The organism is Mesorhizobium sp. M0938 (assembly GCF_040319125.1).
In the GTDB taxonomy this organism is placed as follows: domain Bacteria; phylum Pseudomonadota; class Alphaproteobacteria; order Rhizobiales; family Rhizobiaceae; genus Mesorhizobium; species Mesorhizobium robiniae.
This window is the reverse complement of record NZ_JAMYNS010000002.1, coordinates 391,453-502,833: the sequence shown is the minus strand read 5'-3', so window position 1 is coordinate 502,833 and position 111,381 is coordinate 391,453. Positions and strand designations below refer to the sequence as shown.

Annotated in this window: 112 protein-coding genes and 1 pseudogene (2 of these 113 cut by a window edge); 61 read left to right on the top strand and 52 right to left on the bottom strand. The window is 63.1% G+C overall.

Features of this window, described 5'->3' with window-relative positions; genetic code table 11:
• The 3 genes from sdhA to NKH73_RS05115 all read left to right on the top strand — a co-directional run.
• Nucleotides 1-726, top strand: partial view of a succinate dehydrogenase flavoprotein subunit gene (sdhA, locus tag NKH73_RS05125; RefSeq protein WP_352928716.1) — the 3' portion only. Its footprint begins 1,113 nt before the window's first position; the window shows 726 of its 1,839 coding nt (coding positions 1,114-1,839); its start codon lies beyond the left edge, outside the window; the stop codon is at nt 724-726.
• A 151-nt stretch (nt 727-877) separates the two neighbouring features.
• Nucleotides 878-1,657, top strand: coding sequence for a succinate dehydrogenase iron-sulfur subunit (locus tag NKH73_RS05120; RefSeq protein WP_352928714.1), 780 nt, complete (start codon nt 878-880; stop codon nt 1,655-1,657).
• 73 nt (nt 1,658-1,730) lie between these two features.
• A complete protein-coding gene (locus tag NKH73_RS05115) occupies nt 1,731-2,372 on the top strand; it encodes a YceH family protein (protein ID WP_352928712.1) in 642 nt (213 codons plus the stop codon).
• Between the two features lie 11 nt (nt 2,373-2,383).
• On the opposite strand, the gene NKH73_RS05110 is transcribed toward NKH73_RS05115, so the two are convergent.
• Entirely contained in the window at nt 2,384-2,809 is a 426-nt protein-coding gene (locus NKH73_RS05110; RefSeq protein WP_352928710.1) for an OsmC family protein, read from the bottom strand.
• A 225-nt stretch (nt 2,810-3,034) separates the two neighbouring features.
• Between NKH73_RS05110 and NKH73_RS05105 the strand changes: the two genes are divergently transcribed.
• The 3 genes and pseudogenes from NKH73_RS05105 to NKH73_RS05095 all read left to right on the top strand — a co-directional run bounded on the left by NKH73_RS05105 (nt 3,035) and on the right by NKH73_RS05095 (nt 4,233).
• Nucleotides 3,035-3,247, top strand: coding sequence for a hypothetical protein (locus NKH73_RS05105; protein WP_352928708.1), 213 nt, complete (start codon nt 3,035-3,037; stop codon nt 3,245-3,247).
• Between the two features lie 2 nt (nt 3,248-3,249).
• Nucleotides 3,250-3,604: pseudogene (locus NKH73_RS05100) on the top strand (YciI family protein).
• Nucleotides 3,605-3,774: 170 nt separating this feature from the next.
• A complete protein-coding gene (locus NKH73_RS05095) occupies nt 3,775-4,233 on the top strand; it encodes a hypothetical protein (protein ID WP_352928706.1) in 459 nt (152 codons plus the stop codon).
• A 161-nt stretch (nt 4,234-4,394) separates the two neighbouring features.
• Here NKH73_RS05095 and NKH73_RS05090 read toward each other — a convergent pair whose 3' ends face one another.
• On the bottom strand, nt 4,395-5,657 hold the full coding sequence (locus NKH73_RS05090; RefSeq protein ID WP_352928704.1) for a ubiquinone biosynthesis hydroxylase: 1,263 nt from the start codon (nt 5,655-5,657) through the stop codon (nt 4,395-4,397).
• 122 nt (nt 5,658-5,779) lie between these two features.
• Here NKH73_RS05090 and tesB point away from each other — a divergent pair, with 122 nt between their 5' ends.
• The 6 genes from tesB to NKH73_RS05060 all read left to right on the top strand — a co-directional run bounded on the left by tesB (nt 5,780) and on the right by NKH73_RS05060 (nt 13,500).
• Nucleotides 5,780-6,655, top strand: coding sequence for an acyl-CoA thioesterase II (tesB, locus tag NKH73_RS05085; RefSeq protein ID WP_352928702.1), 876 nt, complete (start codon nt 5,780-5,782; stop codon nt 6,653-6,655).
• A gap of 219 nt (nt 6,656-6,874) precedes the next feature.
• Nucleotides 6,875-7,213, top strand: a complete 339-nt coding sequence (locus NKH73_RS05080; protein ID WP_023800571.1) for a P-II family nitrogen regulator — start codon at nt 6,875-6,877, stop codon at nt 7,211-7,213.
• 31 nt (nt 7,214-7,244) lie between these two features.
• Nucleotides 7,245-8,675 carry an ammonium transporter gene (locus NKH73_RS05075; protein ID WP_352928699.1) on the top strand — a complete coding sequence of 477 codons (1,431 nt, stop codon included), beginning with the start codon at nt 7,245-7,247 and terminating at the stop codon, nt 8,673-8,675.
• Nucleotides 8,676-8,933: 258 nt separating this feature from the next.
• Entirely contained in the window at nt 8,934-11,594 is a 2,661-nt protein-coding gene (locus NKH73_RS05070; RefSeq protein WP_352928697.1) for an FtsK/SpoIIIE family DNA translocase, read from the top strand.
• Nucleotides 11,595-11,761: 167 nt separating this feature from the next.
• Nucleotides 11,762-12,445 carry an outer-membrane lipoprotein carrier protein LolA gene (locus NKH73_RS05065; RefSeq protein ID WP_352928695.1) on the top strand — a complete coding sequence of 228 codons (684 nt, stop codon included), beginning with the start codon at nt 11,762-11,764 and terminating at the stop codon, nt 12,443-12,445.
• Nucleotides 12,446-12,693: 248 nt separating this feature from the next.
• The gene (locus NKH73_RS05060) at nt 12,694-13,500 is read left to right on the top strand and encodes an exodeoxyribonuclease III (RefSeq protein WP_352928693.1); all 807 of its coding nucleotides are present in this window, start codon (nt 12,694-12,696) and stop codon (nt 13,498-13,500) included.
• A 75-nt stretch (nt 13,501-13,575) separates the two neighbouring features.
• On the opposite strand, the gene NKH73_RS05055 is transcribed toward NKH73_RS05060, so the two are convergent.
• Complete coding sequence (locus tag NKH73_RS05055) at nt 13,576-14,031, bottom strand: Crp/Fnr family transcriptional regulator (protein ID WP_352928691.1); 456 nt, start codon at nt 14,029-14,031, stop codon at nt 13,576-13,578.
• 231 nt (nt 14,032-14,262) lie between these two features.
• On the bottom strand, nt 14,263-14,946 hold the full coding sequence (locus NKH73_RS05050) for a response regulator transcription factor (RefSeq protein WP_352928689.1): 684 nt from the start codon (nt 14,944-14,946) through the stop codon (nt 14,263-14,265).
• 84 nt (nt 14,947-15,030) lie between these two features.
• On the opposite strand from NKH73_RS05050, the gene NKH73_RS05045 reads away from it, so the two are divergent.
• Nucleotides 15,031-15,627, top strand: a complete 597-nt coding sequence (locus NKH73_RS05045; RefSeq protein ID WP_352928687.1) for a L,D-transpeptidase family protein — start codon at nt 15,031-15,033, stop codon at nt 15,625-15,627.
• A gap of 78 nt (nt 15,628-15,705) precedes the next feature.
• Here NKH73_RS05045 and NKH73_RS05040 read toward each other — a convergent pair whose 3' ends face one another.
• Nucleotides 15,706-15,960 carry a hypothetical protein gene (locus NKH73_RS05040; RefSeq protein WP_352928685.1) on the bottom strand — a complete coding sequence of 85 codons (255 nt, stop codon included), beginning with the start codon at nt 15,958-15,960 and terminating at the stop codon, nt 15,706-15,708.
• 164 nt (nt 15,961-16,124) lie between these two features.
• On the opposite strand from NKH73_RS05040, the gene gcvA reads away from it, so the two are divergent.
• Nucleotides 16,125-17,075, top strand: a complete 951-nt coding sequence (gcvA, locus tag NKH73_RS05035) for a transcriptional regulator GcvA (RefSeq protein WP_352928684.1) — start codon at nt 16,125-16,127, stop codon at nt 17,073-17,075.
• 130 nt (nt 17,076-17,205) lie between these two features.
• Here the strand turns inward: gcvA and NKH73_RS05030 are convergent, their stop codons facing one another.
• The 6 genes from NKH73_RS05030 to tsaD all read right to left on the bottom strand — a co-directional run bounded on the left by NKH73_RS05030 (nt 17,206) and on the right by tsaD (nt 21,455).
• Entirely contained in the window at nt 17,206-17,628 is a 423-nt protein-coding gene (locus tag NKH73_RS05030) for a DUF1761 domain-containing protein (protein WP_352928682.1), read from the bottom strand.
• Nucleotides 17,629-17,738: 110 nt separating this feature from the next.
• A complete protein-coding gene (locus tag NKH73_RS05025; protein ID WP_352928680.1) occupies nt 17,739-18,437 on the bottom strand; it encodes a class I SAM-dependent methyltransferase in 699 nt (232 codons plus the stop codon).
• Nucleotides 18,392-18,817 carry an EVE domain-containing protein gene (locus NKH73_RS05020; protein ID WP_352928678.1) on the bottom strand — a complete coding sequence of 142 codons (426 nt, stop codon included), beginning with the start codon at nt 18,815-18,817 and terminating at the stop codon, nt 18,392-18,394. The genes NKH73_RS05025 and NKH73_RS05020 overlap by 46 nt, the downstream gene beginning before the upstream one ends.
• Nucleotides 18,818-18,943: 126 nt before the next feature.
• Nucleotides 18,944-19,240 (bottom strand): YciI-like protein, encoded by a 297-nt coding sequence (locus NKH73_RS05015; protein WP_352928677.1) that lies wholly within the window; start codon nt 19,238-19,240, stop codon nt 18,944-18,946.
• Nucleotides 19,241-19,365: 125 nt separating this feature from the next.
• Nucleotides 19,366-20,376, bottom strand: coding sequence for an NAD(P)H-dependent glycerol-3-phosphate dehydrogenase (locus NKH73_RS05010; RefSeq protein WP_352928676.1), 1,011 nt, complete (start codon nt 20,374-20,376; stop codon nt 19,366-19,368).
• Nucleotides 20,373-21,455, bottom strand: a complete 1,083-nt coding sequence (tsaD, locus tag NKH73_RS05005) for a tRNA (adenosine(37)-N6)-threonylcarbamoyltransferase complex transferase subunit TsaD (RefSeq protein ID WP_352928785.1) — start codon at nt 21,453-21,455, stop codon at nt 20,373-20,375. Before tsaD ends, NKH73_RS05010 begins: the two co-directional genes overlap by 4 nt.
• A gap of 236 nt (nt 21,456-21,691) precedes the next feature.
• Between tsaD and hemC the strand changes: the two genes are divergently transcribed.
• The 6 genes from hemC (at nt 21,692) to NKH73_RS04975 (ending at nt 27,768) form a co-directional block, all read left to right on the top strand.
• Nucleotides 21,692-22,618 carry a hydroxymethylbilane synthase gene (gene hemC / locus NKH73_RS05000; RefSeq protein WP_352928674.1) on the top strand — a complete coding sequence of 309 codons (927 nt, stop codon included), beginning with the start codon at nt 21,692-21,694 and terminating at the stop codon, nt 22,616-22,618.
• 1 nt (nt 22,619) lies between these two features.
• Entirely contained in the window at nt 22,620-23,342 is a 723-nt protein-coding gene (locus NKH73_RS04995) for a uroporphyrinogen-III synthase (protein ID WP_352928672.1), read from the top strand.
• Between the two features lie 91 nt (nt 23,343-23,433).
• Nucleotides 23,434-24,906: a phage tail protein gene (locus tag NKH73_RS04990; protein ID WP_352928670.1), complete on the top strand. Its 1,473-nt coding sequence runs from the start codon at nt 23,434-23,436 to the stop codon at nt 24,904-24,906.
• 10 nt (nt 24,907-24,916) lie between these two features.
• On the top strand, nt 24,917-26,515 hold the full coding sequence (locus tag NKH73_RS04985) for a heme biosynthesis protein HemY (protein ID WP_352928668.1): 1,599 nt from the start codon (nt 24,917-24,919) through the stop codon (nt 26,513-26,515).
• 45 nt (nt 26,516-26,560) lie between these two features.
• Nucleotides 26,561-27,040, top strand: coding sequence for a tellurite resistance TerB family protein (locus NKH73_RS04980; RefSeq protein WP_352928666.1), 480 nt, complete (start codon nt 26,561-26,563; stop codon nt 27,038-27,040).
• Nucleotides 27,041-27,051: 11 nt separating this feature from the next.
• Nucleotides 27,052-27,768, top strand: coding sequence for a glutamine amidotransferase (locus NKH73_RS04975; RefSeq protein ID WP_352928664.1), 717 nt, complete (start codon nt 27,052-27,054; stop codon nt 27,766-27,768).
• 71 nt (nt 27,769-27,839) lie between these two features.
• Here NKH73_RS04975 and NKH73_RS04970 read toward each other — a convergent pair whose 3' ends face one another.
• Nucleotides 27,840-28,277 (bottom strand): VOC family protein, encoded by a 438-nt coding sequence (locus NKH73_RS04970; protein WP_352928662.1) that lies wholly within the window; start codon nt 28,275-28,277, stop codon nt 27,840-27,842.
• A gap of 158 nt (nt 28,278-28,435) precedes the next feature.
• Nucleotides 28,436-29,068, bottom strand: coding sequence for a TetR/AcrR family transcriptional regulator (locus NKH73_RS04965; protein WP_352928661.1), 633 nt, complete (start codon nt 29,066-29,068; stop codon nt 28,436-28,438).
• Between the two features lie 79 nt (nt 29,069-29,147).
• On the opposite strand from NKH73_RS04965, the gene NKH73_RS04960 reads away from it, so the two are divergent.
• Entirely contained in the window at nt 29,148-29,762 is a 615-nt protein-coding gene (locus tag NKH73_RS04960; protein ID WP_352928659.1) for an NAD(P)H-dependent oxidoreductase, read from the top strand.
• Between the two features lie 103 nt (nt 29,763-29,865).
• Here NKH73_RS04960 and NKH73_RS04955 read toward each other — a convergent pair whose 3' ends face one another.
• From NKH73_RS04955 to NKH73_RS04945, 3 genes are read right to left on the bottom strand one after another with little or no spacing between them, the layout of a single operon-like run.
• Nucleotides 29,866-30,681: an oxidoreductase gene (locus tag NKH73_RS04955; protein WP_352928657.1), complete on the bottom strand. Its 816-nt coding sequence runs from the start codon at nt 30,679-30,681 to the stop codon at nt 29,866-29,868.
• Between the two features lie 57 nt (nt 30,682-30,738).
• Entirely contained in the window at nt 30,739-32,043 is a 1,305-nt protein-coding gene (gene fabF, locus NKH73_RS04950; RefSeq protein WP_352928655.1) for a beta-ketoacyl-ACP synthase II, read from the bottom strand.
• Nucleotides 32,044-32,090: 47 nt separating this feature from the next.
• Nucleotides 32,091-32,669 carry a TetR/AcrR family transcriptional regulator gene (locus NKH73_RS04945; RefSeq protein WP_352928653.1) on the bottom strand — a complete coding sequence of 193 codons (579 nt, stop codon included), beginning with the start codon at nt 32,667-32,669 and terminating at the stop codon, nt 32,091-32,093.
• Nucleotides 32,670-32,749: 80 nt separating this feature from the next.
• Between NKH73_RS04945 and NKH73_RS04940 the strand changes: the two genes are divergently transcribed.
• Entirely contained in the window at nt 32,750-33,112 is a 363-nt protein-coding gene (locus NKH73_RS04940) for a hypothetical protein (RefSeq protein ID WP_352928651.1), read from the top strand.
• A gap of 111 nt (nt 33,113-33,223) precedes the next feature.
• Nucleotides 33,224-33,682, top strand: a complete 459-nt coding sequence (locus tag NKH73_RS04935; RefSeq protein ID WP_352928649.1) for a nuclear transport factor 2 family protein — start codon at nt 33,224-33,226, stop codon at nt 33,680-33,682.
• 177 nt (nt 33,683-33,859) lie between these two features.
• Here the strand turns inward: NKH73_RS04935 and NKH73_RS04930 are convergent, their stop codons facing one another.
• The 6 genes from NKH73_RS04930 to NKH73_RS04905 all read right to left on the bottom strand — a co-directional run bounded on the left by NKH73_RS04930 (nt 33,860) and on the right by NKH73_RS04905 (nt 41,674).
• Nucleotides 33,860-35,098, bottom strand: a complete 1,239-nt coding sequence (locus NKH73_RS04930) for an MFS transporter (RefSeq protein WP_352928648.1) — start codon at nt 35,096-35,098, stop codon at nt 33,860-33,862.
• Nucleotides 35,099-35,381: 283 nt separating this feature from the next.
• A complete protein-coding gene (locus NKH73_RS04925; RefSeq protein ID WP_095485124.1) occupies nt 35,382-35,843 on the bottom strand; it encodes a Ros/MucR family transcriptional regulator in 462 nt (153 codons plus the stop codon).
• A 148-nt stretch (nt 35,844-35,991) separates the two neighbouring features.
• Complete coding sequence (locus NKH73_RS04920) at nt 35,992-36,696, bottom strand: ROK family protein (protein WP_352928645.1); 705 nt, start codon at nt 36,694-36,696, stop codon at nt 35,992-35,994.
• 17 nt (nt 36,697-36,713) lie between these two features.
• The gene (zwf, locus tag NKH73_RS04915; protein ID WP_352928643.1) at nt 36,714-38,090 is read right to left on the bottom strand and encodes a glucose-6-phosphate dehydrogenase; all 1,377 of its coding nucleotides are present in this window, start codon (nt 38,088-38,090) and stop codon (nt 36,714-36,716) included.
• Between the two features lie 16 nt (nt 38,091-38,106).
• Nucleotides 38,107-39,123, bottom strand: coding sequence for a phosphogluconate dehydrogenase (NAD(+)-dependent, decarboxylating) (gnd, locus tag NKH73_RS04910; RefSeq protein ID WP_352928641.1), 1,017 nt, complete (start codon nt 39,121-39,123; stop codon nt 38,107-38,109).
• 139 nt (nt 39,124-39,262) lie between these two features.
• Nucleotides 39,263-41,674 carry a glucan 1,4-alpha-glucosidase gene (locus NKH73_RS04905; RefSeq protein ID WP_352928638.1) on the bottom strand — a complete coding sequence of 804 codons (2,412 nt, stop codon included), beginning with the start codon at nt 41,672-41,674 and terminating at the stop codon, nt 39,263-39,265.
• 207 nt (nt 41,675-41,881) lie between these two features.
• Between NKH73_RS04905 and NKH73_RS04900 the strand changes: the two genes are divergently transcribed.
• Genes NKH73_RS04900 through NKH73_RS04885 form a run of 4 tightly spaced genes read left to right on the top strand, consistent with a single transcriptional unit; the run spans nt 41,882 to nt 46,348 of the window.
• A complete protein-coding gene (locus NKH73_RS04900; protein WP_352928636.1) occupies nt 41,882-42,895 on the top strand; it encodes an ABC transporter substrate-binding protein in 1,014 nt (337 codons plus the stop codon).
• A gap of 50 nt (nt 42,896-42,945) precedes the next feature.
• On the top strand, nt 42,946-44,415 hold the full coding sequence (locus tag NKH73_RS04895) for a sugar ABC transporter ATP-binding protein (protein WP_352928634.1): 1,470 nt from the start codon (nt 42,946-42,948) through the stop codon (nt 44,413-44,415).
• Between the two features lies 1 nt (nt 44,416).
• The gene (locus NKH73_RS04890; protein ID WP_352928632.1) at nt 44,417-45,397 is read left to right on the top strand and encodes an ABC transporter permease; all 981 of its coding nucleotides are present in this window, start codon (nt 44,417-44,419) and stop codon (nt 45,395-45,397) included.
• 3 nt (nt 45,398-45,400) lie between these two features.
• On the top strand, nt 45,401-46,348 hold the full coding sequence (locus tag NKH73_RS04885) for an ABC transporter permease (RefSeq protein ID WP_352928630.1): 948 nt from the start codon (nt 45,401-45,403) through the stop codon (nt 46,346-46,348).
• Between the two features lie 22 nt (nt 46,349-46,370).
• Here NKH73_RS04885 and NKH73_RS04880 read toward each other — a convergent pair whose 3' ends face one another.
• Both NKH73_RS04880 and NKH73_RS04875 read right to left on the bottom strand, forming a co-directional pair.
• Nucleotides 46,371-46,715: a hypothetical protein gene (locus NKH73_RS04880; protein WP_352928628.1), complete on the bottom strand. Its 345-nt coding sequence runs from the start codon at nt 46,713-46,715 to the stop codon at nt 46,371-46,373.
• Nucleotides 46,716-46,931: 216 nt separating this feature from the next.
• Complete coding sequence (locus tag NKH73_RS04875) at nt 46,932-48,224, bottom strand: Nramp family divalent metal transporter (RefSeq protein WP_352928627.1); 1,293 nt, start codon at nt 48,222-48,224, stop codon at nt 46,932-46,934.
• 341 nt (nt 48,225-48,565) lie between these two features.
• Between NKH73_RS04875 and NKH73_RS04870 the strand changes: the two genes are divergently transcribed.
• Nucleotides 48,566-50,695: a DUF294 nucleotidyltransferase-like domain-containing protein gene (locus NKH73_RS04870; protein WP_352928625.1), complete on the top strand. Its 2,130-nt coding sequence runs from the start codon at nt 48,566-48,568 to the stop codon at nt 50,693-50,695.
• A 58-nt stretch (nt 50,696-50,753) separates the two neighbouring features.
• Here the strand turns inward: NKH73_RS04870 and NKH73_RS04865 are convergent, their stop codons facing one another.
• Entirely contained in the window at nt 50,754-51,386 is a 633-nt protein-coding gene (locus NKH73_RS04865; protein ID WP_352928623.1) for a hypothetical protein, read from the bottom strand.
• Nucleotides 51,387-51,669: 283 nt separating this feature from the next.
• On the opposite strand from NKH73_RS04865, the gene NKH73_RS04860 reads away from it, so the two are divergent.
• From NKH73_RS04860 to NKH73_RS04845, 4 genes are all read left to right on the top strand, one after another.
• A complete protein-coding gene (locus tag NKH73_RS04860) occupies nt 51,670-51,924 on the top strand; it encodes a DUF4212 domain-containing protein (RefSeq protein WP_095484984.1) in 255 nt (84 codons plus the stop codon).
• A gap of 14 nt (nt 51,925-51,938) precedes the next feature.
• The gene (locus NKH73_RS04855) at nt 51,939-53,804 is read left to right on the top strand and encodes a sodium:solute symporter family protein (protein WP_352928620.1); all 1,866 of its coding nucleotides are present in this window, start codon (nt 51,939-51,941) and stop codon (nt 53,802-53,804) included.
• A gap of 107 nt (nt 53,805-53,911) precedes the next feature.
• Entirely contained in the window at nt 53,912-54,220 is a 309-nt protein-coding gene (locus NKH73_RS04850) for a YggT family protein (RefSeq protein ID WP_352928618.1), read from the top strand.
• A 4-nt stretch (nt 54,221-54,224) separates the two neighbouring features.
• A complete protein-coding gene (locus tag NKH73_RS04845; RefSeq protein ID WP_352928616.1) occupies nt 54,225-54,542 on the top strand; it encodes a hypothetical protein in 318 nt (105 codons plus the stop codon).
• A 23-nt stretch (nt 54,543-54,565) separates the two neighbouring features.
• On the opposite strand, the gene NKH73_RS04840 is transcribed toward NKH73_RS04845, so the two are convergent.
• Nucleotides 54,566-55,543: an AraC family transcriptional regulator gene (locus tag NKH73_RS04840; protein WP_352928614.1), complete on the bottom strand. Its 978-nt coding sequence runs from the start codon at nt 55,541-55,543 to the stop codon at nt 54,566-54,568.
• A 241-nt stretch (nt 55,544-55,784) separates the two neighbouring features.
• Here NKH73_RS04840 and NKH73_RS04835 point away from each other — a divergent pair, with 241 nt between their 5' ends.
• From NKH73_RS04835 to NKH73_RS04825, 3 genes are all read left to right on the top strand, one after another.
• Nucleotides 55,785-56,237: a (2Fe-2S)-binding protein gene (locus NKH73_RS04835; RefSeq protein WP_352928612.1), complete on the top strand. Its 453-nt coding sequence runs from the start codon at nt 55,785-55,787 to the stop codon at nt 56,235-56,237.
• 3 nt (nt 56,238-56,240) lie between these two features.
• Nucleotides 56,241-58,460, top strand: coding sequence for a xanthine dehydrogenase family protein molybdopterin-binding subunit (locus NKH73_RS04830; protein WP_352928611.1), 2,220 nt, complete (start codon nt 56,241-56,243; stop codon nt 58,458-58,460).
• Between the two features lie 141 nt (nt 58,461-58,601).
• A complete protein-coding gene (locus NKH73_RS04825) occupies nt 58,602-59,486 on the top strand; it encodes an NmrA family NAD(P)-binding protein (RefSeq protein WP_352928609.1) in 885 nt (294 codons plus the stop codon).
• Between the two features lie 23 nt (nt 59,487-59,509).
• Here the strand turns inward: NKH73_RS04825 and NKH73_RS04820 are convergent, their stop codons facing one another.
• The 9 genes from NKH73_RS04820 to NKH73_RS04780 form a co-directional block, all read right to left on the bottom strand.
• Nucleotides 59,510-60,454: an ABC transporter permease gene (locus NKH73_RS04820; RefSeq protein WP_352928607.1), complete on the bottom strand. Its 945-nt coding sequence runs from the start codon at nt 60,452-60,454 to the stop codon at nt 59,510-59,512.
• Nucleotides 60,451-61,506, bottom strand: coding sequence for an ABC transporter permease (locus NKH73_RS04815; protein WP_352928605.1), 1,056 nt, complete (start codon nt 61,504-61,506; stop codon nt 60,451-60,453). The genes NKH73_RS04820 and NKH73_RS04815 overlap by 4 nt, the downstream gene beginning before the upstream one ends.
• Nucleotides 61,506-63,017 carry an ABC transporter ATP-binding protein gene (locus NKH73_RS04810; RefSeq protein ID WP_352928603.1) on the bottom strand — a complete coding sequence of 504 codons (1,512 nt, stop codon included), beginning with the start codon at nt 63,015-63,017 and terminating at the stop codon, nt 61,506-61,508. Before NKH73_RS04810 ends, NKH73_RS04815 begins: the two co-directional genes overlap by 1 nt.
• A 185-nt stretch (nt 63,018-63,202) precedes the next feature.
• Nucleotides 63,203-64,234, bottom strand: a complete 1,032-nt coding sequence (locus tag NKH73_RS04805) for a BMP family protein (protein WP_352928601.1) — start codon at nt 64,232-64,234, stop codon at nt 63,203-63,205.
• Nucleotides 64,235-64,398: 164 nt separating this feature from the next.
• Nucleotides 64,399-65,604 (bottom strand): 3-oxoadipyl-CoA thiolase, encoded by a 1,206-nt coding sequence (gene pcaF, locus NKH73_RS04800; RefSeq protein WP_352928599.1) that lies wholly within the window; start codon nt 65,602-65,604, stop codon nt 64,399-64,401.
• A gap of 52 nt (nt 65,605-65,656) precedes the next feature.
• Entirely contained in the window at nt 65,657-66,976 is a 1,320-nt protein-coding gene (locus tag NKH73_RS04795; RefSeq protein WP_352928597.1) for an NAD(P)/FAD-dependent oxidoreductase, read from the bottom strand.
• Nucleotides 66,976-68,361, bottom strand: a complete 1,386-nt coding sequence (locus tag NKH73_RS04790; protein WP_352928595.1) for a glutamine synthetase family protein — start codon at nt 68,359-68,361, stop codon at nt 66,976-66,978. Before NKH73_RS04790 ends, NKH73_RS04795 begins: the two co-directional genes overlap by 1 nt.
• Nucleotides 68,362-68,365: 4 nt before the next feature.
• Nucleotides 68,366-69,649: a glycosyltransferase gene (locus tag NKH73_RS04785; protein ID WP_352928593.1), complete on the bottom strand. Its 1,284-nt coding sequence runs from the start codon at nt 69,647-69,649 to the stop codon at nt 68,366-68,368.
• 11 nt (nt 69,650-69,660) lie between these two features.
• Complete coding sequence (locus NKH73_RS04780) at nt 69,661-70,599, bottom strand: GntR family transcriptional regulator (RefSeq protein WP_352928591.1); 939 nt, start codon at nt 70,597-70,599, stop codon at nt 69,661-69,663.
• Between the two features lie 236 nt (nt 70,600-70,835).
• On the opposite strand from NKH73_RS04780, the gene NKH73_RS04775 reads away from it, so the two are divergent.
• From NKH73_RS04775 to NKH73_RS04735, 9 genes are all read left to right on the top strand, one after another.
• A complete protein-coding gene (locus tag NKH73_RS04775) occupies nt 70,836-71,900 on the top strand; it encodes a polyamine ABC transporter substrate-binding protein (protein WP_352928589.1) in 1,065 nt (354 codons plus the stop codon).
• A gap of 105 nt (nt 71,901-72,005) precedes the next feature.
• Nucleotides 72,006-72,848 carry an ABC transporter permease gene (locus NKH73_RS04770; protein WP_352928783.1) on the top strand — a complete coding sequence of 281 codons (843 nt, stop codon included), beginning with the start codon at nt 72,006-72,008 and terminating at the stop codon, nt 72,846-72,848.
• Entirely contained in the window at nt 72,841-73,635 is a 795-nt protein-coding gene (locus tag NKH73_RS04765) for an ABC transporter permease (protein WP_352928587.1), read from the top strand. The genes NKH73_RS04770 and NKH73_RS04765 overlap by 8 nt, the downstream gene beginning before the upstream one ends.
• Nucleotides 73,632-74,705 (top strand): ABC transporter ATP-binding protein, encoded by a 1,074-nt coding sequence (locus tag NKH73_RS04760; protein ID WP_352928585.1) that lies wholly within the window; start codon nt 73,632-73,634, stop codon nt 74,703-74,705. Before NKH73_RS04765 ends, NKH73_RS04760 begins: the two co-directional genes overlap by 4 nt.
• Nucleotides 74,706-74,722: 17 nt before the next feature.
• Nucleotides 74,723-75,997: a glycosyltransferase gene (locus NKH73_RS04755; protein WP_352928583.1), complete on the top strand. Its 1,275-nt coding sequence runs from the start codon at nt 74,723-74,725 to the stop codon at nt 75,995-75,997.
• Nucleotides 75,998-76,235: 238 nt separating this feature from the next.
• Nucleotides 76,236-76,586, top strand: a complete 351-nt coding sequence (locus NKH73_RS04750; protein WP_352928581.1) for a cupin domain-containing protein — start codon at nt 76,236-76,238, stop codon at nt 76,584-76,586.
• A gap of 17 nt (nt 76,587-76,603) precedes the next feature.
• Complete coding sequence (locus tag NKH73_RS04745; protein ID WP_352928579.1) at nt 76,604-76,945, top strand: cupin domain-containing protein; 342 nt, start codon at nt 76,604-76,606, stop codon at nt 76,943-76,945.
• A 29-nt stretch (nt 76,946-76,974) separates the two neighbouring features.
• The gene (locus tag NKH73_RS04740; protein ID WP_352928577.1) at nt 76,975-77,319 is read left to right on the top strand and encodes a cupin domain-containing protein; all 345 of its coding nucleotides are present in this window, start codon (nt 76,975-76,977) and stop codon (nt 77,317-77,319) included.
• Nucleotides 77,320-77,339: 20 nt separating this feature from the next.
• Nucleotides 77,340-78,848, top strand: a complete 1,509-nt coding sequence (locus NKH73_RS04735; RefSeq protein ID WP_352928575.1) for an aldehyde dehydrogenase family protein — start codon at nt 77,340-77,342, stop codon at nt 78,846-78,848.
• A gap of 15 nt (nt 78,849-78,863) precedes the next feature.
• Here the strand turns inward: NKH73_RS04735 and NKH73_RS04730 are convergent, their stop codons facing one another.
• From NKH73_RS04730 to NKH73_RS04710, 5 genes are all read right to left on the bottom strand, one after another.
• Complete coding sequence (locus NKH73_RS04730) at nt 78,864-79,625, bottom strand: SDR family NAD(P)-dependent oxidoreductase (protein WP_352928573.1); 762 nt, start codon at nt 79,623-79,625, stop codon at nt 78,864-78,866.
• A gap of 10 nt (nt 79,626-79,635) precedes the next feature.
• Nucleotides 79,636-80,448 (bottom strand): ABC transporter permease, encoded by an 813-nt coding sequence (locus tag NKH73_RS04725; RefSeq protein ID WP_352928571.1) that lies wholly within the window; start codon nt 80,446-80,448, stop codon nt 79,636-79,638.
• Nucleotides 80,448-81,311 carry an ABC transporter permease gene (locus NKH73_RS04720; protein WP_352928569.1) on the bottom strand — a complete coding sequence of 288 codons (864 nt, stop codon included), beginning with the start codon at nt 81,309-81,311 and terminating at the stop codon, nt 80,448-80,450. The genes NKH73_RS04725 and NKH73_RS04720 overlap by 1 nt, the downstream gene beginning before the upstream one ends.
• Before the next feature lie 71 nt (nt 81,312-81,382).
• Complete coding sequence (locus NKH73_RS04715) at nt 81,383-82,546, bottom strand: ABC transporter substrate-binding protein (protein ID WP_352928567.1); 1,164 nt, start codon at nt 82,544-82,546, stop codon at nt 81,383-81,385.
• A complete protein-coding gene (locus NKH73_RS04710; RefSeq protein ID WP_352928565.1) occupies nt 82,527-83,663 on the bottom strand; it encodes an ABC transporter ATP-binding protein in 1,137 nt (378 codons plus the stop codon). The genes NKH73_RS04715 and NKH73_RS04710 overlap by 20 nt, the downstream gene beginning before the upstream one ends.
• Nucleotides 83,664-83,775: 112 nt before the next feature.
• On the opposite strand from NKH73_RS04710, the gene NKH73_RS04705 reads away from it, so the two are divergent.
• Nucleotides 83,776-84,588 carry a response regulator transcription factor gene (locus NKH73_RS04705; protein WP_352928563.1) on the top strand — a complete coding sequence of 271 codons (813 nt, stop codon included), beginning with the start codon at nt 83,776-83,778 and terminating at the stop codon, nt 84,586-84,588.
• A 25-nt stretch (nt 84,589-84,613) separates the two neighbouring features.
• Here the strand turns inward: NKH73_RS04705 and NKH73_RS04700 are convergent, their stop codons facing one another.
• Nucleotides 84,614-86,686: a 3-hydroxyacyl-CoA dehydrogenase NAD-binding domain-containing protein gene (locus tag NKH73_RS04700; RefSeq protein ID WP_352928561.1), complete on the bottom strand. Its 2,073-nt coding sequence runs from the start codon at nt 86,684-86,686 to the stop codon at nt 84,614-84,616.
• A 14-nt stretch (nt 86,687-86,700) separates the two neighbouring features.
• Between NKH73_RS04700 and NKH73_RS04695 the strand changes: the two genes are divergently transcribed.
• The 3 genes from NKH73_RS04695 (at nt 86,701) to NKH73_RS04685 (ending at nt 88,245) form a co-directional block, all read left to right on the top strand.
• A complete protein-coding gene (locus NKH73_RS04695) occupies nt 86,701-86,871 on the top strand; it encodes a hypothetical protein (RefSeq protein ID WP_352928559.1) in 171 nt (56 codons plus the stop codon).
• A gap of 118 nt (nt 86,872-86,989) precedes the next feature.
• Nucleotides 86,990-87,145, top strand: coding sequence for a hypothetical protein (locus NKH73_RS04690; protein WP_352928557.1), 156 nt, complete (start codon nt 86,990-86,992; stop codon nt 87,143-87,145).
• Between the two features lie 155 nt (nt 87,146-87,300).
• Nucleotides 87,301-88,245 (top strand): LLM class flavin-dependent oxidoreductase, encoded by a 945-nt coding sequence (locus tag NKH73_RS04685; protein WP_352928555.1) that lies wholly within the window; start codon nt 87,301-87,303, stop codon nt 88,243-88,245.
• Nucleotides 88,246-88,260: 15 nt separating this feature from the next.
• On the opposite strand, the gene NKH73_RS04680 is transcribed toward NKH73_RS04685, so the two are convergent.
• The 8 genes from NKH73_RS04680 to NKH73_RS04645 all read right to left on the bottom strand — a co-directional run bounded on the left by NKH73_RS04680 (nt 88,261) and on the right by NKH73_RS04645 (nt 95,503).
• On the bottom strand, nt 88,261-88,593 hold the full coding sequence (locus tag NKH73_RS04680) for a GYD domain-containing protein (RefSeq protein WP_352928553.1): 333 nt from the start codon (nt 88,591-88,593) through the stop codon (nt 88,261-88,263).
• Between the two features lies 1 nt (nt 88,594).
• Nucleotides 88,595-89,269 (bottom strand): cysteine hydrolase family protein, encoded by a 675-nt coding sequence (locus NKH73_RS04675; protein WP_352928551.1) that lies wholly within the window; start codon nt 89,267-89,269, stop codon nt 88,595-88,597.
• Nucleotides 89,270-89,304: 35 nt separating this feature from the next.
• Nucleotides 89,305-90,384, bottom strand: a complete 1,080-nt coding sequence (locus NKH73_RS04670; RefSeq protein ID WP_352928549.1) for an ABC transporter ATP-binding protein — start codon at nt 90,382-90,384, stop codon at nt 89,305-89,307.
• 34 nt (nt 90,385-90,418) lie between these two features.
• On the bottom strand, nt 90,419-91,426 hold the full coding sequence (locus NKH73_RS04665) for a dimethylarginine dimethylaminohydrolase family protein (protein ID WP_352928547.1): 1,008 nt from the start codon (nt 91,424-91,426) through the stop codon (nt 90,419-90,421).
• A gap of 41 nt (nt 91,427-91,467) precedes the next feature.
• Nucleotides 91,468-92,271, bottom strand: a complete 804-nt coding sequence (locus tag NKH73_RS04660) for an ABC transporter permease (RefSeq protein WP_352928545.1) — start codon at nt 92,269-92,271, stop codon at nt 91,468-91,470.
• Nucleotides 92,268-93,110: an ABC transporter permease gene (locus NKH73_RS04655; RefSeq protein WP_352928543.1), complete on the bottom strand. Its 843-nt coding sequence runs from the start codon at nt 93,108-93,110 to the stop codon at nt 92,268-92,270. Before NKH73_RS04655 ends, NKH73_RS04660 begins: the two co-directional genes overlap by 4 nt.
• 70 nt (nt 93,111-93,180) lie before the next feature.
• Entirely contained in the window at nt 93,181-94,287 is a 1,107-nt protein-coding gene (locus NKH73_RS04650; RefSeq protein ID WP_352928541.1) for an ABC transporter substrate-binding protein, read from the bottom strand.
• Nucleotides 94,288-94,426: 139 nt separating this feature from the next.
• On the bottom strand, nt 94,427-95,503 hold the full coding sequence (locus NKH73_RS04645) for a LacI family DNA-binding transcriptional regulator (RefSeq protein ID WP_352928539.1): 1,077 nt from the start codon (nt 95,501-95,503) through the stop codon (nt 94,427-94,429).
• A 157-nt stretch (nt 95,504-95,660) separates the two neighbouring features.
• Between NKH73_RS04645 and NKH73_RS04640 the strand changes: the two genes are divergently transcribed.
• Nucleotides 95,661-96,416: a glutamine amidotransferase gene (locus NKH73_RS04640; protein WP_352928537.1), complete on the top strand. Its 756-nt coding sequence runs from the start codon at nt 95,661-95,663 to the stop codon at nt 96,414-96,416.
• 78 nt (nt 96,417-96,494) lie between these two features.
• Here NKH73_RS04640 and fhuB read toward each other — a convergent pair whose 3' ends face one another.
• From fhuB to NKH73_RS04625, 3 genes are read right to left on the bottom strand one after another with little or no spacing between them, the layout of a single operon-like run.
• On the bottom strand, nt 96,495-98,450 hold the full coding sequence (fhuB, locus tag NKH73_RS04635) for a Fe(3+)-hydroxamate ABC transporter permease FhuB (RefSeq protein ID WP_352928536.1): 1,956 nt from the start codon (nt 98,448-98,450) through the stop codon (nt 96,495-96,497).
• A 53-nt stretch (nt 98,451-98,503) separates the two neighbouring features.
• Nucleotides 98,504-99,406: an ABC transporter substrate-binding protein gene (locus tag NKH73_RS04630; RefSeq protein ID WP_352928534.1), complete on the bottom strand. Its 903-nt coding sequence runs from the start codon at nt 99,404-99,406 to the stop codon at nt 98,504-98,506.
• The gene (locus tag NKH73_RS04625) at nt 99,403-101,553 is read right to left on the bottom strand and encodes a TonB-dependent siderophore receptor (protein WP_352928532.1); all 2,151 of its coding nucleotides are present in this window, start codon (nt 101,551-101,553) and stop codon (nt 99,403-99,405) included. The genes NKH73_RS04630 and NKH73_RS04625 overlap by 4 nt, the downstream gene beginning before the upstream one ends.
• A gap of 198 nt (nt 101,554-101,751) precedes the next feature.
• Here NKH73_RS04625 and NKH73_RS04620 point away from each other — a divergent pair, with 198 nt between their 5' ends.
• The 12 genes from NKH73_RS04620 to arsK all read left to right on the top strand — a co-directional run.
• A complete protein-coding gene (locus tag NKH73_RS04620) occupies nt 101,752-102,576 on the top strand; it encodes an ATP-binding cassette domain-containing protein (protein ID WP_352928530.1) in 825 nt (274 codons plus the stop codon).
• Nucleotides 102,577-102,604: 28 nt separating this feature from the next.
• Nucleotides 102,605-103,534 (top strand): tonB-system energizer ExbB, encoded by a 930-nt coding sequence (gene exbB, locus NKH73_RS04615; protein ID WP_352928529.1) that lies wholly within the window; start codon nt 102,605-102,607, stop codon nt 103,532-103,534.
• A gap of 15 nt (nt 103,535-103,549) precedes the next feature.
• A complete protein-coding gene (exbD, locus tag NKH73_RS04610) occupies nt 103,550-104,008 on the top strand; it encodes a TonB system transport protein ExbD (protein WP_352928527.1) in 459 nt (152 codons plus the stop codon).
• Nucleotides 104,008-104,967 (top strand): energy transducer TonB, encoded by a 960-nt coding sequence (locus NKH73_RS04605; protein WP_352928525.1) that lies wholly within the window; start codon nt 104,008-104,010, stop codon nt 104,965-104,967. Before exbD ends, NKH73_RS04605 begins: the two co-directional genes overlap by 1 nt.
• 154 nt (nt 104,968-105,121) lie before the next feature.
• Nucleotides 105,122-105,454, top strand: a complete 333-nt coding sequence (locus tag NKH73_RS04600) for an ArsR/SmtB family transcription factor (RefSeq protein WP_352928523.1) — start codon at nt 105,122-105,124, stop codon at nt 105,452-105,454.
• Nucleotides 105,455-105,470: 16 nt separating this feature from the next.
• The gene (locus tag NKH73_RS04595; RefSeq protein ID WP_352928521.1) at nt 105,471-105,977 is read left to right on the top strand and encodes an arsenate reductase ArsC; all 507 of its coding nucleotides are present in this window, start codon (nt 105,471-105,473) and stop codon (nt 105,975-105,977) included.
• A gap of 68 nt (nt 105,978-106,045) precedes the next feature.
• Nucleotides 106,046-107,110, top strand: a complete 1,065-nt coding sequence (gene arsB, locus NKH73_RS04590) for an ACR3 family arsenite efflux transporter (protein ID WP_352928781.1) — start codon at nt 106,046-106,048, stop codon at nt 107,108-107,110.
• Complete coding sequence (gene arsC, locus NKH73_RS04585; RefSeq protein WP_352928520.1) at nt 107,107-107,529, top strand: arsenate reductase (glutaredoxin); 423 nt, start codon at nt 107,107-107,109, stop codon at nt 107,527-107,529. The genes arsB and arsC overlap by 4 nt, the downstream gene beginning before the upstream one ends.
• Before the next feature lie 93 nt (nt 107,530-107,622).
• Nucleotides 107,623-108,351, top strand: a complete 729-nt coding sequence (gene arsH, locus NKH73_RS04580; RefSeq protein WP_352928518.1) for an arsenical resistance protein ArsH — start codon at nt 107,623-107,625, stop codon at nt 108,349-108,351.
• 151 nt (nt 108,352-108,502) lie between these two features.
• The gene (locus NKH73_RS04575) at nt 108,503-108,823 is read left to right on the top strand and encodes an ArsR/SmtB family transcription factor (RefSeq protein ID WP_095485005.1); all 321 of its coding nucleotides are present in this window, start codon (nt 108,503-108,505) and stop codon (nt 108,821-108,823) included.
• 50 nt (nt 108,824-108,873) lie between these two features.
• Nucleotides 108,874-110,310, top strand: coding sequence for an NAD(P)-binding domain-containing protein (locus tag NKH73_RS04570; RefSeq protein WP_352928517.1), 1,437 nt, complete (start codon nt 108,874-108,876; stop codon nt 110,308-110,310).
• Nucleotides 110,307-111,381, top strand: the 5' portion of a protein-coding gene (arsK, locus tag NKH73_RS04565) for an arsenite efflux MFS transporter ArsK (protein ID WP_352928515.1). The gene runs 167 nt beyond the window's last position; 1,075 of the gene's 1,242 nt are visible here — the first part of the coding sequence; the start codon lies at nt 110,307-110,309; its stop codon lies off the right edge, out of view. The genes NKH73_RS04570 and arsK overlap by 4 nt, the downstream gene beginning before the upstream one ends.

Genomic DNA, 111,381 nt, shown 5'->3' with positions numbered 1-111,381 from the left:
GGTGTGCCGACCAATTACTGGGGCGAGGTGCTCAACCCCACTGCCTTGAACCCGGACCAGGTGTCGCCCGGGCTGATGGCGGTCGGCGAGGCCGGCTGCGCCTCCGTCCATGGCGCCAACCGGCTGGGCTCGAACTCGCTGATCGATCTGGTGGTGTTCGGCCGCGCCGCGGCGATCCGGGCCGGCCAGGTGATCGACCGCAACGCGGCGATCCCGTCGCCCAACGAAGCCTCGGTCGAGAAGGTCATGGATCGCTTCGACCGGCTGCGTCATGCCAACGGCTCGACGCCGACGGCGGTCTTGCGCGAAAAGATGCAGAAGGCGATGCAGGACGATGCGGCGGTGTTCCGTACGCAGGAATCGCTGGAAAGCGGCTGCAAGCGCATTTCGCAGATCTGGAGCGAACTCAAGGACGTAAAAGTGTTCGACCGGTCGATGATCTGGAACTCCGACCTGGTCGAGACGCTGGAGCTGGAAAATCTGATGGCCAACGCTATCACCACGGTTTACGGCGCCGAGGCGCGCAAGGAGAGCCGCGGCGCGCATGCGCGGGAAGATTTTTCGGCCCGCGATGATTTGGTCTGGCGCAAGCATACGCTGGCTCGGCTCAGCGAAGACGGCAAGGTGACGCTGAGCTACCGGCCGGTGCACACCGAGCCGCTGCTGGCGGAAAAGGACGGCGGCATCAACCTGGCCAAGATCGCGCCGAAGGCCAGGGTATATTAGCGATGGCGTTCGCGGTTGCAGGGTGTTCCGGGACGCCCCTTCCGGCCAAGTTCGGCCCGAAGGACTGGATGGCTGCCTTAATCGTGAAGGTCGCCTCCGATAGCGGGATCTGGTCCGGGCTGAAGCTCGTTATCCGAAAGGATCTGAGGTAATGGTCGAACTGACGCTTCCCAAGAACTCGAAGATCAAGGTCGGAAAAACCTGGTCGAAGCCGGAGGGCGCGACCAATCTGCGCGAATACCGCATCTACCGCTGGTCGCCGGACGATGACGAGAACCCGCGCATGGACACTTATTTCGTCGACATGGACGATTGCGGGCCGATGGTGCTCGACGCGCTGCTCTGGATCAAGAACAAGATCGACCCGACGCTGACGCTGCGCCGCTCCTGCCGCGAGGGCATCTGCGGCTCCTGCGCCATGAATATCGATGGTTCCAACACCCTCGCCTGCACCAAGGGCTGCGACGAGATATCAGGCGCGATCAAGGTCTACCCGCTGCCGCATATGCAGGTGGTCAAGGACCTGGTGCCGGATCTCACCAATTTCTACGCCCAGCACGCTTCGATCGAACCGTGGCTCAAGACTGTGTCGCCCGAGCCGGCTAAAGAATGGCTGCAGAGCCATGAGGACCGCGAAAAGCTCGACGGGCTTTACGAGTGCATCCTTTGCGCCTGCTGCTCGACCTCCTGCCCGAGCTACTGGTGGAATGGCGACCGCTATCTCGGTCCGGCGACGCTCTTGCAGGCCTATCGCTGGCTGATCGATTCCCGCGATGAAGCCACGGGCGAACGGCTCGACAATCTCGAAGACCCGTTCCGCCTCTATCGCTGCCACACCATCATGAATTGCGCCCAGACCTGCCCCAAGGGGCTCAATCCGGCCAAGGCGATAGCCGAGATCAAGAAGATGATGGTGGAGAGAAGGGTCTGACCTCAGTGGGGTTACCACCGGGATAATCTAGTTCTAAGCGCTGTCCCGCCGGCCGCAAAAGGATAGCCGACCTATGACTGATTCTGAGCTGCCCATCCTTTCTCCCGTCGAAGCGCGCGTGTTCGGCTGCCTGATCGAAAAGAAGGAACTGACGCCCGATATCTACCCGCTGACGCTCAATGCAGCACTTGCCGCCGCCAACCAGAAGACGGCGCGCGAGCCGGTGATGTCGGTCGAGCTGGTCGAGGTCAGGCGGGCGCTGGGTCAACTCGAACAGAAAGGTCTGGTCAGGCAGGTCTTTGCCTCGCGCGTCGAGCGCTACGAACATGTCATCGCGCAGCGCTTTTCGCTGACTTCGGCGCAGATCGCCCTACTTGGCCTGCTGTTGCTGCGTGGTCCGCAGACTGCCCATGAATTGCTGGCGCGAGCTGAGCGCATGGCGCGGGTACCCTCGATCGACGAGCTTCGCAGCAATCTCGACCTGATGATCGGCCGCAAGCCGCCGCTCGTTCAGCAGATCGATCGTGGACCCGGCCAGCGCGAGGACCGCTATGTGCATCTGCTCAGCGGACCGGTGCAGATGCAGGTGATGGCAGCAACGTCCCAGCAATCACCTTCGCCGGCCTCGGATCTCGAAGCGCGCGTGCAAGCTCTCGAGGAAGAGATTGCGACGCTGCGCGCACGAATCGACGCGATGGCCGGCGAAAGGCCGTAGCGAGCCGCCGCTCAGCCGAGCTTGGCGTCGAGCGATACCTTGATGGCGCCGAGAGCCTTCGAGACCGGGCATTCCGCCTTGGCCTTCTCGGCCAATTCCTTGAACTTTTCAGCATCGATGCCTGGCACCTTGCCGACCAGCGTGATCGCGCTGCCGGTGATGCCGGTTCCCGGAACTAGCGTCACCACGGCCTTGGCATCGAGTTCGGTTGCGGGCGTGCCGTTCTCGGCCAGGAAATGCGAAAACTGCATGGCGAAGCAGCCGGCATGCGCCGCCGCGATCAGCTCCTCCGGATTGGTGCCGGACTTGCCGCTCTCGTCTTCGAAGCGTGCCTTGAACGAGTAAGGCGTGCCCTTGAGCGTCCCGCTCTGGGTGTCGAGCGTGCCCTTGCCCTCTTTCAGATTGCCTTTCCAGACGGCGTTTGCGGTGCGGTCCATGAAATTCTCCTTGATTATCCGGATTGCGCCGGCCCGGCGCCAGCGTTCTTCACGACTATAGCGCGGGCGCGGGCGAAGACCACCGCGCTCTTTCCGCAGTCGCGCAAAATTAGCGGCGGGGGGCTGAATTTTTCTTGAAAAATTGCGCGTGCAAAAATGTCGACTTGCATCGGCCTCGGCCGTCCTGCGGGCGGTCACGGATTGCGCGGCCGGATGGAGGTTCACATGGATGGCGTGTTCTTCGCACTGTGGAAGAGCTCGGGCCGCAAGCCCGAACGACGGGAAAACTACGGGCTGCATCCGCGGCCCTCCGGTTTAGGTCGGCTTCTGGTGGCGGTTGCCATCATCGGGGTTGCGACATGCGTTCTCGATCACATGGCGGCACGCAAAGGCGCCGTGGTGGCCGCATCCTATGGTTCCTCACAACAAGGGAGATAGACATGAAGTATGTTTGCCTGGTCTACGGCGAGGAAAAGACCTTCACGCCATGACCCCGGACAGGTTGGCAAAGCTCGACGCCGATTCGCTGGCCTATGACAGGTCATTGGACCAGCAAGGCAAGCTGATCATCGCGCAGGCGCTGCAATCGTTGAAGACCTCGAAGACGGTGCGGCGGTGCAAGGGCAAGCGTCTGGTCACCGACGGCCCTTTCGCCGAGACCAAGGAACAACTGCTCGGCTTCGTCATGATCGAGGCCGGGGATATCGACGAGGCGCTGGAGATTACCGGCGGCATTCCGCTGGCCGAAATCGGCACGATCGAGTCAGGGCGATCTACCAGGTGCCGGGGTCCTGAAGACTATTCTGTTTTGCGTCCGGCGGAATCAAATTCTTCGGCGGACGCGTTGAAGCGCGGCAATACTTCTCCTATCGTCGCTGCGGTTGGGGATCTCAGGCATGCATATACTGATTGCTGCAATTGGGCTGTTGGGAGCGGCGGCATTCTAGTGGTACCGGATGAAGGCTATGAACGATGCCGCGCGCGAGGTCGCGGACGTCGTCGGGCGTGTGCAAGGGAACATTCGCCGCAAGAGGCTGCGCAACCAGGCAGCCCTGTCGCCGCTGACGGCGATCGACGATCCGGTGGTGGCCGCCGCGACGCTGATTACCGCCATCGTCTCCGAGAACGGGCCTGTCCTGCCGCAGCGCGAAGCTGCCATTCGATCGGTGATTTCGGAGATTGCTGACGAGAAGAAGACCGACGAGGCTGTGGTCTATGCCAAATGGGCGGCGTCACAGATCGATGATGCCACGATCGTCATCGACAAGCTGGCGCCGTTTCTGCGCGAGCGCCTGGATGTGACCGAGCGAAACGATTTGCTGCAGATGGTGAACCGCGCAGCGCAGGCTGGTGAGCCACCCCTGCAGATTTCCGACCAGCGGATACTGCGGCTGCGGCAGAAGCTGGGCTTCGAGGTCAACTAGGGTGTGCTGATATTCAGGTGATGCCGGCCTGCGAATGGCGGTTTCCTGCGCTTCCGGTACTCACGTACCCAAAAGTACGCTCCGCTCCGGTTCTCGGAACCCGCCATTCTCGACTCGGCCTGACCTGAATCTCAACACACCCTGGCCCGTCGTTAGGCCGGTTATATCGCCTCTCCTTTCAAGAGCTTTGGTGTGTCGCCGGACAGTCCGGACGCCTGGCGGATGAAGAAGTCCTTCAGCCGCGGCATGCGTTCGACTAGGCCGAGGCCGACGTCGCGAACAGCGCGCAACGGGCCGATGTCGTTGGAAAACAGCCGGTTCAGGACATCGGTGGTGATGCCCATCTGCACCGTGTCGAAGCGCCGCCACTGCTGGTAGCGTTCGAGCACGTCGAGCGCGCCGATATCCTGGCCGAGCCGGTCGGCCTCGACCACCACTTCGGCCAATGCCGCCACATCCTTGAAGCCGAGATTGAGGCCCTGGCCGGCGATCGGATGGATGCCGTGGGCGGCGTCGCCGGCGAGCGCGATACGCGGCGCGACGAAGGCGCGGGCGAGCGTCAGGCCGAGCGGCCAGGCACGTGGCCTGTCGGCGGCGCGGATCTCTCCGAGTTTCAGGCCAAAGCGCTGTTCCAGCTCATGCTCGAAAACGAGGTCGTCGCCGTCGACCAGTTTTTCGGCATCTTCAGAGCGCTCGACCCAGACGATCGACGAGCGGTTGGTACCGTCCTTGTCCGGCTTGAGCGGCAGCGTGGCGAAGGGGCCGGCCGGCAGAAAATGCTCTTCGGCGCGGCCATGGTGCGGCCGTTCATGCGCGACGGTGCAGACGATGCCGGACTGGCCATACTCCCATTTCACCGTCTTGATACCGGCCATATCGCGCAGCTTCGAATTGACGCCGTCGGCGGCGACCAGCAGCCGCGCCTTCAGCGTCGCGCCGTCGGCAAGATGCACGGTGATGCCGGCGCCGTTCACGTCGAAGGCATTGACGGCGACGCCTTCGATGATGTCGATGCCGAGTTTTTCGGCGCGCCGGCGCAAGGCACCGTTCAAATCCCTGTTGGCGACCATATGCGCAAAGGCTTCGCCGGGCGCGACTTCGCCATCGAAGGTGAGAAACACCGGGCGCACCGGATCGGAAGTGCGCGAATCGGTGACGACCATTTCGGTGATCGCCTGCGCCTCGGGCGCGATTTCGGCCCAGACACCGAGCTGGTCGAGCATGCGGCAAGCGGCAGCGGCGATGGCCGAGGCCCGGGCGTCCCTTTGCCAGACGCCGGCGGGCGCGGCGTCGACGACAGCAACTGCCAGGCTCGGCCGCGCCTGTTTCAGCGATACGGCGGCGGCAAGGCCGACATAGCCGGCGCCGGCGACCAGAATGTCGAGTGCGGTTCGGTTTTTTGCATCCGCCTTGCGGTCATCCATGGCAAATTCCTTTCCGGCCAAATTCCCTTCCGGCCTTGACTGCCCGTCATTCCTGTCGGAAACCGCCATAACACTTCTGCGGCTAGGCGAAGTTCGAAATCAAAACGACAGGGCGCGAAAACATGACGGCGGCCATGGACGAGCTTCTCAGCATTCTCGACCTCGAGCAGCTGGAACACAACCTGTACCGTGGTCGCAGCCCCAAGCTCGACTGGCAGCGTATCTTCGGCGGCCAGACAATCGCCCAGGCGCTGGTCGCCGCCCAGCGAACGGTGGAGCCCGAACGCCATGTGCATTCGCTGCATGGCTATTTCATGCGGCCCGGCGATACCAAGGTGCCGATCATCTATCAGGTCGACCGCATCCGCGACGGCGGCTCCTTCACCACGCGCCGTGTCGTGGCGGTCCAGCACGGCCATGCGATCTTTTCGCTGGAAGCCTCGTTCCAGCAGGACGAAGTCGGGCTCGAGCATCAGGTGCCGATGCCGCAGGACGTGCCGGCGCCCGACACATTGCTGTCGCAGCGCGAGTTGATCGGCAAGTTCGGCGAGGCCGTGCCCGACGGCATCAGGCGCTACTGGGAGCGTGACCGGCCGATCGAGATGAAACCGGTGATGCTGGAGCACTACACCAGCCGGGAAAAGCTGGAGCCGAAGCAGAACATCTGGATCCGCACAACCGGCCCGGTTCCGGCCGATCGCGCCACGCAGGCGGCGGTGCTTGCCTACCTTTCCGATATGACGCTGCTCGATACCTCGACCTTTGCGCACGGCCGCGCCATTTTCGATAGTGATATCCAGGCTGCGAGCCTCGATCACGCCATGTGGTTCCACCGCAGCCATCCGCTCGACGACTGGATGCTCTACACGCAGGACAGCCCGTCGACGCAAGGGTCGCGGGGGTTCACCCGCGGGTCGCTGTTTGCCCGCGACGGGACATTGATCGCCTCGGTTGCCCAGGAAGGGCTGATCCGGCTGAAGCGGCCGCCTGCCGAATAGGCATTTTTGAAAAATTGCCCATTTTTTGATCAGGTGCATTGCCGGGACTATGAACAGTCAGCCGACAAACCTTCCTCAATCCCTTATTTAACAACAGGTTAACACCCTGCTTCGGCAACTGGCACGGAGCTTGAATCCTAGCGGGCACTCTCCGGCTCTTTTGGGGATCGGCGAAGTCGTACAAACGCGGGGACCCGCAACAGCAAAGGGTGAAACCTTATGAAAATCGTGATGGCAATCATCAAGCCGTTCAAGCTCGACGAGGTGCGCGAAGCGCTCACCGCAGTCGGCATCCAGGGCCTGACCGTCACCGAAGTCAAAGGCTACGGGCGTCAGAAGGGACATACGGAAATCTATCGCGGGGCGGAATACGCGGTCAGCTTCCTGCCGAAGATCAAGATCGAAGTCGCGGTCGGCCTGGACATGGTCGACAAGGCCGTCGAAGCCATCACCGCGGCGGCCAAGACCGGTCAGATCGGCGACGGCAAGATCTTCGTTTTCGGCATCGATCAGGCGGTGCGTATCCGCACTGGCGAAACAGACACCGACGCGCTTTGAGCTGCGGACACGTATTCCAATGGAGAGTTCAATGAATATTCCTTCTACTTTGAAGTCCGTGGCGCGCACCGCGCTCCTGGGCGCGTTCACGCTCGGAGCCTTGGGCACGATTGCTGCGTTCGCGCAGGAAGCGGCACCGGCCGCCGAAGCGGCAGCGCCAGCGGCGCCGGCCTTTACCGTCGATAAGGGCGACACGACGTGGATGATGATCTCCACCATACTGGTGCTGTTGATGACCATTCCCGGCCTTGCCCTTTTCTACGGCGGCCTGGTTCGTGCCAAGAATATGCTGTCGGTGCTGATGCAGGTCTTCACCATCACCAGCGTGGTCATGATCGTCTGGGTTTTCTACGGCTACAGCCTTGCCTTCACCCCCGGCAATGCGTTCATCGGCGGCCTTTCCAAGATGTTTCTCGCCGGCGTCGACGTGACGACTGTGTCAGAGACCTTCACCAAGGGCGTCGCCATCCCCGAACTGGTGTTCGTCATCTTCCAGATGAGTTTCGCCTGCATCACGCCTGCCCTGATCGTCGGCGCTTTCGCCGAACGCATCAAGTTCTCCGCCGTGATCCTTTTCACCATCCTCTGGGTCACATTCGTCTACTTCCCGATCGCGCATATGGTCTGGTTCTGGGGTGGCCCGAGCGCTTATAGCGATCCGTCAGGGCTCATCTTCAGCTTCGGTGCCATCGACTTCGCTGGCGGCACCGTCGTCCACATTAATGCGGGCATCGCGGGCCTCGTCGGCGCGCTGATGGTCGGCAAGCGCATCGGCTACAACAAGGACATCATGGCGCCGCACTCGATGACGCTGACCATGGTCGGCGCTTCGCTGCTGTGGGTCGGCTGGTTCGGCTTCAACGCTGGTTCGAACCTCGAAGCCAACGCCTATGCGGTGCTGGCGATGGTCAACACCTTCGTCGCCACAGCGGCGGCGGCCGTGACCTGGATCGTGCTTGAAACGCTGCTGCGCGGCAAAGCATCCATGCTCGGCGCGGTTTCGGGCGCTGTTACCGGCCTTGTCGCCGTGACGCCGGCCGCCGGTTTTGCCGGACCGATGGGCGCCATCGTGCTTGGCATCGTCGCCACCTGCGTCTGCTACTTCTTCGTCTCGGTGGTGAAGAACAAGTTCGGCTACGACGACAGCCTCGATGTCTTCGGCATCCACTGCATCGGCGGCATCATCGGCGCGCTCGGCACCGGCATCCTGGTCAATCCCGCTCTCGGCGGCGCTGGCATCGTCGACTATTCGACAGCCGACTTCGCCGCCGGCTATGCCGGCACGGCCACGCAGCTGTGGTCACAGTTCAAGGGTGTCCTGGTAACCGTCCTGTGGTCGGGTATCGGCAGCGCCATCCTCTACAAGATCGTCGATATGATCGTAGGCCTGCGTCCGACTGCCGATGCAGAGCGTGAGGGGCTCGACCTCACCTCGCATGGCGAAGCGGCCTATCACCCGTAAGCTTTGTCGGGGCGGCCAAGGCCGCCCCTGCATCCTCCCATCCCGTCGTGACGCCCGAGAAAAGGCTCACGCATTGAGGCCCGGAACGTTCCGGGCCTCTTTTTGTGTGGAAATGACCGTGCCGAATACTTGCCGCAAGATACTTCCTCCAACCGCTTATAGTTAATGCGGCCTTAACCTTCCCGCCGATAGTCTGGTGCCCGAATCCGCCGAGTTGCGCGCACGCGCCCGGCCGGGCAATGACAGACGGGGAAGAGCATGCGTTCAGGGGCTTCAGCACCGCTCGCGCTGGCCGATACGGGGCAGGGCATCCGGGCATTCGCGCGGCGGCAGGTCGGCCGGCTGGTCGGCGCCGGCCTGTTTGCGCTAGTTGCCTTCGGTGTCGCCAGCCTTGCCACCTGGAACGTCGCCGACCCAAGCTTCTCCCACGCCACCGACAATATCGTCACCAACGCCATGGGCTATGTAGGCGCTGTCTTCTCTGATCTAGCCATGCAGTTCTTCGGCCTCGCGGCCGTCGCGGCGCTGGTGCCGGCGGTGGTCTGGGGATTTCTGCTGTTTTCGGCGCGCGGCGTCGACAGGCTGCCGAAGCGCGGCCTCGCCTGGTTCGGCTACGCCGTGCTTGCCGCGGCCATCGCCGGCTGCGTGGTGCCGCCTAAGACCTGGCCGCTGCCGACCGGTCTCGGCGGCGTGTTCGGCGACATGGTGCTCAACATTCCCGGCTTCTTCGTCGGCGGCTATCCGACCGGTCTCATCGCCAGCGTGCTCGCCGTGCTTCTGGCGGCGCCGGCGCTGTGGCTGTTTGCCTATGGCTCGGCGCTGATTGCACGCAAAAACGGTTTCGCCGTTCTCGAGCAACCAGCCGCACCTGATCCGAGGGACCAGGACGACCTTCTTTTCGACAATGACGAGGACGAGGGCGACGAGGGCATTCTGGCGCTTGGCGCGATCACCCATTGGTGGCTGTCGTTGCGCGCGTATCTGCGCCGCCGCGCCGCGCGCCGCCGGGAACGCGACGATTTCGAACCGGAGATGGAACCGCGCGCCAGCGCCTGGCGCCGCGCTGCCGAGAGGGTCGAATCGGCCGAGTTTGCCGAAGCGCGGATGAGCCCGGATGGCCGCGCCCGCGTCGAGCCTGAATTCTTCGCCGCCTTGGTCAACGACCGCAGTGCCTCGCTCGATCCCGACGATGCCGATGTCTTCGACGATGATGATGACATGGATTTTGCGCCGGAGCCGGCAGGCCAGCGGCGCGCCGCGTCGTCCAATGCGAAGGTGCAGAATTTCCGCTCCGATGCGGCCACCCGTGTCGAGGCGCCGGCGCCCCGGCCCGTTCCGGGGGCTCGCGTCCAGCGCGAAGCGCAGACGTCGCTGATCGGCTCCGAAACGTTCGAAATGCCGTCGTTGCATTTCCTGTCCGAACCGAAGAACGTCGTGCGCGACGCTAGCTTGTCCAAGGACGCGCTGGAGCAGAATGCCCGCCTGCTCGAAGGTGTGCTGGAGGATTTCGGCGTCAAGGGCGAGATTATTCATGTCCGGCCCGGTCCGGTCGTCACGCTCTATGAGCTGGAGCCGGCGCCCGGCATCAAATCGTCGCGGGTCATCGGCCTGTCGGACGACATCGCCCGCTCGATGAGCGCGATCGCCTGCCGCGTCGCGGTGGTGCCCGGCCGCAACGCCATCGGCATCGAGTTGCCGAACGCCAAGCGCGAGACCGTCTATCTCAGGGAGATCATGGCCAGCCGCGATTTCGAGACCACCAAGGCCAAGCTGGCGCTGGCGCTAGGCAAGACCATCAATGGCGAGGCGGTCATCGTCGACATCGCCAAGATGCCGCACGTCCTGGTCGCCGGCACCACCGGCTCGGGCAAGTCGGTCGCCATCAACACCATGATCCTGTCGCTGCTCTACCGGCTGACGCCGCAGGACTGCCGGCTGATCATGATCGACCCGAAAATGCTGGAGCTCTCGGTCTATGACGGCATCCCGCATCTGCTGACGCCTGTCGTCACCGACCCGAAGAAGGCAGTGGTGGCGCTGAAATGGACCGTGCGCGAGATGGAGGATCGCTACCGCAAGATGTCGAAGGTCGGCGTCCGCAACATCGACGGGTTCAACGCGCGCGTCAGCCAAGCGGAGAAGAAAGGCGAGAAGATCTCGCGCACCGTGCAGACCGGTTTCGACCGCCAGACCGGCGAAGCGATCTACGAGACGGAAAACCTCGATCTCGAACCAATGCCCTACATCGTCGTCATCATCGACGAGATGGCCGACCTGATGATGGTCGCCGGCAAGGATATCGAAGGCGCGGTGCAGCGCCTGGCGCAGATGGCGCGCGCCGCCGGCATCCACGTCATCATGGCGACGCAGCGGCCGTCGGTCGACGTTATCACCGGCACGATCAAGGCCAACTTCCCGACCCGCATCTCCTTCCAGGTGACGTCGAAGATCGACAGCCGCACCATCCTGGGTGAGCAGGGCGCCGAACAGCTGCTCGGTATGGGCGACATGCTCTACATGGCCGGCGGCGGCCGTATCCAGCGCGTCCACGGTCCCTTCGTTTCCGATGACGAGGTCGAGAAGATCGTCGCGCATCTAAAGCTGCAGGGCGTGCCGGAATATCTCGACGCCATCACCGAGGATGAAGGCGAGGACGACGACGAGCCGTCGGGCAAGGGTAGCTCCGGCGGCGGTGGCGGCGGGAATTTCGAGGATTCCGACGATCCCTACGATCAGGCAGTTGCCGTGGTGCTGCGCGACGGCAAGGCCTCGACCAGCTACATCCAGCGCCGGCTCGGCATCGGCTACAACCGCGCCGCCTCGATCATCGAGAAGATGGAAAAGGAAGGCATTGTCGGTCCAGCCAACCATGCCGGAAAACGCGAGATTCTGGTGCCGACGGAAGACGACAAGTTCTGATCCGACCGGCAACAATCGGCAGATCTGCCGGGCTGCAACCTTGGCGGGCGGCAACTTTGAACCTTGTGGCGCGTTGCAACGACCAAGCGCTATCGGCCCGCCAAACTTAAGCCCAACTGGGGGGCCAAACACTGCGACAACAGATAAACCACACGAGAGTAACCGGCATGAAAAACTCTTCTTTCGCCACGAACAACGATTTTGCCCCGACCCGCCGCCAGTTGCTTGGTCTCGGCCTGGTCCTGGCAGGTGCTGCAGCCATCAATGTCGTACCCGGAGTCCAGTTGCTGGCGTCGGCGCAAGCGGCGGTGCCAGCCACCGCGCAGAAGATCGCCGACCATTTTTCCTCGGTCAAGTCGATGACCGGCGAGTTCGTGCAGTTCGGACCCAAGGGTGAGCAGACCGGCGGCAAGTTCTTTCTGGAACGGCCGGGCAAGATCCGCTTCAACTATGACGGGACGTCGAATTTCAGGGTGATTTCGGACGGCAGGTCGGTGGTCATCCTCAACAAGCGGCTGAAAACGTCCGATCTCTACCCATTGTCGAAGACGCCGCTCAAGCTGCTGCTCGACGACAAGATCGACCTCTCCGGCGGCCGTGTCAAAAGCGTCAAGGAAGAAAACGACGTCACCACCATCCAGCTCGCCGACAAATCGGTGTTCGGCAGTTCGAAAATCACCATGATGTTCGATCCGAAATCCTATGAATTGCGCCAGTGGACGATCACCGACGCGCAGGGCAAGGACACGACGGTGATGATCTTCAACGTCAAGGAAGGCGTGAACTTCGCTCCCGACACTTTTGCCATCGACTATACGGCCAATCGGGAACTCAACACCAAGTCGCGGTAGGGTTCACTGTTATTCAGGTGATGCCGGCCTGCGAATGGCGAGGCGCCGCGGCTGCAGCCAGCTTCTTTCTCCCCGTTCGCGGGGAGAAATGCCCGGCAGAGCTATGCGAGGGGCGGCGCGAGGGTCGATGATTGCGCCCGGCTTGTTTTTGCAGCGTATGGCTGGCAGTAGTTTCCGGTCGCCAAAAAGGCACAGCCCGTCGGAGCTATCCCGGTTCCTGCGGTCCCGTGCTGTCCCGGACCTTTCGCATGCCCTTTTCCGTCGCCACCTGGAACATCAATTCCGTCCGCCTGCGCATGCCGATCGTCGAACGCCTGCTTGTCGAACAGGCGCCAGATGTGCTCTGTCTGCAGGAAACCAAAGTTCCTGACGAATTGTTTCCCGAGAAGGCTTTCCGCAAGCTCGGCTACGAGCACATCGCCTTCCATGGCCAGAAGGGTTATCACGGCGTGGCGACGGTGGCGCGCCGGCCGATCGACGTGGTCGAAAAGCGCCGCTTCTGCGAGATCGAGGACAGCCGGCATCTGTCAGTCACCGTGCGGGCCGGTGGCAAGACGATCCTGCTGCATAATTTCTACGTGCCAGCCGGCGGCGACGAGCCCGACCCGGAGATCAATCGCAAGTTCAGGCACAAGCTGGATTTCGTCGCCGAAATGAACGCCATCCGCGCCGAGCACGACGACGTGTCCGGCTCGATCCTGGTCGGCGACCTCAACATCGCGCCATTGGAGCACGATGTCTGGTCGCACAAGCAGCTCTTGAAAGTGGTTAGCCATACGCCGGTCGAGACCGAAAGTTTCGAGGCGATGCGGCTCGCCGGCAACTGGGTCGACCTGATGCGGCTCAACGTGCCTTATGAGCAGAAGCTCTACACCTGGTGGAGCTATCGCGCTCAGGATTGGGAAGCGTCGGATCGGGGCCGGCGGCTCGACCATGTCTGGTCGTCGCCGAACCTGGTGCCGAGCTTTGCCGGCTACGAGATCCTGCGGCTGGCACGCGGCTGGGAACGGCCGTCGGACCATGTGCCGGTGATCGCCCGGTTCGATTTAGAGTAGTGCGGACTGCCGCGTGTAGCGCGTCCCCCTCTGTCCCGCCTGCGTTTTGGAAGTTCCCGTACCACCTTTGCCCGCTCAGCTCTCGAAACGCGACGCCAACGCCTCGATGCGACGGATCATTGCCTGAAAATCCTCGGAGATGCGCTGGTGCAGATGGACTGCGATGTCGGGGTACTCCTCCAGGATGCGGCGGAACATCTTGCGACTGAGCCGCAGCACTTCCGAATCGATCTCGGCGAATGCACTGGTCAGCCGGTTGGTGTCGGCGATCAGCGCCAGTTCGCTCAACATGGTACCGGGGCTGGCCGTGCCTATCGGGACGCGCTCGCCATTGTGCTCGCGATACAGCACGATACGTCCGCTGACCACGATATAGGCGCAATCGGCCTCGTCATCCTCGCGGTAAAGCTTGTGGTCAGCCTGCAGCTTGGTCGTTTCTGCGCCAAAGGCGAGCAGACGCAACTGTTCCTCCGTGAAGTCCTCGAAGAGCCTCACGGCGGACAGGATGCGAATGTCGTCATCCAACGCCATCTAGCTATGTCCCCGAACGATCAGTCCAGTCCCTCCCTTAGAGCAGAGCGCCGCGCCCTCCCGGACGCGCAAAGGACGCTCTGACATTTGAATCTGCGCATCGTGCTTTCCAAAAATCGATTCCGATTTTTGGGGCGATGCGTCAGCGCGTTCGATCCAGAACCGCCTCCAGCCTCAGGACCGTACCCGAAAAGCGCCCCTCTCCCGACCGCTCAATAGATGATGAAATGTTTAAGGAACCAGCTTGTAGCCGCCGCTTTCTGTCACAAGAATTTCTGCATTGGAAGGATCACGCTCGATCTTCTGGCGCAGCCGATAGACATGGGTTTCCAGCGTGTGCGTGGTGACGCCGGAATTGTAGCCCCAGACTTCCTCGAGCAGCACGTCGCGCGTCACCACCTTCTGGTCGGCGCGATAGAGATATTTGATGATCGAGGCTTCCTTCTCGGTCAGCCGCACCTTGGCGCCGCGCTGATCGATCAGAAGCTTCTGGCTAGGCTTGAAAGTGTAGGGGCCGACCGAGAAGGTGGCGTCTTCACTCTGCTCATGCTGGCGAAGCTGCGCACGGATGCGGGCCAAAAGAACCGCGAAGCGGAACGGCTTGGTAACATAGTCGTTGGCACCGGCTTCGAGACCGAGAATCGTGTCGGAATCGGTATCGTGTCCAGTCAGCATGATGATGGGCGACTTGTAGCCGCCCTTGCGCAATATCTTCACCGCCTCCCGGCCATCCATGTCGGGCAGGCCGACATCCATGATGAGCAGATCGATGAGTCCGCCGCGGGCCGTGGCGACGCCTTTGGCGGCGTTCGATTCCTGCAGGACGTCGAATTCCTCGTAAAGGGATAATTGCTCGACGAGCGTGCCGCGCAGGTCGTCATCGTCATCGACGATCAGAATGGTGCGTGAAGTCATGGATCAATCCGTTGTTTTGAAAAGAAAATTCAGTTGACCGCTGCCTGTTTATGCGGAAGCTGACCGGCACAACAGCCGATCACAATGATTTGTTCCGTGACACGATCATACAAGAAAAAACGCGTGTGCAATGAGGCGAGCGCATTTTTGCCAAAAGGGCTTCGTGTTCTCACCGTGCGCGCCAGACCCGGCCACCCCAGCCAAGGGTTTCTGCAAGCTGGAAAACTGGTGTTTTCATGTGCGCTGGGACGCGGCGGCATATCGGCCGGCAAGCGCGAGGGCGACGGCGCCACGCCGCTTGGTTCGATGCGGATCCTGTTGGGATATTTCCGTAACGACCATTTTTCCGGGGGCCGCAAAACCCGGCTGGCGATGGCGCCGATCGGTCCCGATCTCGGCTGGTGCGAGGTGCCTGATGACCGCAACTACAACCGCCCGGTCAAGATTCCCTACGGCGCCAGCCACGAGCGGATGCTGCGCGACGACCGGCTGTATGATGCCTGCCTGGTGCTCGACTGGAACATTGCGCCGCGACGCCGCGGGCGCGGCAGCGCCATCTTCTTTCATCTGGCGCGCCCCGGTTTCACGCCGACGCAAGGCTGCGTCGCGGTGACGGCACGCACCATGGCGCGGTTGCTGCCGCTGCTGTCGGACCGCACGGTGGTGAAGGTGGTGAGGTAGGGCAGTAGGGCAGTAGGGCAGTAGGGCAGTAGGGCAGTAGGGCAGTAGGTGCTCTCTTTCCCCTACTGCCCTACTCGCCTACCGTTTCGGCTTCTGCCAGCCGATGTCGAGCAGGCCGAGCCGGCCTAGTTCCTGGTCCATGGCGCGGGCGACATCCTTCCGCTCGGCGCCGATGTCGCGCAGTTGGCGATCCGAGAGGTCCTCGACATTTTCACGCGGGAGGCTGGGCTCACGCGGGAGGTTGATCGCGATTCTCGCGTGGTGGAACCACTCAATTGCCGCCCGCAGCCAGATTGGTCTGGCAGAAGGAGACTTCAAAGCAATGTGTGACATGACGTGATCCGTTCCATCCGGATATCAAATCCGGTTTGATAGTTTCTCGATGGTCACATCATGCCGGATTGAAATCTAAGAGGGAAACGAGTAGTTTTTTCCAGATCATCAAGTTTAATTTGTGGATCAAGGGCAATGATCCTGCCAAAAATCATTCCGCTGTGATGGCGCGCCTGCTGCCTGGAACCCGTGCGCTGAGGACGCTGGAGGCGGCGGCCCGGCACCTCAATTTCACCCGCGCCGCCGACGAGCTCGGCCTAACACCGGCGGCGGTCAGCCACCAGATCAAGGAAATCGAGGATCAGCTAGGCCTCGTGCTGTTCACGCGCACGAGCCGCACCATAAGGCTGACCGAGGCGGGTACGGTGCTGTTCGAGGCCTCGGCCGACGCGCTCGACCTGCTTGGCCGGGCGGTCTCGCGAGCGCACAAGATGACGCGCGGCACGGCTTTGCTGAAGATTACGCTCGACGCGCAGTTCGCGACAAAATGGCTGATGCGGCGCGTCGATGATTTTCGCAAGCATCAGCCTGAGATCGACCTGCGCTTCGACATCTCCTATGAAGTGCGCGACTTCGATCGTGACGACGTCGATGTCGGTATCCGCTTCGGCACCGGGAAATATCAGGGGCTTTGCAGCCATCGCCTGTTCGACAACATGATCATTCCCGTGTGCAGTCCGGCGCTGCTCAGGGCGGGACCGCCGCTGAAGGAGCCGCGCGATCTCTTCCATCACACGCTCGCCCATATCGCGTGGTCGCGCCAGGGTGTGACCTGGCCGAACTGGCGCATGTGGATGGCGGCCGCGGGTGTCGACGATTTCGATGACAGCCGGACCATTGTCTTCGGCAGCTCATCGGATGCGGTGCAGGCCGCGCTCGACGGCAATGCAGTGGCGCTCGCCGAATTCGCGATGGTGGCGAACGATCTTTCTGAAGGCCGGCTGGTGCGGCCATTCGCGCTGGGCATCAAGGTTGCGCCCGACTTCGCCTATCACCTGGTCTATCCGCAGGGCTCTGCTGATGACGCCAGGATCGTAGCGTTCAGGGATTGGCTCCTAAACGAAGTCCACAAGCCGCAGCCAGATCCGACACGCCAAAGTTGGGACGAGCTTTAGAGCCTATTCCATCCCGATAGAATCGGGATGGGGGCTCTAACTTATTGTTTGACCATGATCTTTTCCGAAAACCGGTATCCACTTTTCGGGATCATGGTCCAGTGTCGCCCCATTTTCTGAGCGGCAACGCTCAACCAGCGACTTCCGGCACGCCGAACCAGCCGATCACCGCGCCGATGATCAGCAGCACGCCAAGCCAGTGGCCGCAGTCTATGATGGTCAGGTCCCAGCCGAATCCCTCGTAACGATGGTTGACGGAAAGCGTCGTGGCGACGAACCCCAGCCAGAGAACGAAGCCGAAGACGAGCCCGGCAATGACGCTCGGTTCGCCGCCGGTCATCGCTCCGATGACCAGGGACATGACGAGCGCCATGACAATTTCCGCGACGAAGCTGATGACGAATGGCAGCGGCGATTTGCTCATGGTCGCCGGATCAAGCTTGGCGGCCTTGAGCCAGGGCTTGCTCAAGCCCATGTACCAGGCAGCGCCGAACAACCACGCCACCACGGCGGCGACGATAACCGCCAGCCAGTTTACTGCTGAAAAATCCATGATTTCCCCCTCCCGGAAGCATGTCGCCCAAAAGTGCCGGGAGGTTTTGGGACAACGACATGCGTATTCTCAAAATCGATGCGTGATGGAACGCCCGTTCGGCCGTGTCGTCAAGCAAAGCGCCAGACGGTCGTGCGCTTGACCAGGGAATGCTCCAGCGCCCGGGTCACCGCCACTTCGTAGACGGCAAGCGGCTCCAGCCCCGTCTTCGGCAGATAGGAGCGGCCGGGATCGCCAAGTAGGATGTCGGCGCCGCGCGAGTTCAGTGTCGCGAACCACGGCATCAGCCTGTCGGCAAAGGATTTGTCGTAGAAGACGTCGCCGGCCAGAACCACATCCCAGCCCGCATCGGTTCCGATGCAATCCGAGCCGAGGAATTTGATCCGGACATCATTGGCCTCGGCATTGAGGCGGATCGCGGTCGCGCAGAACGGGTCGATGTCGGCGGCGATCACCTCTGCCGCGCCGGCCTTCGCAGCGGCAATGGCGACAAGGCCGGAGCCGGAGGCGAAGTCGAGCACACGCTTGCCGTGCACAGCGGACGGATTGTCGAGGACGTAGCGGGCAAGGCCCTGGCCGCCAGCCCAGGCGAAGGCCCAGAAGGGCGGCGGCAGGCCGATTTCTGCCAGTTCGTCCTCGGTCCGCTGCCACAGATCATGCGCTTCGTCGGCCAGATGCAGCAGGATCTCCGGCACATGTGGCGGCGCCATCAGCGCCGTGTTGTCGAGGATGAAGTTTTTCGCACTGTTTGGCGTCAGTGCCGTCACGGAGCCGGCGTCAGGTCGCCCATGCGGCAGACCTCTTTCCATTCGGCCGGCGTCACCGGCTGCACGGAAAGCCGGCCGAGCCGGACCAGTGCCATCTCGGCAAGCTTGGGATTGGCCTTGACCTGTTCCAGCGTCACCGGCTTCGGCATATCCTTGACGGCACGGATATCAACGCATTCCCAACGCGGATCGTCGGTAGTGCTGTCCTGATGGGCCAGCGCGCAGACCTCGGCGATGCCGACAACGTCGAGCCCGTCGTTGGAATGGTAGAAGAAGCCGAGATCGCCGATCTGCATCGCCTTCATGTTGTTACGCGCCGCATAGTTGCGCACGCCGTCCCATTGCGTGCCGGCCTCGCCCTTTGCCTTCAGCGCTTCGAAGGAGAAGACCGAGGGTTCCGATTTGAACAGCCAGTAGTTCATCGTTTTGCTCCTCCTGACGGCTGGAAATCAGCTACAGCGCCGCACGTCTTTCAGGCGCGCAAAGGACGCTGTAGCACTTTGATTTTGCGCATGGTCCTTTCCGAAAATCGATACCGATTTTCGGGGTCATGCGCTCGCCGGCTTGTTGAAGATCCAGTTCCATTGCCTGATTTCGACGTTTTCGAACAGCCCGGCCTTGGCGTAGGGGTCTGCCGCCGACAGGGCTTGTGCCGCGGCCAGATCGGGCGCCTCGACGACGACGAGGCTGCCGTTCGGCTTGCCGTCGGCATCGAGGAACGGACCGGCGAAGGCCAGCTTGTTCTCGCCGTTCAATCCTTCCAAAAAGGCAATATGCTCGGGCCGCGCATCGAGCCGCACCTGCAGGTTTCCAGGCTTGTCCTTACAAATCAACGCAAACAGCATCTTTCCATCTCCGGATTGTTCGAGATTTATCGCATCGGCCCGAAAATCGGAATCGATTTTCGGAAAGCACGATGCGCAGGTTCAAAGTTATTAGAGCGATGTGCGTCCAAGCGGACGCAGTCGCTCTAAACATCGGTTTCGATTTTCAGGGGCCTTGTCATCAGCGCCGACACAGCCTGGTGGATGGTGATCGTGCCGTCCAGTATGGCTGATACAGCGGTGATGATCGGCGTGTCGATGCCGCGCTCGATGGCGATACGGGCGGCGATCGCCGCCGTCGGCACGCCTTCGGCCAGCGGCAGGCCGGCAAGCGGCTTGCTTTGGCCCAAGGCCATCCCGTAGGCGAAGTTGCGCGACTGCGTGGACGAGCAGGTGAGCAAGAGGTCGCCGAGGCCGGAAAGCCCCATCAGCGTTTCCGGTTTCGCGCCGAAGGCAGCGCCAATGCGGCGCAATTCGACGAAGCCGCGCGTCACCATGGCGGCCTGGGCGCTGGCGCCGAGCCCTGCGCCGGTGACAGCACCCGCGGCAATCGCGAAGACGTTCTTCAGCGCGCCGCCGATCTCGACGCCGATCAGGTCGTCGCTCGAATAGCAGCGCAAATTCTCGGCCGAAAAGCGGGCGGCAAGGTCGGCGGCCAGATCCGCGTCGCGAGCGGCGACGACTACGGCGGTCGGCAGGCCCTTGGCGACGTCGGTGGCAAAGCTCGGGCCGGACAGGGCGGCAACCGGATTTCCAGGCAGGATCTCGTCGACGATCGCCGATAGCAATGCGCCGGTGTCGCGCTCGATGCCTTTGGCGCAGAGGACCAGCGGGACGTCTTTTGGCATATGGGCCTTCGCGGTCCTCAGCATGGCGCGCAGCGACTGCGCCGGCGCCACCGCCAGCACGCAGTCGGCGCCGTCGAGCGCGGCCTCGATGTCGCTTGTTGCCACGATGCCGGCCTGGAGTGCGATGCCGGGCAGATAGCGCGGATTTTCGCCACGGTCGATCGCGGCGACGGTCTCCGGGTCGCGCGCATAGAGGCGGACGAAATGACCAGCTCGCAACATGGCCAGCGCCAGTGCCGTGCCCCAGGCACCGCCGCCGAGCACAGCAATGCGCCAGCCGCTTGGCGCCTTGTGCCCGCTGCCGGTCATGCCTTGGCCCCACGTCGGCCCGAGCCGACCATCGGGGCAGAGATGCTGTCCAGCGGCCAGCGCGAGCGCGGCACGAAATCGGCAGCGTTCTCACCTGATGTGCCGGCGCGCAGCCGCTCGATGCCGGCCCAGGCGATCATCGCCGCATTGTCGGTGCAGAGTTTGAGCGGCGGCGCGACGAAAGCAAAGCCGGCTTTCCCGCACAAGGCTTCCAGTGTCGTCTTGATCGTCCGGTTGGCAGCGACGCCGCCGGCAACAACCAGCGCAGGATTTTGCTTATCAGGAAAAGTTTCGCGAAAACGCGTCAGCGCTCTCGAAACACGATCATCCAGCGCATCCGCCACCGCCGCCTGGAACGAGGCGCAGATGTCGGCGACGTCCCGGTCATTCAACGGGGCGATAGCCGTTGCTGCCTGGCGCACGGCAGTCTTCAGCCCGGAAAAGGAAAAGTCGGGCTGCGCCGAGCCCTTCATCGGCCGCGGGAAGGCGAAGCGTGCGGCGTCGCCGGATGCCGCCGCCTTCTCGACATTCGGCCCGCCGGGATAGGGCAGTCCGAGCATCTTGGCGGTCTTGTCGAAAGCTTCGCCGAGCGCATCGTCGATGGTCGTCGCCCAGCGCTGGTAGTCACCAACGCCACGCACGGCGACGATCTGCGTGTGGCCACCGGACACCAGCAGCAAAAGGTAGGGGAAGTCGAGCCCGTCGGTCAGCCGCGCGGTCAGCGCATGGCCTTCGAGGTGATTAATGGCGATCAGCGGCTTGTTTGCTGCTGCGGCGATCGCCTTGGCGGTCATAAGCCCGACGATCAGCCCGCCGACGAGGCCGGGCCCACCTGTCGCGGCAATCGCATCGATGTCGGCGAGATCGACGCCCGAATCGGCCAGCGCTGCCTCGATGATGCCGTCCAGCGCCTCGACATGGGCACGTGCGGCGATTTCCGGCACGACGCCGCCGAAGGCGGCATGCTCCTCGATCTGGCTGAGCACGATATCGGACAGGATTTTGGGCGCGCCGCCATCCAGCGTCACCACGCTGGCGGCGGTCTCGTCGCAACTCGTCTCAATGCCCAGAACGCGGATCAATTCGTCGCTGTCCCTCGAAGATTGTACAACCCGGCTTTCCCCGTTAGGAGAAGCCCAAGGTCTGTTGATATTCAGGTGATGCCGGCCTGCAAATGGCGGCTTCCTGCGCTTCCGGTGCTCACGTACTCAAAGTACGCTCCGCTCCGGTTCTCGGAAACCACCATTTTCGGCTCGGCCTGACCTGAATCTCAACAGACCTCGATCTGCCCGGGGGTTATCACGGACCGCGCGCCATGCAAACAACCTTGAAAATCGGAACACGCGGCAGCCCGCTGGCGTTGGCCCAAGCGCACGAAACGCAGGCGCGGCTGATGGCCGCGCACGGCATGCCGGTCGAGGCATTCGAGGTGGTCGTCATCTCGACCAGCGGCGACCGCATCCAGGACCGGCCGCTGTCGGAAGCCGGCGGCAAGGGCCTGTTCACCAAGGAAATCGAGGAAGCGCTGCTGGCGCGCCGTATCGATATCGCCGTGCATTCGTCGAAGGACATGCCGACGGTCTTGCCCGACGGGCTCGAACTGTCCGCCTTCCTGCCGCGCGAGGATGCCCGCGACGCCTTTATTGGCAAGGCGGCGAAAACAATCGCCGGATTGCCGCATGGCGCGAAAGTCGGGTCGTCGTCGCTCAGGCGTCAGGCGCTAATCCGTCGGATGCGACCGGACCTCGACGTGGTGATGTTCCGCGGCAATGTGCAGACGCGGCTGCGCAAGCTTGACGAGGGCGTTGCCGACGGCACCATCCTCGCCTATGCCGGGCTGAAGCGGCTCGGGCTTGAAGATGTTATCACCGATCTGATGCCGCTCGACACCTTTCCACCGGCGCCGGGGCAAGGCGCTATCTGCATCGAAAGCCGCATCGGCGACCTCGATGTGGAAAAGATGCTGACGGCAATCCATGATGTGCCGACCGGACAGGCGCTGGCCTGCGAACGCGCCTTCCTGGCGGCGCTCGACGGGTCGTGCCGCACGCCGATCGCCGGCCATGCGACGATATCGGGCGGAACGGTCTCCTTCGCCGGGCTGATCATCTCGCCGGACGGCACGCAATCCCATGAGGTCAAGGCGCAAGGCCCGGCGCAGGACGCCGCCCGCATCGGCGACGAAGCCGCCAGGACCGTGCGGGCCAAGGCCGGCGAAAAATTCTTCGACGGCTGGGCCTGACATGGTTCGCGTCCTGGTGACGAGGCCGGAACCGGGCGCCTCGCGCACAATGCGGCGGCTTGAGGACGAGGAATTTCAGCCGATCCTGCTGCCATTGACCGAAACGGTGGCTCTGCCGGTCGATGCGGACCGGGTCACAACCAATGCCGCTGCGGTTGCGGTCACCAGCGCCAATGCCGTGCGCCATGCGCCGAAGGAAATCATCGCGGGGCTCGCCGCCTTGCCCTGCTATGCCGTCGGCAAAAGGACAGCGGAAGCGGCCCGCGCTGCGGGATTCCTGTCCGTCAGCGAAGGCCCCGGCGATGCCGAGGCGCTGGCGGATGCGCTTGCCGGCGGCTTCATGGCAAAGACGATCATCTATCTGTGCGGACGCGTGCGGTTTCCGGTGTTCGAGGCGCGGCTGAAGGCTGCTGGTGTCCATGTCAGCGTCAGCGCCATCGAGACCTACGACACAGTCACCCTGGACTATTCGGACGCGGCAATCCTTGCGCGCTTGTCCGGCCAGCCGGTTAAAGCGGTGCTTCTTTATTCGGCCAGGGCGGCGGCAGCGATGCAGGCTCTGACCGGGCGGCCGGCGCTGCGTGGGCTTTTTGAAGAGACGTGGTTTTTCGTCCTGTCCGGACGTATCGCCGCAGCCTTGGAAACCGTCGCCTCAGAAAAGCTTCGCGTTGCGCCGGAGCCCAGCGAGGAGGCACTGCTGCAGCTTTTGCGGACGTGGCGTTGACCCCGTGTCATCACGCCGCCCCTTTTCACCGCTTGGTGATGTGCTAGACCCTTTCTGAACCATCCCGAAGCGAATTTTGCGGAGCCCAAGCATGGTCAAGACGCCGAAGATGCGGCATTCGAAAAGCCGTCGCGAGCCTGTGACCATCGAGCTCGAACCCGGGGCTGTCTCGCGCGTTGCCGACGAGAATGCCGCCAACGGGCGGACCGACGAGGCAAAGGCGGAGGAGGCGGCGAACGCGTCGCAGCCGGCGCCTGAAGAACCCATGCATGCCGACCAGACCGACATCGAGCCGTGGGAACATGCCGATGTGGCCCCGCCGGCCGGTCCGGAAGAGCCGGCAGAGGGCGGCACCAAAGGCCCTGAAGGACCCAAACCGACTTATCCGGCCGGCTCCGACGCATCGGCGAAACGGGCCTTCGACTACAGCTTCGACGACGCATCTGCCAAAACCAGTGAGACGGGGGCCAGCGGGACCGAGGAAGCGCCGAAGGAGCCGAGGAATGAAGACCTGGCAGCGCATCCGAAACGTGGCGGCATCAACGGCATCGCTGCCGGCATTATCGGCGGCGTCATCGCGCTCGCTGCCGCCGGAGGCCTGCAGTTTGCCGGCCTGCTCGGCGCGCCAGGCGCGGGCGGCGTATCGCTCGACGGCATCAATGGCGAAATCGCTTCGCTGAAGAGCGAGATCGCCGGGCTCAAGGACACAGCCGGCAACAATGACGCGTCGGCCAAGGTAGACGGTCTGTCGTCGGCGCTGGATCAGGTCAAGACGGATGTCGTGGCGCTGAAATCGGCGGTCGAGCAGGGCGGGGCCGGCGACACTGCCGGGCTTGCTGCCCTTGGCGACAAGGTCAGGCAGATCGAGACGGCGGTTGCGGCCCTTGGCCAGGCCGGCAATACGGCGCCGGTCGATCTCGGTCCGCTCAATGAAAAGCTGACCGGGCTCGACGCGGCGGTGAAATCCGCCGGTGAGACGGCAAAGGCGCAGGACGGCCGGCTTGCAGCGCTGGAACAGTCGGTGTCGCAGCTTTCCGACAAAGTCGAGGCACAGGCGGGGCAGCCGAAGGTCGCGCTCGCCATTGCCGGTTCGGCGCTGAAGGCAGCGCTCGACCGTGGTGCGCCGTTCGCCGCCGAACTTGAAACTCTTGCGGCGATTTCGCCGAACGCGCCGGAGATCGGGACCTTACGTCCCTACGCCGAAAAGGGCGTTCCGACCCGTGCCGAGATCGCAGCCGAAGTGCCCGCCGCGGCCAATGCCATGGTCGCAGCCTCCGAGCCCGTCGACCAGAATGCCGGCTTCCTGCAAAACCTGCTGTCGAGCGCTGAATCACTGGTCAAGGTCAGGCCGATCGGAGCCGTCGAAGGCGCCGGGGCACCGGAAACCGTCGCGCGCATGGAGGTGGCGGTCAGCCAGGGTGACTACGCCAAGGCGCTCAGCGAATACGATACGCTGCCCGAAGCGGTGAAGGCCGCCGGCGCCGACTTTGCCGGCAAACTGAAGGCGCGGATCGAGGTCGAGACGCAGGTCGACGCGCTGATATCACGTGCGATGAAGGCGTGAGGAAAACCCGATGATCCGCATTCTGCTTTTCCTCGCCGTCGTTTTCGCGCTCGGGCTCGGTTTCGCCTGGCTGGCCGACCGGCCGGGCGAGATGGTCGTCACCTTCAGCGGCTATCAATACCAGGTCAGCCTGATGGTGGCGGCAGTGGCGGTCGTTGCCGTCGTTGCCGCGGTGATGATCGTTTGGTGGCTGATCAAGTCGCTGTGGAACAGCCCCTATACCATCTCGCGCTATTTCCGCGTCCGCCGCCGCGACCGTGGCTATCAGGCGCTGTCGACCGGCATGATCGCCGCCGGCGCCGGTGATGGGGCACTCGCCCGAAAGAAGACCAAGGAAGCGGCAAAGCTGATCCGTTCCGACCAGGAGCCGCTGATCCAGCTGCTGGAGGCGCAAGCCTCGCTGCTCGAAGGCGACCATGAGGGCGCCCGCGAAAAGTTCGAGACCATGCTCGACGATCCCGAAATGCGGCTGCTTGGCCTGCGCGGGCTTTATCTCGAGGCCGAGCGCCTCGGCGATCGCAACGCGGCGCGGCATTACGCCGGCCGCGCCGCGGCGGTGGCGCCGCAACTGGCCTGGGCCGCCGAATCGACGCTGGAAGACCTGACCGGACGCGGCGACTGGGACGGCGCGCTGAAACTGGTCGAGGCGCAGAAATCGACGCGCCAGATCGAGCGCGATGCCGCCAACCGGCGCCGCGCCGTGCTGCTCACCGCCAAGGCGCAGGCGCTGATCGACAGCGATCCCAATGCCGCCAAAACCGCTGCCATCGAGGCCAATCGGCTGCGGCCGGACTTCGCGCCGGCGGCGGTCGTCGCAGCAAAACTGCTGTTCAGGCAGAACGATGTGCGCAAGGGCGCGAAGATCCTCGAAGCGGCGTGGAAAGCCGAGCCGCATCCGGAAATCGCCGAGCTTTACACCCACGCCCGGCCTGCCGATGCCGTCCTCGACCGCCTGAACCGGGCGAAAAAGCTGCAAGAGATGAAGAAGAACCACGCCGAATCCTCGCTGACGGTGGCGCGCGCCGCGCTCGATGCGCAAGATTACAAGACCGCCCGCCAGGAGGCCGAGGCAGCCATTCGCATGGATCGCCGCGAAGGCGCCTATCTGCTTCTGGCCGACATCGAGGAGGCCGAGACCGGCGATCAGGGCAAGGTGCGGCAGCTTTTGTCCAAGGCAGTGCGTGCACCGCGCGATCCGGCCTGGGTTGCCGACGGCGTCGTCTCCGACCGCTGGGCGCCGGTGTCGCCGATCACCGGCAAGCTCGACGCCTTCGAATGGCGGGCGCCGATGGAGCGGCTCGGCCAGCTCATCGACAGCCATGAGGATGCGCCGGACGCCGTGGTGCCGAGCCTTACGGCGCCAATCAAGCCGGCAAAGGAAAACGTGATCGAGCTGACCCCTGCTGTTTCGGCCGAGAGACCGGCCGCCGCGGCATCGGAACGCGACGAAGACCAGGTAGCGCCGGTCACCGCCGCGGCCTTTGCCGCGGTGCCGCCGGATGCCGAATCTGTCGAACCGGCGGAGGAACTGGCCCGGCTGCCCGACGATCCTGGCGTCGATCCGGACGACGAAGACCAAAAATCACCACGCAAGTTTCGGTTGTTTTGATTTGGCTGAGCTTGATAGTTTTGGCCGATGGGAAGTAAGAATCACATGTTCGAACGCGTTCTGTCGTTTCTGAAGGACCTGCCGGCAGGCGGCAGCGCCCGCAACAACGCCGATGATCCGCGCGTTGCCGCATCCGCCCTTCTCTACCATGTGATGAGTGCCGACGGCGTGCGTCAGGATGCCGAATGGGAGCGCTTCAAGGCGGTGCTGGCGGAAAGCTATTCGATCAGCGGCGACGAGCTCGACGCGCTGGCCGCCGCTGGCGAGCGGGCCGATAATGAGGCGATCGACCTCTACGCCTTCACCAGCGTGTTGAAGGGCCAGCTCGATCCGGACGCGCGAAAAGCCTTCATCGGCCTGATGTGGGAAATCGTCTATGCCGATGGCGAATTGCACGAACTCGAGGACAATATCGTGTGGCGGGTCGCCGAGCTGATGGGCGTCGAACGCCGCGACCGCGTCGAGGCACGCCGCAAAGCGGCGGCCCAAGCGCCGGGCGCCACCGGAACGTCGAGCGACGAATAGACAGGATCCCTATGCCATCCACGCCGAGGCCGAGACCAAAAATCCTGATCGTGCTGCATCAGGAGAGTTCAAGCCCCGGGCGCGTCGGCCACATGCTAATCGAAGAAGGCTTCGACCTCGATCTCCGCTGCCCGCCGCTCGGCGACGCCTTGCCGGAAACACTGGACGGTCATGCCGGGACCGTGGTGTTCGGCGGACCGATGAGCGCCAATGACGAGGACGACTTCGTCCGCCGCGAGACCGACTGGCTGAAAGTGCCGCTCAGGGAGAACCGGCCGTTGCTCGGCATCTGCCTCGGCGCGCAGATGCTGGTCAATCATCTTGGCGGCAAGGTCGAGGGTCATGGCGAGGGGCTGGTCGAGATCGGCTGGTATCCGCTGCAGGCGACGGAGGCGGGCCGGAAGCTGATGCACTGGCCTGAGATGGTCTACCAGTTTCACCGCGAAGGCTTTTCGCTGCCGCGGGATGCGACGCTGCTGGCGACGGCCGAAACCTACCCCAATCAAGCCTTTCGTTATGGCGACAATGCCTGGGGCATCCAGTTCCACGGCGAATTGACCCGGGCGATGATGCAGCGCTGGGTCGTTCGCGGCGCGCACCGCTTCGAGTTACCCGGCGCGCAGCCCGGCCGCGATCACTTAGGTGGTCGGCTGATCTGGGACATGCATCTGAAGCGCTGGCTCGGCGAATTCCTGCAGACGATCTTCGGCAAGCCCGCGCTGTCCTAATCCAGTCCAACAACGGACCCTTTGTGAGACGCGCTCGCTGGTCGCCCTTCGTCATTGTCGTCGTATTGCGCTCAGCTGAGTTCTTGGGCGAGTCCGATGAGATGCCCTTCAGGCCCACGGATATAGCAGAGCCGATACGCGTCTTTATACTGGACTACTTCGCCTACGAGCTGCGCGCCGCGATTGCGGAGCCTTTCAAGCGTCTCGTCGATATCGTCCACGGCGAACATGATGCGGAGGTAGCCTAGAGCATTAACTGGGGCGTGGCGGTGATCCGCGACGGCAGGTGGCGTGAGGAAGCGGGATAACTCGAGCCGGCCGTGGCCGTCCGGCGTGCGCATCATGGCAATCTCGACGCGCTGATCGCCCAGTCCAGTGACACGTCCGGCCCATTCTCCTTCGACCGTGCCTCGCCCTTCGAGCTCAAGGCCGAGCTCGCGAAAGAAATCAATCGTCGCTTCGAGGTCATCGACGACGATTCCTACGTTGTCCATCCGTTTGAGTGCCATGTGTCCAATCTACAAGGTGTCGTCCCAAGCCGTAAACTCATAAAACTGCTTGCCAGGTGAGCATTCAGGGCTCTGGAAGGTAGCCTTGTGATGCGTCGCTGGTTGATCTGAGGGATTTTGCACTTCGCTACTGGATTGAAGGGTTATGTGTCTACGGCCTAGCGTATGCCGGGGCGCGCGCTTCTGGCGACCATCGCGACGATTGTTTCGAAGAGTTCGTCCCGTGCTTGCGCGGCCGTGATTTCTGCGGTCGCGGCAGCATAGGACAGGGCCTCGGCTGCACCGAGCATCGCCCAAAGGCCCGCCGAAGCGACAGCACCAGTTCCGGTGAACGGGGCAAGCGCAAGCCGGCACTTCTCGATGAACGCCGCCTCGTAGTCGCGCTTGATCCTTTCAAGTTCAGGCGAACCAGCCAACGCTGCGATGACACTGGGTATCTCGCGGCCTTGGAGAAGCACGCAGTCGACATAGGAAGACGCGATGACCGCGGCTCGGCCCGCTAAGGTCGGTTCGCTCGCCTGCAGCGCGGCGTCCATGAGCGAATTCTGACGCGCGTCGAATTCCCGGTAGAGCGCCGCCAGCAACCCGGATCGCGTGCCGAAATGGTCATAAACCACGGGTTTTGTGACAGCCGACTGCTCGGCCAGCCGCCCGAGCGTCAAGGCTTCCGTTCCTTCTTCCCTGACCAGGCGCCATGCGACGTCCAGAAGCTGGCGATGCCGTTCCTCCCGCGCCAGCCGGCGACGCGGTCGCGAATGGGAAGCCTGTTCACTTGTTTCGGCGCTTGACATGCTTATGTACCAAAAGTAACTTACTAAGAGTATATAAGCTTGGCCGTTCGGCCGCAACCAACCAGCAGGAGTTTTCGACATGCACGCGCTCATCGTTATCGCGCATCCCGATCCCAGGTCGCTCAGCCACAGCGTCGCCAGGCATGTCGCCGAGGGTGTGTCCCTGTCCGATCCCGGCAATTCCTTCGAAATTGCCGACCTTGCGGCGGAAGGCTTCGATCCGAGGTTCACTGCGACTGATCTCGCCGTCCATCGCAGGGAGACGCCGCCCTCGGCCGACGTTGCCGCCGAGCAAGCGAGGATCGATCGCGCCGACGCGCTTGTGCTGGTCTATCCCGTCTATTGGTGGTCGATGCCGGGGCTTCTCAAGGGATGGATCGATCGGGTATTCGCAAATGGCTGGGCTTACGATGAAGGCCCAGACGCCAAACTGGTGAAGAGGCTTCGCCACCTCCGGGTTCATCTGGTTGCCATCGGAGGCGCCAATTTGCGAACCTATGCGCGGCACGGCTATTTCGGAGCCATGAAGACGCAGATCGATCATGGCATCTTCGATTACTGTGGCGCATCCGTCGTGACGTCCGAGCTCCTGCTCGGCTCGGAGACGCAGGATCCGGCCTCTCAATTAGCCGCCGCGTGCGCCATCGGCGGCAATCTCTTCAAGGCACCCCTGCGAGGCGCGGAGGCAGCATGACCGCGTAGCGTACCGACCGCCGCGGGCAGGCGGCCGCAGATGGCGGCTTCGCGCTGACAACTCCTGCCGGCTCCGACCGAAGCAGGAGTCGTTGATGTCGACGTCAGACCGGCAGCCCGAGCTGCTTTCGCAGGCTCTTGTCGAATGCGGATGCGGGGACGAAACGGCGCAGAAAACTGACCTGGCGTGCCATTTTTCCGGCCGCATAACGCCTCTTCGGAGTGGGATCGGTCGCAGCGGCCAAAACCGTCTCGGCTACCACTTCGGGCGCATCGCCTTTTTCCATCGATTTCCGCACGGTTACAGTCATGCCAGCGCGCGCGGAGTCATAAATATCAAGCAACTGATCGGGGGCGGCGAGATTGTCCTCGAATGAGGTACGGGTATAGGCGGGCTCAACCAACGAAACGCGAATGCCGAACGGGCGCAATTCGTGATCGAGCGATTCGGAATAACCCTCGATGGCATGTTTGGTCGACGAATAAAGCGCGAAATAAGGGGCGGGGATGAACCCCTGTACCGAACTCAAATTAACGATTCTGCCCTTCCCTTGGCGTCGCATTGCCGGCAATACCGCGTTGGTCACGCGGAAAACGCCGAAGACGTTCACGTCGAACAGCGCCTGGGCTTGGGCGGTCGAGGACTCCTCCGCGCCGCCAAACAGACCCATGCCGGCGTTGTTGACAAGTAGGTCGATGCGTCCGGCCTTGGCCAGAACATCATCGACCATTTTCGCAACGGACGCGTCGTCGGTCACGTCGCAAGTCAGCATGGTAACGCCGTCGGATTGTTTGGAGGCCGTGTGACGGCTGGTTCCGAATACGTGAAAGCCCGCGTTCCGTAGGGTGTTGGCGGTTGCGCGCCCGATGCCGGAGGATGCCCCTGTGACGACAGCGACGCCAGGAGTGGTCTTGTTCATGGGAAATCATTTCCTTCTTTGCGTTGGGAGAAGCATGAAAGGTCGGAGCAAAGGTCGTCAGTCATGACCGCCTCTGGCGCTCGCGCCGGCCAGCTGGTCCGTCCAGCGCCGGAATAGCACGCTGGCATTGACGCCTCCGAAGCCGAAGCCGTTGGAGATCGCGTAGTCCATCCCCATCGGGCGGGCTTGGTTTGCGACGAAATCGATCCCGTCCCCGGCTGGATCCGGAGCGCTCAAATTAAGGGTTGGCGGCGCCACTTGATCCCTCAGCGCCAAGATTGCGAAGATGGCTCCAAGCCCGCCGGCGGCTCCGAGCAGGTGTCCGGTCGCCGATTTGGTTGCGCTGACAGCGATCGCGAAATCGCGTCCGAACACGCTCTTTATCGCTTCGATCTCGCCGAGGTCGCCGACCGGCGTTGAGGTCGCATGCGCGTTGAGATGAGACACCTCACGCATCGAAATGTCGGCTTGGGCTATCGCAATCTGCATGGCTCGGCGCGCCCCGTTGCCGTCCTCGGGACCGGAGGCGACGTGATGAGCATCCGCCGTCGTGCCGTAGCCGACGAGCTCAGCCAGCGGTTTTGCGCCGCGCGCCAGCGCGTGGCTCAATTCCTCGATGACCAGCACGCCGGCTCCTTCGCCCATGACGAAGCCGTCCCGCGACATGTCAAAAGGCCGTGAAGCTTGAGCCGGCGCCCAGTTGAAGCCGGTTGAAAGAGAGCGTGCGGCAGCAAACCCACCGAGACTGACGATATTCATGCATGCTTCCGTTCCACCGCACACGGCGATGTCGGCCTCGTTTGCGCGGATGAGACGGGCCGCATCGCCGATCGCCTGGATGCCGGCCGCGCACGCCGTCACCGGCGCGCCCAATGGGCCTTTGAAGCCATGACGGATCGAGATGTGGCCTGCCGCGAGGTTCACCAGGAAGGATGGCACCGTAAAAGGCGAGAGACGGCGGGCGCCACGCAGGTCGACCGTGCGCACCGCCTCGGTTATGGCCGGGAACCCGCCGACCCCTGAAGCGATGATCGTTGCCGTGCGCAGGCGATCCGTTTCCAAGGCAGGCTTCCATTTCGCCTGCGCAAGTGCCTCTTCTGCCGCCGCCAGCGCAAAGAGAATGAACCGATCCACCTTGCGCTGATCCTTCGCAGCCAGGATGGCATCGGGGTCGAAACCAGCGTCCGGATCCTCTTCCAAGGAGGGAACCACGCCGCCGATCTTCGCCGGCAGGTCTCCCACGACATCGTCCGAAAGCCTACGAATGCCCGAACGACCGGCCAGGAGGCGCGACCAGGACGCTTCGACATTGGCAGCAAGGGGCGTGACCGCTCCCATGCCTGTAACAACGACGCGTCGCATCTAGTCTCCTATCGATTTGGGTGGGCCGCCAGCGTTGCTCACGCCGTTCAGGTGGCGACCGCTTCGCGGATCTGATCGGTCGCCGCATCCAGAAAAGACTGCGCGAGATCGGGGTCGTTGACGACGCGCGAGAGCAGCACCGCGCCGACCATTGTCGAGAGAATGGCCATGGCCTTGCCGCCAGCCTCTTCGCCGTCGGCCTCGCCAACCCAACTGCCGAGCATCTCGAGATATTCCCTGATCCCGGCCTCGAATGACGCCTTCACGTCGGCACCCTGTCTGGCGGCATCCGAGCCGAGTGCCACGACCGGGCAGCCGTCCATCTTTTCTCCGCGGTGGTCCATACTGAGGTAGAACGCGATCACTGCGCCAAGCGGATCCTCAGGCTTTGCCGCAGTCGCGGCCGACCAACGGTGGGTGGCGCTCTCCATCGCCCGCCTGGACGCCTGCGCCTCCAAGTCTTCCTTCGATGCGAACTGCTTGTAAAAGGCGCCTTGGGTCAGCCCGGCACCCTTCATAAGATCCTTAAGGCCGATGCCGTCAAAGCCGCGCTCCCGAAAAAGGCGGCTTGCCACATTGATCACGGTTTCGCGGTTTTCCGCGGCCTGACTGCGACTTACGCGCATCGTCATCTCCTTTTTTTTGATTGCATTCGTAATCTATACCCTATATAGAGGGTGAACGCAATCTAAAAAGGAAATATGAGATGATCCGCAAAACCCTGAACGCATCGCTCCTGGCCGCGATGTTTCTTGCGACCCCGGCTTTCGCCGAGGAAGCAACCATCGGACGCCCGATCGAAAGCGGCAGCCTGCACGAGGGACACCTCGACATGGTGGCCTATTACGTCCCGGTCGACCGCGGCCTCCTGGAGGTCACCGCCACCTTCGCACCGAAGATCGGAGGCGATCCGCTGCGCGTCGTCATGGGCCTCGCCGACGGCGACTCCGTGGCCTTTTCCATGCCGGGCCACCAGGGTTCGCTTTACGCCTTCTCAAGGTCGGGCGAGGAGGTAACGGTCTCGACCGAGACTGACATGCAGATGCGAGCCGACGCGACAATGCGCTGACCCGACGTGCAGACCGCAGCCGGCACGCTGCTGATCGTGGGCTCTCGCGTCCGCGCGGCTCGCCACACGGTGCCCTCGATCACGCCATCATTAAGTTTGGAGGAGAGGTCAATGCTATACAGTTATTTCGTCGAGAAATCGATCCGACAGAGCTTCGACGACGTCAACAACCATCGTTGGGACGCGGCGGTGAAAGCAGTCGTGCCGCATGTCCATCACCGGGTTTCAGGCGCCCACGCGCTTGGTGGTGAGCGCCACGACAAAGAAGCTCTGCGCCGCTGGTTTGAGCGCCTCGGCCGTGTCCTGCCCACTCTCCATCTCACGGTCAACCACATCCGGGTGAAGGGCTGGCCGTGGCATACCACCGTGTTTGTCCAGTGGGACGCCAGCGCATCGCTGCTCAACGGCGACGCGACGTACGTCAACCGTGGTCTCCACGTGTTCACCCTGCGGTGGGGCAGGGTCTATGCACTCGAGGAATTTTATGATTCACAAGCAGCGGCCCGCGGTCTTGCCGCCCAAGCGGCAGCTGGCATCGAAGAAGCTGTCGCCGAACAAATTGTAAGCTAGCGGAGGCCCACCGCGTTACATGTCCGCGGGTGTGCTGTCCGTTGGTTCTCGTCGTTTGGCTGGCGGCTCTCCCAGCACCTCGGCAAATGCGTATTTCGCCAACAGCATGCCTCATCCTCGATTATCAGAATCGATCCGCTGAACTCGCGTGGACGACCTGGATCAGTGCGTCCTGGATCAGTTTCGTCCGTTGAGGTGGCGCACCTTGCGCAGCTGCGGGAACAGCACCGCCCACAGCCCGGCAACGACGACTGCGCCGACGCCGCCAATCACCACAGCGGGCACGGTGCCGATCAACGCCGCCATGGTGCCGGCGCGGAATTCGCCGAGCTCGTTGGAGGCGCCGACGAAAACCTGGTTGACGGCGTTGACGCGGCCGCGCACCTGGTCCGGTGTCCACAGCTGGATCAGCGTCTCTCTGATGTAGACGCTGAACATATCGGTGGCGCCGAGCAAGGCGAGCGCTGCGATCGACAGCCAGGTGATGGTGGAGAGGCCGAACACTACGGTAAAGGCGCCGAACAGCGCGACGAAGCCGAGCATGACCAGGCCAGCGTGGTTGCGGATCGGATGTCCGGCCAGCCAGATGGCAACGCAGATGGCGCCGATGCCCGGTGCCGAGCGCAACAGTCCCAGGCCCCATGGGCCGAGTTCGAGGATGTCACGCGCATAGACCGGCAGCAGTGCCGTGGCGCCGGACAAGAGCACGGCGAACAGGTCGAGCGAAATGGCGCCGAGCACGATTTTCTCGCTCCAGATATAGCCGAAGCCGGCGAACAGGGTCTGCATCGTCGGCTTGTCGGTCTCGCTGCGTTGGGCAGGCTTCGGGATGGTGAAGATCAGTACCGCGGCGACAAGCATCAGAACGGCAGCGGTGCCGTACGCTGCTTCCGCCGAAAGTCCGTAGAGCAGGCCGCCGGCGACCGGTCCGATGATGGTTGCCGTCTGCCAGGCCGACGAATTCCAGGCGATTGCGTTGCCAAAATCCTCTGGTGGCACGAGATTGGCGAACAGCGACGCTGCGGCCGGTCCGAAGAAGGCGCGCGCGATGCCGAACATGGCGAGCACGCCGAAGATCAACGCCGGTCCGCTAAGGCCGCGCAGCGTCAGCAGCAACAGCGCCAGCGCGCAGATCGCCTCCAGCAGGACCGTCAGCGCCATGATCAAACGGCGTCCGAAACGGTCTGCAACCACCCCGGTGACCAGCACCAGCAGGAGCGAAGGCAGGAACTGGACAATGCCGACAAGGCCGAGATCGAACGGATCGCGGGTCAGGTCATACACCTGCCAGCCGACGGCGACAGAGACGATCTGGGTGGCGAATGTAGAGAGGAAACGCGCCGCCCAATAGCTTAGATAGGGCTTGTGCCGGAAGGCGGCATAGCGTTGGTCGGGTGATGGATGTTCGGCTATCATTTGTGAATGGCCCCGGCGAGATTGTGTATCGGCCGGCGGGGCTCTTCCACGATGGGCGCTGGTCCGATCACAGCGCTTTTAGCGCAGTTCAGCGCGAGGCGCGCGCAAAAATCGGCTCTGGATCAAGGATTTTCCGGGCTGCCATGCTATTTGCATGGCAGACGCGCTCGGCAGAGGCGGAGAGGCTATTCGGCGCGCAGGTCGCGTTCCTTCGCGCCCCGGCAGGACAGGCTCTGTCCCGCCAATCTTCGAGGCTTCCGTTCGTCGGGCGTCGAACGACGTGTCAGACCGTGGCCTTGGGCTTCCTGGTCTTCTTGACGGGCGCCGGCGGGGCGGCCTTGCGGCCCAGGCCGATTGCCTTCGCCAATTGCGAGCGCGAGGCCGCATAGTTGGGGGCAACCATTGGATAGTCGGCCGGCAGGCCCCATTTGGCGCGATAGGCGTCCGGCGTCAGTCCGAAATGCACGCCGATATGACGCTTCAGGGATTTGAACTTCTTGCCGTCTTCGAGGCAGACGATGTAGTCCGGCGTCACGGATTTCTTCGGGTTGACCGCGGGGATCAGCGGCGCTGCGACCGGAACGGCGGGCTGCCCGAGGCCACCTATCGACGCGCTGACGCTCGCGATGAGATCGCCGAGACCGGAAGCGGGCAAGCGGTTCTTCTCGACGTAGGCGGACACGATGTGAGCGGTCAGCTCGAGAAGGTCGATGTCCTTGCGGGCTTTGTTGCTGTCGTCGGTCAAACTATTTTCTCCGTCCGTGGGGGTCATAGAGTTCCTAGTCGGCAAATCTGCGTAACGCAATGACGCCGAGCCACGTCGCACATTATTTTGAACAACAATACTAACAGCGGGGTCGGATCAACAGGTCTGACCCCAAACCGCCATAATATCAGACAATCAGGGATTTGTCGCGCCACAGTCGAAAGCCACCTTCGAAGGCGCGTGTGTTGTCGCCGCGCCTGCAACCGGCAGGCAACTCATCGAGTTTGTCGACATTGCCGCCGCCGATGACCACATAGTCAGGCTGCATGGCGGCGCGAAGCCGCTCGATGACGTCGAACACGTGTTTGCGCCATTTCTTCTTGCCGCGCTTCTCCAGGCCGCGTTCGCCGACATAGTCCTCGAAGCTGCGGCCTTTCTTGTAAGGAAGATGCGCCAGCTCCATCGGCTGGGCGACGTTGTCGACGATCATCGCAGCACCCAGGCCCGTTCCCAGGCCCAGGAACAGCATGCGCCCCCCTTCGTAACTGCCGACGGCCTGCATCAGCGCGTCGTTGACCACCTTCACCGGCTTGCCGAACTGTGCGGCAAAGTCGAATCCAACCCAGCCCTTGCCGAGATTGGCCGGGTCGGTCAGCGGCCTGTTGTGATTCACCGGGCCGGGATAACCCATCGAGACGACGTCGTAGGGCAAACCCTGGGCGAGCGCCTGCACGGCCGCGGCCATCTGCTGCGGCGTCAGGCCGGGTCCGGAATCGGCTCTGCGCTCCTCGCCGCCGGCGCTGGTAAGGATCTTGACATGGGAGCCGCCAATGTCGATCGCAAGCATGATCCTTTCGCTCTCCGGTGCCGGCTTCTTCGCCGCCTTGGCCATTGTGTCGCCTCGCGAGATCATTTCGCCGGATTGATCCAGCCGTTCGGTGGTCCAAACCCGGCCATCGCATCGGCAGGACCCCATGTCCCCGGCTCATAAAGCGCGGGCGGCGTGGTGTCGCCAAGCACCGGGCCGACGATCCGCCAGGCGAGTTCGCTGGCGTCCTGTCGGGTGAACAACTGGCCGTTGCCGTTCATGGCGTCGCCGATCAGCCGCTCATAGGGCGGCATGTCGTCCTTGCTGTCGTCGAGCGCGGTCAGTTCGACCTGCTCGCCGATCATGTCGTCACCAAGGGCCTTGCGCTGAGCGCCGATCGAGATCGCCACTTGCGGATCGATGCGGAAGCGCACGTGGTTGGCGTCGTCGGGCTTGATCGGGTCGAAGACGTTGAGCGGCGGCCGCTTCAGGCGGACGATGACCTCGGTGGCGTGCACCGGCATCGATTTGCCGGCGCGGATGAAGAAGGGCACGTCCTGCCAGCGCCATGTGTCGACGAAGAAACGCACCGCCGCGAAGGTCTCGACCGGCGAATTCGGCGCGACACCCGGCTCGCTCAGATAGCCTTTGAACTGGCCGCGCACGACATCATCCTTGGTCAACGTGCGGATGGCTCTCAGCACCTGCACCTTCTCGTCGATCAGATCGTCGGCGGAGCGGCCGACGGGCGGCTCCATCGCAAGCAGCAACAGGATGTTGAGCAAATGGTTCTCGATGACGTCTCGGATACAGCCGACCTCGTCATAGAAGCGGCCGCGGCCTTCGACGCCGAAATCCTCGGCCATGGTGATCTGCACGCTCTCGACGAAATTGCGGTTCCAGATAGGCTCGAGGAAAGAATTGGCGAAGCGAAAATAGAGCAGGTTCTGGATCGCTTCCTTCCCGAGATAATGGTCGATGCGGAAGATCGACTGTTCGTCGAACACCAGATGCAGGACCCGGTTCAGCCAGCGCGCCGATTGCAGATCGTGGCCAAAAGGCTTTTCCACCATCAGTCGCGCACCCTGGGCCGCACCCGACTGCTCCAGGCCTTGAATGACCGTCTCGAACATGGTCGGTGGCACCGCCAGATAGTGAAGGGGATGCTGTGCGGTTCCCAGCACGCTTTTCAGCTTCTCGAATGTCGCGGCGCTACGGTAGTCGCCGCTGACATAGCGAAGCAGGGAGGCAAGTTTCGCGAAGATTTTTTCGTCGACCTTGCCGGTCGCCTTGACGATGCCGTCGCGGGCGCGCGCCTGCAACTGCTTCACGTCCCAGGCGTCGAAAGCGACGCCGATGACCGGCTCGGTGAGCGTTCCCTTGGCGACCATGGCATAAAGTGCGGGGAAGATCTTCTTGTGGGCGAGATCGCCGGTGGCCCCGAAAAGCACCAGCGTGTCGGACCGTTCCTGGCTCATGGATTTGTCTTTCCCGTCACGAGCCGGCCTTCGGCTTTTCGACATGGCCGCCGAAAGCATAGCGCATGGCGGACAGGAGCTTGTCGGCGAATTCGGATTCGCCTTGCGAGGAGAACCGGTCGAACAAAGCCGAGGACAGGACCGGCGCTGGCACGCCGGTATCGATCGCCGCCTTCAGGGTCCAGCGGCCCTCGCCGGAATCCGAGACCCGTCCGCCGAACTGCGTCAACCCCGAATCGGCCTTCAACACACCCGCCGTCAGATCGAGCAGCCAGGAGCCGATGACGCTGCCATGCCGCCAGACCTCTGCCACCTCGGCGATATCGATGTCGAACTGGTAATATTGGGGGTTTTCCAATGGACTGGTTTCAGCATCGGCCGTTCGCTGCCGCTTGCCCGCATTCGCCGACTTCAGAATATTCATGCCCTCGGCATAAGCGGCCATGACGCCGTATTCGATGCCGTTGTGGACCATCTTGACGAAATGGCCGGCGCCGCTCGGTCCGCAATGGAGATAGCCGAAGGGGGCGGTTCCGGCATCCCTTGCGGGGGCAGGTGCTCCGGCATCGGCGCCGGGCGCCAGCGTCGCGAAGACCGGATCGAGATGCTGGACCGCGCTGTCGGGGCCGCCGATCATCAGGCAATAACCGCGCTCGAGGCCCCAGACGCCGCCGCTGGTGCCGACATCGACATAGCTCAGGCCCTTCAAGGCCAGGCGCGCCGAATGGTCGACAGCCTCATGATAGTAGGAATTGCCGCCGTCGATGATGATGTCGCCCGGCTCCATCAGGTCGGCCACCTGGTCGACAATCCGGCTGGTGATCGCCGCCGGCAGCATCAGCCAGGCGCTGCGCGGCTTGGTCAGCTTGCCGACGAACTCCTCCAGCGATGCTGTCCCGGTCGCGCCAGCCGTCACAAGGGCTGCGACGCTGGCCGGGTTGATGTCGTAGACGATGCATTCGTGGCCATCGCGCAGCAGGCGCCGCACCATGTTGGCGCCCATCCTGCCCAGTCCCATCATTCCGATCTGCATGTGTCTCGTCCTGATTCTTGAGGGATAGAAGACCTACTTGCTCTATTGTTGGAGCATGATCTTTTCCGAACCGGAGGTCAGCGAAGCAAAAACCGGTTTCCACTTTTCGCTAACGCGGACCTTCGGTCGGGATCATGCCCTAGTCCAGCTTGTCGATACCAATGGAAAAGTCGACATTCTCCCAACGGCCGGCATCGGACCAGAAAAAAGTAAAGACGATCGTATTGCCCGGTGGAACATCGGCAACGGGTAGGTCCGTGAAATGGATGCCAAAGACATTCCCGGTCGTCTCGGCGTTATGGGCGGTCGCCCAATTGTCGCTGCTCCAGTGGATCATCGCTCGCGCCAGCAGTTCGACGCGCAGCATCTTGCCGGCGGGCATGGTGCGGATCTTGTTGTTGAAGCGCCATGTCCGGCGCGGCGACACGGTCCTGCCCTCGATGTAGCGCTTCACGCCTTGCGGCGGCAGGTCGAAGACCGCGCCTTCGCTGAGCGAACGCAGCAGCTTGATATGCTCCGAATGCGCCCAGACCAGCGGCATGGCGCTGCCCGACGGCCCACCGTGCCGCAGTTCGCGTTCCGGCATGTCGGGCCCATCCCACACCTGCTCCGGCAGCAGGCCGCCAGGCCCGGCCGAGCCTTCGAACGTCAGGAGCAGGCTTGCCGCTCTATCCTTGCGTCCCGCCGCCAGTTCGTAATGCGCGCGCTCACCGACCAGCAGCGGCCACGGCCGACCCTGGCCGGTTCCATCGAAGGGGGCGCCGTCGGCGTGTTCGCCATAGCCGTCGCCGGTATAACGATACCAGACCGGCCCCTGTGGCAGGTCGCAGCGCAGCCGCGCGTCGATCACCTTGATCGTGTCGAGGATGCGCGGATCGTCGGCGGCCCTGAGGCCGAAGCGGACGAGCGCCAGCGCATCCGGGCTGACGATCGCCTCGGCGGGGCGGTCCGTATCGCCGGGTGGTCGGTTCTTGATCGGGACAAAACCGTGTTTCGGCGACGCCGCATCGGCGGTGTCGGGCGGCGCGATGCGGACGTAGTAGCCTGCGACGCCAACCTCTTCGCACAGTGGAGTGCCGGTGACATAGGCCCAGCGCTCGATCTGGTCGTTCCAGACATCGGCAGTTTCACGCAGATAATTTGCCGGCTCTGCTTTGCCGCAAACGTCGAACATGTCGGCCGCCGCAAGCAGTGCGGCGGTCTCGACGGCAAGCGTGAACGGGCTGTAGCCGGAATCCTCCTCCCAGCGGTCTTCGCCGGTGACGGGACCATTGCGCACGACATAAGAGGCGGCGCGCTCGATCATCGGCATGAAGGCGAGCAGCTTGGCGCGCGGCAGGTGCCCGGCGCGTCGCAGTGCGTCCGCCAGCAGCAGCGGGAACGCGCATTCGTCCATCTGGATACCGGGCCAATAGGCAGCGCCGTCGAGCCATGCGTTCTGCGGCCAATGACCGTCCGACTGCTGGATCGAGCGGAGATAGGCGAGAATCTCAAGCGCCTGCGCCGGATCGCCGGCGGCCAGAAAACCGCCTGCGGTTTCGACCAGGTCGCGCGGCCAGACAAGGTGATAGCCGCCAAGATCGTCGTCGCCCATGCTGAAGCCCCATGGGACCGACAGGCTGGCGACGGCTGCACCGGATTTCGCGGACGACCGATGCGCTGCCAAAACAGCCGTGCTGACGCGATAGGTGTTGATCCCGGACGCTGCGTGCCGGTCGAGCGGCAGCAACCCTTTCTGCCATTTGCGCCATTTTTCGACATAGACCTCGGCAGCGGCGTCGAAGCCTTGCTTCAAGCTGGCGGAAGCAACCCCCGCCGCCTCTTGCGGTGTTGCCCCAAAGCCCAGCGCCAGCAGAACTTTTGGGCTCTCGGCCGAAAAGCCAATCTCCCCTGTCAGCGCTACATTGCCGTCCTCTGCCCTTTGATAAGCCGGGTCGAGCCGGCCGTCACAGTGGAGTTGCTGCCAGCCGTCGGAGACGCCGACATAGCCGGCCGAGCAGGCTCCCCAAGGCAGCGACGAGGCGAGCGCCATGCAAACACCGCGTCCCGATGCAAACAGGACAGGCTTTCCCTCGTAGTCGCCGACCCAGGCGGTGTTGCCCATGCCGGCGTTGACCAGATGCGGTGCCAGCAGCGCGTAGACGCGGTAGTCGGCGACCGTGCCTCTCAGCCGGGTGAAGCTGATTTCCTGCAGCAGAACAGGACGTTTCGGATCCGTAATGATCCGCTTTTCGATCCGGTAGGTGCTACCGGCGGCGGTGTTGACAAGCCGGTAGGCGGGCACGCCGTCCTCGAACGGGTCGATGCTATGTTCGGCATCGCGCTTCTCTTCCGAGAAGTAGCCGCCCGGCCCCGTGACAACCAACCCCATGTCGCGCGTGCAGGCGCTGTCGAGGCCGGGATAGTAGACCTCGTTGAGGATACCATGACTAATCGTGAACCAGATAGGGCAGGCCGGCGAAAGCGCGGTGCCGACGCCGCTCTTGGCGCTCGAGGTCCAGCGCGCCGGAATTCCGGGTGCGCCCGGCGCAACAGTCGGCGTCACTGCCATTCGATTTCGGCCTCCAGACCCTTCCCTACCATGAGCCAAAGGCTTTTCAATCATTGCACCGCAAGTTGATCGCCAACTCTGCGCGGATTGCAGTTGACAGCTTGCGAGCCATCTGCATTTGTCTGACAATAGATAAAAAACAGGCACGCGGATTTTTAACAACCATCAGCAGTCAACAAAGATCAACAACTCAGGGAGGAGTATGACATGAAGAAAATGCTCGTTTTGGGGGCATTCGCGGCGATGCTGGCGTCAGGCACCGCACTGGCCGATACCAGCGACAAGAAGATCGCCTTCTCCAACAATTATGCCGGCAATTCGTGGCGCCAGGCGATGCTCGACAGCTACGGCATCGTCACCAAGAAGGCGGTCGAAGACAAGGTGGTCGCCGCTGCGGACATCTTCACGACGGCGGACAAGGAAGTGCCAACCCAGGCAGCCCAGGTCCAGAACCTGATCCTGCAAGGCTATGACGCGATCGTCATCAATGCCGCCTCGCCGGACGCGCTCAACGGCGCCATCAAGCAGGCCTGCGACGCCGGCATCGTCGTCGTTTCCTTTGATGGCATCGTCACCGAGCCCTGCGCCTACCGTGTGGTCGTCGACTTCAAGGACATGGGCAGGCAGGAAGTCGAGCAGATGGCCAAATTCCAGCCCAAGGGCGGCAATCTGCTGGAAATCCGAGGCCTTGCCGGCACGTCGATCGACGACGCCATTCATGCCGGAATTCTGGAAGGCGTCGCCGCTCATCCCGAGTTCAAGATCGTCGGTTCGGTGACCGGCGACTGGGACCAGACCACAGCACAGAAAGCAGTGGCGACGATCCTGCCGTCGCTGCCGGAAATCGTCGGCGTCGTCGATCAGGGCGGCGACGGCTATGGCGCTGCACAAGCCTTCGCCGCCGCTGGCAAACCGCGCCCGACCATCATCATGGGCAATCGCCAGGACGAGCTGCAATGGTGGAAGGAACAGAAGGACAAGGACGGCTATCAGACCTGGTCGGCCTCCATCGCGCCGGGCGTTTCGTCGCTGGCTTTCTGGGTAGCGCAGCAGGTGCTCGACGGCCGCACCGACATCCCGCATGATCTCCTGGTGCCATACCTCGCGTTCACCCAGGACGATTTCGAGGCTGCGCTGCCGAAAATCCCCAAGGGTGGTGTGGCTAGCCACGAATACACGCAGGAAGACGCCATCGCGGCGATCAAAGCCAACATCAAGTGAGCATGGCACATCCAATGTCGCATGTGTCGCCGATCGGATATCGCTAGGGAATGCCCGAGGCCCGTGCAGACATCATCCGGCTGGACGGCGCCGAAAAACATTTCGGCGCCGTCAGGGCGCTCGCCGGCGTCGACTTCCACGTCGGTGCCGGTGAATGCGTTGGGCTCGTCGGCCACAATGGTGCGGGCAAGTCGACGCTCATGCATATGGTGGCCGGCACGCTTATACCCGAGAGCGGTCAGATCGCGGTGCGCGGCCAAGTCGAAGACAGTTATTCGGTGCCGCGCGCCCAGCAGCTCGGCATACGCTGCGTGTTCCAGGAGCTGTCGCTGTGCCCGAACCTCAGCGTTGCCGAGAACACGCGCATCAATCACCCCGCGCTGCGTGGATTCGGCTGGCAGCGCAAGGCGGCCGATCTCATTACGGCCAAGCTCGACGAAATCTTCCCGGACCACAGCATCTCCGCTTCCGACATCGCCGGCGACCTCTCCATCGGTAGGCGGCAGATGGTCGAGGTGGCGCGTGCCTTCACGGTGACGCAGGATCCGCTCGAACTGGTCATCCTCGACGAGCCGACATCGTCGCTCGACGCGCATACGGCCGGCCAGTTGCTGGCATTCGTCCGGCGCTTTGTCGCCGGGGGCAAGAGCTGCATCCTGATCTCGCATGTTCTTGGCGAGGTGCTCGGGAATGCCGACCGCATCGTCGTGATGCGCGATGGAAAGGTCGTCGCGTCAGATGCGGCAAAGGCTTTCGATCGCGACAGGCTGGTGACGACCATGGGTGGAGCGGAAGCGCGTGAGAAGATCGCGGCCGAAATCGCGACGCAAAAGCCGGAGACCGGCCCGTTGCGGGTCCGAGCCCGCCCTGCACGGCAACAGGACGGCAACGAGCTTGTCGCGCATGCTGGCGAGATCATCGGCCTTGCCGGGCTCGCCGGCCATGGACAAACCGACCTGCTGCTCGCGATCTTCGCCGCTGCGGCGCGCTCCAAAACCGGCATAGAGGTCACCGCGCCGGTGGCGCTGGTGGCCGGCGATCGCCAGTCGGATGGGATTTTCCCGCAATGGTCGATTGCGCAAAACATAGGCATCCGCTCGCTGAAGCGATTGCGCAACGGCCTGCTGATCTCGCCGCAGCGCGAAGCCGAGCTCGCCGATTTCTGGCGAGGGAAAATCGGCATCCGCACTCCGAACATGAACAACAACATTTTCTCGCTGTCTGGCGGGAACCAGCAAAAGGCTTTGTTTGCCCGGGCGCTCGGCTCGGACGCGAAGATCGTGCTGATGGACGACCCGATGCGCGGCGTCGATATCGGCACCAAGCTCGAGGTCTACGACCTTGTGCGCGAAGAGGCCGGCCGCGGCCGCACCTTCCTCTGGTACACCACGGAAACCGAAGAGCTCGACAATTGCCACCAAATCTATGTCTTCAAGAACGGCCGGATTGTCGCCAATCTTACACGCGACGAACTGACGGAGGAAAAGATCATCCAGTCCTCGTTCGGGGATGCGGCCTAGGATGACGGCAGCACCCGTCGAGAGCGGCCTCAAGGGTTCTTCCGAGCGCCGCAAGCTGGCGCGGGCGCGCCTGTTGCGTAGCTTGCTGCCGGCGCTATCGCTGGTGCTGGTGCTGCTGGCAATCGCCTGGCTCAACCCGCGCGCCATCAGCTATTTCGGCTTTAGCCTGATGCTCAACCTGGCGATCCCGATCGCCCTGGCGACGATCGCGCAGATGTTCGTCATCGCTGGCAATGAGCTCGACCTGTCGATCGGTACCTTCGTCGGTTTCGTCGGCTGCGTCACGGCGACTTGGCTGAAGGACGCGCCGCTGGTCGGCGTCTCGATCCTGCTCGGGTCGATCGGCGTCTATGCGCTGCTCGGCGCGCTGATCCATCTGCGCAACCTGCCTTCAATCGTCGTGACGCTCGGCATGAGCTTCGTCTGGCAGGGGTTGGCTATCCTCATCCTGCCGAAGCCCGGCGGCAAGGCGCCGGACTGGCTGCTGTCGCTCATGGCTTTCAAGCCGCCTTTGGTTCCCTTCCCGATCATTGCGGCGCTGCTGATCGCTGCGGTTGTTTATTTCGGTCTGATGCGCACTTCCTATGGCGTGATTCTGCGCGGATCCGGTGGCAATGCCGCGGCCCTCAGCCGTGCCGGCTGGTCGCTGCTCAAGACCAAGATCGTGCTGTTCGCCCTTGCCGGCCTGTTCGGAGTTTTGTCTGGCATGGCCTTGATTGGCATCACCACCTCGGCCGACGCCAATATCGGTAACGGCTATACGCTGCTTTCGATCGCCGGCGTCATCCTCGGCGGCGGTGAATTCGTCGGCGGCCGGGTGTCACCGATCGGCGCGGTGATCGGGGCGCTGACATTGGCGCTCGCCGCCTCGCCACTGCTGACCTTCATGCACATCCCACCCGATTGGCAGGTGGCCGCCAATGGCGCCATCCTGATCATCGTGCTGGCGGCCCGGGTGCTGATCAGCCGCAGGGAGAAGTGAGCAATGGCCTCGTTGCGATTGCTGCTCGCCAAACCCTGGATCTGGTCCTTCATCGGCGCGGCCCTGGTGTGGCTGGCGACGATTGCCTTCACCGGCGGATACGGCGGCGGCGGCATGATCACGGCAGCACTTTCGCTCGCCGTCTTCACCGTCATCGTCGGTGTTGGCCAGATGTTCGTGATCACCCTCGGGCCGGGGAATGTCGACCTGTCGCTGCCCGCCAATATAGGCCTGGCCAGCGCCGTCGCCATGAAGGTGATGGACGGCAATGATGCGATGATCGCCGTCGGGCTGCTGGCGGCCGTGGCTTGCGGCATGGCGGTCGGCGCTGCCAACTATCTCTTGATCTGGGCGCTGCGCATTCCCCCGATCATCGCCACTCTGTCGGCGAGCTTCATCATCCAGTCGATCGACATCAGCTATGGGCGAGGGTTGCAGATCAAGCCGCCGCCCGGCTTCGCCAGTTTTACAAACTGGCAGATTCTCGGCATTCCGGTATTGGCGATCCTGACCGTGCTGTTCACCATCGGCGCTGCAATCGCGCTGCAGCGCATGATCTATGGCCGATCGGTGCTGGCGATCGGCCAGAACATACGCGCCGCGTGGCTGGCCGGTATCAATGTCGGCCGCATCCGCTTCCTCACCTACACGCTGTCGGGCGCGCTTGGCGGCCTCGACGGGGCATTGCTTGCCGGCTATTTCCGCGGGGCCAATGTCGACATAGGCAACGAGTACCTGCTGGCCTCGATTGCGGTCGTGGTCATCGGCGGCACATCGGTGGCCGGCGGCAAGGCCAATGTGCCGGGCGTCTGGGGCGCGGCGCTGTTCCTGGTTCTGCTCCTGACCATGCTCAACACGTTCGGCGTTAGCGCCGGCGTCCGGCTGCTGCTGACCGGACTGATCATCGTCGGCGTCATCACCGCCGCCGGCGGCCAGAAGGCGCTCCGCTGAACAAGCTCGGCCGAGCGGCCTGCTATTTACTGGGCGGCCTGTAAGCTTCCAGACCGAACAACATCAGCACGACCGAGACGAGGAAAAACCCGACGGCGACGCCGAGCGCGATCCGGGCGTAGAGCTTATAGACGTCGCTCATGATGGTGCCGAACACCCGTCGCGCCGGGCCTGGGGCGGGGCGCGACTTCTCATCGAGGTAAAGCCAGACTTCAGTGTGTTTGGGGTTCTTGGTACCTGCAGTCGTGGCTTTCCACATCAGTGCCAAAACCATGGTCAGCGTGAGGAATGCGCCAGAGCGGAAGGCGGACACTGGGTTGAAGGAGAAGCCGATCATGACACAGCCGATGGCAAGCGATCCGAACATTACGGCACGCCCTATGCACCCCACAGCAATCCGCCTGATCTCATCCATCGGCTGCCTCGGCAGACAAACTCGCCGAGCATGAGCGAGCGCCTCGATCGCATCAAATCACTTTAAGGCGAAATGTGCCGCTTCCGGCATCGTCTGGTCGAGACCGGCAATGACCGGGGATGACGGGGAACTTTCCAACGGCGTCACGGTAACCTAAATAAAGGGGACCTAAATAAACCAGGTCGCGACCAGCCCCACAGAGGCGGAAAAGATTGCAATCGTAGTAGCCCATCCCAAAGCGTTGGTCGTGCGGCTGTTGACCTTGTCTCCCATGATCCGCGGGTTGTTCGTCATTAGCATGATAAGCAGAAGCAGTGGCGGCGTGGAAAAGCCCTGCACGATGCCGGACCAGACGAGCGCCTTCATCGGGTTGAAACCCAGGAAATTCAGGCCAACAGCGATCAGCGTGAAGGCGCCGATCGCGATATAGAACTTTGGCGCCTCACGCGGCTTGGCATGAAGACTGTGCTTCCATCCAACTGCCTGCGCCAGATCGTATGCCGCACCTGTCGTCATGACCGGAACGGCAAGAAACCCGACCCCGATCACGCCGGCAGCGAACAGCACGCCAGCGGCTGCACCAGCGAGCGGCTTGAGTGCTTCGGCTGCTTGAGCGGCGGTCTCCACGTCGTGCTCGCCGGCTTCATAGAGCGTAGACCCTGTCGACAGAATGATGAAGTACATGATGAGGTTGGAAAAAATCATGCCGATCAGGATGTCGCGGCGGGAGCGGCGCAGTTCACCGTCCGTGGCACCTTTGCGCTCCTTCAGCGTCGTTCTCCCCTCGGCAATCTCTTCCTCCACCTCTTCATTCGACTGCCAGGTGTAGAGGTACGCTGAAAGGGTGGTGCCGATGATGGCCACCAGAATGGACAGGAACTCGCGGCTGAACTCGATCTTCGGAACAAGGGTGCCCCACAGCACGGCTGCCGCATCCGGCTTCGCCATGATGGCTGAGCCGACATAGGCAAGCAGAGCCAGTGCGAGCCAGCGGAAGATGTTTCGTATGAGCGTGTAAGAACCCCAAAGCTGGAGAGCAAAGATCACGGCTGCGACTACGATCACAATGAGGGGGATCGGAACAGGAAGGAAGATGTTGATGGATGCAGCCATACCGCCGAGATCGGCGGCTGCTTCGATCGTGTTGCCGATCAGCACGCCCACGAGTACGGCCCAGAGCAGCCAACGTGGGTAGAAGTCCTTGATCGTATGAAAGAGGCCGCGGCCCGAGACCTGTCCAAGCTTCGACGAGAGATACACGACAGTGTACATCATCGGCAGCGTTACAGGAGCGGTCCAAAGCAGGTCCGGGCCAAAGCGAGCGCCGGCGCTCGCATAGGTACCAATCGCCGAGCAGTCGTCGTCAGCAGCACCGGTGATAAGGCCGAGTCCAAGTGCTCGTCCTATACCGTCTTTCCTGTCTTCCTGTGGTGAAGTGGCGCTACGATCGCGTTGCGGCATCGCGTTCACCCGCCCTAAGAACGTAATGCGCAAGCATGACCGAAACGTCGAGAACAATTGCCCAATAGATATACCGCAGCACGGGAGTGGATCTCATTCCGGCAAACCTCCGCCGCCTCAACTCCGCAATCGGCTGCTTGTTCCCGCGCCCAGGAGATGGAACCCATCCGCTTTCGGCGGCTTATCGAGATCAGCGGCGGGTAATCTGGAGGGATAAAGGCCACTCCGCTATTGAGCGTGCTCGCCGAGGCCTACAGGGTAAGCGAGATCGAACTTTCAGGCACCGGCAGAGAGCGCTGTCTAGGCAAACCGGGACGTCCGGCAGAGGAAGGCTATCGGCTATGCCGAAGGGGACGGAATTGAAGCCGGCGACCGGCGCGACACCGCTGATAGCGATCGCGGCCGCCGCCGTCGACACCGAAACAACTGGGCCCGACGCCACAAAGGCACGCGTGGTCCAAATCGGCGCGATCGGCATTGCGCAGGGCAAAGTCGTCCGGGAGCCTCAGTTCAATCGCCTCATCGACCCCGGTGAAACAATCCCGCCCGAGGCCTCCCTCGTCCACGGCATCACGGATGCCGATGTTGCCGGAGTTGGAAGCTTCGTGGATGCGTGGGCGCAATTCCAGGAGTTCGTCGGGGACCGCATCCTCGTCGGCCACTCGATCGGCTTCGACCTGGCGGTATTGGAGCGCGAATGCCGGCGCGCCCGTTTGCCCTGGAAAAAGCCTCGGGCGTTGTGCGTCCGGCTTCTTGCAACCATAGCAAACCCCAACCTTGCAGACCATTCGCTGGAGATGATCGCCGCCTGGCTTCGCCTGGAGATCGCTGGCCGGCATTCGGCCCTGGGCGATGCGATCGCTGCGGGAGACATCTTTGCCGCGCTGATTCCGGAGTTGCGCAAGCGCAACATCCGAACACTCGGAGAGGCCGAAGTCGCCTGCCTTGCCCTTTCAGACGCCCTCGAAGCCGGCCATCGCGCCGGCTGGGCCGAGCCGGTGTCGCGCCCCCAGGCTCCCGCGTTTCAGCCGGTTGATCCCTATGCCTATCGCCATCGCGTCGGCAGCCTCATGAGCGGCCCGCCAGTCGTGGTGAAGTCGACCAAACCGACAAGGCAGGTCATCGATCTCATGGTGAAGCGCAAGATCAGCTCGGTTCTGGTGTCCGACCGTGGAACGCCGGATCAACCGATCGAGGAGTATGGTATCGTTACCGAGCGTGACCTGCTGCGCCGCATATCGTCCGACGCCGAGCGCGCTTTTGATATGCCGGTCGCAAGCATCGCAACGCGACCGCTGATAAGCATCCGCGCCGCCGCCTTCGCCTATCGGGCGATCGGCCGCATGGATCGGCTGAAAGTCCGCCACCTCGCCGTCCGCGATGACGACGGCATGCTGGTCGGCGTGCTTTCGGCGCGTGACCTGCTGAGGCTCCGCGCCGCCGCTGCCATCGATCTCGACGACACGATCGAGCATGCCAAGGACGCTGCCGAACTGGCGGCCACCTGGTCGATGCTGCCGGGCGTCGTGCGTTCACTCGCCGGCGAGGCGATCGACCCGCGCGTGGTGGCGGAAATCATCAGCGACGAACTTTGTTCGCTTACCCGCCGCGCCGCCGTGCTTGCGGAACAACAGATGCAAATCGAAGGCCATGGCCCGCCGCCCTGCGCTTATGCCATGCTCGTGCTCGGCTCGGGTGGCCGTGGCGAAAGCCTGATGGCCCCGGACCAGGACAACGCAATCGTCTTCGCGGATGGCGAGCCGGATGGTCCCGAAGACAACTGGTTCAAAATTCTCGGTGCCAAGCTCGCCGACATGCTCGACATGTCAGGCGTACCGTATTGCAAAGGCGGGGTAATGGCCGCTAACCCCGGGTTCCGCGGAAGCCTCGACACCTGGAAGGGTCGCGTCGAAGATTGGGTCCGCCGCCTACGGCCGGAGGACCTGCTCAACGTCGATATCGTCTACGATCTGCGGCCGGTTCACGGCGACACGACGCTGGCCGCGCAGTTCATCGAATATGCCTATGACCGTGGCCATGCCGAGCCGGTGTTCGCGAAGCTTCTCGGCGAGCAGATGATATCAGGCAATCCCTTCACTGTTTTTGGCGGCTTTCAGCTTGAAAATGGCCGGCTCGACATCAAGACGCATGGCCTTTTTCCGATTGTTGCGACCGCACGCACGCTTGCAATTCGCCACGGCATTCGCGAGCGGAGCACGCGTGCCCGGCTCGAGAAACTTGTCGCGCTGGATATTGGCGGCGAGCGCGACATGAAGGCGATGCTGGCCGGCCACGCCATGCTGATCGGCTTGCTGCTCGCCCAGCAGACGCATGACATCTACGCCGGTATACCTGTATCCAACCGAATCGAAATCAATGCCCTGACGCGCGAACAGCGGGCAGAGCTCAAGAGCCTCATCAAGCACCTTCAGTCGGCACCCGATCTGGTGCGGGACCTGATGTTCGCATAGCCGGCGACGCTCGGCCGGGTGCAAACCCGAGGGAGGTATCGACGCGCAGCAACAGAGCTCAGATGCGCGCGGCGCCAAGCAGTTCGTCGACGAGGGCGCTGCGATCAGCCTGCGCGAGGAAATCCTCATTCGCGCGCAGCAGGTTCATTCTCAGGAAGTTGAAAATGTAATCGTAGTCGTTGGTCAGGAGATTGGGGTGGATCGGGACCATCTCGAAAACCGTTCGCGCCAGCGGCTCGGGGATTTCGCGCACCGGCCGCGGCGGGCCGATCTGCGTGGCGGCGAGGCGCTGACGCGTGAGCTCGGCGGCATCCTCCCAGAAAGTGGCGGGCGAGCCCTCCGGAACGGCATATTTGGAGCAGCTTGCCAGGGCCACCTTTTCCAGCGCCGCCGGCAGGCCTCGCTGGCGCAGGCCGGCAGGTCCGCGCAACGCGCCCTCCACCATTTCCGCCACCATGGCGTAGCACGCGGGGTAGGCGCGCCAGCGTGAATGGTTCAGCGCCGCCTGGAATTCCTTTTCGCTGAACAGCTTCTGCCAGTAGACCCCCGCCCGGACGCGGCAGAACTCGACGATGCTTTTCTGTGCCAGGAAAGCGGCACGCGAATCCATGAAGTCAGCCAGTTCGCCGACGCTGCCGATCGGCTGCGGCTTGCGCAGGAACTCGGGCAACAAATCGTTCAGCAGGCCCATGGCGCTCTCCCTTCGGTTTTGTTTCCAACCGATGCTAACCGTTTAGCCTCCGCGATGCCGCACCGCCAGTCCTCTTACCGGTTCAAGTCCTGTCACCGATTCTAAAGTCGTATGAACAGCAGCGACAAAAAGTGATACTCCTACAAAGTTACGGTCGGCTGATTCTATACCTGGCCGCAACATCTGCCGGAGGGCTTCCGCGTCAGCGGAAGAGGCAAGCTTTAAACGGCGCCTTGCGCTCGAGACGGTTCGCAAGCTGCCAACCAAGGGAGGGTTCAACGCTATGGCGACGCCAGACCGCGTAAGTTATTGGAACAAGACCAAGAGCCTCATGTTCGTCATGCTGGGCCTGTGGGTGTTCTTCGGTTACGTCATCCACATGTTCGTGGAGCAACTCAACACCATCGTCATTTTTGGCTTTCCGCTCGGCTTCTACATGGCCGCTCAGGGCTCGCTCATCGCCTTCGTCGTCATGCTGTTCTGGTTCGCACGGCGCCAGAACGCGATCGACGAAGAGCATCATGTCAATGAAGAATGATCGGGGGGACTTCAATGGCTAACACGACAGCGACTACCGCAGGCGGAGGCGATTTCACCTCCAATCTCGGCCGTATCTACGGCATCTACACCGGCGGCTTCATAGCCTTCATCATCCTGATGGCTATCTTGAGCGCCATGGGTGTCGAAAACGTTGTAATCGGCTACCTGTTCATGGGCTTCACCATCGTCATCTATGCGGTGATCGGTGTCCTGAGCCGCACCATGCATGTCGGCGAATATTACGTCGCCGGACGGCGCGTGCCGGCGCTCTACAACGGCATGGCGACCGGCGCCGATTGGATGTCGGCGGCTTCCTTCATCGGTATGGCCGGTTCGCTCTACCTGCTCGGCTATGACGGCCTCGGCTTCGTGCTCGGCTGGACCGGCGGTTACGTGCTGGTGGCCATCCTCGTTGCGCCCTATCTGCGCAAGTTCGGCGCCTACACGGTTCCCGATTTCCTGTCGGCCCGCTATGGCGGCAATCTTGCCCGTCTGATCGGCGTGATCGTTCTGTTCTCCTGCTCGTTCACCTATGTGGTCGCGCAGATTTTCGGCACCGGGCTGATCTCGGCCCGCTTCCTGGGCATCGACTTCAACGTCGCAGTCTATGTCGGCCTGGCCGGCATTCTCGTTTGCTCGATGCTCGGCGGCATGCGCGCCGTCACCTGGACGCAGGTCGCGCAGTACATCGTGCTGATCATCGCCTATCTCATCCCTGTCATCTGGATGTCGACGGTGAAAACCGGCGTGCCGATCCCGCAGTTGATGCAGGGCCAGGCGCTGGCGAACATCACCGCGCTTGAGACGGCGCAGGGCATCACGCTTCATCACATCACGCCATTCGCGCATGGCGGCTATGATGCAAAGAACTTCTTCCTGCTGATCCTCTGCCTGATGGTCGGAACGGCGTCGCTGCCACACGTCCTGATGCGATACTTCACCACCCCCTCGGTGCGTGAGGCGCGCGTCTCGGTCGCCTGGTCGCTGCTGTTCATCTTCATCCTCTACTTCACGGCGCCCGCCTATGCGGCGTTCGCCAAGTGGACGATGCTCGATCTGGTGGCGTCCGGCCTGACGCCTGAAAACATCGCCGAGAAAGCGGGATGGATGATGCGCTGGGCCGCTGCCGACAATACGCTCGTGCAGATCTGCGGCAAAGCGGCGACAGACAGCGCGGCGATCGTCGCGGCCTGCGCCGAAAAGGGCGTGACGGCACTTTCGTTTGCCGACATCAACCTCAACGCCGACATGATCGTGCTAGCCACGCCGGAAATGGCCGGCATGCCTTACGTCATCTCCGGCCTCGTCGCCGCCGGCGGCCTTGCCGCCGCGCTGTCGACGGCGGACGGCCTGCTGCTGGCCATCGCCAACGCGCTCAGCCATGACATCTACTACAAGATGATCGACCAGAACGCGCCGACGTCGCGGCGTCTGATCGTGTCGCGCATCTTGCTGGTTATGGTTGCGGTGCTGGCCGCCTACGTGGCGTCGACCAAGCCGTCGGACATCCTGTCGATGGTGTCGTGGGCGTTCTCGCTTGCAGCCGGCGGGCTCTTCCCAGCCCTGGTGCTCGGCGTCTGGTGGAAGCGGGCCAATTCGGCTGGCGCGGTCGCCGGCATGATCGCGGGCTTCGGCATCACCATCTTCTATCTCGTCATGACGCAGTACGGCGCCGACTTCGACAAGGCGACGCCCAATATGGAACTGTGGTGGGGGGTGAAGAACATTTCGTCGGCGGCCTTTGGTCTGCCGGTGGGCTTCGCCGTGATGATCATCGTCAGCCTTCTCACCAAGGCGCCGTCCCGGGATATGCAGGATTTCATCGAGGAAATCCGTGTGCCGCGCGGCAAGCAGATGATGGAAGAAAAGATTGCCTGATCGCGCATAGCGATCGGCGCTCGAAGCGGGGTCCGGCGACGGACCCCGCTTTCATTTCGGGGGCGTCGCTGGCATAACGCGGCGGCGCCGTTCTTGGAAAATCCCACATGAACGATTTCTGGTCCTACTGGTATTTTCACATACCGAATTTCATTCTCGCCGCGGTGATGTACACGCTGATGGGGCGTCTCCTGCTCGGCCTCTTCGTGCCCGAAAGCTGGGACAATTACATCTGGCGCTTCTTCAAGTCCGTCACGGATCCGCTCCTGCGGATCGTGCGGACCGTCACACCGTCGATCCTGACCCAGCCGGTGGTGATCGTCTTCAGCGTGCTCTGGCTTATGGCCTTGCGCATCGGCTATCTCGTCTTGCTGGTCAATTTCGGCATCGCGCCGATGGCTTCTCAAGGGGGTTGAGGCAATGGACAGAAACGCTCTTGTCCCGGTCATGGCGGTCGCCATCGTCAACGGTATCTTTTCGCCGTGGGTGCTGATGGTGTTCCTGTTCTATCCGGTCTGGTATCCGGCCTGGGCGCCTCCCTTAAGCCAGATCGTCTATATGGCAAGTGCGCTGATCCTGTCGACGATAACCATCATGCTCGCCGGCGTGCCGGCCGCGCTCTATGAGCGCTGGTCCGCACAGCCCAGGAGCATTATCGTCTCGTCTATCTGGCTCGCCGGCACGGTTTTGTTGACGTTGCCGGCGCTGCCGAATGTGATGCGAGCGCTAGGCGGCTGAGATTTCCTTCGGCTCGGGCCGGATCAACCGGCTTTCAACCAGCGGGCCGCGGCCGTGTCCTCTGGCCGCGCGTTGAACGCTGAAGGGGAAGCGGGGTTCCGGCCACGGCCATATTGTCGTGGTGTACAGTTCATGACCCTCTTGAAGGCCGTGCTGAAGGCGCTTTCGGATTCGTAGCCGAGCGACAGGGCAATAATGGAAATGGGGTCGCTGGAATTCGCCAGCCTGTCTCCCGCCAGCAGCATTCGCCAATTGGTCAGGTACTCCATCGGTGACGTCCCAACCATCGCCTTGAACTTCAGGGCAAAGGTCGATCGCGACATGCCGGCACGTGACGCCAGCTCCTGCAACGTCCAGCGGTGCGCCGGATCGTCATGGATGGCGTTGATCGCTGCAGCCATCTGTTTATCTGCCAGGGCGAAAAACCATCCAACGCCTCCCAGCCCTTCCGCCAGATGCAGGCGCAGGGCCTGGACCAACATCATGTGGGCGAGGTGTTGCGCGACCAGAAAGCCGCCCGGCTGCGGCTCGTGCAGTTCCTGCATCATCCGCTCCACCGACCAGCGCAGCGCCGCCTGATCGGTTTCTTTCCGGATATGGACGATGGGCGGCAGCATGCCAAACAGCATGCCGGCATGACTGCCGGTCACGGCGAAGCGGCTACCGACAAGAAAGAAATCACCACCACCATTATACGTCACGACGCCGCCAGCCCGCGCGGGAGGAAAAATCGTGCCGGCTCCGACAGGCGTCAAAGTCATATCGCTTGCGAGACGGAAAGGCCGCCCGCTCGGCAGCACGAAGCAGTCCCCCTTCTCCAGCCGCACCGCATCGGCAACGCCTTCCACTGATAGCCAGCACCCGCCGGAAACCACAGCGTAGCATTTGATAAGTTCGTGCTGGTCGGAGAACTGGATCGACCAGTTTCCACCCGCGTCGAAGCCGGCGGATACATAACTGCGTGGCTTTAGCAGCGACAGCACATCTGAAAGCGGATCCATGGGCGTCCCGGACGATTGCGAAGATAATACGGACTTTACAGCATAGATCGCATTTCCTCAACAGGCTATTTAATAACAACGTCTCCGGTAATGGACAACATCTGAGATAATAATCAATATCATCGAAATATTTATGATGTCATAGCCATAGATATCACAGAAACTCTACGAACAAGACGGATAAAGTTGCCATAATCACTGGAAGAAATCAGATGATCGCGCCAGTTAAGGGAAAATAGCCATGATAGCGTTCACGATCAATGGACGGGCGGTGGATCTCCCCGCCGCGCCAGATACGCCGCTTCTATGGGTGATACGGGAGCATCTGAAGCTCACCGGCACCAAATTCGGCTGCGGCATCGCGCAATGTGGCGCCTGCACCGTTCACGTCGACGGCGAGCCGACGCGCTCCTGCGTGACCATGCTTCAGGACGTGGCCGGAATGGAGGTGACGACGATCGAAGGCCTGTCGCCGGATGCCAGCCATCGGCTGCAGCAGGCCTGGATCACTGAGCAGGTGCCGCAATGCGGCTATTGCCAGTCCGGGCAGATCATGCAGGCCGCGGCGCTCCTCAAGAGCAACCCCAACCCCACCCGCGACCAGATCGTCGAACACATGGACGGCAACATCTGCCGCTGCGGAACCTATGTGCGCATCATCAGCGCCATTCAGCGCGCCGCACGGGAGGCCTGAGCCATGACCAAAAGATTGCAGCCGCACACCAGAGCGCTCTCGCGGCGCAGCTTCCTCATCACGGTCGGCGCCACCGGCATCGCAGTTGCGTTCGGAGGCCTGCTCCAGGACGCCTCAGGCGCCAGCGTGGCGCCGACGGTCGAGGGCAGTTACCGGCCGAACGCTTGGCTGACCATCGCGGCCGACGGCACCGTGACCATCATGTCACCCGCATCCGAGATGGGGCAGGGCATCATGACGACACTGCCGCTGCTCATCGCCGAGGACATGGACGCCGATTGGCACAAGGTTCGCATCGTCCAGGCTCCGTCCGACGCAGAGAAGTACGGCAACCCTGGCTTTTACGGCGTACAGCTCACCGGTGGCAGTGAATCCACGCGGGGCTATTACAATATGCTGCGCCTAGTCGGCGCCCAGACCCGCAAGATCATCCTGGCAAGTGCCGCCGCCATGCTGAACGTTCCGGTGAGCGAACTCACGACGGAGCCCAACCGGGTCGTGCACGCGCGGTCGGGCCGCTCGCTCGACTACGGCGAAGTCGCCGCGGCCGGGGCCCTTCCGGATCCGCTGCCGCAGGCGACCGATGCCGATCTGAAGCCGAGCGATCAGTGGCGCTATATCGGAAAGCTGACGGTACCGCGTGTCGACGTGCCCTCGAAGGTCGACGGCACCGCAATCTTCGGCATCGACGTGCAGCTTCCTGACATGCTGTACGGAGCGGTGCTGCGGGCGCCGGTTCAAGGCGAACAGCCGGAAACCATCGACGATGCCGAAGCCAAAGCCGTGCCGGGCATCACGCATATCCTGCCGTTGCCTTACGGCGTCGGCATCATCGGCGAAACGGTCGAGGCGACGAAGCGGGCCAAGGATCTGCTCAAAATCGTGTGGACCACGTCGTCGCGGATCCGCAGCTACACCAGCGATCGGCTGTTGGAAGAGTATCGCCGCATTGGCCGCGACCTCGCCCAAACCGGTGTTAGCGCTGCCGCGGAGGGCGATGCACAGACCGCGATCTCGAAGGCTGCAACTCTCATCGAGGTCGATTACATGAGCGACCATGTTCACCATGCGACCATGGAGCCGATGAACGCCACGGCGCTGGTGACCGGCGATACGGTTGAAATCTGGGCGCCGACGCAAGGCCCAACGGGCACCCAGGGCTTTGCCGCGGAGGTGGCCGGCACCACCCCTGACAAGGTGAAGGTGAACACCACCCTGCTCGGTGGCGGCTTTGGCCGCAAAGCCGAGGCCGATTTCATCATCGATGCAGTGTCGCTTGCCAAGGCGGTGCAAGGCCGCCCGGTCAAGGTCATCTGGAGCCGCGAAGATGACGTCCAGCATGGCAAGTACCGGCCGCTCGAGGCGCAGCATGTGCAGGTCGGGCTCGACGCCGACGGCAACATCGTCGGCTGGCGGCACCGCATCGTGGCGGATTCCATTTTTGCCCGCACGATGCCGCAGCTGTTCGAGAGCGAAGGCGGTCACGACAGTGTGGTGACCGAGGGCGCGCATTTCAACTATGCCGTCCCTGCGCATCAGATCGAGTATATCCGTAGGGATAACGGCCTTGATATCGGCTTCTGGTTCGGGGTCGGCGTTGGCTACACCAGGTTCGGCATCGAATGCGTCATCGACGAAATCGCCACCGCCAAGGGGGTCGATCCTGTGACGCTTCGGCTGGAGCTCCTGAAAGACCAGCCGCGGGCGCGCAAGGTCATCGAGACCGTCGCCCAGATGGCCGAATGGGACCGCCAACGCGACGGGCGGGCGCTGGGCATCGCCTATTCCGATGCCTTTGGCTCCCACTGCGCTGAGATCGCCGAGGTCTCGCTTGACCGCGAGACCGGCGAGATCCGCGTGCACACCGTGTGGTGCGCTGTCGATCCGGGAATAGCGGTACAGCCGCGCAACATCGAAGCGCTGATGATTACCGGGATCACAGGCGGCGCCAGCCATGCGTTGTTCGAGCAGATCAACATCGTCGATGGCGAGGTGCAGGAATCGAACTTCGACACCTATCGGGTGATACGCATGTCCGAGGCGCCCGACATCAAGGTCACCGTGATTCCAACGCCCGAGAATCCGATCGGAGGCGTCGGCCAGGTCGGGCTGCCGCCGATCGGTCCCGCAATCGCCAACGCGGTGGCGCGGCTCACCGGCGGCGTGCGGCTCCGGCACTATCCGTTCCTGCCGGAGCGGGTGCTGGCGGCGCTCAACGCCTGAATTGGAGGTGCTCCCCCTCGCCTCGTTGCGCTCATCGCGGTCGTCTGGATGACTCAGGCGACCGCCATCGGCCGGTGAATGCGAAGGCCATCTATCCCGTCGATCGCGAAATGCGGTCACGGCACGAAGTCAGAGATTCATATGATCGTCGTCACCGCACCCACAGGCAGCATCGGCCACCAGGTCCTCGAGAACCTCCTCGGCAGCGGCGAACCTATCCGCGTGATCGCGCGCGACCCCTCCCGTCTGTCCTCGCACACCCGGCAGCGCGTCGAGGTCGTGCAGGGGTCGCAGGGCGACATCGGCGTCGTCAACGAGGCGTTCGCTGGTGCCGACGCCGTGTTCTGGCTGGTGCCCCCAAACGTCCACGCCGAGAACGTCGAGGCAGCCTATGTGGATTTCAGCCGACCGGCATGCGACGCAATCAAGAGCCAGGGAGTGAAACGGGTGGTCGCGGTGTCGGCCCTTGGTCGCGGGACGGCGGTAGCCGGGAAGGCCGGACATGTGTCGGCGTCGCTGGCAATGGACGATCTGATTGCGAGCACGGGCGTGAGCTACCGGGCGCTGACGATGCCTTCGTTCATGGACAACATCCTGCGCCAGGTGGTGCCGATCAGGAACCAGGGCATGTTCTTTTGGCCAATCCCCGGGAACCGCAAGCTCCCTGCCTGCGCCACCCGCGACATCGCCGCTGCCGCCGCCAAGCTGCTGCTCGACCCCACCTGGAGCGGACAAGACTGTGTCCCGATCCTCGGCCCAGAGGACCTGTCCTTCAACGACATGGCGCAGATCATGTCGCAGGTGCTGGGAAAAACAGTGCGCTTTGAGCAGATCTCCTTCGAGGCATTCAGAGCAGGTTTCATCGAACGCGGCGCCTCCGAGGCTTTCGCGCAGGCCATGGTCGACATGCTGGAGGCCAAGAACGAAGACCTCGATACCGCCGAGCCGCGTACTCCTGAGTCCACCACACCCACCAGCTTCCGCCAATGGTGCGAGGAAGTATTGAAGCCCGCAGTCGCCAGCTAAGGACCCGGCATTTCGCCTGGCTGTCAGCGTTCTTCCCGGCGAAACGGTTTGAGCAACGCCGAAGGAGCGACTGCGTTGCGCGACATCACCGCCATGGCGACGATGGTGAAGATGAAGGGCAGCATCAGGAATGCCTCATAGGGAATGTGGCCGAGCCCGCTCGCCTGCATGCGCAGCTGCAAGGCGTCGACGAAGGCGAATAGCAGTGCCGCTCCCGCCGAACGCCAGGGGTCCCAGCGGCCGAAGACGACGAGCGCGATCGCCACCCAGCCACGCCCTGAAACGAGGCCGAAGGTGAAGGCGTTGAACTGCACCATCGACAGGAAGGCGCCAGCCAGCCCCATCAAGGCGCCGCCGAGAATGACTGCCTGGAAGCGTGTCGCAATGACGCTGACGCCGGCCGAGTCGGCGGCGCGCGGATTTTCGCCGACCATGCGCACCGACAGGCCCCACGGCGTGCGGTAGAGCACGAAGGCAGCCAGCGGAACGGCAAGGATCGCCATGTAGACCAGCGAAAACTGGTTGAACACCGCTGGTCCGAGCACCGGGATGTCGGAGAGAACAGGAATCGGCAGGGTTTCGAAACTCTTGATGCTGAGCGGCACCGATTGCTGGCCGAAGATCAGCCGGTAGAGGAAATAGGCAAGCCCCGATGAGAACAGTGTCACGCCGATGCCGCAGACATGCTGGCTGAGGCCGAGAGCCACCGTAAACAGCGCATGCACGGCACCCATCAGCGCACCGGTGACAACTGCCGCAAGCACGCCGAGCCAAAGGCTGCCGCTGAGGCTGGTCGCGGTAAAGCCGGTCATCGCCGACAACAGCATGATGCCTTCGATACCGAGATTGAGCACGCCGGCCCGCTCGGAGAACATCTCGCCCAACGTCGCAAAAGCCAAAGGCGTGGCGATGCGGATGATGGCGGCGAGGAAGCCGACCTGAAAGATCTGTTCGAGTACCACGCTCATGGTGCGGCTCCGACGCGGCGGATGCGGTAGGCGGTGAACAGCAGTGCCACCAGCATGGCAAGCAGCGCGGTTCCCTGGATGACGTCGCTGAGGAAGGCCGGAACGCCGGTGGCCCGCGACATCGCCTCGGCACCGGTCATGACGGCGGCGAGGAAGAGCGCCGCCGGTACCACGCCAAGAGGGTTGAGCCTCGCCAGCATGGCGACGACGATGCCGGAATAGCCATAGCCCGGCGAGATGTCGCTCATCACCTGGAAATGCACGCCGCCGACCTCGCCGACGCCGGCAAGGCCGGCGAGCGCACCGGACAGCAGCGCTGTCGAGATCAGCACGCGCTCGACATGGATGCCGCCATAACGCGCAGCTTCGGGATTCTCGCCGACGACCCTGATCCTGAAGCCGAGCGTGGTACGCATGATCAGAAACCAGATGACCGGCGCAGCAAGGAACGCCGCCACGACGCCAAGATGCAGCCGCGTGCCTTCGAGCAGCGCCGGGAAATTCGCTGAATCCTCGATCGGCGGCGAGATCGGGTAGCCGCTGAAACTGTCTTTCCACGGGCCTTCGATCAGCGCCATCAGGGCATAGAAGATGACCGAGTTGAGCAGCAGCGAGCTGACCACGTCATCGACCCTGAATTTTACGCGCAGCGTTGCGGGGATAAGCGCAACTGCCGCGCCGGCAGCTGCACCCGCCACCGCCATGAGAAGCATAGCGAGCGGCCCCGGCATCGGAATGGCGCCAACCGCGCAGCTCGCCACCGCGCCGGCAAGCAACTGCCCCTCGGCGCCGATATTCCAGAATTTGGCGCGGAAGGCGACGGCGACGGCAAGCCCGGTGAAGATCATCGGTGTTGCACGCACCAGCGTTTCGGTGATTGCGTAGCTGTCGCCGAGCGACGCCGAAAACATCACGCCGTAGGCCTCGATCACGCCGGCGCCGGCCAGTGCGATCAGACCGCTGCATAGCACCAGTGCTGCCCCGATCGCCAGCAGCGGCAGAGCGAGATTGAACCAGGCGGGCGTGCTGGTGCGGGCTTCCAAGCGGAACATCAGCCGTGACCCTCCGCCCCGGTCATCATCAGGCCGAGCCGCGCGATGGTGGCGTCGGCGCTGGCGAGCGTGCCGACGATGCGTCCCTCGTACATCACCGCGATGCGGTCGCAGAGCATGAGCAGTTCTTCGAGATCCTCGCCGATGACGATGATGCCGCAGCCCTTGGCACGCATGTCGAGGAACTTTTCGTGAATGAACCGGGCCGCGCCGATGTCGAGACCGCGCGTCGGCTGCGAGACGATCAGCACCTTAGGGTCGAAGGCGAGCTCGCGCGCCAGCAGCGCCTTTTGCAGATTGCCGCCGGACAGCGCGCCGGCCCGCGTCATCGGCCCGGGGCAGCGTATGTCATAGGCCTTGATCTGCGCCTCGGCGAAGGCGCGGATCGCGTCGGGCCTGAGCAAGCCGTTGCGGCTAAATGCCCCCGTGCCGATGCGCGGCAGCACCATCGAATCGGCGAGCGGCAGATTGGTGACCAGCCCGGTCGTCATCCGGTCTTCCGGGATGCGCCCGAGACCGAGCGCCTGCACCTCGCGCGGCGAGAACCGCGAGACCATTTTGCCGGCTATCGTCATTTGCCCGGCGTCGGGCGCACGAATGCCGGAGATCACCTCCGCCAGCGCCCGCTGGCCATTGCCCGAGACACCGGCAATGCCAAGGATCTCACCGGCACGCACAGCAAGCGACACGTCGCGCAGCGCCATGCCGGAATGGCGCGACGTCGAGATGCCGTCCAGGGTCAGCACCGCGGCACCCGGCTTCGATGGTCCCCTGGCCGGCGGAACGATCTCGTGGCCGCACATCAGCCGCGCCATTTCCGAGGACGTCGTGCTGGCAGGCGCGTCGACGCGACCGGCAACGCGGCCATGCCGCAGCACGACGCAGCGGTGGGTCAGGGCCCGGACCTCGTTGAGCTTGTGCGAGATGAAGATGATGCCGAGGCCCTGGGCCGCCATCGACCGCAGCGCCGAAAACAGTCCGTCAACCTCGGTTGGCGCCAGCACCGCCGTCGGCTCGTCGAGGATCAGCAGCCTTGCGCCACGAAACAGCGCCTTAACGATTTCGAGCCGCTGCTGCTCGCCAACCGACAATGCCGAGACCGGAAGGTCCGGATCGAGCGTGAGCCCGTGCTGCCGGCCGATCTCGCCCAACCGCGCCAGCCCGCCGGCCTGATCGATGCGGCCCGACTTTCCGGGAATGCCGATCAGCAGGTTTTCCAGCACCGAAAGCCGCGGTGCGAGATGAAAATGCTGGTGCACCATGCCGATGCCGGCCGCAAGCGCATCGGCCGAGCTGTTTATCGTCACCGGCCGGCCCTGAACCAGGATGTCGCCGGCGTCCGGCGCATAGGCGCCGAACAGAATGTTCATAAGCGTTGTCTTGCCGGCGCCATTTTCGCCGAGCAGCCCAAGAATCTCGCCGGGCGCTACGCTCAGATCGACGGCCTCGTTCGCCTTGACGGCGCCGAAGCTCTTGGAGATGCCGCGCATTTCGATGAGAGGGGCGAGCAAGATGGGGCTCCCGGTGAGAGATGGCGCGGATACCCTCCCCCTTGAGGGGAGGGTGCCGAGCCAAGCGAGGCGGGAGGGGTCGCCTCAACCGCCTCGACATTTGACTGAGAAGATGGAGCGCGTCGCAGCGGACCCCACCCGGCCCTGCGGGCCACCCTCCCCTCAAGGGGGAGGGGTAGGTCGCTCTAATCCGAAACCGGCGTGTTCTCATCGACATCGACGCGGAAATTGCCGTCTAGAATCTCGGCCTTCTTCTTCTCGACCAACTCCTTGACGTCGGCGGGCAGCGTCTCTTCGAACTTGTGGTAGGGCGCCAGGGAAGAACCACCCTTGGCCATGCGCGAGAAATCGCCGTAATCCTGCGCGGTGAAGACCCCCGCCTTGACCAGCTTGATCGCTTGCTGGACCGTCGGATACATGTCCCAGACAGGGCCGGTGATCACCGTATCGGGGCCGAGGCTCGACTGGTCGGACATGTTGGAGATGGCGAGGATCTTCTTCTCGACCGCCGCTTCGATGACGCCGAAGCGTTCGGCATAGATCACGTCGACGCCGGCATCGATCTGGGCGATCGCCGCTTCCTTTGCTTTCGGCGGGTCGAAGAAGGAGCCGATGAAAGCGACCTTCCTCTTGATATTAGGATTGACCTCCCGGGCGCCGGCAAAGAAGGCGTTGACCAGCCGGTTGACCTCGGGAATGCCCATTGCCGCGACGGCGCCGATCGTGCCTGATTTGGACATCTTCCCGGCGATCAGGCCGGAGAGATAGGCAGGCTCGTGGATCCAGTTGTCGAAGACTGCGAAATTCGGCTCAGCCGGTCCGGCGCCGGAGCCGAACAGGAAGGCGACCTTCGGAAACTGCTTGGCGGTTCGGCGGGATTCGCGCTCGGCGGCGAAAGCATCGCCGAGAACCAGCTCATAGCCCCCTTGCGCATACTCGCGCATGACACGGCTGAAATCGGCCGATTGCACCTTCTCCGACCATTTGTACTCGATGCCGAGTTCCTTCTCGGCCCTCTGCAGGGCGACATGGATCTGGTGGTCCCATGGCTCTTCGATCGGCGTGGCGAAGATCGCCGCCACCTTCAGTTTCTTGTCCTGCGCCAGGGCACTGCCCGGTAGCATGGCTGCTGCCAGGCCAAGCGCACCCAGTTCCAGCACATTGCGTCGCGAAAGCCCTTCGCGTGTCGATCGGATTTTGCTCTTCCCATTTACCATTGCATGCCCCTCTGATTAACGCCGTGTCGAGCCGGCTGTTTCTTTGAATTATCAGCGAGGGAACTATGGAACGGCGTCCGACCTTTGTCCACATGGTCAAATTTGTCGGGAAGCTGCAGCTGGCCGCTCGTCGTGGCAAACCGCGGCCGGCGCTTGATCTTGTTTTATAGACTCTCCAGCGCCACGGCGATGCCTTGGCCGACGCCGATGCACATGGTGGCGAGCGCATAGCGGCCGCCGCGTTCGCGAAGTTCCAGCGCCGCGGTGCCCGATATGCGCGCACCCGACATGCCGAGCGGGTGGCCAAGTGCAATGGCGCCGCCATTGGGATTGACGTGCTCCGTGTCCTCGGCAATGCCGAGCTGGCGAAGCACGGCGATGCCCTGGGAGGCAAAGGCTTCGTTGAGTTCGATGACGTCGAAATCTGTTGGCTTCAGACCGAGCCGGGCACACAGCTTCTGCGTCGCCGGCACGGGGCCGATGCCCATGATGCGCGGGGCCACGCCGGCGGCCGCACCGCCGAGGATGCGGGCGATCGGCGTCAGGCCGTATTTCTTCACGGCGGCTTCCGAGGCGACGATCAGCGCCGCGGCACCGTCATTGACGCCCGACGCATTGCCGGCCGTGACCGTGCCGCCTTGCCGGAACGGCGTCGGCAATTTAGCCAGGGCTTCGATGGTCGTGCCCGCGCGGGGATGTTCATCTTTTTCCACAACGACCGGGTCGCCCTTGCGCTGCGGGATCGTCACCGGGGTGATTTCCTTCGCCAGCCGGCCGCTGGCTTGCGCGGCGACCGCCTTGTCTTGGCTGCGCACGGCAAAGGCATCCTGGTCCGCGCGGGAGACGGCGAACTCTTCGGCGACGTTCTCGCCGGTCTCCGGCATCGAATCGACGCCGTACTGTTTCCTCATCAGCGGATTGACGAAACGCCAGCCGATGGTGGTGTCGTGGATCTCGGCATTGCGCGAAAACGCCGTCTCCGCCTTGGGCATGACGAAGGGCGCGCGGGACATCGATTCGACGCCGCCCGCTATCATCAGCTCCGCCTCGCCCGCCTTGATGGCGCGCGCGGCGATGATGACGGCATCCATGCCCGAACCGCAGAGGCGATTGACGGTCGAGCCGGAAACCTCCTTGGGCAGGCCGGCGAGCAACAGCGCCATGCGCGCCACGTTGCGATTGTCTTCGCCGGCCTGGTTGGCGCAGCCATAGACGACGTCGTCGATATCGGCCCAGTCGACGCCGGGATTGCGCCCGACCAGCGCTCTCAGGGGGATCGCACCAAGATCGTCGGCGCGGACCGCCGCCAATTGCCCGCCGAAGCGTCCGATCGGCGTGCGGATGTAGTCGCAGATGTAGGCTTCGGCCATCGATGCAGCTTTCTCTTTTGCGTTCGCATGATGCGGGCCCACTTGCCTTCGCTTAATGCTTGATGCGGTCGCGCATCGCATACCAGAGCATGCCGAGCACATAAAGCGGACCGCGCAGCGCCGTGCCGCCAGGAAATGGCATTGGCCTCAGCGTCGAAAACAGATCCAACCGCGAAGTATCGCCGGTGATCGCCTCGGCGAGCAGCTTTCCCGACAGCGTCGACAGGATCACGCCCTTGCCGGAGTAACCATGCGCAAAATAGACCTCGCCATAGTGGCCGACATCCGGCAGGCGCGATGTCGTCACCGAGACGAGCCCGCCCCAGGCATGGTCGATGCGGTGGCCGCGCAATTGCGGAAAGGTGTTTTCCATATGCGGGCGCACGAAGCCGGCAATGTCTGCGGGCGGTGACGGCGTGTAGCGCTCGCCGCCACCGAACAGCAGGCGCCCGTCCGCCGACAGCCGATAGTAATTGACGACGAAGCGCGTGTCGGAAACGGCCACATTGCTTGGGATGACGTCGCTCGGGTCGTCCAGCGGCTCGGTCGCGATGATGTAGTTGCCGACCGGCATGATGCGGCTGTTGACGCGCGGCTCGAGCCCCTGGAGCAGCGCATCGCCGGCCAGCACGACATGGCTGGCCCGGACCGAGCCCTTGGCCGTCGAAACCCTGATGGAAGGCTCCCGCTCCAGCCGCAGCGCCACCGAATTTTCGTGGATGGCGACGCCCGCAGCAGCGGCGGCGCGGGCAAGACCCAGCGTGTAGTTCAGCGGATGCATATGGCCGCCGAGCTTCTCGTACATCGCGCCGTGATAGGGCGTGTTCACCATTCCGCTCGCCTGCGCTGCCGACAGCATCTCGACGTCATGAAAATTCATCACGGTGGCAAGGCACTCGGCCTCTTCTTCGAGATCGCGCAGGTCGGAGCTATTGACCGCACCCGCCAAATGGCCAGTCAGCCTGAGGTCGCAATCGATGGCGTGTCGCTCGATCAGGTCGAGCACCAGGCCGCGCGCCTCGAAGGCGAGATTGAACAGCGCCCGCGCCCGCTCGGGCCCATAAAGCTTGACCAGCCCCTTGGCGCCCTTGCGCAGGCCGGGGATGATCTGGCCGCCATTGCGCCCCGACGCTCCCCAGCCGATCTTGCCGCCTTCGAGCAGCACCACCTTCAGCCCGCGCTCGGCCGCATGAAAGGCGGCGGACAGGCCGGTGCAGCCGCCGCCGACCACCACCAGATCGGCGTCGATATCGGCCTGCAGCGCCGGATGATCCGGAGCCGGATTGGCCGTCGCGACATAGTAGGACTTGCCGATATCCAGGCCGGAGTTGAAGCCCCCAGAATCGAAGCCCCGAGAATTGAAGCCCATCATCATACCTTGAGCAGCAGGTGGTCGCGTTCCCAGCTCGTCACGACGCTCTGGAACAGGTCGAGCTCGACGCTTTTGACGCGCAGGTAGGTCTGGACGAAATCTTCGCCGAGCAACTCCCTGACCGGGCTGCACGCAGCGAAACGGTCGAGCGCCTCTTCCATGGTTTTCGGCAGTGTGCTCTTGCTGCGATAGGCATTGCCCGATGCCTCCGGCGAACGCGAGAGTTTTTCCTCGACACCCAGATAACCGCAGAGCAGCGAGCCGGCCATCGCCAGATAGGGATTGGAATCGGCGCCGGGCAGCCGGTTTTCGACGCGCCGCGCGGCGCGCCCGCCGGCCGGCACGCGCAGGCCGCAGGAGCGGTTGTCATGCGACCATTCGACATTGGCCGGTGCGCTGTGGTTCGGCCGGATGCGGCGGAACGAATTCACGTTCGGCGCAAACAGCGGCATCACCTCGGGAATGTACTCCTGCAGGCCGCCGATGAAATGCTCGAACATCTCGGTATCGGCATCGTCGCGCCCGGCAAAAAGCGTATTCCCGGCATCGTCGATGACCGACATGTGAAGATGCATGGAGCTGCCGGCTTGTGCTGCGATCGGCTTGGCCATGAAGGTCGCATGCATGCCGAATTCCTGCGCGGCCTGGCGCGTCATCCGCTTGAACAGCAGCACCTTGTCGGCCAGCGGCAGCGCGTCGCCATGCAGGAAATTGATCTCGAGCTGCGCCGTGCCCGATTCATGTATCAGCGTGTCGAGCGGCAGCCCGGCTTTTGCGGCGTAGTCGTAGAGTCGCTGGATCACCGGCTCGAACTCCTCCAGCGCCGCCATGTCATAGGGATGCTGTACGGTTTCGGAGCGGCCATTGCGCCCGACCGGCGCGGTCACCGGCCGATCGGGATCTGGATTGGGCGCGGTCAGGTAAAATTCGAGCTCCGGCGCCACAACCGCGCGCCATCCGCGCTGGCTATAGAGATCGAGCACGGCCCTCAAGATATGACGCGGCGAGGCCATCCACGGCCGGTCGTCCATGTGAAACGCATCGGCAAAGACATAGGCTTTGCCCGCTCCGCCACCCGGCGCAAGGCAGAGCGTCGCAACGTCCGGCACCATCCGCATGTCGGGGTCCTGGTAGCCGAAGCCCTCGTCGTTGGAACCGGAATAGCGGCCGTCGATGCAGACCAGGAAGGCACTGCTCGGCAGATAAAGCGCGCGGTCCTCGATCGACTTCAGGAATTTGGCCGTCGGCAAGGTCTTGCCGCGCAACACGCCGTTCACATCCGGCACCAGGCACTCGACTTCCCTGATCCCCTGCTGCTCCAGCCATGCCTTCGGGTCGTCCGTCGGGGTCATTTCAGGTGCATCCGTTGTTGTGGTCTTGAGCATCAGGTCACGTCCTTACAAGGGCGAGAATGGCTTCGGCGGCGGCGTCGGTTCCCGGCGACCGTGCCATGGTGGCCGCATTCTCCTTGAGACGAAAGCGCATTTCGCCGTCGGCCATTAGGCCAAGGATGGCATTTTCCAGTTCATCGTCGCTCCAGCCATCGCGGCTGAGGTGGCGGCCGACGCCGGTTTCCTCGGCACGTTGCGCATTGTCGTGCCCATCCCAGCAATAGGGCATGATCAGCGACGGCACGCCGAAACGCAGCGCTTCGCAAAAGCTGTTGTTGCCGCCGTGATGGATGAAGAGGTCGGATTTCGCAACGACCGATGGCTGCGGGAACCAGGCATCGAGATAGACATTGTCCGGAACCGCGCGGTAGGTGTCGCGCAGACCGCCGACATTGACGATGAAGCGGGCCGGAAGCCGGTCGAACACGGCGAGCATGCGCTCGATCAGCCCGACATCCATGGCGCCCAGGCTGCCGAAGCTGAGATAGACCAGCGGCCCGTCGTTACGCGGAAAGACCGGCACGTCGAACGGCCCTTCCGAGCGGACGCAGCCTTCGAGATAGACAAAGCGGGCCGGGTCGAGCGGCTCGGCGCGCTCCCTGCGCACGATCGTCGGGGTCAGCAGCAAATTGAGGGCGGGCGAAGCTTCTAGAAAAAGACCCTTCGGCAAGGACGCAAGACCGGCATCCACCCGAAGCCGGTTGAAGCGGTCATGGGCCGGGGCAACCGCTGCCAGGTAGCGCGACTCGAAGGCTGCGCGGCTCGGGTCGTCGGCGGCGAGACCGGAAAGATAGGGGGGCACATCGGGGTCGGGCAGCTCGGTTTCGGCGCAGGAGATGACGCGCACCCATGGGCAGCCGGCGGCGGCCATCGCCGGAAACATGATGACATTGTCGAGCACCACGGCGTCTGGCTTTAGCCGCGCCAGCAATTGGCGCAGCGGCGCCTCGGCATTGACCGCAGTATCGACGATCGCTTCCCAGGTCGGTGCGACGTAGGTTTCGAGCTGGTCGATTGGGCTCAGCCTGAAATGCGGCAGATGCCGGCGCACGAAAGCCTGCCAGTAGCTCTGGCGTTCGCTGTCGGTCAGCGGATCGTCGGTCGGCAACTGGTATTCCTGAAAACCATAGTCGGCAAATACGCCGGAGAAGCCGGCATGGCAGATGAACACCGGCCGGGCGCCACGAGCACGCAAGGCCTGCGCGATGCCGACGCAATTGAGCGCCGCGCCGAAGCTCGCTTCGGGAAACAGCGCGATGGTCGGGCTGGCTTTGCGCGTCACTATGGTCCTCGTCAATCCGGCCGGCTGATCATGCCGAACAGTGCGGGGGCCCCGCGACTGGCCGCCTGCGGTCGCTGACTGCGGGAAAGCCGCAAGTGGACGCGAAGCAGATCGGCTGCAACCTCATACTGCCGGCTTTCCAATTGGTCGAGTATGGTCAGGTGCTCGCGCAGCGATTGCTTCAGCCGGAAGACGTTGACGCCGGCATAGGTCCCCGGCAGCCGGCGCAGCCTGAGATGGTCCGACAGCGCGTCGGTGACGAAGCGATTGGCGGCGCCATCGGCGATTAGGCTGTGAAAATCGATGTCCAGCCGCTGGAACTCTTTGGTATCGAATGCGGCATCGGGCAGCGCCAGCAGCGCTTCCATGCCCTGGCGCAATGCCGCCGCGCGGGTCCCGTCCAGCCGGAAGCCGGGCGCCAGAATGGCGGCGGGTTCGAGCAGCAGGCGGAACTCGTAGCTTTCTCCCTGTGCCTCCGGATCGTCAGGAGCCCGCCTGAACAGCCAGGACTGACCCGGCGCGCGGTCCAGAAGATTTTCATCTGTCAGTCTCTTTAACGCTTTTAGTACCGTCTTCCGCTCGGCGTCATACCGCCGTATCAGCGCGCCGATGGTCACCGTCTGATCCAGCCGGCGCGCCGACCGATCGCGTAGGATCATCTCCGCGAGTTCGTCCTCCTCGGTGACGGGCAGATCGGCGGCAAGGGTCGCCTGGCTGGTGAGGTCCACGGCCAGGCGATAGCCGGATTCAGCCTCCCAGCGTACGACGCCTTTTTCGGTGAGCAGCCGCAGCGCTGCCCGCACCGGAGTCCGCGAAACGTTGCAGAGCGAGGCGATCTGCTGTTCCGGGAGATGAGCGCCGGCTTCGAAGCCGCGTTGCCGGGCTACATCCAGGATGCGCTGAGCGAGATCGAGATGGTTGGTGCGCGGTCGTCTGGCGGCGGCTTGCATGGCGATTCTCGTGAGCGGGCTTGATCGCTGCGGTTTGACCGGTCGCCCTCATAAGCACAATCGGCGATTTCGCAGCGATCTGCCAAATTATGGATTGACGTACTTTTTTCTGCAATAGTACTGTGCGGTTAATCGGCAACAAAAAGACCGGGGGAACAGGATCGAAGCGGCTGCACAGTCGCAAGCGCGGTCCGACGATGATTGAATTCGACGATCAACCAGAATGGGAGTCTGTCATGACCGCCTCAACCCGCCTGCGTCATCCGTTAAAGATATCTTCGGTCGCGCTTGGCCTCACCCTGGCGCTGTCGGCGCCGGCTTCTGCCGCCGACCTCGTCATTTCCAACTGGGACGGCTACATGGCGCCGGATGCCATGGCCGCCTTCAAGGCCGCGACCGGCGTTTCCGGCGAGGTGGTGGTTCACGCCACCAATGAGGAGATCATGGGCAAGCTCGTCGCTTCGGGCGGCAAGGGCTATGACGTGGTCTTCGTCTCCTCGCCCTTCGCCGAAGTGCTGAACAAGCTCGGCCTGATCGAGACGATCGACCACGCCAAGATCCCCAACCTCGCCAATCTTTATCCCGAGGCGGCGAAGCTGCCGCACGACGCCGGCAACAATTTCTCCGTGCCTTACACCTGGGGCACCACCGGCCTCTGCTACCGCTCGGATCTGGTCAAGACCGAGCCGACCAGCTGGAACGATCTTCTCGCCCCATCCGACGCGCTCAAGGGCAAGACCACCATGCTGGCGACAGACCGCTGGCTGCTTGCCGCCGGCCAGCTCGCCAAGGGCTATTCGGTCAACGAGACCGACCCGGCCAAGCTCGCCGAGGTCAAGGACCTGCTGATCTCGGCCAAGAAGACCTTGCTCGCCTATGACGACACCACCTTCTACTCAAAGCTGGTCTCGGGCGAGGCGCTGATGGTGCAGGCATGGGATGGCTGGTGCAACTACGGCATCGCCGAGAAGCCCGAGATCAAATACGTCATCCCCAAAGAGGGATCGGATCTGTGGGTCGACACGATGGTGGTGATGAAGGCGTCGGCCAACAAGGATGCTGCGTTCCAATTCATCAACTTCATGCTGGACGCCAAGAACCATGCCTGGGCGGCCCAGAACATCGACTACAAGGTGCCGAACAAGCCGGCTATGGAAAGCTTGCCAGCCGATTTCCTCGCCAAGTTCCCCAATATGAGCATGCCGGTGGCCGAGCTGGTCAAGTTCGAGCAGTTGCGCGACGTCGGCGATGCCCAGCGCGATTATTCGAAGATCGTCAGCGAGATCAAGGCCGCGCAGTAACCGGCATCAAAGTCAGAGATCGCGGTCGACGGCGGGCCTCCGCCGCCGGCCGCTGAGTGCGGTATCGCAATCGTGTCCCAAACCAGAATTCGCTCCTCCTTGCTGATGGCGCCGGCGCTGGCCTGGCTCACTGCCTTGATGGTCGTGCCATGCGCGCTGGTTCTGGCGCTGGCCTTCTTCCGGCGCGGCATCTATGGCGGCATCGAATACACGTTCACGCTGGAGAATTTCGGACTGGTGTTCGACCCGCTCTATGCCGGCATCTTTCTCAATTCGGCACGCATCGCCGGCACGGCAACACTGATCGCGGTGGTGATCGGCTATGCCGCGGCCTATGCGATCGCGGCAGCACCGCGCCGGTGGCAGCCGGTGTTCCTGTTCTTCGCGGTGCTGCCGTTCTGGTCGAACTACCTGATCCGCACCTATGCCTGGATCGTGTTGCTCAACCGCGAGGGCCTCATCACCCAGCTCTTGCGCTGGTTCGGCTACACCGGCGAGCCGCCGTCGATGCTTTACACCGAAGGCGCCGTCATCGCCGGTCTGGTCTACAATTATTTGCCCTTCGTCATCCTCGCCTGCTATGCGCCGCTGTCGCGGCTCAATCCGGAGCTCGCTGAAGCCTCGCGCGATCTCGGCGCTTCGGCCGTGACGACATTTCGCCGGGTGATCCTGCCGCTGACGGTGCCCGGTATCGCCGCCGGCGCCGTGTTCGTGTTCGTGCTATCGATCGGCAATTTCGTCACGCCGGCGCTGCTCGGCGGCGGTCGCTTCCAGATGATCGGCAATCTCGTCTACGACCAGTTCCTGACCGCCAATGACTGGCCCTTCGGCGCGGCGCTGGCGATGGCGCTGATTGCCATTATGCTGCTGGTGCTGACCGCGCAGGCTTTGGCAGCAGATCGCGCTGCTGGCCGTATCGCCGAAGCGAAAGGAGGCGCCAATGGCTGAGCGCTCCCCCGCCACGCGGCGCATGCTCTGGCTCGTGCTTTCGCCGGTCTTCGCCTTTCTCTACATCCCGATCGCCGTGCTGGTGGCGTTGTCTTTCAACCAGGGCGGGCTGCCGACCGTCTGGTCGGGCTTTTCGCTGAAATGGTACGCCTCGCTCGCCGGCAATTCCGCGATCCTGTCCGCCGCCCTCAACACGCTGATCGTGGCGCTGGTCTCGACCGCAATCGCCACGCTGCTCGGCACGCTGCTGGCGATCGGCGTCGAAATGCGCCGGCAGTATGGGAGAGGCCTCGAGGCGCTGATCTTTGCGCCGATGATCATTCCCGACATCGTGCTGGCGATCGCGCTGCTCAGCTTCTTCTCCATGCTCGACTTTACCCTGGGCCTGCACACCATCATCCTCGCCCATGTCGTCTTCAACCTCGCCTTCGTCTGCTCGGTGGTGCGCGCGCGGCTGAAGAGCTTCGACTGGTCGATCGTCGAGGCTTCCGCCGATCTCGGCGCTTCCGCGCTCACCACCTTCCGGCGGGTGACATTGCCGGTCATTCTGCCGGCGGTCGTCGCCGGCGCGCTGCTCGCCTTCACGCTCTCGGTCGACGAATTCATCATCGCCTTCTTCACATCAGGTGCAGGTCGCGCCTCGACCACGCTGCCGATGCAGATCTATTCGATGATCCGCTTCGGCATCACCCCGGAGATCAATGCATTGGCGACCATCGTCATGGCGGTCTCAATCACCGCGCTGACCTTGTCGCAGCGGCTCAACCGTGGGGTGATCGGCCAATGAACGAGCCGCGCACGCTGCTGGCGATCGACAAGGTGTCGAAGAATTTCGGCCGGGTGACGGCCGTCGACGGCATATCGCTCGATATCCGCGAGAACGAGTTCTTCGCCTTGCTCGGGCCTTCGGGCTGCGGCAAGACCACGCTGCTGCGCATGCTGGCCGGCTTTGAGACACCCAATCACGGCCGCATCCTGCTCGACGGCCGCGACATCGCCAGGACCCCGCCTAACAAGCGGCCGGTCAATCTGATGTTCCAATCCTATGCGCTGTTTCCGCATATGAGCGTCAGGGCAAATGTTTCCTATGGCCTAGAAATGGAACGCTTGCCGGCAAAGGAAATCCGCTCACGTGTCGACGCCATCCTGGCGACGACCGAACTCGTTGCCTTCGCCGACCGCAAGCCGGAGCAATTGTCGGGCGGCCAGAAACAGCGCGTCGCGCTTGCCCGAGCGCTGGTCAAGCGGCCGCGGCTGCTGCTGCTCGACGAGCCGCTCGGCGCGCTCGACAAGAAATTGCGCGGCGCCATGCAGCTGGAGCTGAAACGCCTGCAGCACGAGGTCGGCATCACCTTTGTCATCGTCACCCATGACCAGGAGGAATCGCTTGTTATGGCCGACCGCATGGCGGTGCTGAGGGACGGCAAGCTGCTACAATGCGACACGCCGCACGCGGTATACGAGTATCCGGCGGACCGCTTCGTTGCCGACTTCATCGGCGTCATGAATTTCGTGCCGGGCAAGGCCGACGGCCACGGTGTGCTGGCGGCCAATGGTGCGCGGATATCAGGTACGGTTCCCGCAACGCTTTCGCCCGGCGCCGCGGCGGTCGCTTCGGTGCGGCCCGAACGCATCCGGCTGTTCCCGTCGCCAGAAACGGCCAACCGCACTGCCGGCACCGTCGAAGCGTTGGCCTATCAAGGGCTCGACCTGCAGCTGCATGTCCGCACCGCTCTGTCGCCTAAGCCGTTCCTGGTGCGCGTCACCGCCGACGCCGCCGACCGACGCCCGGTTGCGTCGGGCGATGCGGTCGAGCTCGGCTGGGATGCCGCCGACGTCAGAATTTTCGCAGATTGATTGAAGGAGAAGCTTTCATGGCGCAGAAGACGATCGCGTTTTTTCCGGAAGCGGCCTACGGCCCGGCGCTCAATTCCGTCGGCATCGCCCAGGCAGTCGAAGCGCGCGGCCACAGAGCGGTGTTCCTGTCGGACCCCGGCTTTATCGACGCCTACAAGGGCTACGGCTTCGAGGCTCATCCGGTGAACCTGTCCGAACCGATGCCGCCCGAACAGATGGCCAAGTTCTGGGAAGACTTCATCAACGGCCACATCCCGAACTTCCGCAAATCGCCCTACGACCAGGTCGACAACTACGTGAAGGATTGCTGGACGGCGATCGTCGACAGCGCCAAATGGGCTGAGAAGGATCTGCCCGGCGTGCTTGCGACGATCAAGCCTGATGTCATCTGCGTCGACAACGTCATCCTGTTCCCGGCGATCAAGCAGTATGGCAAGCCGTGGGTGCGCGTCATCTCCTGCTCGGAAAACGAGATCGAGGACGAGGACATCCCGCCGCATCTGTCCGGCTGCGGCGAGAACGACCACACCTGCCATCAGCGCTATCGCGACCATTTCAACGCGGTCATCAAGCCGATTCACCATGACTTCAACGCGTTCTTGATTGCCAACAACGAAGCGCCTTATCCGATCGGCCAGTTCTTCGAGGCCTCGCCGTACCTTAATTTGCTGCTCTATCCCGAGGCGGCAAAGTTCAAGCGCCGCCATCCGCTCGACCCGGCAAAATTCCAGTATCTGGAAGGCTGCGTGCGGCAGGAGAAGCCCTACACCGTGCCGACTTTTGCGAAGAATAACGACGGGCCGCTGCTCTATGTTTCCTTCGGCAGCCTTGGCGCCGGCGATGTCGATCTGCTGAAGCGCATTATTGAAACCTTGGGCAAGACGCGATACCGGGCGCTGGTCAATGTCGGCGGCTACAAGGACCAGTACGCCGACGTGCCCGGCAACGTCATCGTCGAGAGCTGGTTTCCACAACCCTCGGTCATCCCGCAGGTCGATGCGGTGATCCACCATGGCGGCAACAACTCGTTCACCGAGTGCCTCTATTTCGGCAAGCCGGCGATCATCATGCCCTATGTCTGGGATGGTCATGACAACGCGACACGGGTCGAGGAAACCGGCCACGGCTTCGGCATGCCGCGCTACGACTGGAGCGACGCCGCGCTGATCGCGAAGATCGAAGCCTGCCTGACAGACCCGGCAATCAGGGCCAAGCTGACGAAAACGTCGGCGCAGATGCAGTCGCAAAACGGCCCGGAGAAAGCGGCGGGGCTGCTGGAACAGCTTCTATGAGCGCGATGTTTGACATGCCGAGCCAAGGCACCCCCCTCTGGCCTGCCGGCCATCTCCCCCTCAAGGGGGGAGATTGGATGTCACCTCGGCTTTCGCCAATCACCAACATCGCAGGAGTGAACAGGGCGGCGAAGCTGCTAATCTCCCCCCTTGAGGGGGAGATGTCCGGCAGGACAAAGGGGGGCGCCGTAGAGCGAAGCCATCTCGAAAATGAGCGTCGCGTCGGCGGAGCACCCGCATGACCTCCTCCGCGCCGCATCTCCACCAAGCTTCCACCCGCATCGACCTCGTCGATTGGGGCGCCCAGCCGGATGCGCTGGAAGGCGCGTCCCACTCCACCGGCAGGCTCGTCCACAAGGGGCCGAACAACCAGCCGGAATCCGGCATCTGGGTCTGCACATCAGGCCGGTGGCGGCTGGCGATCCCGCGCGACGAATTGTGCCATTTCGTTGCCGGCCGCGCGACTTACAGGTCGGATGACGGCGAGGTCATCGAGGTCTCTGCCGCCACCGTGGTCATGTTCCCGGCCGGCTGGGTCGGTGAATGCACCGTCCACGAGACCATCCGCAACATCTACATGCTGGCCTGACCTGGGAGCTTGAAGACATGCCGACACCGCACTGGCCGAAGGCCTCCACTCGGGAACTGGAAGACTGGGGCGCGGGCAGCAGCCCGATATCCGGTTCGCCGCGCGCCTCGGGCAAGATCCTGTTCAAGCACCCGGACGGATCGAGCGAATGCGGCCTGTGGTCGTGCACACCAGGCACGCGCAAGGTCACCTTCCCTGCCGACGAGTTCTGCCATTTCCTGTCGGGGTGCGGCCGCTATGTCCACGACAATGGCGAAGCGGTCCCGGTCGAAGCCGGCACGCTGGTATTCTTCCCCGCCGGCTGGACCGGCACGTCTGAAATCACCGAAACGCTGACCAAGGCCTTCATGTGCCGATGAGCACGTGAATCCCTTTCAAGGAAATCGAAATGACCACCCCCATCATGAAAGCGCCGCTCGCCATCACCGACCTCGTCGACTGGGGCGTCATTCCCACCATGATCGAGGGGGAATCCCACACCTCGGGCAAGCTGCTGCACAAGGGACCGGAGGGCCGCTCCGAATGCGGGCTGTGGGTCTGCACCCCAGGTAAATGGCACTGCCACGTCACCCGCGACGAGTTCTGCCACTTCCTCGATGGACGTTGCACCTATGTGCATGAATCCGGCGAGGTGATCGAGATCGAGCCGGACACGGCGGCGTTCTTTCCGCAGGACTGGAAAGGCGTCTGCACCGTCCATGAGACGATCAAGAAGGTCTACATGATCCGCTGAGCGGGGTTGAAAGGAAGACCATGGAATTCTTCGCTGACCGGCCGGCTTTCTTCGTCAATCCGGATTATCGGCCGATGGCCGGCACAAGAACGCCGGTGATCGACCCGGCGACGCTGGAAACCGTCGGCGCGATCGCGGCTGCAACCGACGGCGAGATTGACGCCGTGCTGACTGCGGCGACCAAGGCGCAAGCCGCTTGGAAAAAACTAGACGCCAAGAGCCGTGCCAAGCATCTGCATGCAGTGGCCAACGCCATCGAGGCCGCCGACTTCACGCACTGCGCCGAGCTGATGGTACGCGAGATGGGCAAGCCTTATCCGGAAGCAATCGGCGAGATTGCCAATTGCGCACCGATCTTTCGCTACTATGCCGAAATGGCGCGTGACGATGCCGGCAAGATTGCCGGCACGACGCAGGCCGGTTCGTTCCAATATGCGCGCTACGAGCCTTACGGCACCTCGGTGCACATCATGCCCTACAATTTTCCGATCCTGCTGATGTGCTGGACCGTCGCCGCTTCGCTCGCCGCCGGCAATGCCTGCGTGATCAAGCCGGCCGAAGCGACGACATTGTCGACGCTGGATTACATGGCCGTGTTCCGCTCCTTGCCGGAGGGTCTGGTGTCCTGCCTGCCGGGCGGGGCGGTCACCGCGCAGGCGCTGATCGCCTCCGGCCGCACCCACGCGGTCGCCTTCACCGGTTCGGTCGCCGCCGGCAAGGCTGTCGCCGTCGCCTGCGCCGAACGCATGAAGCCGTGCGTTATCGAGGCGGGCGGCAGCGATCCGCTGATCATCAGCCGGCACGCCCCGCTCGACGTGGCGGCGGCCGGAAGCGTCACTGCCGCGTTCCATCTTACGGGCCAGGTCTGCACCTCGGCCGAACGGTTCTTCGTCGTCGATGCCGTTCACGACCGCTTTGTCGAGCTGTTTGCGCAGAAGACACGTGCGCTGCGCATCGGCAACGGTTTGGACAAGACCGAGATCGGGCCGCTGGTCAGCGAGGCGGCGCGGGCGAAAGTCATGCGGCTGGTCGACGATGCGGTGCACAATGGCGCCAAGGCGGTCACGGGCGGTCGCATTCCGCCGGCGCACAATGTCGGCTGGTTCTACGAGCCGACGATCCTGACCGGCGTCATATCAGACATGGCGATCGTGCGTGAAGAGTGTTTCGGACCGGTCGCCGCGATCTGCCGGGTCAAGGATTTCGACGAAGCGATAAAGCTTGCCAATGACAGCCCGTTCGGGCTTGGCGCCTCGGTCTTCACCACCGATCTCGCCGAGGCGCATGAGGCTGCGGAGCGGCTCGAGGCCGGCATGGTCTGGGTCAACAATCCGCTGATCGACAATGACGCGCTGCCGTTCGGCGGCTGGAAGGCATCGGGCCTCGGCCGCGAACTCGGCCGGCAGGGGCTGGATGCCTTCCGCCGTTCGAAGATGGTCATCATCGACCACAAGCCGGCGATCCAGGACTGGTGGTATCCCTATCCCGACAGCTGGTTCCGCGAGGCCGGCGGACGCAAGCACGTATGAGGTACGAGGGCTGCGTCAGCCGATGCTCTCGCCGCCGTCGATTACCAAAGCCTGACCGGTCATGAAGGACGAACGATCGGAGACGAGGAACAGGATGGCTTCGGCTATTTCTTCCGCCGCGGCCCAGCGCTGCATGGGAATCTTGGTGCGGACGTAGCGTTCGATCGCCTCCCGTCCACCCATCTGAGCGATGAACGGTTCGTTGAAGGGCGTATCGACCCAGCCGGGACAGAGCGCGTTGACGCGCACATTGTGCTTGGCATAGTCGAGCGAGATCTGCCGGGTCATCGCCACCACGGCATGTTTTGAGGTTGCGTAGGCGATCATCTCGCGGTCGTAGAACACCCCCGAATTCGAGGCGGTATTCAGGACGACACCGCCGCCTTGTTTGATCATCGATGGCATGACGAGCCTGGCGGCGAGGAACTGCGCCCGCACGTTGATCCGCCATGAGGCATCCATGCCGTCGACGTCGACTTCGGTCAGCGTGCCGCCGACCTGGACGCCGGCGTGATTGTGCAGGATGTCGATCCGACCATGTTTACCCAGCGTTCCAGCGATGAGCTGCTCGACCGCCGCGTCGTCGCCGACATCGGTGGCGACCGCCTCGGCCCGGCCGCCTGCGGTACGGATGTCGGAAGCCGTTATCTCACCGGCAGCCCGATCCCTGTCGGCGATCACCAACACCGCGCCTTCCCTGGCCATGATCATGGCGCCGGCACGCCCGATACCCGACCCGGCGCCGGTCACCACGGCGATGCGATCTCTCAAAATCATGATGCGACTTTCAGTTTGTCGGTTTGCGTTGGCGCAATTGCCATTGAGCAAGCACCACAAGCAGCACCGAGGCGACGAGGACGATCGTCGCGATGGCGTTGATTTCGGGCGTCACCCCGCGCCGGATCGAGGCAAAGACATAGATCGGCAACGTCGTCTGTGCGCCGGCGACGAAGAAGGCGACGATGAAATCGTCGAAGGAGAAGGTGAAGGCGAGCAGGAAGCCGGCGATCACCGCCGGCATGATCTGGGGCAACACGATCGAGCGGAATGTCGTCAGTGGGGTGGCGTACAGATCGCTCGAGGCTTCGACCAGATTGCGGTCGAGGCTGCCGAGCCGTGTGCCGACGATCATCGCCACCAGCGCCATCGAAAACAGGCCATGCGCGGCGATGATCGAGCCGTAGCCGAGCGCCAGGCGTGGCGGCTGGTCGTTCGGCCACAGCGAAGCGAGAAACGGATTGACGACCCCAAATAGTTGGACGAGCGCGACCAGCGTCGAGATGCCGATGACGACGCCCGGAACGACGATCGCAGCGCCGAGAAGTGCGTCGAAGATGGCCCGTGTCCGGGCGCCGACGCGCGCCAGGCCAAGCGCTGCCGCCGTGCCGCAAAGTGCTGCGAGCAAGGCGCTGATGGTGGCGATGAACAGGCTGTTCTTCAGCGCCTCGACCAGGAACGGGTTCGACAGCGCCTTGCCGTACCATTGCACCGAGAAACCGGTGAATTCGCTGGCGTGGCGACCGGCATTGAAGGAGAACAGCACCACCAGCGCGATCGGCAGGTAGAGAAACGCAAAGACCGCTATGACGAAGGCGCGCATCAGATCAGGTCCACCCGGCGAGCGCCCGAAAGCCGGGTCGAAATGCGATTGGCGACAAGCAGCACCACGACCGAGACCAGAACCAGCGTGATGGCGATTGCCGATCCGAACGGCCAGTTACGCGATTGCAGGAACAGATCGACCAGCGCGTTGCCGATGAAGAAGACCTTGCCGCCACCGAGCAGCGTCGGGATCAGATATTCGCCGAGCAGCAGGATCATGACCAGCGAGAAGCCGGTCATCACCCCCGGCAGCGACAGCCGCAGCGTCACGCCAAGGAATGTCGAGATCGGCGTTGCACCGAGATCGGCGGAGGCTTCCAGCAGCCGGCGATCGTGCCGCTCGAGGCTGACATAGATCGGCAGGATCATCAGCGGCAGATAGCCATAGACGATGCCGAGCAGGACCGCACCCGGCGTGTTGATCAGCCGCACGTCGTCGAACCCGACATAGGCCAGCAATGCCGGAATGCCGCGCCCGCCCAGAACATACATCCAGGCGTAGGTTCGCATCAGCAGGCTGGTCCAGAACGGAATGACCACGAGCGCAAGCAGGATCAGCCGCCACCGCTCCGGGGCGCGCAAGGCGAGGTAATAGGCGACCGGATAGGCGACGAGCAGACAGGCCAAGGCGCCCGCCGGCGCCAGCACCATCGTATTCCAGAAGGCGGTCGCCCGCGCCGGAAGATTGGCATATTGCGTGAGCGTGAAAGCAGCCTGATAGCCACCTTCCGGCGCCCGCTCGCCGACGCTGAAAACGGCGATCGCGACGAACGGCAACACCAGAAACACCACCAGCCAAGCGGTCGCTGGACCGAGCAGCAGCGCGGTCAGCAGCTTATGACGAAGGACATTGCTGCGCATTGAAAAATCGCCCCGGTGCCGGCGGACATCTGCCCGCCGGATGAGTTGCCCGCATCGGACCTATGGCCGGTTCAAGCCGACTTGAAGCGGGCCATCAGTTCGGCCCGGGCCGGATCGGTCAGCGTTGCAGCCGCACCGAATTCCAGCGGCGTCAACAGTTCCGCCGCCGGGTAGAGGATCGGATTGTCCAGCACTTCCTTGGGCAGCAGCGCGTTGACCCGTGCGTCGGTGGAAGGCGCACCATTGGCCAGGTGCTCCTTGACCGCGACCTTCGGGTCCATCAGGTAGTTGAGCAGGGCATAGCCGGCAGGCTTGTTGGGCGCGTCCTTCGGAATGGCATAGAAGTCGGTCCAGATCTCACCGCCCTCCTTGCCAAGCACATAAGCGATTTCGGGAATGTCGCGGTGGAGCTGCGCCCCGTCATTGGTCCAGCACATCGTCATCCAGGCGTCGCCGGCACGCATCGACGGCTGGTAATCGCTGGAAACCGCAAACAGGTGGGGCTTTACCTTCAGCAGCAGTTCCTCCGCCTTGGCGAGTTCGTCCTGCTTCAGCGAGTTGAACGAGAAGCCGTAATATTTCAGCGCATTGCCGATCGTGGTGAGCTGGTAATCATGGACCATGGCCCGGCCGTCGCCCTCGGCCATGGCCGTGTCCCAGAATTCCTTCCAGCTCGTTATCGGCTTGGTCAGCTTCTTGGTGTTGACGGCAAATCCGGTGGTGCCCCAGTTCTTCGGCAGTGCGTAGGTCGCACCGTCGATCGTGCCTTCCCCAGTAAAGCGCGGGTCCTGCTGCGAGCCGTCGAAATTGGCAAGCTTGGCCATGTCGAGCGCTTCGATGATGTCGAGCTTCTTGTAGGTGGAGATCGTGTAGTTGGTCGGCACGAAAAGGCTCCAGCCCGAGGCACCTGCCTGTAGCTTGGCCAGCATCTCCTCGTTTGACCCGAACACATTGACCTCGACGGCGACGCCCGTCTCGGCCTTGAAATTCTCGAACGTCGCCGGATCGTGGTAATTGGGCCAGGTGGCGATCGACATGCGGTCGCCAAGACCCTCCTGGGCGAAGGCCGGCGAGGGCATGATGCCTAGTTCGCGGGCCATCACCGCCGTTGCGATGCCAAGACCGGTGAGGCCAAGGAATTCGCGGCGGCCGATCGAGCCGCGCTTGAGCCGCATCAATTGATCGACGAATTTTTCGGAGCTTATCGGCAGTCCGTCACGATGTGATTTCGACATGTTTATTTTCCCTCTGGTTGGTGCCGTTATTTTTGGTATCAGGGAACGCGAGCGGCGTTCCTGATGTAAAGCCGATGGCGACGGGTTCACCCGGCTTGAAGAGGTTTCCGCTGCCGATCAGGTGATCGGCCTTGGCGAGCAGCGTTCCGATACCGCCGACCTCGATCGCATATTCCGCGGTCGCGCCCAGAAAGATCCGGTTGCGGACAATGCCGTTCAGCCGGCCGCTTCCCGGCGCGCCGAGGCTTAGAGATTCAGGACGCAGGCTGACCGAAACGGCTTCGTCCTGGCGCAGCGAAGTCCGTTTGCGCGCGGCAATGACAGTGCCGTCGGCAAGCGCCACCTCGACGAGGTTGCCCGAGTGCCCGGCGATCTTGCCGCTCAACAGATTGGTCTTGCCGACGAAGTCGGCGACGAAGAGGTCGGCGGGCTCGTCATAGATCTCGCTTGGCTGTCCGAGCTGGACGATGCGCCCGCCATTCATGACGCAGACGAAATCGCTCATCGACAGGGCTTCTTCCTGGTCGTGCGTGACAAGGACGAAGGTGATGCCGATCTCGCGCTGCAGGTTCTGCAACTCTATCTGCATGTCGGTGCGCAGCTTCTTGTCGAGCGCCGCCAGCGGCTCGTCGAGGAGCAGCACCGCCGGCTTGTTGACCAGCGCGCGCGCCAGTGCGACACGCTGCTGCTGGCCGCCGGAAAGCTCGTGGATCTTGCGGCGGCCGTAGCCGGCAAGCCGCACCATGGCGAGCGCCTCGCCTGCCCTCAGGCTGATCTCCCGCGACGACAGCCGCGGCCTTGCCTGGCGCAGCCCGTAGGCGATGTTGTCCTCGACATCGAGATGCGGAAACAGCGCATATTGCTGGAACACCATGTTGACCGGCCGCCGGTAGGGCGGCGTGCCGGCCATGTCACGGCCGCGGATGAAGACCGCGCCTTCGCTTGGCTGTTCGAAGCCGCCGATCATGCGCAGGCAAGTTGTCTTGCCGCAGCCGGACGGCCCGAGCAAGGCGACAAAGGCGGATGGCGGGATGGCAAGATCGATGCCGCTGACCGCAGTCACGCTGCCGTAGCGTTTGGCGACCCCGCGAAACTCGATATCGGGTACTGCGGTCAAAGCTGCGGCTCCAGCAACAAGACAATCTCGAAACGCTATCAGAGCCAATGGCAGCTAGTATATACCTCGCAGGTGGTATATTTGGTCTATTTTCTCGTTTAAGGGGGTATAATTGAGCGTATTGCGCAGCGACGAATACAATCAGCTCGCTACGCTCATCGCTGCGACGCGGGAGACGAGCGGCGAACTTTTCGGCAAGGCGTTGGTCGCCTGGCTGCGGCAGCATGTCAGCTTCGATCACTGTGTGATCTTCGGCTATCGCGGCGCCTCACGGCCGCCGCTGCTGTTCGAGACGTTCTCGCCGGCCGAAAGCCACGTCTTCGTCGCACTCTATCAGGAAGGGCCTTATCTGCTCGACCCGTTCCATCACGCGGCGGTCGAGCGCAAGGAAGGTTTTTGGCGCATGCGCGAACTGGCGCCGGACCGCTTCTATGCCAGCGAATATTACCGCTCCTACTATAGCCAGACCAAGCTGGCCGAGGAGGTCGGTTTCTTCGTGCCGCTGCCGGGAAAGGACGCGCTGGTGGTCTCGCTGATGCGATTGCATGCTTCAGGACCCTTCGGAACCGCCGATGCCAGGCTGCTGCGCGACATGGCGCCGGCAGTGATCGGCTTCATCAGGTTGCGCTGGCCGGCCCTTCCGGCCGACGAACCGGCAGAGACGAAACAGGACGAGGCGATTGCGCCGGTCAACGAGTTCGAACGTGCTCACATCTGGAAGAGCCTTTCGCTCACGCCGCGCGAAAAACATGTCGTCGACCTGGTTCTTCAGGGCCATTCGACGGAATCCATAGCCCGAGCGATGCGTATCGTACCGGGAACCGTAAAGGTTCATCGCCGCAACATTTACCGCAAGCTCAAGATCAAGTCGCAGGCTGGTCTGTTCGCGCGTTTCGTCGAGATCATGGACGCCCGGATTCGGTAGTCCACGATTTCGAAAATGGCCTCGCTCAGGCAGTTTGGCTGGCAGCGCCTTCCCAGGAGCCGGTTTCAGCCATCTGTCTGAGCAGGGGCGCCGGCTTGAAAACGTCCTTGCCGGTCCGCTCGTGCCAGTGGTCGAGCCGTCCGATGATCTTGTCGACACCTTCGAGGCCGGCCCAGAACATCGGCCCGCCCTTGCCCACGGGAAAACCGTAGCCGTTGACCCAAACGATGTCGATGTCGGAGGCGCGGGCGGCGATTTTCTCCTCGAGGATTTTCGCGCCTTCGTTGACTAGGGGATAGAGCGTACGCTCGATGATCTCGTCAGCACCAATCGTGCGCGGCGCGATCCTCTTTTCGGCAGCCTTGGCACGGATCAGCGCTTCGACATCCGGGTCGGGAACCGGTACGCGTGAACCCTTCTCGTAGAGATAAAAACCCCGGCCGGTCTTTTGGCCGAAATGTCCCTGCTCGCATAGCGCATCGGCGATCGCGGCTGTCTGGCCCCGTGCCTTGCGGTTGCGCCAGCCTATATCGAGGCCGGCAAGATCGCCCATCTGGAACGGCCCCATCGGCCAGCCGAAATCGGTAAACACCTTGTCGATCTGCTGTGGCGTTGCACCTTCCAGCAACAGCGCCTCGGATTCCGCGCCGCGCGCGGCCAGCATGCGGTTGCCGACGAAGCCATGGCAGACGCCGACGACGACCGGGACCTTGCCGATCCGCCGCGCCAGCTCGACAACCGTCGCCAGCGCGTTCGGCGCGGTGTTCTCGGCACGCACGATTTCCAGCAGCTTCATAACGTTTGCCGGCGAAAAGAAGTGCAGGCCAAGCACATCCTGCGGCCGCGAGGTCGAGGCGGCGATTTCGTTGACGTCGAGATAGGAGGTGTTGGTAGCGAGAATCGCGCCCGGTTTGGCCACCGCGTCGAGCCTGCCGAACACCGCCTTCTTGACTGTCATCTCTTCGAACACCGCCTCGACGATCAGGTCGCTATCGGCGAGGTCGTCATAGTCGGTGGAGCCCTTGAACAGGCCGAGCCGCTGACGCTTGGCGTCTTCGCTGAGCGAACCGCGTGCGACGGAGACGGCATAGTTCTTCTCGATCGTCGCCAGCCCGCGTTGCAGCGCCTCCTGCGTCGTTTCCAGCAGGGTCACAGGAAACCCGCCATTGGCGAACGCCATGGCGATGCCGCCGCCCATGGTGCCGGCGCCGATGACGCCGACCCGCGCGATCTTGCGCCTGACGATATCTTTAGCCCCAACCTTCGCCGCCTCGCGCTCGGCGAAGAACAGATGGCGCTGCGCGCGCGACTGGGCGCCTCCGATCAGTTGCAGGAATAGTTCTCGCTCCGCGGCCAGAGCCGCCTCGAACGGCAGCGTGATGGCGTTGCGAACCGACTGCGCGCAGGCGATCGGCGCTTCGAGCCCGCGCGCCTTTTTGCCAAGCTCCGCCGCTTGCCTGTCGAATGCAGGCAATTCCGCCTGATCGAGACGGTCGTTGCGGTCGCGCACCGGCGTGAATGGCCTGCCAGCCATTTCGCTTGCGAAACGAACCGCGTGTGCAGTCAGGCCGTCCTCGAAGACGGCGTCCACCAGCCCGGCGGCGAGTGCCTCGGCCGCACCGATCGGCGTGCCCGAAACGACCATGCTGAGCGCCTTCAGCGCGCCGACGAGACGCGGCAGCCGAACCGTGCCGCCACCGCCGGGCAGCAGGCCGAGCTTGACCTCCGGCAGGCCGAGCTTGGCCCCGGCATCGGCAACGCGAAAATGGCAACCAAGCGCCAGTTCCAGGCCACCGCCGAGCGCTGTGCCGTGGATAGCGGCGACCGTTGGCTTGGCGATGGTTTCCAGCAGGGCAATGATGGCGCGCAGATCCGGCTGCTGCACCGGCTTGCCGAATTCGGTGATGTCGGCGCCGGCGACGAAGGTTCGCCCGGCGCAAGCGATGACGATGGCCACGACACCAGGCTCGTCCCGCAAGGAGACAAGCGCCTGCATCAGCGGCTCGCGAACATGGAAGCTCAGCGCATTGACCGGCGGATTGTCGATGGTCACGACCGCGACGCCGCCATCCCTTGTAACGCTAACGAAATTGGACACGCAAACCTCTTCCAATGATGACGACCGACAACGCCAAACGGGATTTACAGGGTGAATGGCCGGATGGAAACGGATGTTTTCCGGCAGGCTCTCGTCAGCGCCGGCTGACACGGACTGATGCCCTCTTCCTGCATGTGCATGGCGTTCTTGCTATCGGCCTGACCACCTCGGAAGCGCAACGCTAAGCAGAAAACGAACTAAATTCTTCTCCAATTTGAGAAAATTATTCCAATAACCTCCTGAAAATAGCACTCGACAAAGTCTACTGATTTTATAGATTAACCGGCGAGACGGAGGTTCGACATGTCCTATATCCAGAACGCCCAGACTGATCGCAACGGCCAAAGGCTGGCGAATGCCCAGAGCTTTCGTCCGGCTTATGCGGGCGCTTTTGCCTATCTCGTCTTTGCCCTTGCGTTCGTGTTCACCGGGGCAGTCGTTCTAGGCCTTATTCCCTGATTCTCGGGGCGCTGATCCCGTCGGTCAGCGGCTGGCCGTTTCAGACATAGTCGCTTCAGAAATACCGGAGTTGAATGAGCCGAATGCCGGAGCGCTTTCGCGCGCCCGTGATTCAACGTGATACCCATGTTTCCAACGTGATGGAGGAGATGGCAATGCCGATCGAGTTCACGCATGTTCCCGGTAAAACGCATCCCGCCGACGCCAGCTTTTTCTATGATTTCATCGAGACCGCGACAAAGCTGTCGCTGATCGAGGATGCCGGATTCCAGAAGATCGTCGTCGACGATCCGGCAGGGCTGCTGACCAATATGGATCTGGCCGCCCAGGCGCTGGACCGCACCTCGTCGCTGGAGGCGGTTCTCACCCATTGGGCCGGCGTGATCGAACCGACCGTGGCGGCGCGGCAATTGGCGGCTCTCGACGCGAAAAGCGGCGGACGGCTGTCGCTCAGGATGCTCAGCGAGCCGCTGAGCGACGACGATGCCGAGACGCGCCCGGTCGGTCACACCGTCGTCTGGCAGCGCATCGACGAATATCTGGTGCTTTTGAAGCGACTGTGGTCGAACGACCGGCCCTTCGACCATGAGGGCGCCTTCTACAGCATCAAGGCCGGCTATGTGCCGCGCAAGGGACCGCATGGCGCCGACGTGACTATTCGCATGGGCGGTCAATCGGGAACGGCGCTCAAGGTCGCGGGCCGTCATGCCGATGTCTTCGAACTGACGCCGGGCTCGCTCGATGAGATCCGGCAACTGATGGAGCGGGTGCGCATCGCCGCCGCTGAACATGGCCGGGCCGGCAAGCTGCGCTTCGCGCTTCCCGTCCGGTTGGGTGTGCAGGACAATGCCGCCTCTTGCCAGAAGGCGGTCGAGGTTGCCGGCCCGCCGGCGCATGTCGCGCTGTCACTACTCCCCTATGCGGCTTTGGGTATCCAGGAGTTCATGCTGGTCGGCGTCGACCGGCCGCGCGAGATCGCGTTCGCCGCCCGCGAAACGATAGCGCTCCTGCGCAATTCGCTGGCGCGTCGCGAGGCCGATGTGCCGCAGCCTGGGGCGTTTGCGTCGCGCGCGACAGGAGAGGCACGCGCTTCTTCCTGACGCAACGCTATCGCCTCATTTCAAGACCCGCTCGACAATTGCGCCGAAGGTCGGCGGGTCGAACGCCGGCAGGATGAGCGGCTCGACGAAGCCGTCGCGCCGGGCCGTCAGCACATATTGCAACATGGCCTCGTTGTCAGGCATTTCGAAGATTTGGACAAAGTCATAGGCGCCGAGCGTGGCATAAAAAGCGAGGGATTTGCCGCCGAGCGCTGCGACCCGTTCCTCGCTGATCTTGCGGCGATCGGGGCTGCCGGCGAGCTCCGCCAGCCCCTTGTCCGTCAGTCGCATCAGCGAGATGTAAAGCCGGCTGGTCGCAGCCGGTATGCCAGCGGTCTCGTTAGACATCTCAGTGGCCCTTGCCGGAGAGTTGCGACAGGGCTTCGATGACGGCGCTTGAATCCGTCAGTGCGCCGAAGATGCCGTTCTCGACCGTCACCATGTGCAGCGCGGCCTCATGCGCATATCTGTCGCCGCTGGCGCAGGCATCCGAGATGGTCAGGCACTGAAAGTTGCGGTCGCAGGCCTCGCGCAAGGTTGTGTGCACGCAGACGTCGGTCGTGCATCCCGAAAACAAGAGATGGGTGATGCCTTGCGCGCGCAGCACGTGCTCGAAATCGGTATAGGTGAAGGCGCCGTTGCAGGTCTTGTCGACGATGATGTCTTTAGCCGCCAAGTCGATCTCGGGAACGATCTGGAAGCCGGGGCTTGAACGCAAAAGAATGTCGGTGCCTTCAAGGCCGGCCCGTTTGCGGCGCCATTTCTCGTAGGGCGTCATGTCGGCCATGTCGGCGCGGTAGCCCTGCCTTGTGTGGATGATTTTCAGGCCTGCCGCGCGAGCGGCCGCGATCAACCGGTTGACCGTCGGCAGGATGGCCCGCAATGGCGCAGGATCGTAGCCCTGCTTGGCGAAATAGCCTGTCGTCGACAGGAAATCCTCCTGCAGGTCGACGACGATCAGGGCGGTATTCTCAGGCACCAGCCTGCCATCGTAGGGAAAATCGAAAGGTGTCGCCTTGATCATTTTTCTCTCTTCTGCGGCCAGATATGTTCGCCGGCTCAAGACCCGTTGGCTTCGTTGGGCAGGACGCCGATAGCGGACGGGTCAATCCGGCAGTCGATGATCTGTCCGGGAACGGCCGCGACGGCCACGTCCGAGCGCAGCGTTGCCACCATCTGTTCGCCGGTCGCTGTCTTGAGCAGGATGCGTTCAAGCGCGCCGACAAAGGAATTCTCGACGACCGTCGCGCGAAAGCCGATCTCACCGCTCGTTGCCTGGCCGATACGGATGTCCTCGGGGCGCACCCATACGGTCAAGGCGTCGCCCGGCCGCTCGCGGCGCCCCTTGACGGGAGGAGAGCCGAAGCGCGTGCCGAACGCCTCGACCATCGTCTCGTCATCATCGGCGCGGTGGCCGGTCAAGAAATTGTTCTCGCCGAGAAAGCCGGCGACGAAGCGCGTCGACGGTTTTTTGTAGAGGTCACGCGGCGGTCCGATCTCGACGACCCGGCCGTGGTTGAACACCGCAATGCGATCGGACATCGCGATCGCCTCCTCCTGGTCATGAGTGACATAGACGAAGGTCACCCCGGTCTCACGATGCAGCCGCTTCAACTCCTTCTGCATGGATTCGCGCAGCATGCGGTCGAGGGCGGAGAGCGGCTCATCGAGCAAAAGGATGCGCGGCCCGAAAGCCAAGGCGCGGGCAATGGCAACGCGCTGCTGCTGGCCGCCCGACAGTTCGCGCGGCTTGCGCTCGGCCAGATTGTCGAGACCGACCAGCGACAACATCTCGGCCACCCGTGCGGCGATCTTTGCCTTCTCCCATTTTCGGACCCTGAGCGAGAAGGCGATGTTGTTGGCGACGGAGAGATGCGGGAACAGCGCATAGCCCTGGAAGACAAAGCCGAAATTGCGGTCTTCCGGGTCGACATTGGTGATGTCCCTGCCGTCGAGGCTGATCGTCCCTTTGCTCGGCGTGGTGAAGCCGGCCAGTGCCATCAGCAAGGTGGTCTTGCCGGACCCCGAAGGCCCGAGCAAGGTGACGAACTCTCCCGCCTCGACCGAGAGATTGATCCCGGTCAGGGCAGTGACCTTGTCATAGGTCTTTGCCAGATCGTCGACGACCAGCAATGCCATGTCAGTTCGGGGCCATCAGTTCGGGGCCAACCATTCAGATCGGATCCCTGATCAGCGGCGCCGTCGAGCAATGCAGGCCGCCGCCGCCAAGCTCGACCGTCTCGTAATTGCAGGTCAGAACGGTGATCCCGGCGGCGTCGAGCCTGTCGGCCAGGCGCTTCGAGCGGCTGCCATGCATGATCACGCGACCGGGCGCCACGGCCAGGCAGTTGAGCGACATGGCGCTGTCTTCCGGGGGCAGTTCGATCATCTTGATGCCGCGCTTCTCCAGATATTCGATGAACGGGTAGGGCAGTTCGTTGACATTGACGATCGCTGTCTCGACGTCGACCATAATGAAAGCGCCGTCGATGTGAATGCGGTATCCCGGCATCGGCACCTTGATTAGCTCGACACCGAGCCCGGCGAGGATGCTTTCGACCTGCCGCACGCCTTCCGGGTTGCAGGCGATCGAGACCGTGCAGACGGCGGTCTTGGCATCGATGAAGGCGAAGCCGCCGCCTTCGAAGACGGCCGAGCCGTGGATGGTGCCGAGGATCGGGCATCCGGCCTTGGCCAGCGCCCTTGTCACCGGCAGCTCCTCGCCGCGACGCACGCGCCGCGCCAGCCGGGTGACGATGGCGCCGCCGGGAACACCGATGACGCTGTCGCGCGTGTAGATCTGCTTCATCGCGCCGGGGGCGGCCTTGTCGACGAGGATGACATCGACGCCTTCCGAACGCAGCAGGCCGGTGAATTCGTCATGGGCGCGCTGCATGGCGGGTAAATCGGGCATTGTGCGACCCATCCAGTACCAGCCCTTTTCCGGATCGCCGAAACCGCCGACTTCAGGCATCGGCTTGTTCTCGACGACGGAAAGCTCGTCTCCGGGCCGATGCATCAGCACGGCGCGCAGCTTGCCGACATCGTTCGAGCAGCCCCAATGGCGGCCCCATACCGGAATCTGCTCCTCAGCCGTATCGAAGCCCGGTTCCGGAACGGAGCCGAAGATGCTGAAGAACTTGTTCTCCCGGTACTCATTGTCGCTCATCGCGGTGCTCATGGGTATTCCTTTCCTTTCGATCTGTTTCCGAGGTGTTTGGGCTAGAACTTCTGTTGCCGTTGCCTGCGTTCGATCAGCGCGCGTGCAACCAGCGCCAGCACGGTAACGACGAGAAGCACAGTGGCGATCGCAGCCAGCGCCGGATCGACCGCGTCCTGGATGCTCGTCCAGATGCGGCGCGGCAATGTGACGACGGCGCGTCCGGTGATGAACAGTGTCACCGTGATCTCGTCCCAGGATGCCACGAAGGCCAACAACGCACCTGCGGCAACGCCGGGAACGATGTTCGGCAATATCACCTTGCCGAAGACTGTCATCGGCCGGGCGCCAAGGCTTCTGGCGGCCTGCACGAGCTTCTGATCGAGGTTTGAGAGCGACGCGCTGATGGCCAGCACGGTCAGCGGCAGGGCGAGCACGACATGCACCAGGACGACGCCGGTATAGCTGTCGAGCAGCGACAGGCGCGCCCACAGCTTGACCATGCCGACGGCGTAGATGATGGGTGGCACGATCATCGGCGACAGCAGAAGTATGCGCATCAGCGACGGCCACCAGCCGCCGGCGGCCCAGGCGCCAACGGCAAAGGCGACGCCCAGCGCGGTGGCGATTGCGGCGCAAGCCAGCGCAATGCCGGCGCTGGTCAGGATGCTTGGCAGCCAGCCCTTGCTCCAGTCGGTCAGCGCCGCAAAATGCTGCATCGAAATGCCATACTGCGGCAGCGACAGGTAATCGCGATCGGTGAGCGCGACCGGTATCACCACCAGGATAGGCACGAACAGGAAGCCGAGCAGGCACCAGGCCACAAAGCGGGGCAGGCCGACTTCGATGAGGCGCCGCGGTTTCATTGCTGCGGCCTCGCGACGAAGGCGGCGCGCAGCGCCGGGCTGCGCATGGCGGCAAAGACGATGATGCCGACGACCAGCAGCAGCATGGTCGACAGCGATGTCGCGAGATCCCAGCGCGAGGTGCTCGATATCTGCACCGAGATGTATTCGGCGATCATCAGGGTCTTGCCGGCGCCGAGCAGAGCCGGCGTGACCAGGAAGCCGAGCGAGAAGACGAAGACGAACAAGGTCGCGAGCGCGATGCCGGGCAGGCTGAGCGGCAACCAGACGCGCCAGAAGATTGTGGCTGGGCGCGCGCCCAGCGAGCGGGCCGCCTGCATGATGCGACGGTCGATGTCGGACAGATTAGCGTAGAGCAAAAGGATGGCGAACGGCATCATGTAGTGGACCATGCCGATGGTGACGCCCAAGAGATTGTAGACGAGATCGAGCGGGGACGAGATGACGCCCATCTCCATCAGGGCGCTGTTGAGGACGCCGCGACGGCGCAAGATGGTGATCCAGGAAAACGCCCTGACCAGCACCGATATCCAGAACGGCACCAGCACCAGGAACAGCGAGATGCGGCGCCAGCCTGCCGACATGTGGATGATGGCAAAGGCGACGATATAGCTCGCCAGCACGGTCAGCACCGTGGTCATGACAGACACTTTGAGCGTCGTCACGACGACGCGGCCGACCGCCGCGTTAGCGAACAGGCTCTGGTAGTTGGCAAGGCCGAACTTCGGCTCGGTCAAGCTCAACGCCAGAACCTGGAGGATTGGCGCCGCATAGAGGCCGATCGCCACCAGGCTGGCGGGAACGGTCAGCAGCAGAGCTGTTGTCTTGAAATTTCGCATCGGATCAAATCCGCATCGGATCAGAGGCCGCCGCCTCGCCAGCGGCAGCCCTTCCGTGTTGGCTCGTCAATCAGCTCGAGATGAAATCCAGATACTTGTTCTGGAGTTCGGTCTCGTGTTCCGCGTAATAGGCGGGGTTGAGCACGATCTGCGAGGCCGCATTCTCCTTCGTCGTCGGGTTGACGGCGGCGTCCGCCGGCGTCATCAAGGCCAGCGTCTTGGGGTTGGAAGGCCCGTTGCCCATCAGTTGCAGCAATACGAGCTGACCGGCCGGGTCGAGCGTCGAATTGATGAATTCGAACACTTTCTTGCCGGCGGGATTGCCCTTGGGAACCGACCAGGCGCTGGCCGAAAGGACGTTTTGTTCCCAGATCCACTTGAACTTGTCGGGCGTCTCCTTGTTGAGCAGGTTGGCGCGGGTGTGCCAGATGTTGCCCATCACGACTTCGCCCTCGCGGAACAGCTGCTGCGTCTGTGCCCCGCCTTCCCAGAAGATGATGTCGGCAAGCATTGGCTTCAGCTTCTTGAACGCCCGGTCGACATCCAGCGGATAGAGGTCGGCGGGCGCGACGCCGTCAGCCAGGAGGACGAATTCGAGCTGGCCCTGGATCCATTTGCACATGGTGCGCTTGCCCGGGAACTTCGCCGTGTCGAAGAAATCTGCCCAGCCGGTGGGTGCTGTGCCCTTGGTCGCTTCAGCGTCATAGGCGAGCACGTTCGAATAGACATAGTTCGAGACGCCGAACTCGCCGGCGAAATTCTCGGGCACCTGCGATTTGTCGACGATCGTATAATCGATCTTCTCGACCAGATCGCCCTTGCCCAACGTTAGCGAGTCGATCATGCCGCCATCGGTGGCGTCCCAGATGACCTTGCCGGATTCGACCATCGCGCGGATGGTGCCGACAGCGGGGCCGGCCCCGTCAATCACCACCTTCATGCCGCTCTTCTTGGTGAAGGGGTCGCCATAGGCCTTGGCGAAAGCATCCGCCGCGGCGCCGCCCCAGTTGCAGACGACAATTTCCGAGGCGTCGGCCTGGGCGACGCCAGGCTTGAAGGCGGCCGCAAGTCCGAGGCCGCCAAGTGCTATCAGGAAAGAGCGGCGATCGATCTCACCGCGGTTGAACTTTTCGAGCGCGATCTCGGCCGCGTCTTTTGCGAAATGCGAGATTGTCATTTTTCATGCTCCCATTGTTGATGTTGATTGCAGGTCTTCGCGGATTTGATCCGTCTCTGTTGTCTTTCTGGGCCATGATCTTTTCCGAAAACCAGGTCCCACTTTTCGCTAACGCGGACCTTCGGTTCGGGATCATGGCCTATCCCACTCTTGCCGGCGGTCGGTTTTCCCCTGAGGCGTTTCCAGCTGGTTTCCACTTTATTGTGCGCGGCGCGGCCACGGAGTGGCGCACGACAAGCTTCACCGCGACCGGCGCTGCGTCCGGTATTTCGGCGCCGTTGATGTGGTCGATCAGCAGGCCGACCGCGCGGCGGCCGAATTCCTCCGCCGACTGATGTACGGCGGTCAGCGGAGGATCGAGAAGATCGACGTTGCGAATGTCGTCGAAGCCGACCAGCGACAGGTCGGTCGGCACGGTGATGCCGAGCGTGCGGCAGCCCTGCAAAATCCCCAACGCCAGCATGTCGGCGGAGGCGAAGATGGCGGTCGGCGGAGTGTCGAGCGCGGCGAACCGCAGGAATGCATCAAGACCGGACTGCTCGTCATAGTCGCCGAAGAAGACGTAGTCGGGGTCCACCTCCAGGCCCCGGTGCTTGAGACTGTCAGCAAAAGCGCCGAACCGTTCCTTGCTGCTGAGCAGCGCCGGCGGCCCGCCGACAAAGGCGATCGCGGTGTGGCCGTGCTCCAGGAGATGCTCGGTCGCAAGCTGGGCGCCGAGCCGATTGTCGGCAAACAGGCGCGGCGCGATGGCGCCCGGAACGTCCTCGTCGACCAGGACGACATTGCTGCAAGTATTGATCTTTTGGACCAGCGCGCCGTCGTCGGGATGGTTGGTCATCAGGAGGATGCCGTCGACCTGCGCGTCGTCGATGCGCGACAGAAAGCCCAGTTCCTTGGCCGCGATGTTGCGGCTGTTGAACATCACCAGGCTGTAGCCGAGACGGCTCGCTTCCTCTTCCGCCGCGCTCGCGATGGCGGCGAAAAAAGGATAGGAGATGTCGGAGACGATCAGCCCAATGGTTTCGCTGCTGCCTTTGCTCAAACGCCGGGCAATGGCGTTGGGGCGATATTCCAGTTTCGCCACGGCTGCCCTGATGCGCTCGCTGGTTTCCGCCGGCAGCTTGATACGGCCGTTCAGGTGACGCGAGACAGTGGTAACCGACACGCCGGCCGCGTGCGCCACATTCCTGATCGTCGATGCCGTAGGCTTCTTCATAAGGGCGGGCTTCGCCAATGTTTCTTGTCGATCGGGATTTCAGCATAGGAAATCGGGTTTGTAAACCGCTTTACTAAACCGGTTTCGTAAATTACGTTCCCGTTACGGATGGGCAGAGCCGGCGAGCGCGGTCACGGAAATCGGCAGGGAGAAAAGGATGGCTACGACGGGACGCGTTCTGATTGCCGGTGAATCATGGACCGTGCACAGCACCCATCAAAAGGGGTTCGACAGCTTCTCGACGGTTGAATATGCGGAGGGGATCCGCTGGCTGCGCGATGCGCTCGAAACCGGCGGCTGGCAGGTGGATTACCAGCCCGCCCATGTCGCCGCGCGCGATTTCCCGTTCGATGCGAAAGCGCTCTCCCAATATGATTGCGTGATGCTGAGCGATGTGGGCGCCAACACGCTGCTGCTCCATCCCGACACATTCGTTCGCTCGGTCGCTTTGCCCAACAGGCTGCATGCAATCCGCGACTATGTCGCAGCGGGCGGCGGCTTCGTCATGATCGGCGGCTACATGACCTTCCAGGGCATCGAAGCCAAAGGCCAATATTCCGGAACGGCGATCGAGGAGATCCTGCCTGTCAACATCGCCAAGACGGACGATCGCGTCGAGTCCCCGCAAGGGGTGACGCCGCAAATCCTCGAGGCGGCGCATCCGATCGTCGCCGGCCTCGGGTCGGCGTGGCCGCACCTGCTCGGCTTCAACCGCGTCGCGCCGAAAGGCGACGCCACCGTGGTGGCAAAGGTTGGCGATGATCCGCTGATCGTCGCCGGCCAGTACGGCAAGGGCAGAAGCGTCGCCTTCACCTCGGATTGCGCACCGCATTGGGCGCCGGCCGCCTTCGTCGAATGGCAGGGCTATGCGCCGCTGTGGCGGCAATTGGCGGCGTGGGTGTCCGGTAAATAATCTCCGGCGGAGCCGGCTAACAGTGGGACATTTCGGTGGCCGCCAGGGCAAAACACTTGGCGGTGCCAAGGCTCGCACTCATTGCCGGCCTTTCCACATCAGCACCATGAAGTAAGGACCACCGACCAGAGCAGCTAGCAAACCCGCCGGAATCTGCCACGGGAAAATGAGCATCCGGCCGGCCCAGTCGGCCGAAACAAGCATCATGCCGCCAAGGATCGCGGATGCGAAAAGCGGCGGCAAGGCGCGCTGGAAGCCGAGCATGCGGGCCAGGTGCGGCGCCATCAATCCGACGAAGCTGAGCGGCCCGATGACAAGCGTGGCAATTGTCGTCGGCACGGAAATAAGCACCAGCAGGATGATCCGCACGCGAAAGAGGCTAAGCCCGAGCCCGCGCGCGGCGGCTTCTCCAAGCGGCAGGATGTCCAGCCAACGGATGGTGAGGGGCACGATGGCCAGCAGAGCAATTGCCGTCACAGCGGCGATTGTGGCATCGGCGGCGGTGGCCCGGTAGGTGGAGCCGGATAGCCAGCCGATGAGTGTATCGAGCCGAGGATCGCCGCTGGCAAGCATCACCGCCGAAAATGCCGACGCCATCGTCGCCACGGCGACACCGGAAAGCAGCAACCGATCATTCGCGATGGGCTGCCGGCGCCCGGCCTGCGAAATCATCACCAGGCTGGCCAGCGCCCCGACGAGACCGGCGGCGATCATTGCCGGGCGGCTGACATCAGTAGTCGCGACGAAAAGCAGCAGGATGCCTAGCGAGGCGCCGCCAGATACGCCCAGCACCTCGGGCGCCGCCATCGGATTGCCGGTCATCCTTTGCATCAGCGTGCCGACCACGCCCAGCATCATACCGGCGGAAACCGCGACGGCGACGCGAGGCGCTCTGAGCGGCAGGAGGTCGGCAAGTTCGGCGGCCGAGGCCACGTGCCAGCCGGTCGCGCCTCGCCCGACAACAAGCGCGGCGCAGAGAAGAAGCGCCATCACGACGAGCCCGGCCAGCAGATGGGCCCAGCCGCTACGCCTGCGCACGGAAGACAGCATGGCGCCGTCCCGATCGGGGCTGGTGCGCAATTTAGGCAGGAGGAGAAACAGCAGCGGCGCACCAAGAAATGCAGTCGCCACGCCTGCCGGGATTTCGGAGGTGAACGGCATGACCTGCACCAGCCGATCGGTCAGCCACAACAGCGCGGCACCTGTAAGCGGCGCCCAGATCATGCGCTGGCGCAAGGTCCGTGCGCCGGCGAGCCTGACCAGCGCCGGCGCCGCAAGCGCCACGAAGCTGATGACGCCGACGGCTGCGACCACCATACTGCTCAGCGCGACGGCAACAGCCATCCCCGCCAGTCGTGTCACCACGGGTTTCGTCCCGAGGCTTTCCGCGCCCTCGTCGCTCAGGTCGAGAAGCCGCAGCGGCCGGAGCAGAAGGAAGGCGGCAATGCCGGCCACCGCGAGCCATGGCGCGAACCCGAGCACCACGGCGTCGCCGTTCTGGATCAGCGAACCGCTCTGCCAGATGAAAAGCTCCTCGGAATATTCGCGATTGGCTGCCATCAGCAGGGCGCTTGCCGAACTGCATGTGAGGCTGACCACCAGGCCGGAGATGATGATCGCGACCGGCGAGAAACTCCGGCCTTGGGCCAGAGCCAGAACCGCCAGCGTCGACAGGGCGCCGCCGGCGAGCGCCACCCATTCGCGACCTTGCTCCAGCATCCACGGCGCGTAGAGCGTGGCGATCGTCAGGGCGACGGTGGCGCCCGCATTTGTGCCTATGGTGGTCGGCTCGGCGAGCGGATTACGCAGCACCTGCTGGAGCAGCGTGCCGGTCAGGCCGAGCGCCGCGCCGGCCAGCAGACTGATCGCCAGACGCGGCAGAAAGGCATGGCGGTAAAGCAGCTGCCGCGGATCGGCAAGGTCCGTCGCCCCGAGCGATTGCCACCACATGTCGGCGGGCAACAGGCGCAAAAGCTGGGCAGCGGTAAGATATGCGGCGAGCACCGCCGGCACGCCGACGAGGGCGACGAGCATCCAACCGCCTGCCACGAAACGAGCACGACGGTCGGCCGTGGACTGCATGACGGTCATGCCCGGGCCAGCAAATTTGCGAAGCGGGCAGCGGCGGCAAGTCCGCCAAACGGCCATACCGGCGGGATTGTTCTGACGTTGCCGGCTTTGACGCAGGGAAGATTCGCCCAGAGGCTGCTTTGGTCAATCCTGATCTTCACATGCGGGGGGATCGGATCGAGGGAAATCACGCGAGCCTCGCCTATCGCAACCAGGTCTTCGATGCCCAGCATCGAAAACCCCCAGCCATCGGTCGGCGCCGTCCAGGCATTGGTGAGGCTCAACCTGTCGAGCACGTCCTGGAACAGACCGCCCTTGCCGTAAACACGGACGTGACGGTCGTCGAACATGCTGACCACCGCGAGCGGTTGCTTTGCCCGTTCTGAAAATTGCGCCTTGATCTGGGCGATTGCCGCCGCCGTCTCCCGGATAAGCCGTTGCGCCTCAGCCTCGCGGCCGAGTTGCAGGCCAAGTTTCAGCGTTTCAATTTCGGCCTGGCGATAAGGCGCCTCGGTACCGTCGTAGAAGGGTACGGTGTGCACTGGCGCGATCCGCTTGAATGGTGCTTCGTCGAGCCCGAAGCCATAGGCGCCGGTGATCAGGTCGGGCTTGAGTTCCAGGAGCAGTTCGAGATTGGGCTCGCCGCGCGAGCCGAGATCGATGCAGCCGGCGGGAAGATCCGGACCCACGACCCAGTCGCGATAACCTTTGATGTCAGCGACCGCGACCGGGCCGATCCCGAGCGAGATGACCATCTCTGCCGAAGTCCATTCGAGGCAGGCGATCCGCGGCGGCCGCGCGGCACGCGCCGGCAATGCCGCCATTCCACAACAGGCCGCAGCAAACGCCCCGATGCACTCACGCCTGGTGAGCGAGCCGGCAGCGGTCCCGATGTGACGCCGCGATACGGTATTGTTCACCAACGATACTTCATCGAGCCGGTGATCTTGCGGCCCTCTCCATAGAAGCAGCCGGAACTCCGATTGTAACAAGTCGAAACATAGGTCTTGTCGAACAGGTTGCTGGCGTTGAGCTGGAACTTCATATTCTTCCAGTCGTAGTGGAGGGCGGCGTCGACCAGCGTTGCCGCCGGCACCTGGAAAGAATTCTCGTCGTCGCCCTGGCTCGAACCGATATAGCGGACGCCCGCGCCGAAGCCAAAACCCTCCAGTTTGCCACTATGGAAGGTGTAGTCGCCCCAGAGGGACAAGCGGTGGTTAGGCACGCCATAGGGCATGTTGCCGCCGTTGCCTTCGGAATCGTCGAGGATCTCCATGTCGATGTAGGCGTAGGCGAGCTTGATGTCCCAGCCAGAGTCCAGGCTTGCCACGCCTTCCACCTCGATGCCGCGCGAGCGGATCTTGCCAGTCTGGAAACTATCGTTGCCGAAACTGCGCACGACGTTTTCGCGGGTCAGATCGAAGGCGGCGACCGTCACGAAGCTGTTCCAGCCTTCCGGCTGGTACTTCACACCGACTTCATATTGCTCGCCGGTTTCCGGCTTGAAGGCTTTGCCGTCGCTGCCGGTGCCGATTTCCGGATAGAATGACGTCGAATAGCTGAGATAGGGCGCCAGCCCGATATCGGAGAGGTAGACGAGGCCGACCCGGCCGGTGAAGGCGCTGTCCGACTGCTCGATCGTGCTATCCTCAAGCTTGTCCAGAATTTCGCTGTTCGTCCAATCCTGGCGGCCTCCGAAGGTCAGCGCCCAGTTTTCGTATTTGATCTGATCCTGCGCGTACAGACCGACCTGCCACTGCCTGGTGTCGGTGTCCTTATAGGGCGTCAGATCCGTCACTGGCGCACCGTAAACCGGATCGAAGATGTCATCGAGCGGAGCGACCGTTCCTGACCCGCCCCAGTCGCTGTAGTCGGTATACTGGTAGTCGAGGCCCATCAGCAGGGTGTGGGCGAGCGGTCCGGTGTCGAACGTCGCCTGGGTCTGGTTGTCGACCGAGAAGTTGCCGAGCTTCGAGCGCCCGGCATCGGCATAACGATGATAGGTATGGCCATCGGGATCGAGGCCGGGATCCAGATCGGGATTGGGGTTGGCGCCGCCGCCGAACACGCCAAGCTGCTCGTCATTGTCGAGGTAGGAATAGCGGGCGTTCTGGCGCAGCAGCCAAGTTTCGTTGAATCGGTGCTCTAACTCGTAGCCGACCATGGCAAGCGTCGGGTTGAACTCGTTGAATGCCGGCTCGCCGACGAAACGGCTGTTTGGCAGGCGTTTTCCATCGAGGCCCGGGAACACCGTTCCGTCGGCCGGCAGGAACTGGATGCCCCAGCCGGTTCGATCGCGCTGGTAGGTGGCGAGCAGTGTCAGGCTTGTGTCTTCGTCTGGCTGCCATTTGAGCGACGGCGCAAGAAAAATGCGGTCGTCGTTGACGAAGTCGACATCGGTTTCCCCGTCACGGAAAAGCCCGGTCAGCCGGTAACTGAGCACGCCGGCCTCATCGACCTTGCCGCCCATGTCGAACTGGGCTTGATAACGGTCGAAGCTGCCGGCGCTGACTTCGATCTCCTGGAACGTCTCGCCGGTCGGACGCTTGCTGACGTAGTTGATGATGCCGCCCGGGCTATTCTGGCCGTAAAGCACTGAGGCAGGGCCGTGCAGAACTTCGATGCGTTCCGCACCATAGGGATCGAGCGAGAGGAAGGTCGCGAAATCCGATCCCTTGAGGCGCAGGCCGTCCTTGTAGAAGGCTTCGTCCGATATATCGAAACCACGGATCTGCAGGCCGTAACCACGGGTGTCGTTGCCCCACATCTCACCGGCGACACCTGCCGTGTAGCGCATGGCATTGCCGATGCTTTCCACGCCCTGCGCCGCGATCTGATCGGCGGTGATGACCGATATCGACTGCGGCGTCTCGATCAGCGGTGTGTCGGTCTTGGTGGCGGTAGAGCCCTGGGTGGCGACATAGCCGTCGAGCGTTCCAAAGGCGCTTTCGACGCGTTCCTGAACATTGATCGGGTCGAGAGTGGTGGTTTCCTGCGCGACGGCGTGGCTGCCAAGCAGCGCAGGCAGCGACATCGCCGCGATCAGCAGGTTTCGGCGCGCAGGCATTTCATCTCGGATTCTTCCGCGACCAGAACCACTCACCATCTCGGCACGCCTCACTTTTTTGAATTTCGACGCAAATTCGGCGCGTCACAACATTTTGTTGACTCAAAAAGTCATCTTCATTGTTGACTAGTAAAGTCATGTTTCATAGTCAACCGGGCACGGCGCCGAAAACCGGATTGCCGAAAATTGGATTTCGAAATGAGTGCGCAAAGCTGGGGAGAGGCCGATACTGTGGCTGGAATTCATGCCCAGACTGCTTTCAATGTCGAAGCGGTGCGGTTCGCCGTCGGCGAGCGGACGCTGCTCGGCCCTGTCACGCTCGAGCTGCAGCGCTCACGCGTCTACGGGCTGATCGGGCATAACGGCTCGGGCAAGTCGACGCTGATCAAGCTCCTGGCGCGCCAGCAGCCGGCAAGTTCGGGCGGCATCACCTTCGCGCAGCGGCCGCTGGTGCAGTGGGGCGCGCGCGAGCTCGCCCGTGCGCTGGCCTATCTGCCGCAGACGACGCCGGCGGCGACCGGCCTGACCGTGCGCGAGCTGGCGACGCTCGGGCGCTATCCCTGGCATGGTGCGCTCGGCCGCTTCGGACACGAAGACAGGCGCCATGTCGACGAGGCGCTTGTCCTGACCGACATGGCCGACTTCACCGACCGGCTGGTGGACGAATTGTCCGGCGGCGAGCGCCAGCGCGCCTGGCTGGCGATGCTGGTGGCGCAGAATGCCGGCGTCATGCTGCTCGACGAGCCGATCTCGGCCCTCGATATCGCCCATCAGGTCGAGGTGCTGGGGCTGGTCAAGGATCTCAGCCGCAAACGCGACCTGTGCGTCGTCGTGGTGCTGCACGATCCCAACATGGCGGCGCGCTACTGCGACGAATTGATCGCGCTGAAGGACGGAAAGCTGCTGACGCGCGGCACGCCGGACCAGATCATGCAGGGCGACGTGCTCAAAGGAATTTTCGGTGTGGAGATGGGCGTGTTTGCGCACCCCGTGACCGGCCAGCCCATCGGCTATGTGCAATGAGGCCACTGTGAGAATAAGGAAGAAGCCCTTGTCCAGACATGGTTTGTTCGCGGCGTTGATCGCATCCGTCATCCTGTCGGCCGGCGGCACTGCCGCCCAGGAGCAACCGGGCGCTGTCGCCCAGGAGCAACCGGGTGCGGCTCCGGCGATCGAGGCTCCCGCCCCCGCGCCTGGAGAGGCTGCGCCGGGCGCGGTCGTGCCGCCGGCGACGCAGCCCACCGAGACGGGTCCTTCCACGGCGACGTCTCTGACCCTGCCGCATGATCTGTCGCCATGGGGTATGTTCATGGCGGCCGACATCGTCGTGAAAGCGGTGATGATCGGGCTGGCATTCGCGTCCTTTGTCACCTGGACGATATGGCTGGCCAAATCGCTGGAGATCCTTGGCGGCAAGCTGCGCGCCCGCCGCGCGGCACAAGCGATCGGCAATGCCGCGACGCTGAACCAGGCCGGCCGCGCGCTTGGCCACGATGGCGGACCTGGCGCCCTGCTGGTGCGGGCAGCCGAGGAAGAGACCGCGCTTTCGGCCGGCTCGCTCGACCAAGTGTCCGGCGACGGGCTGAAGGAACGGGTCACCTCGCGCCTGTCGCGCATCGAGGCGGCGGCGGCGCGGCGCATGTCGCGCGGCACCGGCGTCCTGGCGACGATCGGCTCGACCGCGCCCTTTGTCGGCCTTTTCGGCACGGTCTGGGGCATCATGAACGCCTTCATCGGCATCTCGCAGGCGCAGACCACCAATCTCGCCGTCGTCGCGCCGGGCATTGCGGAAGCCCTGCTGGCCACCGCGATGGGGCTTGTCGCGGCGATCCCGGCGGTGGTCATCTACAACGTCTTTGCACGATCGATAGCCGGCTACAGGCAGATCCTCGCCGACGCGTCGGCAGGGGTCGAACGGCTGGTCAGCCGGGATCTGGATTTCCGCACGGTCGCGCCGGCAAAGTCGATGGCCGCGGAATGAACACGGAGCGACGCCATGGCGGCTAGAATTCGAGAGAACATCGACGGCGATCTCGAGGAGAACCACGAGATCAACGTCACGCCGTTCATCGACGTGATCCTGGTCCTGCTGATCATCTTCATGGTCGCGGCACCGCTGGCGACGGTGGATGTCAATGTCGACCTGCCGGGCTCGACCGCAACGCCTGCTCCCCGGCCGGAGACGCCGCTGTTCCTGACCCTGAAAGACGATCTCAGCCTGGCGGTCGGCAACGATGCCGTGCCGCGCGAAGCCTTCGCCGCCACGCTCGTCGGCAGGACAAAGGGCGACAGGCAGACGCGCATCTTCCTGCGTGCCGACAAGGCGGTCGGCTATGGCGATCTGATGGAGGTGATGAACCTTTTGCGGGGCGCCGGCTATCTGAAGATCGCGCTGGTCGGCCTCGAGACGATGCCCGGCGATGCCGCGGCGCCGCAAAACGGAACGGGTCAATAATGTCGCCGGCGGCCGCCCTGCCTATGGCCGATCAGCGCCGTTTCGGCGTACGCGAGATGGCGTGGTGGGCGGGCGCGGCTGCGCTGGTTCTGGTGACGCATGCCGCGATCGGCTATGCGATGCAGAGCTGGCGCCCGGCAGCGCCCGATGGCGGGCCGCCGCAGGCGCAGGTGATCGAGCTGTCACCGATGGTGTTCACGCCGGCCGTGCCGGCCCCGATGCCGGAGGAGTTGACGCCTGATCAGCCGGATCCGGCCGAGGAACCCGAGATAGCCGAAACGGAGCCTCCACCCGAACCGCCCGTCGAGCAGGCAGAGCCGGTCGAAGAGCCGTCGGAAGCCGCTCCGGCCGACGCAGTCGAGCCCACCCCGCCGACCGTGGCGGAACGGGTCGACCAGCCGCCGCTTGAGGAGGTCGTGCCGGATGTTGCCGAGGCCGTCACGCCGGAAGTGGTCATCCCGCTGCCGCAGCCGAAGCCGGTCGACAAACCCGTCGAGGCCAAGCCAAAGAAGCAGGCAAAGGCCAAGGTGAAGGAGCCGGCTGAGGTCAAGGCGAAGAAGCCGGTCAGAGAGGCCAGACAGCGTCCGAAAAAGGAGAAAGCTGCACCGGCTGTGAAATCCGCAGCCAGAGCGGCCGCAACGAAACCGGCCAAAGTAGCGGCTTCGAGACGCGGCGACTCGTCCAAGTGGGACTCGCGCCTGAGTGCATGGATCAGGCGGCACACGGACTATCCGAGGGCGGCGAAAGCCCGGCGCGCGGAAGGTAGTCCGCAAGTCGCCTTTACGGTTGACGGATCCGGCCGCGTTCTATCCGCCAGGCTGGCTCGTTCCTCCGGCGATGCCGACCTCGATCGTGCGGCGCTCAACGCGCTGCAAGGTGCCAAAGTGCCGGCGCCACCGGCAGAACTCGGCTCGCGGATAAGTCGCACGGCGCCTTTCGTGTTCAACCTGCGCAACTAGGCAGCACGACCGAGGACCAGGTTCTTCCGGCTCCAGGTTGTCCTTGCCGGATGCGGATCATTGCAGCCCGCCTGCAGCAACGATCTCGATACCAATAGTCATCCGGTTGTCATATGCCGGCCATATACATCCATAGTTCCGGATTCTAGGATGTATGGATAAGAACACCGCTCTTCTCGCATTGGCAGCGCTTGGCCAGGACACCAGGCTCGAAGTGTTTCGCCTGCTGGTCCGGTCGGGCGCAGATGGTGTTCCCGCCGGCGAGATCGCCTCGCGCCTCGGTACGGTGCAGAACACCATGTCGGCGCATCTGAAGGTTCTTGACCATGCCGGTCTGGTCCGCGCCGAGCGCGACGGCCGGACAATCCGCTACGTCGCCGACATGACCGGCTTTCGCGATCTGCTTGCCTATCTCATGGAGGATTGCTGCAACGGCGCGCCGGAGCTCTGTCAGCCGGTCATTCAGGCGGTGACTTGCAACTGTTAGAAGGGAGGACTACGCCATGAGTGAGCCATACAATGTTCTTTTCCTGTGCACCGGCAATTCGGCACGGTCGATCCTCGCCGAGGCGATCCTGAACCGTGTCGGCGCCGGCAAGTTCAGGGCCTATTCGGCTGGATCGCACCCGAAGGGAGAGGTCCATCCCTACGCGCTCCAGCTTTTGAAAACCCTCAACCACGACACGTCCTTCGCCCGTTCGAAGGACTGGCAGGAATTCGCCGTTGCCGGCGCGCCCGAGATGAATTTCGTCTTCACGGTGTGCGACAACGCGGCCAATGAATCCTGCCCGGTCTGGCCGGGGCAGCCGATGACGGCGCATTGGGGCGTGCCCGACCCGGCCGCCGTGGGAGGCACGGACGCCGAAAAGCACCTGGCCTTTGCCGAAGCCTACCGCATGCTTAACAATCGGATCTCGATCTTTGTCAGCCTGCCGATGAACTCGTTGGACAAGCTGGCGCTTCAGAAGCGGCTCGATGAGATTGGCAGCGAGCTGCCCAAGGCCGGTTGAGTCAGAAACAGAAAAGACGCACGATGACCGATCACACTCTCGAGACCGACGAAAGCCCATCGGCCGGCATAGGCTCTTTTGAAAAATACCTGACCCTTTGGGTAGCACTCTGCATCGTCGCGGGCATCGCACTCGGCCATCTACTGCCAGGGTTCTTCCACGCAGTCGGGGCGGCCGAGGTCGCCAAGGTCAACATCCCCGTCGCTGTTTTGATCTGGCTGATGATCATCCCGATGCTGCTGAAGATCGACTTTGCCGCTCTGGGTGAAGTGGGCCGCCACTGGCGCGGTATCGGCGTGACGCTGTTCATCAACTGGGCCGTCAAACCGTTCTCGATGGCCCTGCTCGGCTGGCTGTTCATCGGCTGGCTGTTCCGTCCCTATTTGCCCCTGGAGCAGATCGATTCCTATATCGCCGGACTGATCATCCTGGCGGCAGCTCCATGCACGGCTATGGTGTTCGTATGGTCGAACCTGACTAAGGGCGAACCGCATTTCACCCTGTCCCAGGTCGCGCTCAACGATGCGATCATGGTTGTCGCCTTCGCGCCGATCGTGGGCCTTCTGCTTGGCCTGTCGGCCATCACAGTGCCTTGGGATACGCTCGTCCTGTCGGTGGTGCTCTACATCGTCATTCCGGTCATCATCGCGCAACTCCTGCGCCGCTGGCTGCTTGCATCCGGAGGAGAAGGCGCGCTGAACGGCCTGCTTCAGACGTTGCAGCCGCTGTCGCTTGTCGCGCTGCTAGCAACATTGGTCCTGCTGTTCGGCTTCCAGGGGGAGCAGATCATTGCGCAGCCAATGATCATCGCGCTGCTCGCAGTGCCGATCCTGATCCAGGTCTACTTCAACTCCGGCCTTGCCTACCTGCTCAATCGCATCTCCGGCGAACAGCATTGCGTGGCCGGACCCTCCGCACTCATCGGCGCATCGAACTTCTTCGAGCTGGCGGTCGCGGCAGCGATCAGCCTGTTCGGATTCAGTTCGGGAGCTGCGCTTGCGACCGTCGTCGGTGTGCTGGTCGAGGTGCCCGTCATGCTGTCGGTCGTTTGGATAGTGAACCGCAGCAAGGGCTGGTACGAACGTGGTTCGGCAGTCGCCGCAACGAAGGAAGCGGAAAGGACCGCGAAATGAGCATCACCATCTATCACAACCCCGACTGCGGCACCTCGCGCAACACGCTCGCCATCATCAGGCAGTCCGGCGAAGAGCCTGAGGTGATCGAGTATCTGAAAAATCCGCCGTCGCGCGAACGGCTGGTCGAGCTGATCGCGGCGCTGGGGATGACACCGCGCGAATTGCTGCGCGAGAAGGGTACGCCGTACGCCGAGCTCAATCTCGACGATCCCAAATGGACGGACGACGAGATCATCGATTTCATGCTGGCGCATCCGATCCTGATCAACCGGCCGATCGTGGTGACGCCGCTTGGCACCATGCTTGCTCGGCCGTCCGAAGCTGTTCTCGATATCCTGCCCAACCAGGATATCGGGCCGTTTACCAAGGAAGACGGCGAGGTCGTCGTCGACGCCGAGGGTAAGTGTGTCGTCTAGATATTTCGAGCTTTTTCGAAATTTGCTTTGACACCATGACGAGCTGTATTTATCTATTTCGATTAAACTCGAAATATAAAGAAGCCTTAGATCATGACAGTAGCCGAACACGCAGAGTCCCTTCCGAACATCCAGATGGAGCAGTTCCCGGCGATCGATGAATCGGCGCTGTTCAATGTGCCTGTCGCGGCTCATAAACCTCGGATTCTGATGCTCTACGGCTCCCTGCGGGAGCGCTCTTATTCCCGGCTGGCCACTGAGGAAGCTGCACGTATCCTGACCTGGCTCGGTGCCGAAGTCCGTATCTTTAATCCCGCTGGTCTGCCGTTGCCGGATTCGGTACCTGCCGATCATCCTAAGGTGAAGGAGTTGCGTGAGCTGTCTCTGTGGTCCGAAGGTCAAGTCTGGTGTTCGCCCGAACGCCACGGTTCGATGACCGGTGTCATGAAGGCGCAGATTGATTGGCTGCCATTATCGCTGGGCGGGATGCGGCCCACTCAGGGCCGCACGCTTGCCGTCATGCAGGTTTCCGGCGGTTCGCAGAGTTTCAACGCGGTCAACCAGCTTCGCATCCTTGGCCGCTGGATGCGGATGGTCACCATCCCCAATCAGTCGTCGGTGGCCAAGGCTTCCAACGAGTTCGACGAGGCCGGCCGCATGAAGCCGTCACCCTACTACAACCGGATCGTCGACGTGATGGAGGAGCTGATGAAGTTCACGCTGCTCTTGCGCGATCGATCCGACTATCTCGCGGACCGCTATTCCGAGCGCGTCGAAAGCGCCGAACAGGTCGCCAAGCGGGTCAATCAGCGGTCGATCTGAGGGGTTATTGCCGCTCGTCGGCGTCGGGCTGGATGCGCCGCTCATCCCGATCGGTCCCACACGCGGCTGCTGTGGATACCGGTATACGAGTAATTCGAGAATTTTCGAAATACTAATTGACGCGATCTGGTTTCGGCGCTACCTTACTTCCATGAAACTCGAACAAGCAGCAAAACAACTCGAGGCGCTCGGCAATCCGACGCGACTTAATCTCTATCGCACACTGGTGAGGGCAGGCGAAACCGGGCGACCGGTCGGTTATCTGCAGGAAACGCTCGGCATCGCTGCGTCGACCCTGTCGCATCATCTCCACCGGCTTATCCTGACCGGCCTGGTCACCCAGGAGCGCCAGGCAACGACCTTGATCTGCCGTGCCAATTACCCCGTCATGAACGATCTCCTCGGCTTTCTTGCCGACGAATGTTGTGCCGATGCCGCATGCGGCCCGGCTGTCGGCGAGGCGGCTGCGTAACTCTTTTTTGGCCAATATTTCTATAATCCTAGAAACATAGAAGGTGCGTCATGGCTCCCAATAGCAATCTCCCGGTCGCCATCATCGGCGGTGGACCTGTCGGCCTGGCCGCCGCCGCCCAACTTGTCAGCCGCGGCCTTCCGGTCAAGGTTTACGAGGCCGGTCCCGCGGTCGGCTCGAACCTTCTGGATTGGGGCCATGTGCGGGTCTTCACGCCGTGGCGCTATTGCGTCGATGCGGTCGCCCGAAAACTTCTCGAGAGCCACGGCTGGCAAATGCCGGAGCCGGAGGCATTCCCCACGGCGGACGAAATCGTCGGCCAGTATCTCGCGCCGCTCGCAAAGCTGTCCGAACTGGCGCCGTCGATCGAGACCAATGCCCGTGTTGTCGCCATTTCCCGCTGGGGAGCCGACAAGGTGTTGAGCAAGGCGCGGGAGACGCGTCCGTTCATGCTTCTGGTCGAAACCGCCGAGGGCACGCGCCGAGACAGCGCGCGTGCCGTCATCGATGCGTCCGGCACCTGGCAAACGCCGAACCCGCTGGGCGCGGGCGGCTTGCCGGCCGAAGGCGAGAGGGAATTTGGAAACCGCATCGCCTACGGCATTCCCGATGTTCTCGGCCGCGACCGTCATCTCTATTCAGGCCGCACGACATTGGTCGTGGGCGCTGGCCACTCCGCCGCCAACGCCTTGCTGGAACTAGACAGGCTTGCGCAAACCGAGCCGGGCACCTCGGCGCTATGGGTAACGCGCAGCACCGATCTCGTCCGCATCTACGGCGGCGGCGATGCCGACGCCTTGCCGGCGCGCGGCGAGCTTGGCTCCGATGTCCGGGAGCTCGCCGAGAGCGGACGCGTGCGGCTGATGACGGGCTTTGCCACGGTTGCCATTCGCGAGGTCGACGGCGGTCTGATGGTCGAAGGCCAGACAAAGGATGGATTGCGCACGCTCGGCCCCGCCGACAGGATCATCGCCGCGACGGGTCAGCGTCCCGATCTCGCCTTGACCCGCGAGCTTCGGCTGGACCTCGATCCGTGGCTTGAAGGCGTCAAGGCGCTGGGGCCGCTCATCGATCCCAACGAACATTCCTGCGGCGACGTGCCGCCGCATGGCCACCGCGAGCTCAGCCACCCCGAGCCCGATTTTTACACGGTCGGCGTCAAAAGCTATGGCCGCGCGCCAACCTTCCTGCTGCTGACCGGCTATGAGCAGGTCCGCTCGGTCGCCGCGGCACTCGCCGGAGATATGGAAGCGGCCGATGCCGTGCAGCTGGTGTTGCCCGAGACCGGCGTCTGCACCGTGCCGGCGTCACTTTCAGGTTCGTCATCTCAGGGTTGCTGCGGCGGGCCGGCGCCGGCTGCTGTCGATGCCTGCTGTGTCGACGACGCCAAGGCGAAAGCCAGCGGCAAGTCGGGATGCGGCTGCGGCAGCACGCAGTCCGTCGCCGCGCGCAGCGGCGATCTCGAGATCGTGGATGCCGCTCAATGAGCGACCGGAAGATCCCGGCCGCGGCGCTCTGGGCGTTGGGGCTGACGCAGATCATCGGCTACGGCACGCTCTATTACAGTTTTAGCATCCTGGTGCCGTCGATCGCGCTCGAGTTCGCCTGGCCGGAACAATGGGTTTTCGGTGCCTTATCGGCGTCGCTGCTGGTCGGTGGCCTGTTTGCGCCGACAGCCGGGCGCTGGGCCGATCGCTTCGGCGCCGGCCGGGTGATGACCTTTGGTTCGGCAGCGGCCGCGGCAGCACTTGTCGCTTGCGCGCTAGCACCCGGTCGGGTGACCTTCGTTTTGGCCCTGATGGCCATGGAGCTGGCGTCCGCCTTCGTGCTCTACAGCGCCGCTTTCGTGGCGATCGTCCAGATCGGTGGAGCCAGGGCGCAGCGAAGCATCACCCATCTGACGCTGATCGCCGGCTTCGCCTCCACCCTGTTCTGGCCGCTGACGGCGGCACTGCACGAATACCTGACCTGGCGCGAGGTCTATCTGGTCTTTGCCGGCATCAACGTCGCCATCTGCCTGCCGATCCATGCCTGGCTGGCGCGACTGTCGCGCCGGGCTGGGGAAAGCGCTTCGGCGGCACCTGCGGTCATCGGGTCGGCAGGCGGTGCGGTTGCCTTTACCCCGCGCGACCGCAGCAGGGTGTTTCTGCTCATGCTTGGCGGCTTCGCGGTCGAGGGTTTCGTGCTGTCCTCGATCCTCGTTCACATGGTGCCGCTGACGACGGCGCTCGGACTTGGCTCGGCCGGGCTCGTCGTCACCACGCTTTTCGGCCCGTCCCAGGTGGCGAGCCGGCTCATCAACATGCTGTTCGGCGGCCGGCTGGCACAGACCTGGCTTGCGGTCATCGGCGCGACATTGCTGCCGCTCGGCCTTGTCGTGCTGCTGGCGACGACACCATCGGTCGCCGGCGCCATCGCCTTCGTCATCCTGTTTGGATTGGGCTCGGGTCTCGCCAGCATCGTCGGCGGCACGCTGCCCCTGGAACTGTTCGGACGGGAGCGTTACGGCGCCCGGCTCGGCTGGGTGACGGCGGCGCGTCAGTTCTCGTCGGCACTTG

Bases quoted from the DNA above. Each gene is read 5' to 3' on its own strand.
- NKH73_RS04880 (WP_352928628.1), bottom strand. From the start codon at position 46,715: ATGTTCGGATCGCTTGCCATCGGCTGTGTCATGATCGGCTTCTCCTTC.
- NKH73_RS04935 (WP_352928649.1), top strand. From the start codon at position 33,224: ATGCTATACAGTTATTTCGTCGAGAAATCGATCCGACAGAGCTTCGAC.
- NKH73_RS04780 (WP_352928591.1), bottom strand. From the start codon at position 70,599: ATGCAAGCCGCCGCCAGACGACCGCGCACCAACCATCTCGATCTCGCT.
- NKH73_RS04940 (WP_352928651.1), top strand. From the start codon at position 32,750: ATGATCCGCAAAACCCTGAACGCATCGCTCCTGGCCGCGATGTTTCTT.
- NKH73_RS04870 (WP_352928625.1), top strand. From the start codon at position 48,566: ATGCCGAAGGGGACGGAATTGAAGCCGGCGACCGGCGCGACACCGCTG.
- NKH73_RS04730 (WP_352928573.1), bottom strand. From the start codon at position 79,625: ATGATTTTGAGAGATCGCATCGCCGTGGTGACCGGCGCCGGGTCGGGT.
- exbD (WP_352928527.1), top strand. From the start codon at position 103,550: ATGGCGGCTAGAATTCGAGAGAACATCGACGGCGATCTCGAGGAGAAC.
- NKH73_RS04995 (WP_352928672.1), top strand. From the start codon at position 22,620: ATGGTTCGCGTCCTGGTGACGAGGCCGGAACCGGGCGCCTCGCGCACA.
- NKH73_RS05030 (WP_352928682.1), bottom strand. From the start codon at position 17,628: ATGGATTTTTCAGCAGTAAACTGGCTGGCGGTTATCGTCGCCGCCGTG.
- NKH73_RS05010 (WP_352928676.1), bottom strand. From the start codon at position 20,376: ATGACCGGCAGCGGGCACAAGGCGCCAAGCGGCTGGCGCATTGCTGTG.
- NKH73_RS04990 (WP_352928670.1), top strand. From the start codon at position 23,434: ATGGTCAAGACGCCGAAGATGCGGCATTCGAAAAGCCGTCGCGAGCCT.
- NKH73_RS04575 (WP_095485005.1), top strand. From the start codon at position 108,503: ATGAAACTCGAACAAGCAGCAAAACAACTCGAGGCGCTCGGCAATCCG.
- arsH (WP_352928518.1), top strand. From the start codon at position 107,623: ATGACAGTAGCCGAACACGCAGAGTCCCTTCCGAACATCCAGATGGAG.
- NKH73_RS04740 (WP_352928577.1), top strand. From the start codon at position 76,975: ATGACCACCCCCATCATGAAAGCGCCGCTCGCCATCACCGACCTCGTC.
- pcaF (WP_352928599.1), bottom strand. From the start codon at position 65,604: ATGGCCGAAGCCTACATCTGCGACTACATCCGCACGCCGATCGGACGC.
- NKH73_RS05045 (WP_352928687.1), top strand. From the start codon at position 15,031: ATGATTTGTTCCGTGACACGATCATACAAGAAAAAACGCGTGTGCAAT.
- NKH73_RS04825 (WP_352928609.1), top strand. From the start codon at position 58,602: ATGATCGTCGTCACCGCACCCACAGGCAGCATCGGCCACCAGGTCCTC.
- NKH73_RS04875 (WP_352928627.1), bottom strand. From the start codon at position 48,224: ATGCCGCAACGCGATCGTAGCGCCACTTCACCACAGGAAGACAGGAAA.
- NKH73_RS04790 (WP_352928595.1), bottom strand. From the start codon at position 68,361: ATGCTCAAGACCACAACAACGGATGCACCTGAAATGACCCCGACGGAC.
- NKH73_RS04930 (WP_352928648.1), bottom strand. From the start codon at position 35,098: ATGATAGCCGAACATCCATCACCCGACCAACGCTATGCCGCCTTCCGG.
- NKH73_RS05070 (WP_352928697.1), top strand. From the start codon at position 8,934: ATGCGTTCAGGGGCTTCAGCACCGCTCGCGCTGGCCGATACGGGGCAG.
- fhuB (WP_352928536.1), bottom strand. From the start codon at position 98,450: ATGCTCGTCGCCCTCGTCGGCGTGCCGGCGGTGCTCGCCGCATATCTT.
- gnd (WP_352928641.1), bottom strand. From the start codon at position 39,123: ATGCAGATCGGAATGATGGGACTGGGCAGGATGGGCGCCAACATGGTG.
- NKH73_RS04970 (WP_352928662.1), bottom strand. From the start codon at position 28,277: ATGGCACTCAAACGGATGGACAACGTAGGAATCGTCGTCGATGACCTC.
- NKH73_RS04605 (WP_352928525.1), top strand. From the start codon at position 104,008: ATGTCGCCGGCGGCCGCCCTGCCTATGGCCGATCAGCGCCGTTTCGGC.
- NKH73_RS04895 (WP_352928634.1), top strand. From the start codon at position 42,946: ATGCCCGAGGCCCGTGCAGACATCATCCGGCTGGACGGCGCCGAAAAA.
- NKH73_RS04945 (WP_352928653.1), bottom strand. From the start codon at position 32,669: ATGCGCGTAAGTCGCAGTCAGGCCGCGGAAAACCGCGAAACCGTGATC.
- NKH73_RS04760 (WP_352928585.1), top strand. From the start codon at position 73,632: ATGAACGAGCCGCGCACGCTGCTGGCGATCGACAAGGTGTCGAAGAAT.
- tesB (WP_352928702.1), top strand. From the start codon at position 5,780: ATGACGGCGGCCATGGACGAGCTTCTCAGCATTCTCGACCTCGAGCAG.
- NKH73_RS04770 (WP_352928783.1), top strand. From the start codon at position 72,006: ATGGCGCCGGCGCTGGCCTGGCTCACTGCCTTGATGGTCGTGCCATGC.
- NKH73_RS04855 (WP_352928620.1), top strand. From the start codon at position 51,939: ATGGCTAACACGACAGCGACTACCGCAGGCGGAGGCGATTTCACCTCC.
- NKH73_RS04695 (WP_352928559.1), top strand. From the start codon at position 86,701: ATGATGACGACCGACAACGCCAAACGGGATTTACAGGGTGAATGGCCG.
- NKH73_RS04805 (WP_352928601.1), bottom strand. From the start codon at position 64,234: ATGGTAAATGGGAAGAGCAAAATCCGATCGACACGCGAAGGGCTTTCG.
- NKH73_RS04665 (WP_352928547.1), bottom strand. From the start codon at position 91,426: ATGAGCACCGCGATGAGCGACAATGAGTACCGGGAGAACAAGTTCTTC.
- NKH73_RS05060 (WP_352928693.1), top strand. From the start codon at position 12,694: ATGCCCTTTTCCGTCGCCACCTGGAACATCAATTCCGTCCGCCTGCGC.
- NKH73_RS04775 (WP_352928589.1), top strand. From the start codon at position 70,836: ATGACCGCCTCAACCCGCCTGCGTCATCCGTTAAAGATATCTTCGGTC.
- NKH73_RS04625 (WP_352928532.1), bottom strand. From the start codon at position 101,553: ATGCCTGCGCGCCGAAACCTGCTGATCGCGGCGATGTCGCTGCCTGCG.
- NKH73_RS04835 (WP_352928612.1), top strand. From the start codon at position 55,785: ATGATAGCGTTCACGATCAATGGACGGGCGGTGGATCTCCCCGCCGCG.
- NKH73_RS04960 (WP_352928659.1), top strand. From the start codon at position 29,148: ATGCACGCGCTCATCGTTATCGCGCATCCCGATCCCAGGTCGCTCAGC.
- NKH73_RS05065 (WP_352928695.1), top strand. From the start codon at position 11,762: ATGAAAAACTCTTCTTTCGCCACGAACAACGATTTTGCCCCGACCCGC.
- NKH73_RS04735 (WP_352928575.1), top strand. From the start codon at position 77,340: ATGGAATTCTTCGCTGACCGGCCGGCTTTCTTCGTCAATCCGGATTAT.
- NKH73_RS05075 (WP_352928699.1), top strand. From the start codon at position 7,245: ATGAATATTCCTTCTACTTTGAAGTCCGTGGCGCGCACCGCGCTCCTG.
- NKH73_RS04655 (WP_352928543.1), bottom strand. From the start codon at position 93,110: ATGCGAAATTTCAAGACAACAGCTCTGCTGCTGACCGTTCCCGCCAGC.
- NKH73_RS04675 (WP_352928551.1), bottom strand. From the start codon at position 89,269: ATGATCAAGGCGACACCTTTCGATTTTCCCTACGATGGCAGGCTGGTG.
- NKH73_RS05050 (WP_352928689.1), bottom strand. From the start codon at position 14,946: ATGACTTCACGCACCATTCTGATCGTCGATGACGATGACGACCTGCGC.
- NKH73_RS04885 (WP_352928630.1), top strand. From the start codon at position 45,401: ATGGCCTCGTTGCGATTGCTGCTCGCCAAACCCTGGATCTGGTCCTTC.
- NKH73_RS05025 (WP_352928680.1), bottom strand. From the start codon at position 18,437: ATGGAAAGAGGTCTGCCGCATGGGCGACCTGACGCCGGCTCCGTGACG.
- zwf (WP_352928643.1), bottom strand. From the start codon at position 38,090: ATGAGCCAGGAACGGTCCGACACGCTGGTGCTTTTCGGGGCCACCGGC.
- hemC (WP_352928674.1), top strand. From the start codon at position 21,692: ATGCAAACAACCTTGAAAATCGGAACACGCGGCAGCCCGCTGGCGTTG.
- NKH73_RS04795 (WP_352928597.1), bottom strand. From the start codon at position 66,976: ATGATGGGCTTCAATTCTCGGGGCTTCGATTCTGGGGGCTTCAACTCC.
- NKH73_RS04980 (WP_352928666.1), top strand. From the start codon at position 26,561: ATGTTCGAACGCGTTCTGTCGTTTCTGAAGGACCTGCCGGCAGGCGGC.
- NKH73_RS04755 (WP_352928583.1), top strand. From the start codon at position 74,723: ATGGCGCAGAAGACGATCGCGTTTTTTCCGGAAGCGGCCTACGGCCCG.
- NKH73_RS04670 (WP_352928549.1), bottom strand. From the start codon at position 90,384: ATGGCATTGCTGGTCGTCGACGATCTGGCAAAGACCTATGACAAGGTC.
- arsC (WP_352928520.1), top strand. From the start codon at position 107,107: ATGAGCATCACCATCTATCACAACCCCGACTGCGGCACCTCGCGCAAC.
- NKH73_RS04720 (WP_352928569.1), bottom strand. From the start codon at position 81,311: ATGCGCAGCAATGTCCTTCGTCATAAGCTGCTGACCGCGCTGCTGCTC.
- NKH73_RS04975 (WP_352928664.1), top strand. From the start codon at position 27,052: ATGCCATCCACGCCGAGGCCGAGACCAAAAATCCTGATCGTGCTGCAT.
- NKH73_RS04595 (WP_352928521.1), top strand. From the start codon at position 105,471: ATGAGTGAGCCATACAATGTTCTTTTCCTGTGCACCGGCAATTCGGCA.
- NKH73_RS04830 (WP_352928611.1), top strand. From the start codon at position 56,241: ATGACCAAAAGATTGCAGCCGCACACCAGAGCGCTCTCGCGGCGCAGC.
- NKH73_RS04745 (WP_352928579.1), top strand. From the start codon at position 76,604: ATGCCGACACCGCACTGGCCGAAGGCCTCCACTCGGGAACTGGAAGAC.
- NKH73_RS04820 (WP_352928607.1), bottom strand. From the start codon at position 60,454: ATGAGCGTGGTACTCGAACAGATCTTTCAGGTCGGCTTCCTCGCCGCC.
- NKH73_RS05120 (WP_352928714.1), top strand. From the start codon at position 878: ATGGTCGAACTGACGCTTCCCAAGAACTCGAAGATCAAGGTCGGAAAA.
- NKH73_RS04660 (WP_352928545.1), bottom strand. From the start codon at position 92,271: ATGAAACCGCGGCGCCTCATCGAAGTCGGCCTGCCCCGCTTTGTGGCC.
- NKH73_RS05110 (WP_352928710.1), bottom strand. From the start codon at position 2,809: ATGGACCGCACCGCAAACGCCGTCTGGAAAGGCAATCTGAAAGAGGGC.
- NKH73_RS04725 (WP_352928571.1), bottom strand. From the start codon at position 80,448: ATGCGCGCCTTCGTCATAGCGGTCTTTGCGTTTCTCTACCTGCCGATC.
- NKH73_RS04850 (WP_352928618.1), top strand. From the start codon at position 53,912: ATGAACGATTTCTGGTCCTACTGGTATTTTCACATACCGAATTTCATT.
- NKH73_RS04920 (WP_352928645.1), bottom strand. From the start codon at position 36,696: ATGGCCAAGGCGGCGAAGAAGCCGGCACCGGAGAGCGAAAGGATCATG.
- NKH73_RS04905 (WP_352928638.1), bottom strand. From the start codon at position 41,674: ATGGCAGTGACGCCGACTGTTGCGCCGGGCGCACCCGGAATTCCGGCG.
- NKH73_RS05105 (WP_352928708.1), top strand. From the start codon at position 3,035: ATGGATGGCGTGTTCTTCGCACTGTGGAAGAGCTCGGGCCGCAAGCCC.
- NKH73_RS05080 (WP_023800571.1), top strand. From the start codon at position 6,875: ATGAAAATCGTGATGGCAATCATCAAGCCGTTCAAGCTCGACGAGGTG.
- NKH73_RS04715 (WP_352928567.1), bottom strand. From the start codon at position 82,546: ATGTCGAAATCACATCGTGACGGACTGCCGATAAGCTCCGAAAAATTC.
- NKH73_RS05015 (WP_352928677.1), bottom strand. From the start codon at position 19,240: ATGCTGTTTGCGTTGATTTGTAAGGACAAGCCTGGAAACCTGCAGGTG.
- NKH73_RS04860 (WP_095484984.1), top strand. From the start codon at position 51,670: ATGGCGACGCCAGACCGCGTAAGTTATTGGAACAAGACCAAGAGCCTC.
- NKH73_RS04890 (WP_352928632.1), top strand. From the start codon at position 44,417: ATGACGGCAGCACCCGTCGAGAGCGGCCTCAAGGGTTCTTCCGAGCGC.
- NKH73_RS04750 (WP_352928581.1), top strand. From the start codon at position 76,236: ATGACCTCCTCCGCGCCGCATCTCCACCAAGCTTCCACCCGCATCGAC.
- NKH73_RS04815 (WP_352928605.1), bottom strand. From the start codon at position 61,506: ATGTTCCGCTTGGAAGCCCGCACCAGCACGCCCGCCTGGTTCAATCTC.
- NKH73_RS04680 (WP_352928553.1), bottom strand. From the start codon at position 88,593: ATGTCTAACGAGACCGCTGGCATACCGGCTGCGACCAGCCGGCTTTAC.
- NKH73_RS04900 (WP_352928636.1), top strand. From the start codon at position 41,882: ATGAAGAAAATGCTCGTTTTGGGGGCATTCGCGGCGATGCTGGCGTCA.
- NKH73_RS04865 (WP_352928623.1), bottom strand. From the start codon at position 51,386: ATGGGCCTGCTGAACGATTTGTTGCCCGAGTTCCTGCGCAAGCCGCAG.
- NKH73_RS04840 (WP_352928614.1), bottom strand. From the start codon at position 55,543: ATGGATCCGCTTTCAGATGTGCTGTCGCTGCTAAAGCCACGCAGTTAT.
- NKH73_RS04965 (WP_352928661.1), bottom strand. From the start codon at position 29,068: ATGTCAAGCGCCGAAACAAGTGAACAGGCTTCCCATTCGCGACCGCGT.
- NKH73_RS05055 (WP_352928691.1), bottom strand. From the start codon at position 14,031: ATGGCGTTGGATGACGACATTCGCATCCTGTCCGCCGTGAGGCTCTTC.
- gcvA (WP_352928684.1), top strand. From the start codon at position 16,125: ATGGCGCGCCTGCTGCCTGGAACCCGTGCGCTGAGGACGCTGGAGGCG.
- NKH73_RS04845 (WP_352928616.1), top strand. From the start codon at position 54,225: ATGGACAGAAACGCTCTTGTCCCGGTCATGGCGGTCGCCATCGTCAAC.
- NKH73_RS04955 (WP_352928657.1), bottom strand. From the start codon at position 30,681: ATGAACAAGACCACTCCTGGCGTCGCTGTCGTCACAGGGGCATCCTCC.
- NKH73_RS05020 (WP_352928678.1), bottom strand. From the start codon at position 18,817: ATGAACTACTGGCTGTTCAAATCGGAACCCTCGGTCTTCTCCTTCGAA.
- NKH73_RS04640 (WP_352928537.1), top strand. From the start codon at position 95,661: ATGGCTACGACGGGACGCGTTCTGATTGCCGGTGAATCATGGACCGTG.
- NKH73_RS05090 (WP_352928704.1), bottom strand. From the start codon at position 5,657: ATGGATGACCGCAAGGCGGATGCAAAAAACCGAACCGCACTCGACATT.
- NKH73_RS04685 (WP_352928555.1), top strand. From the start codon at position 87,301: ATGCCGATCGAGTTCACGCATGTTCCCGGTAAAACGCATCCCGCCGAC.
- NKH73_RS04645 (WP_352928539.1), bottom strand. From the start codon at position 95,503: ATGAAGAAGCCTACGGCATCGACGATCAGGAATGTGGCGCACGCGGCC.
- fabF (WP_352928655.1), bottom strand. From the start codon at position 32,043: ATGCGACGCGTCGTTGTTACAGGCATGGGAGCGGTCACGCCCCTTGCT.
- NKH73_RS05115 (WP_352928712.1), top strand. From the start codon at position 1,731: ATGACTGATTCTGAGCTGCCCATCCTTTCTCCCGTCGAAGCGCGCGTG.
- NKH73_RS04690 (WP_352928557.1), top strand. From the start codon at position 86,990: ATGTCCTATATCCAGAACGCCCAGACTGATCGCAACGGCCAAAGGCTG.
- NKH73_RS05040 (WP_352928685.1), bottom strand. From the start codon at position 15,960: ATGTCACACATTGCTTTGAAGTCTCCTTCTGCCAGACCAATCTGGCTG.
- NKH73_RS05095 (WP_352928706.1), top strand. From the start codon at position 3,775: ATGAACGATGCCGCGCGCGAGGTCGCGGACGTCGTCGGGCGTGTGCAA.
- NKH73_RS04620 (WP_352928530.1), top strand. From the start codon at position 101,752: ATGAGTGCGCAAAGCTGGGGAGAGGCCGATACTGTGGCTGGAATTCAT.
- NKH73_RS04650 (WP_352928541.1), bottom strand. From the start codon at position 94,287: ATGACAATCTCGCATTTCGCAAAAGACGCGGCCGAGATCGCGCTCGAA.
- NKH73_RS04570 (WP_352928517.1), top strand. From the start codon at position 108,874: ATGGCTCCCAATAGCAATCTCCCGGTCGCCATCATCGGCGGTGGACCT.
- NKH73_RS04765 (WP_352928587.1), top strand. From the start codon at position 72,841: ATGGCTGAGCGCTCCCCCGCCACGCGGCGCATGCTCTGGCTCGTGCTT.
- NKH73_RS04600 (WP_352928523.1), top strand. From the start codon at position 105,122: ATGGATAAGAACACCGCTCTTCTCGCATTGGCAGCGCTTGGCCAGGAC.
- NKH73_RS04985 (WP_352928668.1), top strand. From the start codon at position 24,917: ATGATCCGCATTCTGCTTTTCCTCGCCGTCGTTTTCGCGCTCGGGCTC.